Origin of the sequence: Cloacibacterium normanense, assembly GCF_002943105.1 — a bacterium.
Taxonomy (GTDB): domain Bacteria; phylum Bacteroidota; class Bacteroidia; order Flavobacteriales; family Weeksellaceae; genus Cloacibacterium.
In genome coordinates this window covers 1-115,020 of record NZ_PTPZ01000005.1, presented here as the reverse complement: position 1 = coordinate 115,020, position 115,020 = coordinate 1, and the positions used below count along the sequence as shown (strand labels likewise).

The following is a 115,020-nucleotide window of genomic DNA, read 5'->3' as shown; positions in this document are numbered from 1 at the left end:
TTTTCCTGAAGTTAAACCCGTTTTTGTTCCTAGAATTTCTTTTTCTAATTCCACCGCAGCAGAATCATAAGAAGCTTGATATGTGGCAATTTGTTTCTGAATTTTTTGTTTTTCTTCTGCAAAAGGACCAGATTGCTGCAAAATTCTACCATTCATGGTTTTCTGCAATTCGGTTTTATTTCTTTGGATGATAGTGTTCAACTGCTTATTGACTTCTTTTTCAAAAATTTTCAATTCCAAAGGTTTTGAAATCACAATTCCAAGAAAAGTTGCCAAAATCAAACGCGGAACTGCCATGAAAAATTGATTCCAAAAACTTCCTGTTTTATTGATGGAAGAGACAATATATCTGTCGAGATTAAAAATCATTAATCCCCATAAAATCCCAAATCCAGTCGAAATCCAAACATCTTCGAAAACCGTAAACATGGCATAACTTGCAGAAAGTGTGGCAAAAACAGCAGTAAAAAGTACAATTCCGCCAATTCCTGCATATTTATTCCATTCACTTGGAGATTTTTGTAAAATATGTAGATTAGAACCAGAACACATCATCAGAAATTTCTGAAATCCGTTCATTTGGTGATATATTCCACTTTTGGTAGGAATATTTTTATCGGGAGTTTGCGTTTTATTTTCCATAGGAATATTTTTTGATTGGTCGAATAATAACGCAACAATGTTACGAATAGTATTAGGTTTTACACAGTAAAATACTTGTAAAATCAATTTACAATTTTAAATTATTGAATTACAGCAAACTAAAATTTAATTTTACAAAATTTAGAAATCTTAAATTTACTTCAATCGATCAGGATTTTGTTTCAAAAAACTTGCCCAACCAGTGTAATTTTTATCATTTTCAGGTTTTCCCAGATTGAAACTGTGACAAACCGCCACTGCTAAACCATCAGAAGCATCTAGATATTTGGTAGGAAATTCTTTCATCGCAAGAAGATTTTGTAGCATTCCTGCAACTTGTTCTTTGCTGGCGTTTCCGTTTCCAGTAATCGCCATTTTTACTTTTTTAGGAGAATATTCGGTGATGGGAATTTCACGATGAAGACTTGCAGCCATTGCTACTCCTTGAGCTCTTCCTAGTTTGAGCATAGATTGTACGTTTTTCCCGAAAAATGGAGCTTCTAGAGCAACTTCATCTGGATGAAATTCGTCTATTAAAGCTAAAGTTTTGTCAAAAATCCTCTTGAGTTTCGTTTCGTGATTGGGTTCTTTTTTCATTACCAATTCTTCGATGGCAATGAGTTTCATTTTTCCTTTATGAACAGAAATAATCCCGAAACCCATTACAGAAGTTCCCGGGTCAATTCCCAAAATGATTTTTTCGGCTTGCATAAGGCAAATGTAGAGTTTTTTTTCTTTAGAAATAAAGCTATCTCACGTTAGAATTTTTATAATTTCTAATCACAAAATTGAGTCCAGTTTCTAGAATTTCTCCCATAGATTCACATTTTTTGAACTGAATGCTATAAGTAAGTTTGTGCAATCCTGCTTTCAATTCTTCTACATGTTCTGGTTTAGAAATCTCATCTCTTTTCATAATTTCTAACAAATGAGGCAACCTTCCGTCTGTACTGGCGCGTTTTGCAATGGCAGAACGAACTTCTTTTCGGTATTGTTCGATGGAATTGGGTTTAAGTCTATCATAAACCATTTCTACCATTTTCTTGTTTTCTTTGAAATATTGAGGCAGATAAATTTTGAGATTTCCTTCGTAGCATTGTTGGTCAAAATCAATTGGACGAATTCTATACACCACTTGGTCAAAATCATGTGCAGGAATCACCACGTAATTGTAAGAACGCATATCTCCGAGTAAACCGATGAGACATCTTTCGTTAAATTTCACAAATTCTTTGGCAATTTGAGCTTTTTCCTGAGGTGAACAATGGTCTAAATGCTTTTCTATAAAGACATCTCCAGGAATTCCTAAAATATGTTCCTCAATTAAAGTGTCTTTGTACAAAAGGAAATTAATACGATTAGGAGAAAGAATTTCTTCTAATTCCAGTCCATAAATTCTAGAAGCATCTGCTTTTTTAATGTAAAAATTGGTATAATTATCATTCAGAATATTTCTTACTCTAATTCTAAATGGTTTAGAGTTCCCAAACGTACAAAAATGAATAGAATCTACCTTCAAAAAAGGAAGTACATCTACATCTCCATCAGAATGTAAAAGCGTATAAATTTTATTGAGATTGGCTTCGATTTCGGCGTGTTCAAATTCTGGGTAATACACATTGAGCCAAAGTGTGTCCTTGCCTTCTTTATCATTAACAGGCATATAATCTGAAAAACGCAATAAATCATCATAATAAAATCTGATATTGGTAAGTCGATGATTTTTTTCCAAATAATCCATCAATTCTGGATTTACGGGATACATTGGTTTTCTGAATTCTATTTTTACGTCTTTCATCCTCCTGAATTTGTCTTTTCAAAGATACAAAATCTTTTGTAGGGCTTTTCTTTAACCTCTACAAAAAACCTCCAAGAAAATCTTGAAGGTTTGAAATATCATGTGAAATAATTTTATGCTTTTACAGGAATGGTTTTCAGTTGTCTGAAGGTAATCATTCTGTAATTTTCTTCGTCCCAAAGTGTATAAAAAGCATATTTAATACTGCTTAATAACGTAATAGTGGTCACATATTTTTGGAAAATAGGATTCTCCTTGCTGCATTTTTCTAATTTATAGAAAGGAACTTTCGGAGCCAAATGGTGAATGTGATGATACCCAATATTTCCTGTAAAAAAGTTGAAAATTTTTGGCAATTTATAATAAGAACTTCCTTTAATTGCTGCTAAAAGATATTGCCAATCTTCTTTCCATGCTTTGTAATTTGGGTCGTGCTGATGTTGCATGTAAAAAAACCAAATCGCTGTAAACGCAAACGTGATAAGAATAGGAATGTATAAAAGTGCTAATTTTTTAAAACCTTCGATAAGGTCAAAACTTGGCAAACTTAAAATCACTCCTAAAATGGCAAAAAATCCTAATAAGTATAAATTAGTTCTCAATAGTGTTAAACGTTCTTTTTCCCAACCTTTGAATTTGATAAAAGGAATTCTGTTGTGAATAAAAATGTAGTAAATCGGTCCCAAAACAAACATTACAGGAACGGAACGATAAATTCTGTATTTAATCTTTCCCCAATTAGAAAGTTCGTTGTATTCTCTCACCGTCAACAATGTAACATCTCCGATGGTTCTGGTATCTAATTGTCCTTGGTGTGCATGATGATGATTATGAGATCGTGCCCAATATTTGTATGGAATACACGTCATCAAACTCATTAGAAATCCTGTTCTATCATTTTTAGTTCTGTCTGGAAAAAAAGATTGATGCCCACAATCATGCTGAATAATAAAAATTCTGGTTAAAAATAATCCTGCCAAAAAGCAAATTCCTAAAGCGCCCCAAAATTGAAATTCATAAACTATGGCTGCCGCTATAAAAAGCAAACCGAAAGGTAAAACCGTTTTCCAAACCTCTTTTCTTGCTAATTTTACTTCTGGTGTAGCATAAGGTTTGATGAGTTCCTTCCAGTTTTTTAAGTCGTTAATAATGTTTTGTTCTCCTCTCATTTAATTATTTGTTAAAAAGACAAAGATATTATTCTATGAATAAAATTTATAAATTTTAAGACTATTTAACGTATAAATAATTAAATTCGTGAAAAATAAAATCATGAATCGCAAAGAATTTCTTACCACTTCTCTTGGCGCAACTTTAGGCGTTGCTATTTTGCCTCAATTATGGTCTTGTACTTCTCAGAGAACTGTTTTTGAAGTTTTAAAATCTTCAAAAGGGGACATTTCTAAAATAAGAGGAAATGTAAGCAGTTTCACCAATCGTGGCGGAACCGTAGGTTTGTTAGAAACCAAAGATTCATTTGTAGTTATTGATTCTCAATTTCCAGATTTTATCCAACCTTTAATTGACTCTATTTCTCAAGTCAAAGGAAAACCGATTGAGTTTCTTTGCAACACGCATCATCACGGAGATCACACTGCAGGAAATTTCGCTTTTAAAAATTTGACTCAAAAAATTGTGGCACAAAAAAATGTTCCAGAATTACAGAAAAATGCAGCAGAACTTGCTAAAAATTTAGATAAGCAGGTATATGCTAATATTTTATTTGACGACCAATATCTCATCAAATCTGGTGGAGAAAGAATAACCGCTTATCATTTCGGAGCTGGACATACGTTTGGAGACGCAATGTATCATTTCGAAAAAGACAATGTGGTTCACATGGGAGATTTAATGTTCATCAACATGATTCCTGTTTATCGAGTAAAAGATGGTTCTAATTTTAGAAGTTGGATTTCTGTTTTAGAAAAAGCTATTTCTACTTTTGATAAAGACACTTTATTTATTTTCGGGCACGCTCCCGATAAAAATCTCACAAAAGGAAATCTAGAAAATCTTACCGAAATGAGAAATTTCTTAGAAGCAAGCGCAGATTTTATTAAAAAATCTCTCGCCGAAGGAAAAACCACAGAACAACTTACTGAAAATCTAGTAATTCCAAAATTTGAAAACCGAAAAGCCATGAACAAAGATTTCACCAAAACCTTTGTAGAAGGAATTGCTAGTCAGTTGTAACAAAAAAACTCCAGAGAATTCTCTGGAGTTTTTAAATTTTTGGAAGCCGAACTTCGGCTACATGTTTCTTCTGTATTTTCCACCCACTTCGAAAAGTGCGTTGGTTATTTGTCCGAGAGAGCAATATTTCACCGCTTCCATCATCACTTCGAATAAGTTTTTCTGATTGATCGCAGCCATTTGAAGTTTCTGCAACCATTCATGAGTTTTATCTTCGTTGGATTTCTGGAAATTCTCTAAATTCTGAATCTGCAATTGCTTTTCTTCTTCAGTAGAACGAATTACTTCTCCTGGTAAAACCGTTGGCGAACCATCTTTTCCGAGGAAAGTATTCACGCCGATAATTGGATATTCTCCTGTATGTTTTAACCATTCGTAATGCATGGATTCCTCCTGAATTTTAGAACGCTGATACATGGTTTCCATTGCTCCTAGAACTCCGCCTCGTTCTGTAATTCTGTCAAATTCTGCATAAACTGCTTCTTCTACCAAATCCGTCAATTCTTCAATAATGAAAGAACCTTGAAGCGGATTTTCATTTTTCGCTAAACCTAATTCTTTGTTGATAATCAACTGAATCGCCATTGCTCTACGTACAGATTCTTCAGTTGGCGTGGTAATCGCTTCATCATAAGCATTGGTATGCAACGAGTTACAGTTGTCATAAATTGCGTACAACGCTTGAAGCGTAGTTCTGATATCGTTAAAATCAATTTCTTGTGCGTGAAGTGAACGACCAGAAGTTTGAATGTGGTACTTCAACATTTGACTTCTTTCATCAGCTCCATATTTAAGTTTCATTGCTTTTGCCCAAATTCTTCTCGCTACTCTACCGATTACCGCATATTCTGGATCAATTCCGTTAGAGAAAAAGAACGATAAATTCGGAGCAAAATCATTGATATTCATTCCTCGGCTCAAATAATATTCCACATACGTGAAACCATTTGCCAAAGTAAATGCCAACTGAGAAATAGGATTCGCGCCAGCTTCAGCAATGTGATAACCAGAAATAGAAACCGAGTAGAAATTTCTCACTTTATTTTGAATGAAATATTCCTGAACATCGCCCATCAATCTCAAAGCAAATTCCGTAGAAAAAATACACGTATTCTGTGCTTGGTCTTCCTTCAAAATATCGGCTTGAACTGTTCCACGAACTGTAGCAATAGTTTGTGCTTTTATTTTTTGATACGTTTCAGCATCTACAATTTCATCACCAGTTAAACCTAGAAGTTTTAAACCCAATCCGTTATTAGATTCTGGCAAATTACCATTATAAACTGGTCTTTTTAAGCCTTTATCATCAAATTTTGCTTTGAGTTTTTCATCAACTTTAGACCAAAGATTGTTTTCTTCAATGTATTTTTCTACGTTTTGGTCGATGGCTGCATTCATGAAAAATGCCAAAATCATTGGAGCTGGCCCATTAATCGTCATCGAGACTGAAGTCAATGCATTGATTAAATCAAAACCTGAATATAATTTTTTAGCGTCATCTAAAGTCGCGATAGAAACACCTGCATTCCCAATTTTCCCGTAAATATCTGGTGGAAAAGCAGGATCTTGACCATATAAAGTCACAGAATCAAACGCTGTAGAAAGTCTTTTCGCAGGCATTTCCGCCGAAACATAGTGGAATCTTCTGTTGGTACGTTCTGGACCGCCTTCACCTGCAAACATTCTGGTAGGATCTTCACCTGTTCTTTTGAAAGGATAAATTCCCGAAGTGTAAGGAAACGCACCTGGAACGTTTTCTTGACCTTTCCAACGAATTAAATCGCCCCAATCTTGGAATTTTGGCAAAGCAATTTTTGGAATTTTAAGATGCGAAAGTGATTCGTATTTGGTTTCTACCTTAATTTCTTTTCCTCGAACCAAATAAGAGAAACTGTCTTGTTGCATTTCTTCTTTGAAATGATGCCAACCCTGAAGGAACAATCTGTTTTCTTCCGAAAGTTCTTTTTTGGTTTTTAGGAAAACTTTTTCAAGTTTATCAGTAGTATGTTCATCATCTGTAATCAGTGCTTTAGCACCTTCAATAAGGTACATTTTCTTAGCAATTAGCGCTTGCTCTTCAACTTGTTTGTCGTAATTTTTATTATTATCTACGATTTCAGAAAGATAACGAACTCTTTTCGGTGGAATAATGGTAGATTCTTCCGAAACGTTTTGCTCTTCGTATGATTTTAAATCTAATGAAGTGAATTTAGCATTTACTTTTTCAATCAATGCATTGTACAAAGCGGTAGTTCCCCAATCGTTAAACTGACTTGCCTTCGTAGAAAAAACTGGCATTTCCTCCAATGGTTTTTCCCACAATTGGTGGTTACGCTGAAACTGTTTTCTCACCGCTTGAATGGCATCTAAAGCTCCTCTTTTGTCAGATTTATTCAATGCAATTAAATCTGCATAATCTAGCATATCAATTTTTTCTAACTGCGTAGAAGCACCGTATTCTGGTGTCATTACATACATAGAAACATCTGCAATTTCAGTAATTTCTGAACCAGATTGACCAATTCCCGAAGTTTCCAAAATAATAATATCTGGATTTGAAATCTTCAAAACATCTAATGCAGAATGAATGTAAGGCGAAACCGAAACATTGTTTTCACGCGTTGCCATAGAACGCATGTAAACTCTAGAATCATTGATGGAATTCATACGGATTCTATCACCAAGAAGCGCACCTCCTGTTTTCTTTTTAGAAGGATCTACAGAAATAATCGCTATTTTTTTATCTGCATTTGCTCTTAAAAATCTACGCACCAATTCATCTGTTAACGAAGATTTACCAGCGCCTCCAGTTCCTGTAATCCCGATGATGGGAATATTGAAATGTTTTGCTTTTTCTTTTAATGCTTCAACCAATTCTGGTTTCTCATCTGAGAAGTTTTCTACTGCAGAAATCACTTGAGCGATAGATTTAGCATCTTCAAATTTGATATTTTCAATGTCAGAAACGGTGATATTTTCGCCTGTAGCAAAATCAGATTTTTGAACCAAATCATCAATCATTCCTTGCAATCCCATTTCTCTACCATCATCTGGAGAATAAATTCTGTCGATTCCGTACTCCATCAAATCTTTAATTTCTTCGGGAAGAATTACTCCACCACCTCCACCAAAAGTTTTGATTTGAGGAGAGTTCTTCTCACGAAGTAAATCATAGATGTATTTAAAATATTCATTGTGACCGCCTTGATAAGACGTAAGTGCAATAGCGTTTGCATCTTCTTGAATAGCACAGTTTACTACTTCTTCTGCAGATTTATCATGACCAAGGTGAATAACTTCGCATCCTGTTCCTTGAATCACTCTTCGCATTATGTTAATGGCAGCGTCATGTCCGTCAAAAAGTGAGGCTGCTGTAACTACTCTTACCTTGTTGTTAGGTTGATATTTTTGGGTTTCCATAAATAACTTTTCGATAGGTCTCAAAGATAGAAAAATCCCGAGAATTGAAAAATTAAGTATTTTTGTAAAAATTTTAAAACATGAAGAGAGCTTTATTGTATACAATAGCAGGAACCTTAATCAGTTTTTTAATCAATCATTTTTTACTAGAAAGTGGTGGATTATGGCTAGAACTTTTTTACAGTTTTGCTTTCGGATTAGCTTGGGGAATGGCTTTTTATTTAGACAATCCTGTTATTTCTTTGCCGAAAAAACTAGGAATTTCTTTTGGCGCGATGATTTTTTTAGTACTGATTGGCGCTTTCATTTTTGATTTAGAAAAGGCTTTACCTTCTGTTTTTAAGTTTTCTATAGTATTTGTGGGGTATTATTTACTGGCAAGTTTCAGAAACAACAAGTCCTTAAGAGATTGAAAATTAATTTTTTAAGGTTAAATTTACGTTTAAATCTTGATAAAGTTTTTCAATTCCAAAAAAAATTAATACCTTTGCACACCTTTTTAGGGGAAAATTATGTTTAATCGTAAACGATAATAAGTGAATACATTAAGTTACAAAACCGTATCAGCTAACAAAGCTACCGCTAAGAAAGAATGGGTTGTGGTAGATGCAGCTGGGCAACCGTTAGGAAGATTAGCTTCTAAAGTTGCAAAGATTTTGAGAGGTAAGCACAAAACGAATTACACTCCACACGTAGACTGTGGTGATAACGTAATCGTTTTGAATGCAGAACAAGTTGCTTTATCTGGCAACAAGTGGGCAGACAAAGAATACATTTGGCATACTGGATATCCAGGTGGTCAAAAATCGTTAACTGCTGAAGAAGTGCACAAAAAAGACAATTGTAAATTGGTAGAAAAATCTGTAAAAGGAATGTTACCAAAAAACAAATTAGGAAGTGTTATCTACAAGAATTTGTATGTATACGCTGGGTCTGAGCATAAGCACGAAGCACAGCAACCAAAAGTTATTAACCTTAACGAAATTAAATAATTATGTCTATAGTTCACAAGATTGGAAGAAGAAAAACTTCTGTAGCTAGAGTTTACGTGAAACCAGGTACTGGTAACATCACTGTAAATGGTAAAGATGCAAAAACTTACTTCTGTACTGACATGTTAGTATATAAAGTAAACCAACCGTTCTTATTAACTGAAACTGTAGGTCAGTACGATGTTACTGTAAACGTTTTCGGTGGTGGAATTACAGGTCAAGCTGAAGCAATTAGACTAGGGATTTCTAGAGCACTATGTGCAATTAATGAAGAAAACAGATTAGCGCTTAAGCCAGCTGGTCTTCTTACTAGAGACGCTAGAATGGTAGAAAGAAAAAAACCAGGTCAGAAAAAAGCAAGAAAGAGATTCCAATTCTCAAAACGTTAATCTTTTTTCTCGGTTTATTTACAAATTATTACAAAAATTGCCCGTTATGTTTAGCACCCAAACTTTACTCCCATCCAACGTAAAGTTGATTGCTTAAAAGCGGAACGTAAACTAACAAAAATTAAAAAAATGGCAAAAGCACAAGTTAAAGACTTATTAGAAGCAGGCGTACACTTTGGTCACATGACTAGAAAGTGGAATCCTAATATGGCTCCATACATTTTCATGGAGAAAAACGGTATTCACATTATCGATTTGCATAAAACTGCAGTGAAATTAGATGAAGCTTGCAACGCTTTAGAAAAAATTACTTCTGCAGGAAAAAAAGTTCTTTTCGTGGCTACTAAAAAACAAGCTAAAGAAGTAGTAGCAAAACACGCATCAGAACTTAACATGCCTTACATCACTGAAAGATGGCCAGGTGGAATGTTAACTAACTTCGTTACAATCAGAAAAGCGGTTAAGAAAATGAACGCTATCGATAAAATGAAGAAAGATGGAACATTCGAAACTTTATCTAAAAAAGAAAGATTACAAGTAGACAGACAAAGAGCTAACTTAGAGAAGAACTTAGGTTCTATCGCTGACATGGTTAGACTTCCTTCTGCTGTATTCGTAGTAGATATTATGAGAGAACACATCGCTGTAACTGAAGCTAAAAAACTAGGTATTCCTGTATTTGGTATCGTAGATACTAACTCAGATCCTAGAAAAGTAGACTTCGTAATTCCAGGAAACGATGATGCTTCTAAATCTATTGACATGATTCTTTCTGTAGTATCAGAATCTATCAAAGAAGGTCAATCTCAAAGAAAAGCTGATAAAGAAAAATCTAAAGAAGGTGAAAAAGTAACTGCTGATGCAGATAAAGACTTTGACGCTGAATAATTTTTCGAAAATCATACAACAAAAAAACTCTCAAGAATTTCTTGAGAGTTTTTTTTTATTTTTGATTCAATCTAAATTTAATATAGGTAATGGTTTTGCCTTTAGCAGAAAACAATTCCTCATAATAAGTTTTTATTTCCCTTAGATAGAGAGTATCTGGTTCATATTCTGGCGCTCCATATATATCATGGTGAGCGGTTAGAATTTCGTGGCCATATCCTTGTAAAATCCCCAAAGTATAACCATGCAGAAACTCAGAATCTGTTTTCAAATGAATAATTGCGGAAGGTTTCAGAATTTTTTTGTAGCGATTTAAAAAATCTGGATGGGTGAGTCTATGCTTCCCTCTTCTGTATTTAATCTGAGGGTCTGGAAAGGTAATCCAGATTTCATCAACTTCATTTTCATCAAAAAAGCAATCTATCAATTCAATTTGGGTACGTAAAAAAGCTGCGTTATTTAAACCTTTTTCTACAGCTTCTTTTGCTCCAAACCAAAATCTTGCTCCTTTAATATCTACTCCGATAAAATTTTTCTCAGGAAAAGCTTTTGCCATTCCTACACTATACTCACCTTTACCACAACCAAGCTCTAGAACAATAGGATTGTCGTTTTTAAAAACCTTTTCTCTCCATTTTCCCTTTAGCTCAAAATTACCTAAAGCTTCTTCTCTAGTTGGTTGTATTACATTTGAAAGTCTTCTATTTTCTTCAAATCTTGTTATTTTATTCTTCCCCACAAGTCAATTTTTAAGAAAGCAAAGATATAATTATTTTAAATTTAATAAAAATTAGGAAGATGGAATTGCCCTATCATTGTTTAATTTAAAACTTCTTGAAGGTGAGAGTTGCGTAATCTTTTTTGATAAATAGGCAAATATTTTTCTATAGAGACTTTTACAGCCTCATAATTAGCCACATCTAAATAAATTTTCAAATTATCAGAAGTATATACAAATTGCAGAAAATTATCAACTAAATGTACGGGAACCTTTAATCTGGTAAAATAATCATCACCCAAATAAGCTTTAATATTTTTAATGCCAATTTGCATTCTTTCATATTCTTGAAGCCTTTGTTTTTTCTTAGCTTGCCCCGAAATTACATCATAAAGACTTTCTAAACCGATACTTAAACCTCCATTCGCTAAGCTTGCAACAGGAGTTATTGGTGGAGTTCCATCACCTTTTGGAGCTGGTAAACCTATTATTTTCGCTATTTCTAGAGAAGATTTTTTAGAATCTAAAGTGCGAACATCTTTTCTAAGATTTCCCGTAGGTTTAAATCTACTCAAAATCACTTCTTGAATTTCTCTATAAGCCACTTCGAGTTCTATCAAATTTCGAGGATTTTCAAGCAATTGAGGAGTAATTTTGATGTCTTTTCGCTCCGAAACAATTGAGGTAAATCTTATTACATCTCCTACTTTTGCAGGAATTTTAAATTCTCCAGTATAAGAAGTAAGATACGTTCTCTGTTCATTGAGATTGGTAACATAAATCTGATTGAGATAGAAAGAAGATTTATCTCGCATAAATAGAGTTCCAGAAAAAGTTTGAGCGCTTATTGTAGTTAAAAACAGCAAACAGCTTAGTAATAAAATTCGCTTCATAAATATGGAGCAAAAATACTTTGTTTTTCGGACTAAATAAAACGTTGATAACTAAAATTATAGTTAAACTTCTATTAAACTTTTTTTTCAACTGTTAATAATTGTTAGAAGAAACTCAAGGATTCTAAAAAAAATTAACATTCTGGGAATTTCGCTTTATTTTAAAGCACTTTAGAGAATTTTTTTTGGAGAAATTTAAAACTTACTGATGATTCCCCAATGAATTTTAGTGTCTTGGAATTTAAATGGATTATTAAATTCTTGTCCGTTGGAAATCTGAAAAGTCATCAAACCAATCGGTAATAAAAAATTAAAACCCAGTCCGAAACTATAGAGTTTAGAGGTAGTTTTCAATGAAGAATTTCTCACATTAGCCAATTGCCCGAAAACATCAAAAAATGCTTGATTACTCACCAAATAACGATATTCTACTCCACCAAAAGCATAAAAATCGGTAAAAAGAGACTGTTCATTAAAACCTCGAAATGAATTATAACCACCAATTCTGAAAAGTTCATTAGTAGTAATTTCTCCATCTGAATCCAGCATTGCAGATTCTGCTTTCACATTGAAATAATGATTTCCTTTGATGTGAAAATTACGCTCTGCAAAGAGAAAATAACGGGTTTGTTGAAAAGTTTTATCTAAATTTTGATAAAAAGAACTGAGTAAATCTGCCTCGCCAATAATTTTGGTTTTGTAAACAAAAAGCGGTTCTTCCGAAGTTTCTGTAAATTCGTAAAAAGCTCCAATTCCTTTTTTGCTAAAATCTTGCCCTGAAGTATAAGTATCATCTAAAACCGAAGAAATTTCAAAATTTCCTCTCGCTCCAATTTTATGTTTGGACGAAAGATGAAAATACAACGCTGGACGAAATTTCACATTGGCAAAAGTAGAATCTTGACGGTAAATATTCATATTGAGATTCGTGCCGATGTTAGAACCAAAAAGATACGGAATATCGGTTAGTAAATCGAAGTTTTGTCCGCTTTGTTGGTTTCTTTGCCAATACAAAGAAATAGTCTCAAAACTATTAAAAACGTTCTTCAGATTGAGATTAATGCTTCCTGTGAAACTAAACTTCTTCTTGTCATTATTCCCAAAACCTATAATTCCATCAAAATTATTGGCTTTTTTCTTCTGAAAAGTAAGATAAATTTGCGTAGAATCTTTCGTGAAAAGAGTTTGCGGAGTTTTTTCTAACATCAAAAACGGATGATTTTCTAACCGAGAATTGATTTTCAGCAGATTAACATCATCATACGTTTTTCCTACAAATTCTTTTTCTAAGTTTTTGATAAAACGTTTCGGAACTTTGGTGAATCCTTGCAAAACAAAACCATTGATTACTCTTTTATCTCCTTTGAAAACGGAGATTTCAACTTTCGGAACATCATTTTCAAGGCCTAAAAATTGTGTTTTCACTCGGTTGAATGCAAAACCTTCATTGGTGTATCTTTGGTTGATATTTTGTTTGAGAGAATCTAAATTTTTGGTAAAAATTTCAGGTTTTGATTTTAAAAACAAAGCAGTTTCTGACGAAAATTTCACTTTGGCTTCATTGAAATTTTTGCCTTTGTCAAAAACGATTTTTGTGGTTTTCTCTACTTTTTCAACATTTAAAATCTTGGTCAAATAATAATTGTTTTCCACTAAAGAATCTAGAAATTTCACCGCAGAAAGTGAGTCTTTTTTTACAAATTCTTTTTGGGTTTGAACATCAACTAAGATGAATTGTTTCTGTTGGGATTTCAGAAAAAAAGGAAGAAAAATTAGGAATATGTATAGATTTTTTTTCACGCAATGTCGCAAAGATGATTACGCAAAGAACGCAAATTTTTATTGAATTAGTATTTGGTAATCGCCACCAATGCACAAATAAACATTATAAAAATAAACTTTAGCAGCTTTTTAAAATTAAACTCTGGCTGATTTAACAAATTTTGCAGATTGAAACTGTTAATAAATCAGCACAATCAGCGAAAAAAATCTATAAATTTATTCGTGTATTCGTGGCAACCTTAATCCATTTTATTATACTTCTTCATCAGATTTTCATAGGTTTTCTGCGGAAGAATCCATTTGAGAGGCACGCCTATTTTTTGCCCGAACTTCCCGAAATAATAATGTGCTTTCCAAGATTTTTTTTCTAAAAGTTTTTCGATGTAAAAAGCCACTTCTAAAGGTTCTGTTCCTTCGTCAACGTGAGCATTCATCAAAGAATATACTTTGTCAAAAACATTTTTATACGGTTCTGAAACTTGAGTTTTCACTCTATTTTCTGCGATTTTGGTTTTAATATCTCCCAAATGTAAACTGCAAACTTCTACATTCCATTGATAAACTTCGTAACGCATTGCTTCTACCACTTTATCCAGCGCAGATTTCGAAGCCGAATAAAATCCACGAAACGGAAGTCCCATTTCTGAACCTATACTCGAAACATTGATGATTTTTCCGAATTTTTGTTCCCGCATTTTTGGCATTACCGCGCTCATCATTTGCACTGCCCCAACTAAATTCAGGTTGAATAGCTTCAAAATGTCTTCTTTGGTAGAATCTTCAACAGCGCCTACCATTCCCATTCCTGCATTATTGATGAGCACATCTATTCTACTTTCGGTCTTTAGAATATCTGAAATCGCAGCTTGAACTTGTGTGTTATCTGTAATATCGGTTGGAATCGTAGTAAAATATTGACTTTCCACAATTTTTCGACTTAAACCAAAAACTTTATGTCCTTTTTCTCCGAAATATTCAGCGAGTGTAAAGCCAATTCCTGTGGAAGTTCCAGTTATTATTATTGTCATCGACTATTATTTTTATTAAAAAAATCATTACGATTTCTCCGTAATCTCAAAAAAATCCGTCCAAAAATCTGGATAAGATTTTTCTACCACGTCTTCGTTTTGTATGTCTAATTCTTTTACCAAAGCAAACGGCGCAAAACTCATCGCCATTCTGTGATCGTTGTACGTTGCAATAGAAATCTCACTATTTGACTCAAAAAATTCTAAAGATTTGATGGAATTTTCGGTAATTTCTGTTCTACAACCTATTTTTTCTAATTCATTTTGGAGTGCAACCAATCTGTCGGTTTCCTTTACTTTCAAAGTTCCTAAACCTGAAATTTCAAAAGGTAATTTTAGCGCAACACACGTTACACAAACCGTTTGTGCAATATCTGGACAATCATTCATATCCAAAACAAATTTTTCTGGATATTGAAAATGAGTATCTGGAAGTAATGTAATTTTATTCTCTCCTGCATCAGAAATGGTATTTACTCCAAAAAATTTCAAATAAATTTCCTTCAAAGCAGAATCTCCTTGTAATGAATGAGCATAAAAACTCTTGAGATGCATTTTTTTCTTACCAATTGCCACCAAAGAATAAAAATAAGAAGCAGAACTCCAATCGCTTTCCACGATGTAATGCTTAATCTTAGAAGAGTGATAATGCCTATCTAATTTTTGATTCGATAAAGATGACGCTGCACTTAATATTTTTATAGTATTTCCTTCAAAATGTGTTTCAACTCCGATATCTTTTAAGATTTTAAGTGTCATTTTAATATAAGAACGAGAGGTAATTTCGCCTTGCAAATCTATTTCTAAACCGTTTTCTAAACTTGCACCTATCAATAATAATGACGTAATAAACTGTGAAGAAATATTGGCAGGGATTTTCACAAAATTCTTTTCAATTTTCTTTCCGTGAATTTCTAAAGGCGGAAAACCTTCGCTTTCTAAATAATTAATTTCTGCACCTAATTCACGCAATGCATCAACCAAAGGTTTTATAGGTCTCTGTTTCATCCTTTCCGAACCAGTAAGAATGGTTTTTCTTCCTTCTTGAATGGCATAAAATGAGGTCAAAAAACGCATTGCAGTTCCAGCGTGATGGATATCTACTATTTCAGAATCTTCGTTGAGTGCTTTTTGTAAAAGTTGAGTATCTTGACTATTTGAAAGGTTTTCTATTTTTAAATCTCCAAATAATTTGCCCAAAATAAGCAATCGATTCGAGATGCTTTTCGAACCTGTAATGGAAATAGTTTTTCCGTCTAAAAGATGTGATTTTGAAATTTTCATAATTTACAGAAATGCTAAATTATAAGGAAATTTAATCAAATGCAATTATATGATGTTCGAATTTTAAAATTTCTTACTTTTATAAAAATTTAGATTATGAATTTAACTTTTGAAAATCATAAAAACGGAAACGGAGGCTTTATTTCTCTTAAAAATGAAAGCGAAGAAATCGGAAGACTGACTTACACGATTCAGCCAGAGAAAAACACACTGATTATTTCTTATGTAATGGTTTTTCCTAAATTCGAGGGACAAGGAATGGGAAAAAAACTCGTAGAAAAAGGCATAGAATTTTCGAGAGAAAACAAATGGATTATTATTCCGCATTGTTCTTATGCTCGTTCTGTAATGCTAAGAATGAAAGATATAGAAGATGTATTTCCTCAATAAAAAAAGCCGCAAAATTTGTGGCTTTTTATTTTTATAGAGAATTCATTAATTCGTCTGTAATTTCCATATTGTGGTAAACGTTTTGCACATCATCATCATCTTCGAAACGTTCTAGCATTTTCATATTGGCTTTGAACTGTTCTTCGTTTACTTCTTTGGTATTATTTGCAATTCTTTGTAGTTCCGCACTTTTAGCTTCTATGCCTAAATCATCTAATTTATGAGACATAGAACCAAAATCTTCAAATGCAGTGGTAATCATCACTTCTTCTTCGTCGCTATCAATATCTTCTGCACCACCATCAATCATTTCCATCTCGAAGTCATCCCAATCCATTTTGATTAAAGATTTATCTATGGTGAAAATTCCTTTTCTATCAAAGATGAAAGCTAACTCCCCGTTCTTACCTAAATTACCATCAAACTTATTGAAAATTGCTCTTACGTTTGCAACCGTTCTGGTAGAGTTATTCGTTGTACACTCTACGAAGAAAGCTACACCACCTTGTCCATATCCTTCATAAGTAACCTCATCATAATGTTCTGCATCTGCTCCAGAAGCTTTCTTAATCGCTCTTTCTACATTATCTTTAGGCATATTTGCCCCTTTTGCATTTTGAATACATCTTCTAAGAGCAGGATTAGAATCTGGATCTGGACCACCAGCTTTTACTGCAATAGCAATATCTTTCCCAATTTTAGAAAATGTTTTGGCCATTTTATCCCATCGAGCCATTTTTGAAGCCTTTCTATATTCGAATGCGCGTCCCATAATTTGATATTTTACGTTTGCAAAAATAAGAAAATTAGCACAAAAAAACACCCTTAAAAATAAGGGTGTTTAAATTTATCTTAAAATAATTGATTATTTTTTAGATTTTTTTGGAGCTGGAACATCTGATTTTTGGATAGCATCCCAATCAGCAGCAGAAATAGCTTCTACAACTACTCTTCTGTCTGATAATCTTTCAGCGTCAGATGCAGTTTCAGCTACAGTAGCTTTAGCTTCACCAACACCTCTTGATTTAAGTTGTTCAGGAGCTACACCTCTAGCTTCTAAAGCAGCAACAACAGAAGCGGCTCTTTGTCTAGAAAGTTTTAAATTGTAAGCATCAGAACCTTTTTTATCTGTTCTACCTTCGATTAAGAATTTACCAGCAGGGAAATCTTTAATGTAAGCAGCAGCTTGGTCTAATTTTTCTTTAGATTCTGGTCTGATTGTAGCTTTGTTGAAATCAAATAAGATATCGTTTAATGCTTTAGTTACATCATCAGCTACGTTAACATCAGTTCTTGGGCAACCGTTATACTGAGCTAAACCAGCAACTGTAGGACAAGCATCATCTTTATCAAGGATACCGTCACCATCTGTATCTGGCCAAGGGCAACCATTGTTTGCAGCAGGACCTGCTACTGATGGACAAGCGTCATCTTTGTCAAGAACACCATCACCATCTGTATCTGGCCAAGGACAACCGTTATTTTCTACTGGACCAGCAACTTCTGGACAGTTATCATCTTTATCAGCAACTCCATCACCGTCTGTATCAGGACAACCTTGGAATTGAGCTAAACCAGGTACGTCTGGACAAGCATCGTCTTTATCTTTAATACCATCTTTGTCTTTATCTGTGTTACCGAATCTGAACATTAATGAAGCAGAAGCTTGCCAAAAATCAGCAACGTTTGAATTATTTCCAGGGGTAGAAACATAATCTCCTTGTAAATTAAATCCAAAGTTTTTTGTCAACCATAAATTTGCACCTAACCCCGCAGCAGCTGTAAAATGGTTTGCTTTTCCAGTTACATCATCACTATTATAAGTCCCTCTTAATACATCATTAGCATAATCATAACTTGGGAAAGTAAGACCTGAATAATCATGTCTTAAATAGTTGGCTCCAACTCTTGCATACGGATCAAACCATGATTCTTCATTCCAAAGGCTAGCAAATTTAAATTGCAAACCAAGACCTGTTTGCAAGAAGAATTCTTTACCCATTGCAAATCTCTTGTTGTCTACATTTCCAACTGAAGTTTGCCAATCAAGAACGAAATACTTGTTAAGGTTTCTTGCAACAGTTAATTTTGACAAAGGAGGTGTAATAGTATAGTTGTTAAGTGTGAAAACTTGATCAAAGTTATCAAATACTTTGCCAACACCACCGTTAGCAACTCCCATATGATTCACTCCATGTGCACCAACTCCGATAACCCAAGGGTTAGAAGTAGTCTGAGCGAAAGCAGTAGAGGCAAGTGTAAGTGCCAATGCTGAAATTCCTAATTTTAGATTTTTCATAGAATTAAATGATTAAATAATTGATAATGCAAAATAAACACAAAATATCGTTAAAAACAAAGTTTTTTTAGGTTTTCTTTAATATTCTGTCTAAATTTCTTTTATTTTCTCTGTTTTTTATTGTTTCTCTTTTATCAAAAAGTTTCTTCCCTTTTCCTAGTGCTATAAGCATTTTTGCCTTTCCTCTGTCATTAATGTATAGCTTTAATGGCACTATAGTCATCCCTACATCCTTCAACTTCCTTTGAAACTTTTGCAATTCTTTTTTGTGTAATAAGAGTTTACGCTCTCTTTTGATTTTATGATTATAAAAAGTTCCCAATTTATACTCATCAATACTCATATTCACAACGAATAGCTCATTTTCTATAAATTGACAAAAACTCTCTGTAATAGATGCTTTAGAAGAACGTAGCGCTTTAATTTCGGTTCCCGTAAGAACAATTCCTGCTTCTATCTGTTCTAAAATTTCATATTCGAATTTTGCTCGTTTATTTAAAATATTTATGGTTTTTTCTATCTTCATTGTATACTGCAAATGTCTAATTATTGCTAAAATATAAATTTACATAATTTATATTAAAGTTTATAAAATTTTACCATTTTTATTGAATTCTGAAATCTTCATTAAAATGACAAATGACTTGAAAAACCTTGAAACAAGCACCAAAGCACGTGCCAAATTTAGTTTTTCCACTCATTTTAATTTAATTAAATAACCAACTTACTGATAATCATTTATTAAAATTTATTAATTTTTTATGAATCAAATAATTTTAAAGGTCAATTTACTCACCCTAGAAATCTATTTTCCTTTATAATAATTCATTCTTTATCCGAAACTTAGCCTCGAAATACCAAATTCTTTTCTTACTTTTGCGCCAAATTTACGAAACAATATGTTAACAGTATCTAATTTATCACTACAATTCGGGAAGAGAGTTTTATTTGACGAAGTAAACATCATGTTTACCAAGGGAAATTGCTACGGAATCATCGGAGCAAATGGCGCAGGAAAATCTACTTTTCTGAAAATTTTAACAGGAAAACAAGAACCAACTACAGGAAATGTATCACTAGAACCTGGCAAAAGAATGTCTGTTCTAGAGCAGGATCACTTTGCTTACGATAATTTTACCGTTTTAGAAACTGTATTAAGAGGAAATAAAAAACTCTTCGAAATCAAAGAAGAAATGGATGCGCTTTATGCTAAAGAGGATTTCTCTGATGCAGACGGAATTAAAGCTGGAGAACTCGGTGTAATCTATGACGAAATGGGAGGCTGGAACGCAGAATCAGATGCGCAAACCATGCTTTCTAACGTGGGAATCAAAGACGAAATGCACTGGCAAATGATGGGAGAGCTAGAAAACAAAGACAAAGTAAAAGTTCTCTTGGCTCAAGCACTTTTCGGAAATCCAGATGTTTTGATTTTGGACGAACCTACCAATGACTTAGATATTGACACCATCGCTTGGTTAGAAGATTTCTTAGCAGATTATGAAAATACAGTAATTGTAGTTTCTCACGACCGTCACTTCTTAGATACCGTTTGTACGCACATTGGTGACTTAGATTATTCTAAATTAAACCTTTATACAGGTAACTACTCTTTCTGGTATCAAGCTTCTCAGTTAGCAACAAGACAACGTCAACAAGCGAATAAAAAAGCTGAGGAAAAGAAAAAAGAATTACAAGATTTCATTGCTCGATTCAGTTCTAACGTTGCTAAAGCAAAACAGGCAACTGCTAGAAAGAAAATGATTGAAAAACTGAATATTGATGATATAAAACCTACTTCAAGACGTTATCCTGCAATTATTTTCGAAATGGAAAGGGAAGCAGGTGACCAAATTCTTGAAGTAAAAGATTTAGAAAAAACCAAAGACGGCGAATTGCTTTTCTCTAACGTAGATATTAAGTTAAAGAAAGGAGACAAAGTAGCTATCATTTCTAAAAACTCTTTGGCAATTTCAGAATTTTTCGAAATTATTTCTGGAAATGCAACTGCAGATAAAGGAGAGTACAATTGGGGAGTTACTACGAACCAATCTTACATGCCTCTTGACAATACTGATTTCTTTCAAGATAAGAGCTTAAATTTAGTAGACTGGTTAAGACAATTCACTAAAAATGATGAAGAAAGACACGAAGAATTCATGCGTGGTTTCCTTGGCAGAATGCTATTCTCGGGAGACGAAGCACTGAAATCTTGTACCGTACTTTCTGGAGGTGAAAAAATGAGATGTATGTTCTCTAGAATGATGCTTCAAAAAGCAAACGTTTTACTTTTAGACGAACCAACCAACCACTTAGACTTAGAAAGTATCACTACACTGAACAACTCACTGTCTAATTTCAAAGGAAACATTTTATTAGCTTCTCATGACCACGAAATGCTTCAAACGGTTTGTAACAGAATCATAGAACTTACGCCAAAAGGTGTTATCGATAGAGATATGACTTACGATGAATATCTAGAAGACAAAAAAATCAAAGAATTACAACAACAAATGTATTCTTAAGCTGAAAGGCTAATGTAAAAAATAAACCGCTCAAAAATTTTGGGCGGTTTTTATTTTTTTAACGTTGATTTAATTCTTCTTAAAAGTGAAAGTTCCTTGAAAAGTCGTATTATTGAAATTCTGCGTCCAATTTCCTGAGTAAGTTTTAGCATTTACATCTGTAATTTTCCCTTTGAACAAAAATCCATTTCTGGTATTGCAAGAAAATTCTCCATCAGCAAAAATATAGCCTAAAAATTCTTCAGAATAATTTTTAGAAGTAGATATTTTGGAGCCTACAATGTTTCCTTCAGAAGTAATCTTAAAAGTGAGTGTTCCATTTTCTGCACCTTGATAATCTCCACTCCAATTTCCTTGAAAAGGTGAATTAATTTGCTCTGAAAGCTCTCTACAAGAAATAAAAAATGTAAAAAAGCCGAGAAGAACAACTGAAATAAATTTCATGATTTTTAGTTTAAACAAAAATAGAAATTATCATGTATATAATAGTCAATAGACATAATTTATAACTATTCTAATTTAAATGAATTTAAATTTCTAACTTTGCATTTATGAGCCAAAAATGGATATACAAACCAGCACCTGATGAAGAAATTGTAGACAGCATCAGTTCTTCAATTGGTTTCGGGACTTTAGAATCAAAAATTTTGGTTCTAAGAGGCATTGATGATTACCAAAAAGCCAGAGAATTCTTCAAACCAAAGTTAGAAGATATTCACAGTCCGTTTTTGATGAAAGATATGCAATTGGCAGTAGACAGAATTGCCTCTGCAATAGAAAACGGCGAAAAAATTTTGGTTTACGGCGATTATGATGTAGACGGAACTACTGCAGTTTCGCTCATGTATCTTTATCTTTCTAAAATTGTAGAAAAAAAATATTTAGATTTCTATATTCCAGACCGTTATTCTGAAGGGTATGGAATTTCTGATGAGGGAATTAATTTCGCTAAAGAAAACGGATTCTCACTTATCATAGCATTAGATTGTGGAATTAAAGCATTAGATAAAATAGAATATGCCAGTTCTCTTGGCATTGATTTTATTATTTGCGACCACCATTTACCAGGCGAAGAATTACCAAAAGCTTTTGCAGTTTTAGACCCAAAAAGAACCGATTGCAGATATCCTTACAAAGAACTTTCGGGTTGTGGAGTGGGCTTTAAATTATGTCAAGGTCTTAATACCATTTATAAAATTCCAGAAAACGAACTCTATGAACTTACCGATTTACTCGCTATTTCTATTGCGGCAGATATTGTAGCAATGACTGGCGAAAATAGAGTTCTAGCAAAACTGGGATTAAAAACCTTAAGAAAAACCAGAAAATTAGGAATAAGACTTCTGATTCCTGAAGAAAAAATTGCTACGTTTGATATTTCTAACATCGTTTTCGAAATTGCTCCGAAAATCAATGCTGCAGGAAGAATTTCTCATGGAAAAGCTGCGGTAGAACTGATGATTTCAGACAATTTAAAACACGCTCATCAAATTGTAGACGACATCTTAAACCTCAACGATTCCAGACGAGAATTAGATGCCAATACTACTCAATCTGCCTTTAACCAAGTCATCGAAACCCAACAAGAAAATAATTTCACCACTGTGGTTTATCACAATGAATGGAACAAAGGCGTTATCGGGATTGTAGCTTCTAGACTGACGGAAGTGTACTACAAACCGACTTTGGTTTTCACCGATGGAAACAATGGCGAAATGGTAGCTTCTGCGAGAAGCGTTTCAGATTTTGATGTGCACGAAGCCTTAGAAGCTTGTAGTGAATATTTCCTAAAATTCGGGGGACATCAAGCTGCGGCTGGACTTTCGATGGAGAAAGATAAATTTGAAGCTTTCAAAGAAAAATTTGAAAAAGTAGTGGCCGAAAAAATTCAGGAACACCAAAAATTCCCTTCCATTACGATAGATTCTGTTATTGAAATAGAAGATTTAAACCGTGATTTCTTTAATTTTCACAGAAAATTATCACCTTTTGGTCCACACAATATGAAGCCTGTTTTAGAACTGAGAAACCAAAAAGTTTCTGGTTACGTAAAACAAATGGGTAAAGACGGAAATCACCTAAAATTCTACATTCATCAACCGGTTTCTGGCAGAAATATAGAATGTATTGGCTTTAAATTAGGTCAATATATGGATGATTTCAAAACTAAAAATTTCGACATTGCTTTTACCGTAGAAGAAAATCACTGGAAAGGAAATGTAACCTATTATTTGAATATTCGTGATGTGAAATTTAGGAATTAGGAATTAAGATTTAGGGATTAGTTATGGGAGATTTCAAAAGTTTGATTGTTTGGCAAAAGTCTGTTTCTTTGGTTACAGAAATTTATCATTTAACAGAAAAATATCCTAAACATGAAATCTTCGGCTTAACTTCCCAAATCAGAAGAGCATCCGTTTCTATCCCATCTAATATTTCAGAAGGCCATCCTAGAAGAAGTTCTAATGATTATATTCAATTTTTAAAAATTGCAAGAGGAAGTTTAGCAGAATTAGAAACACAATTTCTAATTTCTAAAAACTTAAATTTTATTTCCGAAGAACAATATCAAGATTTTGATACAAAATTTATAGAAATTGCTTAAATGCTAAACTCTCTTATCACATCAATCCAAAAATCTAATCCCTAACTCCTAAACCCTTTAATGAAAAAAATCGGACTATTTTTCGGCTCATTTAATCCCATTCATATTGGGCATTTGATTTTGGCGAACTATATTTTAGAAAATTCGGATATGGATGAACTTTGGTTTGTGGTTTCTCCGCAAAATCCATTTAAAGATAAAAAATCATTGCTTACAGACCACAATCGTCTTGATATGGTGCAACTTGCAGTGAAAAACTATCCTAAAATGCGCGCTTCAAACGTAGAGTTTTCTTTACCAAAGCCAAGTTACACGATTGATACGCTTACTTATCTCAAAGAAAAATATCCCAATTATTCTTTTGCGCTGATTATGGGCGAAGATAATCTAGACTCGCTTCCTAAATGGAAAAACGCAGAAAAACTGATGTCTGATTATCAAATCATTGTCTATCCCAGAACTTTTGAAGGTGAGAAAAAAGACAGTGAATATCTACAGCACGAAAACATCAGCATGGTAAATGCACCGATAATAGAACTTTCTGCCACAGAAATTAGAAATATGATTAAAGAAGGCAAAAATGTAAGACCTATGCTTCCACCAGAAGTTTTTGAATATTTAGACGGAAGTAGTTTTTATAAGTAAAATTCATTATTAAATCTTTATTTTTGTACTTCAAATCAAGTAACACTCTATATAATGGAAGTCATCGAAAATTTCTTTTTATCCAAATATTCTCAAGAAAAACTCATCAAATGGTTTAGACAAATTTGTATCGCCGAAGCTATTTCTTGGCTTTTGCTTTTCTCGGCTATGATTTGGATTCGTGAGGACAAAGAAGGAATTTTACCCATTATTTACATTAGTGTTATGGGGAGTATTCATGGTTTATTTTTCACTTTGTACCTGATTCTAGCTATTCCTTGTAGAAAAATTTATCAATGGGATGACGAAGATTCTGTATTCGCACTTCTGGCTGCGTTTTTTCCGTTGGCAACGATTTGGATTGACAAAAAACTGGCAAAATTTGAGAGAGAATAAAGATTTGACCTTCAAAATATTATAAAAAGTGGAAAGAAATTTTCACTTTTTTTTGTTTTTTTGATGTAATACTCTTTCCATTTCGATTGTCTTACTTCTGAAAGCAATTCATTAGCTAAATTTTTATCACTGAAAATCAACAAGTTAAATCAAGTAATAAATTTTATTTACTACTTTGTATTGCATAATACTAAATTAATTATATATCTTTGCAATGTAAATTATTGAACAAAACATACTTCATCTGATTTGAAGCAAATTTTTAGAAAAACTTTTAACCATTTAAAAACGAATAACTAAAACAAATAACCAAACTTGAAAAAAGTCGCAGTGAAAAAATTAATAACCACAAAAACTAATCACCACACCAAATCACTGAACTAATAACCCACTGCGACTTTTCTTTTTTACAGAATTTAAACTTAAAAATTACACCATGAAAAAATTATTATTTACAGCAGCAATTCTTACTTCTCTTTTTTCTTATTCGCAAGAAGAAAAAACAAAAGACATAGAAGAAGTGAAAATGACCAAAAAGGTTTTTCACAAGAAATCTGATAGAATGGTTTATGATGTAGCCAATTCGCCAGTTGCAAAAGGAAGCAATGCTTTTGAACTTTTAAAAGAAACTCCACTTATTTCTACAAGTGACAATGCCAATCTAAAAATTCTAGGAAAAAATGACGCCATCATCTACATTAATGGTAGAAAAAGCAATATGAGCGCGGAAGCGGTTTTAGAAATGCTGAAAAATACACCATCTGAAAACATTCAGAAAATAGAAGTCATTACCGTTCCATCGTCTGAATTTCAGGTAGAAAGCAATCAAGGAATCATCAATATCGTGATGAAAAAGAAGAAATACGATGGGATGAGCGGAACTTGGAAGTTGGAAAACAAACAAGGCTATTATAACAATCCAAACACATCGGTTTCACTCAATTATAAAAAAGACAAACTTACTGTAAGCACCAATACTTATGTAGGAAAATGGTCTGAATATAACACCTATATTTTGAGCAACGGAACAGATACTTCTAGTAATTTATCCGTTGGAAACACCATAAATCCTAATGCTTATGCTGGCGGAAATATTAATGCTGATTATGAAATTTCGGATAAACAAATTTTAGGAATTTCTTACAGCTTGAATCTGAATAAAACCAAAGATGGTTCTTCTTATTTTAGAAATATCATCACCGATTTATCAAATAATTCTACAAGAGAAAACATCACCACAAATAACCAAAATGACCATTCTGCAAACCATTCTCTTAACCTGAATTATGAAATAAAAACAGATACATTAGGAAGCAAACTATCCTTGAATGCTGCGTATCTTAACTTCAATCAAAAGACTGAGAACGTAAACAAAACCAGTGATGTTAATGGAGTAACTTTGGCTAATTTCAACCAATCTATTCCTCAGCAAATTGATAATCTTGGTTTTATGGCAGATTACATTCAGAAATTCAATAAGAATTTAACGCTTTCTGTGGGAGGAAGTTACAACAAAACCAAAACTGACAATGACACTCAATTTGTAAATATTTTGCCACCAACAGGAATTGATGATAACCAATCTAACCATTTTATCTACGATGAAAATATTGTAGGAGTATATGCTACCCTAGAAAAAAGCTTCAATGATAAAATTTCTACCAAATTGGGAACTCGTTTGGAACTGACGAAAAGTGAAGGAAGCGTAATAGACAAAGACGAACATTTTACTAGAGATTACAACAGCTTTTTGCCCTATGCCTCTGTAAATTACGCCATCAATAAGAATCATAATGTAACGTATTCATTCTCTAGTCGTGTAAGAAGACCTTCTTTCTGGGAACTTAATCCTTCTAGAATTTATCTTACTCAGACCAATTATGTACAGAATAATCCTTTTATGAAAGCTTCTCAGTATTACAATCAAGAACTAAACTATATGTATAAAAACACTTATTTCTTGGTTTTAAATACTAGTCTTGTGAAAGATGCATCAGACCAAATTCCTTTACAAAAAGTAGAAAATGGAAATACCGTTTTGAGATACATAAGAACTAACTTTGGCGAAAAACAAGAATTCAGTGCAACTTTAGGATTCCAAAAGAATTTCTACAATGGAATTTGGAGTGCCAATTACACCACAACTTTTGGTCATAATGTGTTCAAAGGAAGTGTAGATACAGATCCAATTACGGGTGAAACTTTCCCAGCGTTTAATCTGAACAAGTCTACGAATTTATTCCACATTCAAGCGAATAACAATATCAGACTTTCGAGCAAAAAAGACTTATTCTTGGGTGTAAATTATTTTTATCTAGCACCTCAGCAAATCTCGATTGGTAAACTTTCCGCTCTTCAATCGCTGGATATTTCTGTAAGAAAAATTTGGAACAATTGGACGTTCTTATTCGAAGCGAATGATGTCCTTAATACGGGTTCAAAATATAATATCACAGATGTACAAAGCAATGGATATTACAATAACGTAAGAAAAAATGAATACAGAAGAATGCTTGCGCTTACCGCAACCTATACTTTTGGAAACCAAAAAACTCAAAAAGCCAGAAATATAGAAGGTGCTAATAAAGACATTAAAAACAGAACAGGAAACTAATCTCACAAAAATCCATCATATTAAACTAAATTTTAATTAAAGAAATCACGAGCAAAATTTTGTTCGTGGTTTTTTATATTTTTACAACATGATATACAGAAAAGCAACCATTAAAGATATTCCTCTGATACAAGTAGTGAGAAATTCTGTAAAAGAAAATCAACTTTCTAATCCTAGCTTAATTCCTAATGAATTGGTAGAAGAGTTTATTACCAAAAGAGGAACTGGTTTCGTGTGCGAAATTGATGATAATATTGTAGGCTTTTCTATTGTAGATTTTATAGAAAATAATGTTTGGGCGCTATTTCTTCTACCCGAACACGAAGGAAAAGGTATTGGCAAAAAACTTCATCAATTAATGCTTGACGAATATTTTAGCAAAACCGAAAAAACCATTTGGCTTTCAACAGAAACAAATTCTAGAGCAGAACTATTTTACCAAAAACAAGGCTGGAAAAACGCAGGATTCCACGGAGAGGAAATAAAATTTGAAATGAGTTTTAAAGATTGGAAAAAATAAAAGCACCGAAAACTTCGGTGCTTCAGTTTATATTTTATTTCTTCGGTAAGAAAACCTCAGCAAGCATACATCTTGCGCTACCGCCACCGTTTATTTCTATGGTTTCTAGATTAGAATAAATAATTTCATTGTACTTTTTGATAGCTGAAATTTGCTCTGGCGTTAAAGAATTGTAAGCCGTTTCACTCATTACCAAAAACTTTTTGCCATCTTCGTTTTGTACTTGAAGCATATTTCCCGCGAATTGTTGCATTTGATCTTCAGAAATTTCTATAATTTCCTTTCCTGATTCTAAAATCGTATTCACTACGTTCACTCTTTCGGTTTCATCATCAATACAATCTAGGCAAATCACCACAAATTGGTCTGCTACACACATCATCACATTGGTATGATAAATCGGCAATCTTTCTCCATTAGCTGTTTGAAAAGAATGAAAAACGACAGGGGTATAACCAAATTTCTCACAAAATTCTCTGAACAAAGCTTCGTCTAACCTCAGCGAAACAGAACCATACGCTAATTTTTGGTCATGATCGAAAATCATGCTTCCTGTTCCTTCTAAAAATTTCCCTTCTTTTTCTGGCGCCGAAAAATCGATAATTTCTTTTACCTCAAATTTCTCTTGAAGCGTTTCTAAAATATCATTTCTACGTTCCCATCTTCTGTTCACGGCACACATTGGATACAAAACCACTGTTCCATCTTGGTGCATAGAAATCCAATTATTGGGGAAAATAGAATCTGGAGTATGAGGTTCTAACGTGTCTTTAATCGTCATCACATTGATGCCATGACTTCTTAATTTTTCTGCAAAATTTTGAAACTCTTGCAGTGCTTTTCCTTGTGTTTCAGCATTTTCTGAATTTACTTGGAAATAATTATTCTGTGCCGTTTCTGCATTAAAACCAAATGCAACGGGCTCTATCATTAAAACGGTGCTTGTTGTTTGCATAATCTGTATGTTGTCTGCCAAAAATACAAATAAACAATTAGAAAATATAAAAGAGGTAGTATCAAAAGCAAAATAGCCTCAATTTTTTATCCCTTCGGATATATTTTTAACTCATCTCAACCTTGAAATTACTATTTCAGATACGTTCAGAAGTATTTCTTTGACGTTCTAGAGTATTCTGGCGGGGTTATAGAACCTATATTTTGGAGTCTCGAACCCCAAATTTATGCTTAGTAACTCCAAATGATGAGTATAACAACGTATATTTTATACTTAAGAACCTTAATAGATGAGTTGAGAACCTCAAATTATCAGTTCAGAACCACTAATGATGATTTAATGACCATAAATGATGTTATTGAGACGTAATAATATCCTTTATACAAAAAAACGTCGTCTTACAAAAATGCAAGACAACGCTTAAGGAAAAAACAAGTTAATAATTATAAAATATCAATCAACACAAATGACACCTCATCTTGATGCTTTGTGAAAACGTCTTTTAGTTGCTGAAAACGAATGCTTCCTACGAAATAAGCATCTTCTCTATTGCCATAAGACTCTTCGATTTCTTCAAAATAATTTTCAAAATTTTGGCTGTCTTTGGCTTCATGTCTAAATAAAACTTTCAAAGGAAAATCTTGAGACAATTTCAGATTTTCTGAGTTGGCTATTTTCTTGTATTCATATCTGTAATCATAAGCAATGGCAGAAATATCAGACAAAACTGCACTTGCAGTAGGCAATGAACCCGCTCCTCTTCCGTAGAAAAATTGCTTATCGGCAAAAGCGGTTTGTACTTTTACTCCGTTAAAAACATCACTCACTGTAGAAAAAGTATCGGTAGATTTTACAAATTTAGGAATCACGAGTGCGATGACTTCTTCTTCATTTCTTTTTTGAGCGTAAGCCAATAATTTAATCTGTAGATTTTTTTCTTTGGCATATTTGATTTCTAAATCTCCCAAATTCTGAATTCCTACATTGAAAACTTCTTCTGGTTTCGTGGTAATTCCGAAAGAATGCGTCAATAGAATTTGAAGTTTAGAACGTGCATCAAAACCACCTGTATCCAAAATAGGATTGCTCTCTGCATAGCCTTTTTCTTGGGCTTCTTTCAGTGCTTCTTCGTAGCTTAAATCATCTTGGAAAGTTTTGGTCAAAATATAATTGGTAGAACCATTTACAATTCCTTGAATAGATTGCAGAAAGTCATTATTGTAATATTCTTCTAAATTTCTGATAATCGGGATACTGCCACAAACTGCCGCTTCATACAGGAAAGGAACCTGATGCTTTTTTTGCAGATCATACAGTTCTTCGAAATGTTCTGCAATCATTTTTTTGTTCGCCGAAACCACTGCTTTTCCGTTTTCTAACGCAGTTTTTACGATTTCAAAAGCTGCATCTGCATCATCTATTAATTCTACCACCAGATTGATTTCTTCGTCTTGCAGAATTTCGTTTTTATCATAATGAAAATGCTCTGGCGAAATATTTCTAGGCTTATCTTTATGCTTTACCACAATTTTTTTGATAGTGGCATCTACCGTTTTACTTTTGTGCAAAACGTCATAAAGACCAGTTCCTACCACTCCATAACCAAACAATCCTATCGTTAATTTTTTGCTCATTTTTTTAATTTTAATTTTTTGAAAATCATCATTTGTGTTTTCTTATAAGTTGAAATGCTTTTTAAGCAATGTTGAAATTTTCTCGGTTTCGATTAAAAATCCATCATGACCATACAGTGAAGAAATCACTTCTAGTTTTGCGTTTTTTATATGTTCAGCTATAAATTTTTGCTCTGAAACAGGGAAAAGAATATCGCTATCTATTCCAATCACCAACGTTTTTGCAGTAATTTGGCTCAAAGCATTTTCCACTGAATTCCTTCCTCTTCCCAAGTGGTGAGAATCCATAGCTTTAGAAAGCATGAAATAACTTTCTTTAGAAAATCTTTTTCTGAGTTTTTCTCCTTGATGTCTTTGATAAGAAGCCGCTTTATAATTTTCTAATTTTTCTTCTTCATCAGTTTGAGTCGCTTCAAAAGTAGCATAATTTCTGTACGAAAGCATGGCGATCGCTCTTGCTGCATCTATTCCGTTTTCGCCTAATTCCAGCGCCATTCTTTGTGCTTCGTTAAAAGCAATTCCCCATGCAGAATGCTTTGCATTGGTAGCAATTACAAATAATTTTTTGATAAAATCTGGTTCTGCAATCGCCCATTCTAAACATTGCATTCCACCGAGAGAACCTCCTAGAAGCAATTCTATTTCAGAAATTTGTAAAAATTTTGCTAACTCTTGATGAAGTTTCACCATATCACGAATGGTGATTAATGGAGTTTTATCTTGTTTTTGGAAACTCGTTCCGTAACAAGAACCTAAAATATTGGCACAAACTATGGTATATTTTTCGGTGTCTAAGGTTAAATTTTCGCCAATGAAATTAGGCCACCAATCTTGCGCATCTGAATTTGCAGTTAAGGCATGACAAACCCAAATCACTTTTTTTTCTGGGGCTATTTCACCAAAAATATGATAAGCAATGTTTACATTTTTTATTTCAGTTCCACTTTCTAGGGCAAAACTTCCTGCCGTAAAATTTTCCAAAATTTTTAAATTTATATTAAAAAAAGATTGTTTTAATCTTAAATTTTGGCTAAAGCCAGTTGAATTTTTATTTTTTGAAATCGGGCTAAAGCCCGATTCTATTGATAATTTCCTACTTCCGACTTCAGCCTTCCAATTTCTATATTTTAGAGAATGATTGCTCTAAATCTGCGATAATATCATCTATATGTTCTATTCCTACACTTAATCTAATTTGTCCCGGAGTAATTCCTGCTTTCAGTCTTTCTTCGTCTGAAAGTTGTTCGTGTGTGGTAGAAGCTGGATTGATGATAAGCGTTTTAGAATCTCCAACGTTTGCTAAATGTGAAACCAATTGTAAATGATCGATGAATTTTACAGCTGCTTCTTTTCCGCCTTTGATTTCAAAATTAAGTACCCCTCCGAAACCTTTTTTCAAATATTTTTTGGCATTTTCATAATCTGGAAAACTAGGTAAACCTGGATACAATACTTTTTCTACTTTCGGATGATTTTCTAAAAATTCTGCTAATTTCTGAGCATTTTCTACGGTTCTGTCTACTCTCAGCGATAATGTTTCTAAGCCTTGAAGCAATAAAAATGAATTGAATGGAGAAATAGCTGGCCCGAAATCTCTAAGACCTTCTACTCTGGCTTTGATGATAAAGGCAATATTTCCAAAAGGTCCATTTACACCGAAAACATCTGAGAAAACCAATCCATGATAACCATCTGAAGGTTCAGAAAACTGTGGAAACTTACCATTTCCCCAATCGAAATTTCCTCCATCTATGATGATTCCGCCAATAGAAGTTCCGTGACCGCCAATCCATTTGGTTGCAGATTCTACCACTACATTTGCGCCATGTTCAATCGGTCTAAACAAATAACCACCTGCTCCAAAAGTATTGTCTACGATTAATGGAATATTATGCTTTTTAGCTACAGCTGAGATTGCATCAAAATCTGCCACATTCAACGTAGGGTTTCCTATGGTTTCTAAATAAATCGCTTTGGTGTTTTCGTTGATCAATTCTTCAAAACTTTCTGGAGCATCGTCTTTAGCAAATTGTGCTTCGATTCCTAATTTTTTGAAAGAAACTTTGAACTGATTATAACTTCCACCGTACAAATAAGGTGAACTCACGAAATTGTCTCCTGCTTGTAAAATATTGGTAATCGCCAAAAATTGCGCAGCGTGACCAGAAGCGGTAGCCAAAGCTGCTACTCCACCGTGAAGTGCAGCCAAACGTTTTTCGAAAACATCAGTGGTAGGATTCATGAGTCTGGTGTAGATATTCCCAAATTCTTTTAACCCAAAAAGATTGGCAGCATGTTCTGCACTGTTAAAGGTATAAGACGATGTTTGGTAAAGCGGCACCGCTCTAGAATTGGTAGTTGGGTCGATTTCTTGACCAGCGTGAAGTTGAAGCGTTTCAAATTTTAAATTGCTCATTTTTTTAATAATTTTTTAATTGTTAAATATTAGAGCAACTTATTTGCAGAAAATTCTTGACGAAAGAGCATAAAAAAACTCTTCCGACAAGTCGAAAGAGTTTTTGATATAGTGTATGACTATTTTAAACTGATTTCAGACTTATCTTTCCCGAATTTCGGGGTTGAATTTGGCACCTTACTCACATTTCTGTTAGCAGGTTGCCAAGGTTTCGCAGGGTCAATTCCCTCCACCTTTCTTAATAAGTTGCGTGTATAAAAGAACGTTTTTCGTGGTGCAAAGATAAAAACAAGTTTTACAGAAAACCAAATTTTTAGAAGAAAAAAATATTTTTCCATTTTAAACAAATCTTAACCAACTGATTAACAGGTAATTTATTGATTTCTATTTTTAACTATTCAATATCAAGATAAGTTTTTTGAAAATTTTATTATCTCATTTTGAGATAATAATAAAAAGTTGTAGTTTTACTGCACCAAAAAATAATTCTTATGTTCAAGAAAATTGCACTTGTTTGCTTAGTCTCGTTAATGAGTTTTCAAGCAAAAGCACAAGAAAAAAAGACACAAATTTATTTAGATGATTCTCAACCTATAGAACTTAGAGTAGAAGACGCGCTTTCTAAAATGACTTTAGAAGAAAAAGTAGCCATGCTTCATGCTCAGTCAAAATTCAGTTCACCAGGTGTTCCAAGATTAGGAATTCCAGAATTTTGGACGACTGATGGACCACACGGAATTCGTCCTGAAGTAAAATGGGATGAATGGGATCAAGCTGGCTGGACCAATGACTCCATCATTGCTTATCCTGCGCTTACTGCACTCTCTGCAACTTGGAACAAAAAAATGTCTTGGAACTACGGAAAAGCTCTTGGAGAAGAAGCTCGCTACAGAAAAAAAGACATTTTACTAGGACCTGGTGTCAATATTTATAGAACTCCATTAAACGGTAGAAACTTCGAATATATGGGAGAAGACCCATTTTTAACTTCTAAAATGGTGGTTCCTTACATTAAAGGCGTTCAATCTAATGGTGTTGCAACTTCTGTAAAACATTTTGCACTTAATAATCAAGAACAATTCAGACATACTAGCAATGTAATTGTAGACGATAGAGCACTATATGAAATTTATTTACCTGCTTTTAAAGCTGCTGTACAAGAAGGAGATTCTTGGACCATCATGGGAGCTTATGACATGTACAAAAATCAATATTCTAGTCAAAATCAATATTTATTAAACGATATTCTGAAAAAAGAATGGGGTTTTAAAGGAGTAGTGATTTCTGATTGGGGTGCTGTAAATGATACTAAACAAGCCATTATGAATGGACTTGACATGGAATTCGGAAGCTGGACAAATGGACTTTCTGAAGGAACTAGCAATGCTTATGACAATTACTATTTGGCACATCCTTATTTAAAACTCATCAAATCTGGTGAAGTAGGAACTAAAGAATTAGATGATAAAGTAAGAAGAATCTTAAGATTAGCTTTCTTGACCACAATGAATAAAAACAAACCTTTTGGAAACATTGCTTCTGAAGAACACAGAGCGATTGCCAAAGAAATTGGTGAAGAAGGAATTGTATTGCTGAAAAATCAAAAAAATGTATTGCCAATTAACATTGCTAAAACTAAAAAGATTGCAGTAATTGGTGAAAACGCCATCAAAATGATGACTGTAGGTGGTGGTTCTTCTTCCTTAAAAGTAAAATATGAAACTTTACCTTTAGACGGAATTAAAGCAAGATTCGGGAAAGATGCAGAAGTTACTTACGCTAGAGGTTATGTAGGAGATGTAGGCGGAGAATACAATGGAGTAAAAACAGGAAAAGACCTTACTGATAATCGTTCACAAGCAGAATTAACCAAAGAAGCGGTAGAACTCGCTAAAAATTCTGATTTTGTAATCTTCGTGGGCGGACTTAATAAGAGTGACTTCCAAGACAGTGAAGGAAATGACAGAAAAGATATGGGTTTGCCTTATCATCAAGATGAATTAATTTCAGCTTTGGCTAAAGCAAACAAAAATTTCTCTGTAGTTTTAGTTTCAGGAAATGCAGTAGAAATGCCTTGGGTAAAAGAAGTTCCTAGCATTGTTCAAGCGTGGTATTTAGGTTCAGAAAGCGGTCATGCTATCGCTTCAGTTTTAGCAGGTGACGCTAATCCTTCTGGAAAATTGCCTTTCACTTTCCCTGTGAAATTAGAAGACAATTCAGCGCATCAATTAGGAGAATATCCTGGTAACAAAGAAGAATTAGCACAAGGAAAAGGAAAAGACCAACAAAACCCTATCAACATAAAATACAACGAAGGTATTTTCGTAGGTTATCGTTGGCATGACACTAAAAATATCAAACCACTTTTCAGTTTCGGACATGGTTTAAGTTACACCACTTTCGAAATTGGTCAAGCTAAAGCAGACAAAGCCGTTATTACCGAAGATGAGACTATTACGTTTACAATTCCAGTAAAAAATACAGGCAAAAAAGCAGGTGCAGAAGTGGTTCAATTATACATAAGAGACCTAAAATCTTCTTTGCCAAGACCATTAAAAGAACTGAAAGGTTTTGAAAAAATCTACTTAAATCCGGGTGAACAAAAAGAAGTAACCATCACGATTGACAAATCTGCATTAAGTTTCTTTGACCCAGTAAAACACGATTGGGTAGCAGAACCTGGTGATTTCGAAGCGCTGATTGGGAATTCTTCAGACGCCATTAAAACGAAAATCAAGTTTTCATTACAATAATTTTTTATTTCTTATTTCTTTAAATCGAAAGGACAACCTCTTTATGAAGTTGTCCTTTTTTATTTTGATAAAAACAATCTAATTATTCTCTAACCAAAGGCATGGTAGAACATCTGAGCAAACCTCCCATTTTAGAAATTTCACGATACGGAATTTCTTCTACCGTAAAACCCCACTCATTTCTCAGAAAGTCATTCATTCTGGTAAAAGTTTCGTCTGAAACCACCACTTCTGGCGAAATAGAGAAAATATTAGGATTCATCTCGAACATTTCTTCTGGTGTTATGTGGAAGCAGTTTTCTTCCCCGAAAATATCTATGATGAGTTGGTAATCACTTTCGTCTACAAAACCGTCTTTGTAAATAATACATTTGTCTTTTCCGATAGGATTAAACGTACAATCTAAGTGCAAAACTCCTTGATATGGAACCTTGTCATTTTTCTTAAGGTCAAGGTCTATAATACGTTTTTTAGGGAAATATTCTTTCAGAATTTCGATAGCATATTCATTGGTTCTGGCTGTTTTATAATTTCTGTAATCTTCGGAGAAACATGTTCCTACAAACAGAAAATCATCCCAAACAATTACATCTCCGCCTTCTATATGTGCGGTTTCTGGTAAATTGATGATTTTGCGCCATTCTACTTTTTCAAAAATTTTGCGATAAGCTTCCTGTTCATCTGCTCTATCTTTGATGACGTTTGAGATAATCATTTTATCTTCGATGACGAAGGCTACATCTCTTGCGAAAACCTGATTGTAATCTTTGATAATATTCGGTCTGAAAACTTCTACATCATATTTTTTGAGCACTTTTTCGAAGGCGGTCATTTCTGCGATGATGTCTTCTTCTTTAGGATAAATGCCATTTTCTATGGAGTAATATGACTTAGCATCATAACTTTCTTCTAAAGTAGGAACTTGGCCAATAGACTTTGGCTGACCTAGAACTACCGATTTTAATCTGCCTGTTTCGTTTTTTATATTGAGCTTCATAAATAATTTCTGCTTAAAGCAAATATAAATAAAGGTTTTGAAGTGAGGAAATTTTTATTAGAAAACGGTAGTGATTTGATATTAAGCAAATTCTTTGAAAAATTAAAGGTAATGCGTATATTTGGGTGTTAGCAGTAATTTTACCCCAGAATACGAGAATTCAAAAACCTAACACAACAGAAAGTGAATAGTACTTCAAAAATTGAAAATTATAATATAGATGAAAGGTGATAGTGAAATGAATAATTGGCAACAAATTTCTACTGGAGGAAAAACGAAATATTAACCGAAGATTGTATATAAAATTAAAAATATGAAATCATTAAATAAAACAGTAAAAATATTTATCATTATAACGATGTATTTAACATCTTTTAATTGTAACGCTCAATATCAATCAAAAGATTTTGCTAATGGAGACAATTACCTTAATAATAATCTAGATAAATTTATTGGCACTTGGAAATATAGTGATGCTAATCAATCATTTACTATTATTTTAAAAAAAGAAAATATAAGATTACCTGTTGTAAATGATGTTAGAGCTGATGCTATGATTGGTTTTCACAAATTCATTAAAAGCGGAAACGTGATTGAGGATACAACCATTGACTATAATACGAATTTTTCCGACAAAAAATTTTCCCTATTTACGTTTGGAGATGATAACGAGATTACTGAATTCAATATAGGCCTTTCCAGTAACTCAACTAAAAAAAACGTAAGTGTAAAAATAGAATTTATAGACTTTAATCATATAAAAATAACGAGAATTAGAAATACTCCAGGTCTTAAACTAAAACCCTTTAATCCAATAATAATATATCCACAAAATATAATATTAATGAGGCAATAAAAACCACTACAGCCAATAACTAGAGTTTCGTTGCGTGCGGAGCACGAACAATGAAACTCCTGTTATGGCAAAATCCGCTCCGCTATTTTTTTTTAATTTATCCGCAAAGCGGATTTTTTGTAGCTTAATTCAATCATCTTTCTTCTCAATAAAAATAAAAAACCTCTCAAAATTTGAGAGGTTTCCTTTTTATAAATTTGTTAAAATTATCTGTTTTCCATAGGAACGTAGTCACGTTTTGGAGCACCTTGATACACTTGTCTTGGTCTACCAATTGGGTCACCGTGAAGACGCATTTCTTTCCACTGAGAAATCCATCCTGGTAAACGTCCTAATGCGAACATTACTGTAAACATTTCTGTAGGAATTCCTAATGCTCTGTAGATAATACCAGAGTAGAAATCTACGTTTGGATATAGTTTTCTTTCTACGAAGTAATCATCTTCTAGTGCTACTCTTTCTAATTGCATCGCAATGTCTAGAGCTTTGTCGTGAACTCCTAGTTTGTTTAAGATATCGTCTGCAGCTTTTTTGATGATTTTAGCTCTTGGGTCAAAGTTTTTATAAACTCTATGCCCGAATCCCATTAATCTGAAGCTGTCTTCTTTATCTTTTGCTTTTTGTACATATTTAGCAACATCTCCACCGTCTTTTTCAATCATTTCTAACATTTCGATTACTGCTTGGTTTGCACCACCATGAAGTGGTCCCCATAATGCAGAAACTCCCGCAGAAATAGATGCAAATAAACCTGTGTGAGCAGAACCTACCATTCTTACTGTAGAAGTAGAACAGTTTTGTTCGTGGTCTGCGTGTAGAATTAATAATTTATCTAGCGCAGCTACCACTACTGGATCAATTTCGAACTCTTCGTATGGTTTTCTGAAAGTCATTTTGTAGAAATTCTCTACATAATTTAGACTGTTATCTCCGTGGTTAAGCGGGAAACCATTGGTTTTTCTGTAAGTCCAAGCACAAAGATGAGCGAATTTAGCCAATAATAATTCTGCAGCATGGTCCATTTCTTCTTTAGATTTTACGTCTACAGCTTTTGGGTTAAATGCTGTAAGCGCAGAAGTAAGAGCAGAAAGTACACCCATTGGATGCGCAGAACGAGGGAAAGCATCAAGAATTTTTTTCATTTCTTCGGCTACGAAGTTGTAATTCTTAATATTGTTCTCAAATTGAGTAAACTGAGAAGCGTTTGGTAATTCACCGTGAAGCAATAAGTACATTACTTCAGAAAAATTAGATTTCTCAGCAATTTGCTCAATAGGATAACCTCTGTAGAAAAGTTCTCCCAAATCACCATCTAAGTAAGTAATATTACTTAAAGTGGCTCCCGTATTTTTATAGCCTAGGTCTAAAGTAATAAGTCCGGTTTGATCTCTCAATTTAGAAATATCAATACCTCTATCACCAATTGTGCTTTCTACGATAGGATACTCATAAGAATTTCCGTCGTAATTGAGTATAACTTTATTATCTGACATGTTTTAGAATATATTTTCAGTAAAAATACAAAAAAAAGAATTTTACCGAAAACTTTCTATTATGCAAACCTATTTATTTTTACTATATCTGTAATAAACTTGCTAAATTGATATAGTTGCTGTTTTTAAAAATAAAATTACTATGAAGAATCCACAAAAAAACCTCCTAAAGTAGGAGGTTTTTCAGATTTATGTAAATAAATTATCTTTTAATTTTAAAAGCATCTAATCCTGGGAAAATTGCATTTTCTCCTAGAGCTTCTTCGATTCTTAATAATTGGTTATACTTCGCCATTCTATCAGAACGAGAAGCAGAACCTGTTTTAATCTGCCCACAGTTGCAAGCTACCGCTAAATCTGCAATTGTAGCATCTTCAGTTTCACCAGATCTGTGAGACATTACAGATGTATACTTATTATGCTGAGCCATTTGTACCGCTGCTAAAGTTTCAGATAATGAACCGATTTGGTTTACTTTTACCAAGATAGAGTTAGCAATATTTTCTTTAACACCTCTAGAAAGTCTTTCTACGTTTGTTACAAATAAATCGTCTCCTACTAATTGTACTCTATCACCGATTTTTTCAGTTAACATTTTCCATCCTTCCCAGTCGTTTTCTTGCATACCATCTTCAATAGAGATAATTGGATATTTGTTTACCAATTCTGCTAAGTAAGAAACTTGTTCGCTGCTTGTAAATTGAGCAGAATCTGGAGTTTGGAATTTTCTATAATCGTAGATTCCATCTTTGTAAAATTCTGAAGAAGCACAGTCTAATGCAATCATTACATCATCACCTGGTTTGTAACCTGCTTTTTCGATTGCTTTAAGTAATGTATCTAAAGCGTCTTCAGTTCCTTTGAAAGTTGGCGCGAAACCACCTTCGTCACCTACCGCAGTAGATAAACCTCTATCATGAAGAATAGATTTAAGATTATGGAAAATTTCAGTTCCTTTTCTCAAAGCGTGAGAGAAAGAATCTGCTTTTACTGGCATAATCATAAATTCTTGGAATGCAATAGGCGCATCTGAGTGAGAACCACCATTAATTACATTCATCATCGGAACAGGAAGTGTATTAGCATTTACACCACCAATATATTTGTAAAGAGGTTGTCTTAATTCAGCAGCAGCAGCTTTAGCAGCAGCTAAAGAAACTCCTAAAATAGCATTAGCACCTAAGTTTCCTTTGTTGTTTGTGCCATCTAAGTCAATCATAATTTGATCGATAAGATTTTGGTCAAAAACTGGAAGTCCTACTAATTCTGGAGCGATTACTTCTTTTACATTTTCTACGGCCTTCAATACGCCTTTCCCCATATATTCTGAACCGCCATCGCGCAATTCTACTGCTTCGTGTTCTCCGGTAGAAGCACCAGAAGGAACAGCTGCACGTCCCATTGCACCGCTTTCGGTAAATACATCAACTTCTACAGTTGGATTTCCTCTAGAATCCAAAATTTGTCTTGCTTCAATAAATGAAATGTAACTCATATTATTCTATTTTAAAGTTTCTATTGTAGGGCTTATCTTTCAAAAAAATGAAGACCAGCTCTTTTCTTATTTTTTGCATTGCAAATTTACGCATAATTTAGCAATGTAAGTTTATGATTTTTGTAGGGTATTTTTTGTATTTTTAAAACATAAAATCCTTCAAATTTTATTTAAAGATACTTATTAATTTTTAAAAAATTGCAATGAAAAAATCTTTTAACTATATCTTAATATTAGCCTTCATAGGTATTATCAGCTGTGATAAGGAAAACAAAACCACCATAGAAAAGGAAGTAAAAGTAGTCAAAACAATAGATGCTAATGGAGTAAGCAAAACAGATTCTATAATTTTAGAAAAACCCAATTTGGAGGGCAAGATTACCAAAACCGAAAATAAAATTGAAAAAAAGGAGTACGTTTATCGTGCTTTTGACGGTACAGAAGCGAGTGTAACTTTTACTACGGGAACTAAGGAAGGTAACTTCATCCTTATCGAAAGAAATAAACTCAAGATAGAATTGCCGCAGATAGAAAGTGATATTTATGAAAAAGATGGTATAAAGGCTGTAAGTAAAGGAGATTTACTTACCATTACCCAAAACGGACAAATTTTCGAGTTAAGTCGTAAAAAATAAGCATAAAAAAACCATTCAGAAATCTGAATGGTTTTTTATTTATAGAAATTCTGAGAATTATTCTTCAGTTTTTTCTTCTGTAGCTTCAGCTTTTGGCTCTTCTACTACAGCAGCTTCTTCTACAACTGGAGCAGCTACTACAGCAGCTTCTTTCTTAGTAGATCTTCTGCTTCTTCTAGTTGCTTTTTTCTCTTCAGCATTAGGATTGTAAAGTTCATTGAAATCTACAAGCTCGATTAATGCAGTATCTGCAGCATCACCAGGTCTGAAACCAGTCTTGATGATTCTAGTATAACCACCATTTCTGGTAGCGATTTTAGGAGCTACAGTTCTGAAAAGTTCTGCAACTGCTTCTTTACTTTGTAAGTAAGAGAAAGCAATTCTTCTGTTGTGCGTAGTATCTTCTTTAGCTTTAGTTAAGATAGGTTCTACGTATACTCTTAAAGCTTTAGCTTTAGCAACAGTAGTATTTATTCTTTTATGTTCAATTAGTGAGCATGCCATGTTAGAAAGCAAAGCGCTTCTGTGAGAGGCTGTTCTACCTAAGTGATTGAATTTTTTTCCGTGTCTCATTGTTAAGGATTATTTATCAGCGTCTAACTTATATTTTGCAACATCAAACCCGAAGTTTAGTCCTTTTGAGTGAACAAGTTCTTCAAGTTCTGTCAATGATTTCTTACCGAAATTTCTGAATTTCATCAAATCAGACTTACTATAAGAAACTAGTTCACCTAGAGTTTCTACTTCAGCTGCTTTTAGACAGTTAAGAGCTCTCACAGAAAGATCCATATCTGCTAATTTAGACTTAAGTAATTGTCTTGTGTGAAGGGTTTCTTCATCGTATTGGATTGATGCTTTTACAGCTTCAGTTTCTAGAGTAATTCTCTCATCAGAGAATAACATGAAATGATAAATTAATATCTTAGAAGCTTCAGTTAAAGCATTTTGAGGGGTGATAGAACCATCAGTCTCAATGTCTAATACTAGTTTTTCGTAGTCTGTTTTTTGCTCTACACGATAGTTTTCAATGCTATATTGAACTTTCTTAATAGGAGTAAAGATAGAGTCAATTGCAATCGTTCCTATAGGTGCATTGTTAGATTTGTTTTGTTCTGAAGGAACATAACCTCTTCCTTTGTCGATGTTGAAATTCATTTCGAAAGACACCTCTTTTGTCAAGTTGCAGATTACTAACTCTGGATTAAGTACCTCGAAGTTATTCATCGAGCTAGCAAAATCACCCGCAGTGATTACTTCTTTACCAGAAACTTTCACACTTACTTGTTCTGCTGATGCGTTTTCTACTTTTGCTTTAAGTCTTAATTGCTTAAGGTTAAGGATGATTTCAGTAACATCTTCTATTACACCTGGAATTGTTGAAAATTCGTGCTCTACTCCTTCTATTTTGATAGATGTGATAGCATATCCTTCTAGAGAAGAAAGTAAAACTCTTCTCAAAGCATTACCGATAGTAAGTCCGAATCCTGGCTCTAATGGTCTAAATTCGAATTGACCTTTGAAATCCGTAGAATTAAGTAGAATTACTTTGTCGGGTTTTATGAATTGTAAAATTGCCATAATATTGGGTTGAGCAAAAATTTGATTAAAATTATTTAGAGTATAATTCGACGATTAGCTGTTCTTTAATATCTTCAGGGATCTGAATTCTTTCAGGAGCTGAGATAAAAGTACCTTCTTTCTTTTCGTCGTTAAATTGTAACCATTCATAAGATGATTTAGAAGCTAATGAATCAGCAATTACTTCTAGAGACTTAGATTTTTCTCTAATAGCAACTACGTCACCTGCTTTTAATAAATATGAAGGAATGTTTACAATTTCTCCGTTTACTGTTACGTGTCTGTGAGAAACTAACTGTCTAGCAGCAGCTCTGGTTTTAGAAAAACCTAATCTGTATACTACGTTATCTAATCTAGATTCACATAATTGTAAAAGAACCTCACCTGTAACGCCTTTGCTTCTGTGCGCTTTATCGAAAAGGTTAGCAAATTGTCTTTCTAAGATACCGTAAGTATATTTAGCTTTTTGTTTTTCAGCTAACTGTACAGCATATTCAGATTTTTTAGCACCTCTTCTTTTGTTAGGTCCGTGTTGTCCTGGTGGTTGATTTTTTCTTTTTTCGAAACTTTTATCGTCTCCGTAAATTGCAGCACCAAATTTACGTGCAATTTTAGTTTTTGGTCCAATATATCTTGCCATAGGTTAAATTTCTAAAAATTAAACTCTTCTTCTTTTAGGTGGTCTACATCCATTGTGTGGCATAGGAGTCACGTCAATGATTTCTGAAACTTCAATTCCTGAATTGTGAATAGATCTGATAGCAGATTCTCTACCTGCACCTGGACCTTTCACAAACACCTTTACTCTTCTTAAACCAGCTTCATAAGCTACTGAAGAGCAATTTTCTGCAGCCATTTGAGCTGCGAATGGAGTATTCTTTTTAGAACCTCTGAATCCCATTTTACCGGCAGAAGACCAAGAAATTACTTCTCCGTTTTTGTTTGTCAAAGAAATAATAATATTATTGAAAGAAGCTTGGATATGTGCTTCACCAATAGCTTCTACTTTTACTTTTCTTTTTTTAACTACTTTAGTTTGTTTTGCCATAATTCTAATCTAAAGATTATTTACTTGCTTTTTTCTTGTTAGCAACTGTTTTTCTCTTTCCTTTACGGGTTCTAGAATTGTTTTTCGTTCTTTGGCCTCTTAAAGGTAATCCCAGTCTGTGACGTATTCCTCGTTGGCAACCTATGTCCATCAATCTCTTGATGTTCAATTGCACTTCAGAACGTAATTCACCTTCTACTTTAATGTTTTCAGTGATGTAATTTCTGATTGCAGCCAATTCATCGTCATTCCATTCGTTGACTTTCTTGTCTTCGCTGATACCGGCATTTTTAAGGATTTCAGAAGCTGTGCTTCTACCAATTCCGTAAATGTAAGTTAAACCGATAACGCCTCTTTTGTTTTTTGGTAAATCAATACCTGAAATTCTCGCCATAATTTAATTTTAGCCTTGTCTTTGTTTAAATTTTGGGTTCTTCTTGTTAATAATGTACAATCTGCCTTTTCTTCTTACGATTTTGCAATCTGCACTTCTTTTTTTAATTGATGCTCTAACTTTCATTAGTATTTAATTTAATATCTAAATGTTATTCTTCCTTTTGATAAATCATAAGGAGAGAGTTCTAATTTTACCTTGTCTCCTGGTAAAAGTTTTATGTAATGCATTCTCATTTTCCCTGAAATATGAGCGATGAGAACATGCCCATTTTCCAGTTCCACACGGAACATGGCGTTAGATAGTGCCTCCACTATAACGCCATCTTGTTCTATATGTTTTTGTTTTGCCATAGATGTTTTTTATAAGTTTGATGTTCTAGATAATTTAGATTGCATCAATCCATCATAGTGATGGTTCAACAAATACGTATTGATTTGCTGAACTGTATCTAAAATTACTCCTACCATGATCAATAATGAAGTTCCTCCGAAAAAATGGGAGAATCCTTCAGTCTGAACAAAGCCTCCATGCACTAAAGCTGGAAGGATTGCAAAGATAGATAAAAAAAACGCACCCGGCAAGGTTATTTTAGATAAAATATCATCTAAGTAATTTGCAGTCTCTTGTCCTGGTCTTACTTTCGGTATTAAACCTCCATTTCTCTTTAAGTCATCTGCCATTTGATTCACTGGAATAGTAATGGCTGTATAGAAGTAAGAGAAGATGATAATTAAAATTACTAATAATACATTATACTGCCAGCTGAATGGATTTTTGAATCCTGCTAAGAAAGTATTGGTATCATCGAATTTAGTTAACAAACCTGGAACAAACATTAATGCTTGTGCGAAAATTAGTGGCATTACTCCAGATGCATTTACTTTTAGAGGAATCCATTGTCTTGCTCCTTGTAATAAATTTCTGTTTGCACCACCTGTTGCGTGAGCTCTACTTACATATTGAATAGGAATTTTTCTTACTGCTACTGAAAGTACAATTGCTAATAAGATAACTACCAACCAGAATAAAACTTCGATGAGAATCATGATGCTTCCTAAACCTCCGTTTCCTGTTTGAGTAGTAAATTCTTGTAAAAATGCAGTTGGTAAACCAGCTAGAATCCCTACCATGATTAAAATAGAAATCCCGTTACCAATGCCTTTATCTGTAATTTTTTCTCCTAACCACATTGCAAAGATAGAACCTGCAACTAATATCACTACACTTGGAACATAAAATGCAATAGATTGCGGATCAATATAATACGCAGATCTAAATTGTTCGTAAGGTAAAAAAACCTGTGTAATAGTACCTAGGTAAAATGGTGCTTGTACGAGACAAACACCTATTGTTAACCATCTTGTAATTTGATTTAAGGTTTTTCTACCACTTTCACCATCTTTCTGAAGTTTCTGTAAGTAAGGAATTGCCATTCCCATAAGCTGCACAATAATAGATGCAGAAATGTACGGCATGATTCCTAAAGCCATGATTGAAGCATGACTGAAAGCTCCTCCAGTAAATGATGATAATAGACCTAATAGACCTGCAGCTTGTTTACCGCCACCTTGTTTTTGAAAATGATCTAATAAATTTCCTACTTCTGCCATGTTAATAGCTGGTAGAGAAATATAAGAAGCAAATCTATATACTAGAATCAAAGAAAGAGTGACAATAATCTTGTCCCTCAATTCTTGTAAACTCCAGATGTTTTTAAGTGTTTGAATAAAACCTTTCATTTGTTTTTATTAAAGAGTGATCGCTTTACCTCCTGCTTTAGAGATTGCCTCTTCAGCAGATTTAGTGAATTTGTTAGCAGAAATAGAAACAGAAGATTTAAGTTCTCCTCTACCCATAATTTTCACTAATTCATTTTTAGAAGATAAACCATTTTCTATCAATACTTCTTTAGTAACTTCAGAAAGATTTTTAACGTCTACTAATGCTTGAATAGTATCTAGATTAATAGCTCTGTATTCTTTTCTGTTAATGTTATTAAATCCGAATTTTGGTAATCTTCTTTGTAAAGGCATCTGACCACCTTCAAAACCTATTTTCTGTGAGTAACCAGCTCTTGATTTTTGACCTTTGTGACCTTTTGTAGATGTACCACCTTTGCCACTACCTTGTCCTCTACCTACTCTTTTTGAATTATGAGTAGCTCCAGATGCTGGTTGAATATTATTTAAATTCATTTTGTTAAAATTTAATTAGTTTTCCTGTACTTCTACTAAATGTCTCACTGCAGCTACCATACCTAAGATAGATGGAGTAGCTTCGTGTTCTACAACTTGGTTTAATTTTTTAAGACCAAGAGCTACTAAAGTATCTTTTTGTACTTTAGGTCTTTTGATAGCACTTCTTACTTGTTTGATTTTAATTGTTGCCATGATATAAAAAATTAACCGTTAAACACTTTAGTTAAAGAAATTCCTCTCATTCTTGCAATTTCTTCTGGTCTTCTGATATCTAACAATGCTTTGAAAGTTGCCTTTACCACATTGTGAGGGTTAGAAGAACCTTTAGATTTTGAAAGTACATCATGTACTCCTGCAGATTCTAGTACCGCTCTTACCGCACCTCCTGCGATTAATCCTGTACCGTGAGAAGCTGGTCTTAAGAAGATATCAGCACCACCGTATCTAGCAGAAGTTTGGTGAGGGATTGTATGATTCATTACAGGAACTTTCACTAAATTTTTCTTAGCATCTTCTACTGCTTTAGCAATAGCAGAAGCAACTTCTTTAGATTTACCTAAACCGAAACCGATTACACCGTCTTCATTACCTACTACTACGATTGCAGAAAATCCGAAAGCTCTACCTCCTTTGGTTACTTTAGTTACTCTGTTTACGGCAACTAGACGGTCTTTAAGTTCTAGACCACCTGGTTTTACTCTTTCTATATTATCTAATCCTAACATAATTTTTTAATTTTTAAAATTTCAAACCACCTTCTCTAGCACCGTCTGCAAGAGCTTTTACTCTACCGTGATATACGAAACCGTTTCTATCAAAAACTACTTTTTCAAATCCAGCAGCTAAAGCTTTTTCAGCAATTTTCTTCCCTACTGCAGTTGCAACTTCAGTTTTAGTTCCATTAGCATCTACTCCTTTCTCTCTAGAAGAAGCAGCTACTAAAGTTTTACCTTCTTTATCGTCAATTAATTGAGCGTAGATTTCTTTGTTACTCTTGTAAACAGAAAGTCTTGGCGCTGAAGAAGTTCCAGAGATTTTGCCTCTTACTCTTCTTTTAATTCTATCTCTTTTTTGTACTTTTGTTAATGCCATTGTCTTAATTTTTAAGCAGATTTACCAGCTTTACGTCTAATTATTTCACCAACGAATTTCACACCTTTACCTTTGTATGGTTCTGGTTTTCTGAATGAGCGAATTTTAGCAGCCACCATTCCCAATAATTGTTTGTCATAAGATGACAAAGTGATGATTGGGTTTTTACCTTTTTCTGTTAAAGTATCGATTGTAATTTCACTTGGAAGTTCTAATACGATACCGTGAGAGAAACCTAGAGCTAATTCTAGTTTTTGACCAGAGTGAGATGCTCTATAACCTACCCCTACTAATTCTAATTTTTTGGTGAAACCTTCAGAGGTTCCCACCACCATATTATTGATTAACGCTCTATAAAGACCGTGTAATGCTTTATGATTTTTAGCTTCAGATGGTCTACTTACAGTAATTTTACCATCTTCTTGCTCAAGAGTAATTCCGCCTGTAATTTCTTGAGAAAGTTCTCCTTTAGGACCTTTCACAGTTACTACATTATCATTTACAGTAACTGTAACACCTGCAGGAATTTCTATAATTGATTTACCAATTCTTGACATTTCTTCCTAATTTTTACAATTAATAAACATAGCAGATTACTTCGCCACCTACTTTTTCTTCTCTGGCTTTCTTATCAGTCATTACTCCCTTAGAAGTAGAGATGATAGCTACACCTAAACCGTTTAATACTCTTGGTAATTCTTCTGTACCAGCGTATTTTCTCAAACCTGGTCTAGAAGCTCTTTGGATAGACTTAATAGCCGGTTTGTTAGTTTGCTTATCATATTTCAAAGCGATTTTGATAGTCCCTTGAACAGCGTTATCTTCAAACTTGTAGTTTAAGATGTAACCTTGATCAAATAAGATTTTCGTAATCTCCTTTTTGATTTTTGATGCAGGAATTTCCACCACTTTGTGGCCTGCGCTTTGTGCGTTCCTTACTCTAGTTAGGAAATCTGAAATTGGATCTGTTACCATTTTTTTATTTTAAATTATTATTGGTGAATGATATTCAGTATTGCAGATGGCTTTTAATTTTGAGGCTAAAAGCCATAAGCAACTTAAATATCTTGATTAAAAACTAATTGTTACCAACTTGCTTTTTTAACTCCCGGGATAAGACCATTGTTAGCCATTTCTCTGAAAGTAACTCTCGAAATACCGAAAGTTCTCATGTAACCTCTTGGTCTTCCTGTTAATTTACATCTGTTGTGTAATCTTACAGGTGAAGCGTTTTTAGGTAATTTCTGAAGTGCTTCATAATCACCTGCTTCTTTTAGGGCAGCTCTTTTAGCAGCATATTTAGCAACTAGTGCTTCTCTTTTGCGCTCACGCGCTTTCATTGATTCTTTTGCCATTTCTTAGTTCTTTTTAAACGGTAAACCGAAATGAGTTAATAATGCTTTTGCTTCTTTGTCAGTTTTAGCAGTAGTAACGAAAGTGATGTCCATCCCTTGGATTTTTTTCACTTTGTCGATCACGATTTCTGGGAAGATAATTTGCTCAGTAATCCCTAAGTTGTAATTACCTCTACCATCGAAACCATCGGCTTTGATACCGTTAAAATCTCTAATTCTTGGTAAAGCAGATGACGTAAGTCTATCTAAAAATTCGTACATTTTTTCTGCTCTAAGCGTTACTCTTGCACCAACTGGCATACCTTTTCTTAATTTGAAAGCTGCCTCGTCTTTTTTAGATAAAGTTCCTACTGCTTTTTGACCAGTGATAGCTGTAAGTTCTTCTACTGCATAGTCTACGATTTTTTTGTCTGCAGTTGCAGCACCTAAACCTTGAGACACAACAATTTTTTCTAATTTAGGTACTTGCATGATAGATTTGTACCCAAATTCTTCCATCATTGCTGGAACAATTTTTTCTGTATATAATTTTTTGGGTCTTGCTACGTATTCCATAATTAGATTTCTTTACCTGTTGTTTTAGCAATTCTTACTTTTTTATCACCTTCTACTTTATACGCTACTTTTGTAGCTTTTCCGTTTGCATCTACTAGAGATACGTTAGAAATATTGATAGATGCTTCTTTTTCTACGATTCCGCCTTGAGGATTAGATGCAGATGGTTTTACGTGTTTTTTAACAACGTTTACACCAGCTACGATAACTCTAGCATCAGCGTTTTCTTTCTTAATCACTTCTAGAACTTCACCTTTACTACCTTTGTTTTTACCAGTAGTAACGATTACGTTATCTCCTCTTTTTATTTTAACTTTTGCCATTTTTTTTAAAATTTTTAAAATTATAATACTTCAGGAGCTAATGAAATGATTTTCATATATTCTTTGTCTCTCAATTCACGAGCAACTGGTCCGAAAACACGAGTTCCTCTCATTTCTCCAGCAGCGTTTAGAAGAACGCAAGCGTTGTCATCAAATTTGATGTATGAACCATCTTTTCTTCTAACTGCTTTTTTAGTTCTTACGATAACTGCTTTAGATACTTGTCCTTTTTTTGCATTTCCTGATGGAGTAGAATCTTTGATAGTAACTACGATTTTATCACCTACAGAAGCATATCTTCTTCTAGTTCCACCTAGAACTCTGATTACTAGTACTTCTTTTGCACCAGTGTTATCAGCAACTTTTAATCTTGATTCGGTTTGTAACATTACTTAGCTCTTTCAATTATACTTACTAATCTCCATCTTTTATTTTTACTCAAAGGTCTAGTTTCTTGGATTAAAACTTTATCCCCTTCGTTGCACTCATTGTTTTCATCGTGAGCGGTATATTTTTTCGTTTTTAATACGAATTTACCGTACATTGGATGTTTCATTCTCATCGTTTCACTAACTACAATGGTTTTTTCCATTTTATTGCTAGAAACGATTCCGATTCTTTCTTTTCTTAAATTTCTTTCCATGATAAAATGAAATTATTGTTTGTTAGTTAACTCAGTTTCAAGTCTTGCGATTGTTCTTCTTAAATCTCTGATTTGAATAGGATTTTCAATCGGGCTAATTCTGTGTGCTAATTTCATTTTAGTGTAATCAGCTTTAAGAGCAGCTAATTGATTTTTAATATCTCCTGCGCTTAGATTTTTGATGTCAGCTTTTTTCATTTTTCAAAGATTATTGAGGTTGAACAAAATCGTTAGCTACTACAAATTTGGTAACTATTGGAAGTTTCTGAGCTGCAAGTCTTAACGCCTCTTTAGCTATTTCATAAGGAACTCCACCTACTTCAAACATAATTTTACCAGGTTTTACTACAGCTACCCAATATTCTACAGCACCTTTACCTTTACCCATCCTTACTTCGGCTGGTTTTTTAGTAATAGGCTTATCTGGGAATATTTTGATCCATAGTTGACCTTCTCTTTTCATATATCTTGTAGCAGCGATACGCGCAGCTTCAATTTGTCTTGCAGTGATCCAAGCACCGTCTATAGCTTTAATTCCGAAAGTTCCATACGCAAGTTGAGATCCTCTTTGCGCATTTCCCTTCATTTTCATTTTATGAACACGACGGAATTTCGTTCTTTTTGGTTGTAACATGTTTTCTAATTTAGATTTTAGATTTCAGATTTTAGATTTTAGATTTTAAAAAAGTAACGGTAATTTAAAACTTAAAATTTCAATCTAAAATTTTAATTATTTTCTGTCTCTTTTTTTACCAGCTGGTGCTTTTTTCTGTTGACCAACAAGTGGAGATAATTCTCTCTTGCCGTACACTTCACCTTTCATGATCCAAACTTTCACTCCTAGCTTACCGTACTGAGTAAGTGCTTCACCAATGTGATAATCGATATCTGCTCTGAAAGTAGACAATGGGATTCTTCCTTCTTTGAAAGACTCACTTCTTGCCATTTCAGCTCCGTTTAATCTACCAGAGATTTGAACTTTGATACCTTCTGCACCCATTCTCATAGTGCTGGTCATAGCCATTTTAACAGCTCTTCTGTAAGAGATTCTGTTTTCTATTTGCTTAGCAATACTTTCTGCTACTAGAATTGCGTCTAGTTCTGGTCTTTTGATTTCGAAGATATTGATTTGGATGTCTTTATCAGTAATCTTTTTCAATTCTTCTTTTAGTTTATCAACTTCTTGACCACCTTTACCGATGATAAGACCTGGTCTTGCAGTAGTGATTGTTACTGTTACTAATTTTAGGGTTCTCTCGATGTAGATTCTAGAGATACCACCTTTAGATAATCTAGCTTCAAGGTATCTTCTGATTTTGTAGTCTTCTGCGATTCTGTCTCCATAATCGTTTCCACCAAACCAGTTAGAATCCCATCCTCTGATGATTCCTAATCTATTACCAATTGGATTTGTCTTCTGTCCCATACCTTTGATTATTGATTATCTTGTTTGTTACCTAATACTAATGTTACGTGATTAGATCTTTTTCTAATTCTGTAACCTCTACCTTGTGGTGCAGGTCTTAATCTCTTAAGTTGTCTTGCACTATCCACATAAATTTCTTTTACAAAAAGATTAGCAGCTTCTATGTCAGCACCTTCGTTTTTAGTTTGCCAGTTAGCAATAGCCGAAAGTAAAAGTTTTTCTAACTTGTTAGAAGCATCTTTTTTAGAATATTTAAGGATATATAGGGCTTTATCTACGTTTTCTCCACGGATGATATCAGCAACGAGTCTCATTTTTCTTGGAGAAGACGGACAATTGTTTAATGAAGCTTTTACAACGTCTTTGTTAGCTTCTTTTCTTGCGATTGCGCTATCTTGTTTTCTTGATCCCATGATTATCTGCTACCTTTATTTTTGTTACCAGAGTGTCCTCTGAAAGATCTCGTTGGAGAAAATTCGCCTAACTTATGTCCTACCATGTTTTCAGTTACATAAACCGGGATAAAAGATTTCCCGTTGTGTACTGCGATAGTTTGACCTACCATGTCTGGAGAAATCATTGATGCTCTAGACCATGTTTTGATAACTGTCTTCTTATTTTGTTCTATGTTTGCCTGAACCTTCTTTTCTAAATGATGTGCGATGAAAGGTCCTTTCTTAAGTGATCTTGCCATAATTATTTTCTTTTAGATACGATGTAACGGTTAGACACTTTGTTTTTCTTTCTAGTCTTGTAACCTTTAGCTGGTTTACCGTTTCTAGATCTTGGGTGACCACCAGAAGATCTACCTTCACCACCTCCCATTGGGTGATCTACAGGGTTCATAGCTACAGCTCTTGTTCTTGGTCTCTTACCTAACCATCTGCTTCTACCTGCTTTACCAGAAACGGTAAGTTGGTGATCTGAGTTAGATACTGAGCCAATCATAGCCATACATTCTACTAAAATCATTCTAGATTCTCCTGAAGGCAATTTAATGATTGCATATTTACCATCTCTAGAAGTTAATTGCGCAGAAGAACCTGCACTTCTAGCAAGGATTGCTCCTTGTCCTGGTCTTAGTTCGATGCAAGAAATCACAGTACCTAATGGTATGTTTTTCAATTTCATTGCATTTCCTACTTCAGGTTCTACATTATCTCCAGAAACTACAGTTTGACCTACTTTAATACCGTTTGGAGCAACGATGTATCTCTTTTCTCCATCTGTGTATTCTACTAAAGCGATAAACGCAGTTCTGTTTGGATCATACTCCACAGATAAAACGGTAGCAGCTACATCAAATTTATTTCTTTTGAAATCGATGATTCTGTACTTTTTCTTGTGTCCACCTCCGGTATAACGCATGGTCATTTTACCAGTGTTATTTCTACCTCCTTTTTTAGAAAGTCCTACAGTTAGAGACTTCTCAGGTTTGTTGGTAGTAATTTCTTCAAAATTGTTTACAATTCTGAATCTCTGTCCTGGGGTGATAGGTTTTAATTTTCTAACAGACATTACTATTAATTATATAAAATTATTAATTTGTTGCAAAAATATCAATGGTTTCGCCTTCTACAAGTTGAACCAAAGCTTTCTTCAATTTATTGGTTTTACCAACTTGAAGTCCTTTTTTAGTGTATTTCGAAGAAACTTTAGGAGCATAAATCATTGTTCTTACGTCTTCTACCTTTACACTATAAGCAGCTTCTACAGCTTGTTTGATTTGGATTTTATTAGCTTTAGTATCTACTAAAAACGTATAAACTCCGCTCAATTCTGATTGGCTGTTTGCTTTTTCTGAAATGATTGGTTTAATGATAACTGACATGACTTATTTTCTTAAATTTTCTTGAAATTTTTCTACAGCACCTTCGAAGAATACTACTTCACCAGCATTAACTAAGTCATAAGAAGAAATCTCATTATAAGTTAAAACTTTTACTTTCGGTAAGTTTCTTGAAGATAAATATACGTTCTTGTTTGTTTCAGCAAGCACGAATAATGCTTTTTTGCCTTCCAAACCTAATGCATTAAATACATTGATGAAATCTTTAGTTTTAGGAGCAGCAAATGTTACTTCTTCTAATACTTTAATAGAGTTTTCTCTCATTTTTTGAGAAAGAACAGATTTCTTAGCTAATCTTTTTAATGCTTTATTTAATTTGAATCTGTAATCTCTTGGCTTAGGACCGAATACTCTACCCCCACCTTTGAAAGTTGGAGATTTAATATCACCATATCTAGCCGAACCAGATCCTTTTTGTTTTTTAAGTTTTCTAGTAGAAGCAGTAATTTCGCTTCTTTCTTTAGACTTATGAGTTCCTTGTCTTTGAGCAGCAAGGTATTGTTTCACTTCTAAGTAAACCGCGTGCTGATTTGGCTCAATTCCGAAGATAGCTTCGTCTAGTTGCACTTTTCTTCCGGTTTCTTTTCCTGATGTATTTAATACTACTAGTTCCATTTCTTGATAATTACATAAGAATTTTTAGCTCCCGGAACAGCACCTTTTACTACTAAAAGATTTTGTTCTGTATCTACTTTTAACACTTGAAGGTTTTGAACAGTTACCTGTTTTCCTCCCATTCTACCAGCCATTCTAAGTCCTTTGAAAACTCTAGAAGGGTCAGAACCTGCACCAATTGAACCCGGAGCTCTTAATCTGTTATGCTGACCGTGGGTAGCTTGCATTACACCACCAAAGTTATGTCTTTTAACAACCCCTTGGAAACCTTTACCTTTAGAAGTACCTGTTACGTCTACATATTCACCTTCGTTGAACATGTCTACGATTATTTGATCTCCTACTTTCACTTCGTGTTCGAATTCATTTCTGAATTCCACGATTTTCGCCTTTGGCGTAGAACCAGCCTTTTTGAAATGACCAGCCAACGCTTTAGATACGTTCTTCTCACTCTTGTCATCGAAACCTAGTTGCACCGCTTTATAACCGTCAACTTCTTCGGTTCTGACCTGTAAAACCGCGCATGGACCAGCTTGAATAACTGTACAAGGAATGTTTTTTCCTTCTTCGTTAAACAAAGATGTCATACCGATTTTTTTACCAATAATACCTGACATTATTAATATATTATACTTAAATTGTTTATTATAACTCCCTATTCTAGAGGAATTTAGTAATATCTACGTCTGAAATAGGCATACTTCTTCCCTAAAATGAGTGTGCAAATGTAAGAATATTTTTTGAACTGACAAACAGTAAGTTAAAATTATTTTCTTTTTTAATCCATTCATGTTCAGCCACTCGTGAAACCATAAACTGATATTTATTCTATCATAAAGATTAATTAAAATATGAGGCTTGTAATTAGGAAACGGAAGTCCTTTTAATGCTTATATTTTTGCTATAAATTTAAAATAGCTGTCAAATCGCATGTTTTTCGACACTTAATTTACTTTCATAACCGTTTTGAAAGCCGTATTTTTGCAAAATAAATTTAATCCTTTCTAAAAATGAATCATTCAGTATACGTAATCACCTCTTCTGCACAAAGCGGAAAATCTATTGTAAGTCTTGGATTAATGCAAATGCTGAAACGCACCACTCCTAATGTGGCGTTTTTTAAGCCTCTTATCGAAAACAAAAATGTAGTAGACAATCATATAGACACTATTTTATCTCACTTTAATATTAACATGAATTATGAGGATGCTTACTCATATTCTAGAAGTGAGTTTACCGAACATCAAAATCAAGGAAAAATCAATGAGGTTTATGATACCATCATCGAGAAATATAAAAATTTAGAAAATGAATTTGATTTTGTACTGGTAGAAGGAAGTGATTTTACAGAAGAAGGTTCTGTTTTTGAAATAGATTTTAATGGTTCTATTGCAAAGAATTTAGGAATCCCAGTCTTATTAGTAGTAAAAGACAGTTTCGAAACCGTTCCTGAATTGGTAAATAATGTGATTGCAGAAGTCAATTCATTTTTAGAAAAAGACGTTAATATAATAGGAGTAATTGTTAATCGTTGCGAAAAAGAACAAAGTGAAGTACAAAAACTCATCAACAAAGAAATTAAAAAAGGAATTTTCGTAGCCGTTATTCCAAATAATCCAGAATTAGGAAAACCATCTATCCGCGAAATCATTAATCATATTAGAGGTCATGTTTTATTTGGGAAAGAAAAACTAGACAACATTGCGAAAACTACAGTTATTGGAGCAATGCAATTAGCGAATTTCTTGCCTAGAATTACACCAGACAGCCTTTGTATTATGCCAGGAGACAGAAGTGACCTGATTGTAGGAACTTCTTTGGCAAATATTTCACCGAAATATCCTAATATTTCAGGTATTGTTTTAACTGGTGGTTTCACGCCAGAAAGATCTATTATCAAATTAATGCTCGACAATCAAAAACCTATTCCGATTATCACCACTAATTTGGGAACTTTTGAAGCAGCATCTGTAATTTCTAGAATTAAACCGAAAATTTACGCCGAAAATAAATCAAAAATAAAATTAAGTATTGACTTGTTTGAAAGTTCTGTTGACGTAGAAGAACTCAATACCAAAATAAACTCTGTGAAAACAGAAAGTCTCACCCCGAGAATGTTCCAATACAATCTCTTGAGCAATGCTAAAAAAATTCAAAAGCACATTGTTTTACCAGAGGGCAATGACGATAGAATTCTAACCGCTGCATCTCAAATTGCAGAAGACAAAGTGGCAAAAATTACCATTTTAGGCGACCCAGAAAAAGTAAAATCTAGAGTAGCGCAACTCGGATTAAACTGGGACGAAACTAGAATTTCTATCGTAGACCCTCACAATAGTGAATTTTACGAAGACTACGCCAATACTTTATATGAATTAAGAAAATCAAAAGGTTTAGAATTGACGTCGGCACAAGATTTAATGCTAGATGCATCTTACTTTGGCACCATGATGGTACACAAAGGTCATGCAGACGGAATGGTTTCTGGTGCGGTAAATACTACAGCTCACACCATAAAACCGGCTTTACAATTTGTGAAAACAAAACCAGGTTTCAAAACCGTTTCTTCAGTATTTTTCATGCTGTTAGATGATAGAGTTTTAGTTTACGGAGATTGTGCAATTGTACCAAATCCTAACCCAGAACAATTAGCAGAAATTGCGATTTCTTCTGCCGACTCTGCCAAAACATTTGGTATAGAAACGCCTAAAGTGGCGATGCTTTCTTATTCTTCTGGAACATCTGGAAGCGGCGAAGAAGTAGAAAAAGTGAGAAAAGCTACAGAAATTGTAAAATCTCTACGTCCTGATATTTTAGTAGAAGGACCTATTCAATATGATGCTGCAGTAGACCCAATCGTTGGTAAAAGCAAATTGCCAAACTCTCCAGTTGCTGGACAAGCCAATGTTCTTATTTTCCCAGATTTAAATACAGGAAACAATACTTATAAAGCGGTTCAAAGAGAAACTGGCGCATTAGCAGTTGGCCCAATGTTACAAGGTTTAAACAAACCGATTAACGATTTAAGTCGCGGCGCTACTATTGAAGATATTTACAACACCGTAATTATTACAGCGATACAATCTACTAACAATTAAACCTAATTTTTAGACAGCTCGTCTTTGCAGCCCGACTTGAGTGGAGCTCTTTTTATTTTTTTGAATGGAAAAAGCTTTGGCAAAAAATAAAAAAGCGGGAACGGAAGGCGGAAAAGCTGCCCAAATTAAAAATTTAAAAAAATCATTACATGAACATATTAGTTATTAATGCAGGAAGCTCATCTCTGAAATATCAAATCATCAATATTCTTTCTCAACAAGTTTTGGCTAAAGGTTTAGCAGAACGTATCGGAATTGAAGGGGGTAGAATCAAACATCAATATGCAACGAATGAAGGTTTTGGCGAATATATTTTAGAAGAAAATTTACCAGAACATGCTACAGCTTTCGAGGCGATTACAGGTTTATTAACTCATCCAGATTTTGGCGTAATCGATAATCCAGAAAGCATCAAAGCAATTGGTCACAGAGTAGTTCACGGTGGCGAAAAATTCACAAAAACGCAAATCATTACTCCTGAGGTGAAAGAAGCGATAAAAACTTTGATTCCATTGGCTCCACTTCATAATCCGGCAAACTTAATTGGGATAGAAGCTTCTGAAAAATTCTTTCCAAATGCAGTTCAGGTAGCAGTTTTTGATACAGCGTTTTTCGCTACACTTCCTGAACACGCTTACCGATATGCTATTCCTAAAAAATTCTATACAGATAATAGCATTAGAGTGTATGGTTTCCATGGAACAAGCCACAAATTTGTATACAATGAAGCCAAAAAAATTCTAAAAAATGACCACTTGAAAGCCATTACCATTCACTTAGGAAACGGCGCAAGTATGGCTGCAGTAAATGAAAACGGAGAAAGTATAGATACGACTTTAGGTTTCGGCCCACTTTGTGGATTGGCGATGGGAACCAGAAGTGGCGACATAGATCCTTCTGTAATTTTTTACATGGTAGAAGAATTAGGTTTCTCTTTACAAGAGGTGAAAAACATATTGAATAAAGAAAGTGGAATGCTTGGCTTAGGTGGAAGTAGCGATGCAAGAGACATCAACGAAAAATGTGAACAAGGCGATGCTGATGCTAAATTAACCTTAGAACTTTACACGCATAGAATTAAAAAATACATCGGTTCTTATTTTGCTTCACTCAATGGAATTGACACCATTATTTTCACTGCTGGTTTAGGAGAAAATGATGCTGTGGTAAGAAGTTGGTCTTGTAAAAATTTAGAAGCGCTTGGTATAAAACTAGACGAAGAAGCGAATGTGAAATTTAATCACACCAAAGTTCCTGTAGAAATTCAAGCTCCAGAAAGCAAGGTGAAAATTCTGATTATTCCTACGAACGAAGAACTGGAAATCGCTCAACAAACGTATGAATTGATTCAGTAATTAGATTTTAAATAATAGAAAATGATAAGAATTTGGACTAAGAATATTAGTCCAAATTTTATTTTAAAGGAAGTTTTAGAAATTTTATGTCGGAAAATAAGCATTCCCAAAAGTGAGCCTACACTTCCGCCAAGAAATGACAGCAATAAAAGGACAAACTCCGAAATTCTATACCCACCAAGAGTTGCGTTTCTTTTGTCAAAACCAAATAGCAAAAAACTAAAGGTAGAAATAGCAAGTATATAATTCAATATCATTTCAACATAAAAGTTAATGGAATAGAAAGTCTTTTTGCCCAAGATTTTTCGCTGTGGTCTTCTCCATCAAATTTTAAAGTTTGCCAATTTTTCTTCCCAAATTTTTTAGTTTTCATAATCTCATCTACTTTCATTTGAAAAGGTTCATACATTTTATCCAACGTTTCTGTACCGAAATCAAAATAGATTTTATGCGTTTTTGGATTCGGCAAATTGGCCTTCAAATAGTTTTGAAAGGCAAGAGGAATAGGATTATTTTCTGACGCAAAAATTCCTAGCCAATGTGTAGACATACAAATTGCACCGCCAAAAACTTCAGGATATTCGCAAATAGCATACATAGAAATCAATCCACCCATAGAACTTCCCATGATAAACGTATGTGGAGCATCTGTATAAGTGCTATAATTTTTATCAACAAAAGGTTTGAGTTCTTTTACTAAAAATTTCAAATATTCATCTGAATAGATTTTACCACCAAAAAGTGATTGGTTATTATTTCTGAAAAGATTGTATAGAGAATCTTGCTTTTTTTGAGACAAACTTTCAAAAGGTTTCTGCGGAAAATATTCGCTATGACGGTTTTTGTCTGCATTGTCTATGGCGACTACAATCGTAGGTTTTATTTTCTTTTCACGAATGAGCTCTCCTAAATTTTCGTCTAGTTTCCATTCTTGTTTGTTCCAAGTAATGGTTTCGTCCCAAAGCATTTGTCCGTCATTGGCATAAAGAACTTGGTGTTTTACTTTTGGATTATAATTTTCGGGAAGCCAAATTCTCACGCTTCTTTCTCCAATGATTTCGGATTTAAAATTTTTGTATTCTATGATTTTGCCAGAAGAAACTTCTGGCGTTTGTCCGAAAGTAACAATGGTAAGCAAAAGGAATACTAGGTTTTTCATTCGTTAAAATTTTGAATAAAATTACGAATTAAAACAAAACTCCCAAACTAAATAGTTTGGGAGTTTTTATCATAGCACGCTTCGACTTCGCTCAGCGCACGGAAACAAATTTTGATATTTTTAAGAGAAAACTTCTGTCTTCAGACATCCATCTTCTAACTTAATTATCACACTTTGATTTCTACGTCTACACCTGAAGGTAACTCTAATTTCATTAGAGCATCTACAGTTTTAGAAGAAGAAGAATAGATATCCATCAATCTCTTATGAGCAGAAAGTTGGAACTGTTCTCTTGCTTTCTTGTTTACGTGTGGTGATCTAAGAACTGTAAAGATTCTTTTGTGAGTTGGTAATGGAATAGGTCCGTTTACCACAGCACCAGTAGCTTTTACAGTTTTCACGATTTTCTCAGCAGACTTATCTACTAAATTGTAATCGTAAGACTTAAGTTTTATTCTGATTCTTTGTGACATTTTCTAATTTTTTAAAGATTAACCTCTTGCTTTAGCAATTACTTCTTCTGCAATATTTGTTGGAGCTGGTTCGTATCTCTCGAACTCCATAGAAGAAGTAGCTCTACCAGAAGATAAAGTTCTAAGCGAAGTAACATAACCAAACATTTCAGATAGTGGAACGAAAGCTTTGATTACTTTAGCGTTATTTCTATCATCCATACCGTTTACAGTACCTCTTCTTCTGTTAAGGTCTCCTACGATATCTCCCATATACTCTTCAGGCGTAACTACCTCAAGTTTCATAATAGGCTCCATAATTACAGCTTTAGCAGCTTTACCAGAAGCTTTGAAACCCATTTTAGCAGCTAATTCGAAAGATAATTGGTCAGAGTCTACTGCGTGGAAAGATCCATCTTTAAGGGTTACTTTCATAGATTCTACTTCGAAACCAGCCAATGGACCGTTTTTCATAGATTCTTTGAAACCTTTTTCAACTGAAGGGATGAATTCTCTAGGAATGTTACCACCCTTAATTTCGTTGATGAATTCTAAACCAGTTTTACCTTCGTCTGCAGGACCAATTTCGAATACGATATCTGCGAACTTACCTCTACCACCTGATTGTTTTTTGTAAACTTCTCTATGGTTAGCAACTTGTGTAAGTGCTTCTTTGTATTCTACTTGTGGTTGACCTTGGTTAACCTCTACTTTAAATTCTCTTCTCATACGGTCAACGATGATATCAAGGTGAAGTTCTCCCATCCCTGAAATAATAGTTTGACCTGAAGCTTCATCAGTTTTCACAGTAAATGTAGGATCTTCTTCTGCTAATTTAGCAAGAGCGTTACCCATTTTATCTTGGTCTGCTTTAGTTTTAGGTTCTACAGCGATACCAATTACTGGATCTGGGAAAATCATAGATTCAAGAACGATTGGTGCTTTTTCATCAGAAAGAGTATCTCCTGTTTTGATATCTTTGAAACCTACTGCTGCACCGATATCTCCAGCTTCAATAAATTCTACTGGATTTTGCTTGTTAGCGTGCATTTGGTAGATTCTAGAAATTCTTTCTTTGTTTCCAGATCTTGTATTTAGAACATAAGAACCAGCATCTAGTCTTCCTGAATAAGCTCTAAAAAATGCTAATCTACCTACGAATGGGTCAGTAGCAATTTTGAAAGCTAATGCAGCGAAAGGCTCTTTTACGTCTGGTTTTCTAATGATTTCAGCATCAGTTTTAGGGTCAGTTCCTTTGATATCATCCTTATCTAGTGGAGAAGGAAGATATTTACAAACTGCATCTAGCATGAACTGAACTCCTTTATTTTTGAATGAAGAACCACAAGTCATAGGAATGATAGATAAATCAATAGTTGCAGCTCTAAGTGCAGCATTGATTTCTTCTTCAGTAATAGAATCTGGATCTTCAAAGAATTTTTCCATTAGAGTTTCATCGTAATCAGCTACTGCTTCTACTAATTTTTCTCTATATTCCATTACCTCATCTTTCATATCTTCAGGAATTGGAACTACATCAAAAGTTGCTCCTTGTCCTGCTTCATCCCAGATGATAGCTCTGTTCTTAATTAAGTCTACTACACCTTTGAAATCTTCTTCAGCACCGATTGGTAAAACGATTGGAACTGCATTAGAACCTAACATTTCTTTAACTTGTTTTACAACGTTTAAGAAATCAGCTCCTTGTCTGTCCATTTTGTTTACGAATCCCATTCTCGCAACTTTGTAGTTATCAGCCAATCTCCAGTTGGTTTCTGACTGAGGCTCTACACCGTCTACTGCTGAGAATAAGAACACAAGACCATCTAATACTCTAAGAGATCTGTTTACTTCTACTGTGAAGTCTACGTGTCCTGGGGTATCGATGATATTGAAGTGGTAAGGTTTAGTTTCAGGAAGTGTTTTCCCTTGATCTGTTGGGAAATTCCAGCTACATGTAGTAGCAGCAGAAGTAATGGTAATACCTCTTTCTGCTTCTTGTTCCATCCAGTCCATTGTAGCAGCACCTTCGTGTACTTCTCCAATTTTGTGAGTTTTACCTGTATAGAAAAGAATACGCTCTGTAGTGGTAGTTTTACCGGCATCAATGTGCGCAGCAATCCCAATATTTCTTGTGTATTTAAGATCTCTACTCATTTCTTAATTAAAATTTAAAGTGAGAGAAAGCTTTGTTAGCTTCTGCCATTTTGTGAGTATCAGTTTTCTTCTTGAAAGCAGCACCTTCTTCTCTAGAAGCAGCGATAACTTCTGCAGCTAATTTCTGCGCCATAGACTTATCGTTTCTAGCAGTAGCATACTTAATTAACCATTTCATCGCCATAGAAATTTTTCTATCAGCTCTGATTGGCATAGGAATTTGGAAGTTTGCACCACCAATTCTTCTTGATCTTACTTCTACGTGAGGCATTACGTTAGTTAATGCATCTTTCCAGATTTCAAGAGAAGATTTTTCGTTATCTCCTTTTTTAGCTTCTACGATATCTAATGCATCATAGAAAATTCTGAAAGCGATAGATTTTTTACCATCTACCATTAGATTATTTACAAATCTTGTTACCAATTGATCATTAAACTTTGGATCTGGTAACAACGGTCTCTTTTTTGCTTTTGTTTTTCTCATTGTTCTTGTTCCTTATTTAATGATTACTTTTTCTTACCTTTTGCAGGAGCAGCAGCCTGTCCTGGTTTTGGTCTCTTGGCACCGTATTTAGAACGTCTTTGCGTTCTTCCGTTTACTCCGGCAGTGTCTAAAGCACCACGAACAATGTGATATCTAACTCCCGGTAAATCTTTTACTCTTCCGCCACGTACTAATACTATCGAGTGCTCTTGGAGGTTATGTCCTTCTCCCGGGATGTAGGCGTTAACTTCTTTTCCGTTTGAAAGTCTTACTCTCGCAACTTTTCTAAGTGCTGAGTTAGGTTTCTTAGGAGTAGTTGTATATACTCTCGTACATACGCCTCTTCTTTGTGGACATGAATCCAAAGCAGCCGATTTGCTCTTCTTAGCAAGTGTGGCTCTTCCTTTTCTAACTAATTGTTGAATAGTAGGCATTTGATTGCTTTATATTATTTTTTATTTTAGGGTGCAAAATTATGAATTATTTTTAAACTAACAAGCATTGATTATGAATTATTTGTAATATTTTTCAAAAAAATAAATCTAATTTCTTCATCTACCTATATAACGTTATATATATGCATCATTCTTTTTGAGTTTTTTTCTTTTAAATTATTAAAAAATTCTACATTATTTAAACAATTTTTGATATCCAGACAGATATTCTAAATATTACCGACAAAGCCGGCGACAAAGGAACCAATGCACAAATGAGTGGCTACATTACCGAACAAGAGAAATAAATATAGATACACTATGATTATTTAGGTAAATAATTACTTTTCAAATACCTATGAAAAATATTATATGAGAATACTCATTTTATTATAAATCATAAAAATAATTTCAAAATTTTTACATTTGTTGAAAACCTTGTCACAAATGAAAAATTTACTTTATCTAATCATCACTTCAGTTTTAGTGATTTCTTGTATCGTTTACCAAAAAGGTGAAAATGGAAAACCGGGAACCGCAGGTAAAAATGCTGATGAAATAGTAACCACTCAGGAAAAAAATAAAAAATTAGCAGATTCTCTCGGCGCAGATGAACGTGGCATGAAAACTTATATGCTCGTGATTCTGAAAACCGGCCCAAAAGATGCTGAAATTACAGATAAAACACAGCGCTCCGAACTTTTCAAAGGGCATTTTTCTAACATGGAAGCCATGGAAAAATCGGGAAAACTGAAATTAGCAGGTCCTTTTGCTACGAAAAACAACCTTCAATATCGTGGAATTTTCTTAATCGATGCTAAAACCAAAGAAGAAGTAAAAACTTTACTTCAAGGAGATCCAACCATTAAAAATGGAATTTTCGACGTAGAAATTCTTCCTTGGTACGGTTCTGCAGCAATACCAATGCATCTGAAATATCATAAAATGATTTCTAAAGAATAATCATGAAAACTCCCAAAACCTACGAAGAATATTACTTAGATTTCCCCGAAGAAACTCAAAAAATTTTAGAAAATCTAAAAAATTTCATTCAAAATCTTCTTCCAAAAAGTGAACTCTGCATCAATTACGGAATTCCAACTTTTAAAATAAAAGGCAAAAACGTAATTCATTTTGGCGGTTTCAGAAATCATATCGGTTTATATCCCGGTTCAGAAGTCATAGAAATCTTTGCCGAAAAATTAAAGAAATACAAAACATCTAAAGGTACAGTTCAGTTTCCTTTGAAAGAAGAATTGCCTTTTGATTTGATTCAAGAAATGGTGATATTTAGAAAAGAGAAATTTTAGTTTTCCACAAGATAATCATTATAACTTTTTCTTTTTGTAATTTTGAAAAATGGAAATCTTATACATTATTCTCGCATTTATTTTCGGTGCTGTTTTGGCATATTTTATTTTGAAATCTTCTTCGGTTTCTAGAAAAAGTTATGAAGAATTGCAACAAAATTTCAATCAAAAAGAAGCCGATTTTAACAAAATTATCGCGGAAATTTCTGCTGAAAATAAAGCTCAAATTCAGAAAATTTCAGAGCAGCAAGAGCTTAATTTTAAACAAAATACTGATATTGAAAAACTTCAAAACGATAAAAATCAATTAATCGGTTTGAAATCTCAATTGGCTGCTCAGAATGAAAGCCTTCAGCAACTTTTGGATTCCCAAAAAGAAGAAATTGTAAAAATTCAGGAAGAAGCAAAACTGCAATTTGAGAATTTAGCCAATAAAATTTTGGAAGAGAAAACCCTAAAATTCACGGAACAAAATCAACAAAACTTGAAGAATATTCTGAATCCTCTTCAAGAAAAAATTACAGATTTCGAGAAAAAAGTAGAAAATACACACAAAGAAAGTATAGATTATCACGCTGCTCTTCGTCAACAAATTCTTAGTTTAAAAGAAATGAATTTGCAAATGAGCAAAGAAACGCTAAATCTTACTAAAGCATTGAAAGGCGATAGCAAAATTCAAGGAAACTGGGGAGAGTTAGTTTTAGAAAGAGTTTTAGAAAAATCTGGCTTAGAAAAAGGTAGAGAATATGAAATTCAGAAAAGCTTTACCACAGAAGAAGGAAACAGAGTTCAGCCAGACGTAATCATCAACCTTCCTGATGGTAAAAAAATGATTGTAGACTCTAAAGTTTCACTTACTGCCTACGAAAAATACATCAACGAAGAAGATGACGAACAAAAAAGCAGCTTCTTAAAAGAGCATGTAAATTCTCTAAAAAGACATGTAGAACAACTTGGAAGTAAAAATTATCAGCATCTCTATCAATTGGAAAGTCCTGATTTTGTTTTACTTTTCATCCCAATAGAACCTGCATTTGCAATTGCTCTAAACGAAGACACTCAATTATACAATAAAGCTTTTGAAAGAAATATTGTCATTGTAACGCCTTCTACTTTATTGGCAACACTTCGCACCATTGATTCTATGTGGACGAATCAAAAACAACAAGAAAACGCCTATGAAATCGCAAAACAAGCTGGAGCTTTGTATGATAAATTCGATGGTTTTGTCACTGATTTAGTTAAAATCGGCAAAAAAATGGACGAAGCAAAAACCGAATACGAAGGAGCCATGAATAAATTAGTAGACGGAAAAGGCAATCTGATTACTAGCGTTCAGAAATTGAAAATAATGGGTGCAAAAGCTAAAAAATCTTTACCTGATGCTATTCTTAATAGAGCAAATTCTAGTTTAGAAAATTTAGACGAGGAATAGAACAAAGGAAATCTTATGATTTTCATCTTTGCAACCTTAAAAACATTCAAATTTTAAAAATTTACTTTGCGCACTTTGCGTTTCAAAAATATGATTATCGAAAGCTTACAAAACGAAAAAATAAAAAACCTCAACAGATTAATTACAGACAATAGGTTTCGTAAGAAATCTGGAGTTTTTGTGGTAGAAGGGAAACAAGAAAACGAACGCGCATTGCAATTCGGGTTCGAAAATGTAGAATTTTTTATTTGCGAATCTATTTTTGGCATCAATCATCCTGAAGGTAAAATACATTTTGTTTCCAGTCAAGTTTATGAAAAACTAGCTTATAGAGGAACTTCTGAAGGAATTATTGGCATTTACAAAACCAAAGAATTTGATTTAAAAAATTATCAGCCAAAAGACAATGCTTCAGTTATTGTAGTAGAATCTGTAGAAAAACCAGGAAATCTTGGCGCAATTTTGAGAAGTTGTGAAGCTTTTGGAATAGATGCATTAATTGTCACCGATTCAAGAGTAGATTTTTACAACCCAAATGTTTTAAGAAGCAGCGTAGGTTGTTTTTTTGGAATGAATGTTTTTTCTGCAACCAATGAAGAAACTTTGGCGTTTTTACAAGAGAACAGTTTCAAAATCTACACCACGTATATGGATGAAACCGCCGAAGATTTATACAAAAAAAACTTCAATGAAAAATCTGCATTATTTTTCGGAACGGAACATTCTGGATTAAGTGATTTTTGGCTTCATAAAGGAGAAAACATTCTCATCCCGATGTCTGGAACTATTGATTCCCTTAATCTAAGTAATGCAGTGGCTATTACTTGCTATGAAATACTGAGACAAAAACTCTCTAAATAATAAACCGCCTCGTTTTCACGAGGCGGTTCTGTTTGTAATTAATTTCTTAATTATTTTTTCACAGCTTCTTCTACTTTAGCTGCTCCTTCTTTCACTTCTTTAGCTGCATCCTTTACTGCATCTTTCGCTTCAACAGAAGCATCTTTTGCTCCGTCTTTTACTTTTGCCGCAACTGAATCTACCACAGCAGCAGCAGAGTCTACAGTTACCGCAGCTGAATCTACCATTGCAGTTGCAGCAGAGTCTACAGTTTCAGTTGTTTCAGTTGTTTCTTTTTTGTTACAAGCAACTAATGCTAAAGCAGCTACAGCTGCTACGAATAATGATTTTTTCATAATAATAAATTTAATTTAAGGGTTTAAAAAATTTGTTTGTTTCATTTTGTTGATACAAATGTAAAACTACTTCGAAAATTAAATTTGAAAATTCATTGTAAATATCTTTGTAAAGAGATTTTACAAAAAAACAATATTGATAATCAAAAAATTAAATAATTTTTATTCAAAATTTAATTCAATTTCCCCAACTTATAAATACAAAAAAACATCTAAAAAAATTTAGATGTTTATCTATTTAATTTTACATTTGTGGGAATAAAAAAAACGCTCTCTCTAAGAGGAACGTTTTAGTTTTTCTGTTGAGAAAAAATTATTTTTTAACTTCTTCTACTTTAGCAGCAGCAGAATCAACAACAGTAGCAGCAGAATCAACAGTAGCAGCAGCAGAGTCAACAGTAGCAGCAGCAGAGTCAACAACAGCAGCAGCAGAATCTACATTCTCAGTAGCTTCAGTAGTTTCAGATTTTTTACAAGCAACAACAGCTAATGCAGTGATAGCTGCTACGAATAATGATTTTTTCATAATAAATTAATTTAATTAAATTGTTTAAAAATTGTTTTGTTCACTTTTAACAGAGCAAAGATAGGGGCATAGAAAAAATTTGTTTTAGAAAATTAATTGTAATATATTTGTAAAATAGTTTTACAAAAAACTAATACTGATAATCAAACACTTAAATAATCTTATAAGATTTTGGCAGATTTAGATTTATTGCATTTCGAGCAATTAAAAGCAGAAGTTCAGGCGGAATATCTTAAAAATCACCATCCTTCCTACGATGAAATTTCGAAGTGGAAAGGAATTGATATTATTTATTTTCAAGAGGATTTACGAAAAAAAGCGAAGGGAAATATTAGTGAAAAGTCTTTTTATACTTATTTTAAGACGGTTCCTTCTAGTAAATTACCTAGAATAGACATGCTCAATTTATTGGCCATTTATGCAGGATATCAATCTTGGTATGATTTTAAGAAAAATCATCTTTTTGCCAATGAAATAATTTCTGAACATGAAAAACCATCAGAAATTATCATTGCAGATGAAGAAAAATTAGAAATTTCTACTGAAAAACCGACAGAAGTTACCTTTTCAATACCTGAAAAAGCTATTCCAACTATTGAAAAAACTACCACAGCAGAAATTCAACCATCTCTTGAGGAAACAAAAACAACCGTTGCAACATCTACATCTTCACAAAGGATTTTCAAAAATCCATTCATAAACCTTATAAAACAATATTTTTGGCTCATTTCTTCTGTAGTATTAATGACTATGGTCTTGATTTTAGTTTTTTGGCAAAGAATTTTTGCAACAGATTATAAATTCACTTTTATAGATGCTGATAGAAATACAAAAATAAAGGACATCATAGAAATAAGAGTTTTAAAAGAAAATGAAACTCCTATTAGATATATTATCAATTCTGGCAAAGATATTGAAGATGATGATGTAGGGGTTTTCAGATTTCCTACTCAAAGCAAGACTTTGGCTATGGAAGTCAATTCACCTTTTTACAGAAAAGATACTATTTATAGAAATCTAGATCCTGCAAGAACTAATGAAACGATAGAGTTAGAGCCAGATGTTTATGCACAAGCATTGTACTATTATTCTACCAATGATATTAGTAAGAAAAGAGAAGAATTAGATAAAATCATTAGCAACAATGCTTTAATTTATCAAGTTTTCGATAATGAAACGTATGGCGTAGAAACCTTAGACAAACAAAAATATATAGGACTTGTCACGACACCAACTACTTCTTTGAAAAATTTTAAAATGATAGAGACTAAAGTGAGTCCAGAAACTAAAAAAATAATCCTTATTAAATTTAAAATACAACCTGATGAAATCACTAAATAAAAATCTAATCTTTACTTTAATCCTAGCATTAATGACGATTATTGCTTGTAAAAAAGAGCAAACAATAAGTGATATAGATGTATTAAGAAACGGCAATAATGAAGATGTATATTCTACCACAAAACTAGACAGTGCGCAAGCTATAGCAAGTATAACCCAACAAAAACTGCAAGAATTATACGATATTTCTGCATTATATTCTTCTGGAAATAAAAATACGGCAATTGACTCACTAAATTATGAGCAAATTCAAGGATATTTTGTAAAAAAAGATTCAGCGAATGTAATGGGACTTTTGAAAGAACTTGACAGCCTGAAAGTAAAACTGGTGAAAGTAAAAAACCTTAGCATCAATACTGAAATCAACGGAAAAGATACGTTAGATTATGCCAATTATACAGTAGAATATAAAGATAGAGACCAAAGAATGATTGGCGAATTCAATAAAAAATCTCAATATAAACTTTTGAAATCACCTGTGAATTTCAAAAAAGAATTCAAATTTTATTTTGTAGAAATAGATGTAAAACCAAAAGACAGCACTTCTGTAGGAGTAACCAAATAATCTAATTTTACATCTTGTAAAGAAACATCATCAATTGAATCAGTCGGCGAGAAATAATTCACGCCGATTTTTTTTGCATCATGATTAATTCCTGCAAAAAATTGGTCGTAAAAGCCTTTTCCATAGCCTATTCTATTTCCTGATGCATCACAATACAGTAATGGTGTAATTACATAATCAAAAGCATCAGATTCATTTTCATTAGATTCTGGCTCCAGAATTCCCCAAGAATTTTGCAAAAAAATAGTGTCTGGTTTAATCTGAATAGAAATAATCTTATTCCCAACCATTTTGGGAACAAAAACCTGAATATTTTTTTCAAAAAAATAATTAATGAATATTTTAGTATTGATTTCGTTCAATTTTTCAATTGGAAAAAAAATGTGAAGTTTCTGATTTTCAAGTACATCAAATTGTAAAAAGAAATTTTCAAATATTTTTTGAGATAAAGACAAGACCTCATCTTTCGACAAGGTCTTTCTCAAATCCATATATTTTTTACGCAAATCTTTTTTAAGCATTTTAGATTTCCTTTACCGATATAATTTTCACTGGACAAGCTTTTGCTGCTTTTTCACATGGTTCATACGCATCAGGAATCGGTGTTTTAAGCGTAAAGAAGCCTTTCTTATCAGCAGATTTCAATAAAACAGATTTTCCGTCTTTCTTAGACATACGAAAATATTCTGGCGCGAACTCGGCACAGTAATTACAGCCAATGCATTTATCTCTTTGTAGTGTAATAATTACCATTATAACTTAATTAGTGTGAGTAAGTTCCTTCATCTACATTATTCTGTTGTGTACCAAGTTCTTCTACTTTTACAATTTTGTATAATTTATCAGATGGACGAACTCTAAATTCTGTTTTAAAAGTAACCACATCAGATTTCGAAGCTTTAGTAGCCCCTTCTTTACCATCTACCATCATATGTTCAATTACCATTTCTTGAGAACCAGTAGTAGGACCTTGAATCAGAACTCTATCTCCTATATTTAAATCATAGGCTTCAATTAAAAATTCTGCAATATTTGATTTTGGATAGAAATGTCTTCCTTTACCAATGTAAATTTTCTTTTGCGTAGCGCTACTTCCAGAGTTTGGTGACCATTCTCCTAATTCTTGACCAAGATAATAACCACTCCAGAAACCTCTATTATAAACAGTTTCCAACTGCTTCATCCAACCTTCTACTTTCTCTGCAGAAAAAGTTCCATCAGCAATGCTATCAATGGCTTCTCTGTAACATTTAGTCACCGTTGCTACATATTCTGGCGCTCTTCCTCTTCCTTCAATTTTTAGAACTTTTACACCAGCATCTACGATTTGGTCTAAAAATCCTATCGTACAAAGATCTTTAGGAGACATCATGTATTCATTATCTAATTCTATTTCGAAGCCAGATTCTTGGTCAATAACTGTATATTTTTTTCTACAATTTTGTTTACAAGCACCTCTATTTGCCGAAGAATTATGAGAATGAAGACTCAAATAGCATTTCCCAGAAACTGCCATACAAAGAGCACCATGTCCAAAAATTTCTATTTCTACTAAATTTCCAGAAGGGCCTTTTATTTGCTCTTTTTCAATTTGTTGACAGATTTTTTTGATTTGAGTAATAGAAAGTTCTCTACTCATCACCATCGTATCAGCAAAAAGTGCATAAAACTTAACCGTTTCTATATTGGTGATATTAATCTGAGTAGAAATATGTACTTCCATGCCTATTTGTCTTGCATAGGCAATTACCGCCTGATCCATTGCAATTACCGCAGTAAGATCTGCTTCTTTTGCTTTATCAAGCAAAGTTTTGATGATGGATAAATCGTGGTCGTAAATAATGGTATTAAGAGTAAGATAAGTTCTAACTCCTTTTTCTTTACATCTTCTAGAGATTTCTGGTAAATCTAAAATTGTAAAGTTCATAGAAGCTCTAGCTCTCATGTTGAGCTGCTCTACACCGAAATATATTGAATCTGCACCATTATCTAATGCTGCTTGTAAAGAAGTAAAATCTCCTGCTGGAGCCATTAATTCTATTCTTCCGCTTTTTGTCATTCTAAAATGTAAAATTTTTTGCAAAGATATGTTTTTTAGAATTATTCTAAAAAGCTTATAATAGATAGATTCGATTTATACTAATATCTTATTTTTTTCTTACTTAAAGTATAAAATAAGATAACAAAAAATAGAACTATAAAAAATAAAGTAGTCCCCATGATTACTAAAATTAATGGTTTTGTTAATATTCAAATTTACTTCAACCTATCTTTGGATTCAATACGTAAATTGTATGATATTCAATAACAATTCTAAAATTTTCTTAAACTCGTTAAACTTTGTTAAAAGTGTAACACTAATAATTTAGTGAACACTAATTTTGCATTAAATTTGTTATACATAAACTATAAAAGAAGAATTAACAATGAAGAACAGTTTAAAACAATTATTACCTTTTGCTGTTGTAGGTATATTATCTGGTGCTACAACTTTTGGTGCAATAGAGTATTTCAAAACGAATGAAAGTAACAGCGATTTTTCTTATTTCCATACTGCAAATGATAATGTAAAATTCGCAGGAATAAATTCCGCAAATGTGAGCGATGATTTTGTAAAAGCTGCAAAAACGACAGTTCCAGCAGTGGTTACCATTAAAAATTATCAATCCAGAAGTTCAAGTTCAAACAGATTGTCTGAACAAGACTTATTTGAACAATTTTTCGGAAATCCTTTTGGAAACCAAAGACAAAATCAAAAACAACAGCAACCACCTAAAGATGTTCCTTCTGGATTAGGAAGTGGCGTTATTATTTCACCAGACGGTTATATTATTTCTAATAACCATGTAGTTGCAGGTGCCAATAAATTAGAAGTTATTCTAAGTAACAAGAAAAGTTACGTAGCCAATCTTATTGGAACAGACCCAAGTACCGACATCGCTCTTCTAAAAATTGAAGAAAAAGGTTTGCCTTATCTTAATTTTGCCAATTCAGATTTAGTAGAAGTAGGACAATGGGTTTTAGCAGTAGGAAATCCACTGGGTTTAAACTCTACCGTTACCGCAGGAATTGTTTCAGCTAAAGGAAGAAGCATAGACTTGCTAAGTCAACAATCTAGAACTCCTATTGAAAGTTTCATTCAAACTGATGCCGCAATTAATCCAGGAAATTCTGGTGGTGCTTTGGTTAATGTAAACGGAGACTTAATCGGCATCAACTCTGCCATTTCTTCTAATACAGGTTATTATGAAGGCTATGGTTTTGCGGTTCCTGCTAACTTAGCTAAAAAAGTAGTTGAAGACATTAAAAAATTTGGTTTGGTACAAAGAGGATTCTTAGGAGTTGTAAGTTTAGACCTTTCTGATGATAGACAAGTTGCCGCTTATAATCAAAGTCAAAAAGCCAACATCAAAGCAAGTAGCGGAATTATGATTACTGAAATCACTGAAAATAGCGGTGCTGAAGATGCTGGATTAAGAAAAGGAGACATTATCAAAAAAATAGACAATTCTACCATAGAAACTTTCGCGGATTTATCTGCTGCTGTTGGTAGTAAAAGACCTGGAGATAAAGTTATGGTAACTTATATTAGAAATGGTAAATCTTATACTGAAACCGTAACGCTTAAAGACCAAAAAGGAGGAACTTCATTCCGAAGCAAAGCAGATTTATCTGTTACTGAAAAAATTGGTGGTGAATTCGAGGTTTTAAGCGACCGTTTTAAAACGGATTATGGTTTAAACAGCGGTGTAATTGCAAGAAATATAGTAGAAGGTGGTGAGTTAGAAAGAATAGGCGTTTATGACAATTACATCATTATAGAAGTCAACGGAAAACCTGTAAATTCACAAAAAGATGTAGAAAAAATCTTAGATGGATATAAGGGAACCGTACAAATAAAATACGTAGACGAATACGGTAGAATGTACACCAGAGGTTTTAAAATGCCTTAATTATAGTTTTATAAATTCCAAAGAAAAAGCCTTTCAAAAATTTTTGAAAGGCTTTTTTTATTTAGACTTAGGAAATTCTTTCCTTTTATTTCGTTCGTAAATTACTTCTACTATTTTTCCTCCTAACCATGCAAAAGGAAAATAAGTAATGAAGATTAAAATTTTATAAAATGTAGGATGATAAGGGAAAACAATAATATCTAACATGGCTATAAACAGCAAAATGAAGCCAATAAGAATCGCATAAGCTACTTTAGCATATTTTACAATAATTGCCGTAGTAACACCACCAATTGTTGCTCCAAATCCTGAAGAAAGAAGTAAAGTCCAGAAAAAACCTGGCTTATTTTCTACACTTTTCAACAATTCCCACCAATGTTCGAACGGAAAAAAACCTTCATAATTCACCCATGATGAATTAATTTTTACACCCAGCGAAATAATGACTCCTGCCATCGCCAAGCCACATAAAACGCCCAATGTATTTCTTAAAAAATTCATGTCTTAGAACTGATGTGCAATCATAGAGATTTCTACACTCACATTTTTTGGCAAACAAGAAACCTCTACTGTTTCTCTTGCTGGATAATTTCCTCCTTCGAAATAAGATGCATAGATTTCATTCATCACTGCGAAATCATCCATACTTTTTAAGAAAATAGTAGATTTTACTACATTCCCGAATCCCATTCCTGCTTCTTCTAAAATGGCTTTTAGATTTTTCATCACTTGGTGTGTTTCTATTTCTATTCCATCCAATAAATTCCCAGTAGACGGATCAATAGGGATTTGACCAGAAATATAGAGAACGCCATTTACAAGGTTAGCTTGTGAATACGGACCAATTGCAGCGGGTGCATTGTTAGTAGAAACTATCTTCTTCATATTTTTGTAAAATTATCATGCAAAGATAAAATTTCTGAACAAATAAAAAATAGTGTTCAGAGATTCCTTCGTTTTTTAGAAAGTACTGCCACTTTGTTGGAAACTTCTTTCCTTGTATTTTACGGCGTCTTTTAAAATATTTGCTTTTATACTGATAAAGAAATCATATACTTTATATTGACCAAAAGGCACCCAATTAAAGGTAAAAGAGAAACTTCTTTGGTCTCTAGAAAATCCTAATCTGGTATACGCTAAACTTTTTGAAACAAAATCATAATGCGTGTTTCCGCTTAAACTCCAATAAGGTGTAAGTTTCACGCTACCATCTAAGCCTAGTGAAGCTACACTTTTCCCAAATCTGGTATTGTTTTTAGAATAACCATAATTGGCATTAAGATTCAAAGTCCAAGGTTGATTAAATCGGGAGTAATTATCTTGGTCAAAATAATAGACTTCGTTTCGGATTTCTCCTTTGGTTTTATACTTGGTTGCTAAATCTTCTTTTTTTCCAAAAGTTTCATTGTTCAGAGGGAAAGAAAAATTCATGCTGAAACTCTGGATATTAAAATGCCCGAAATTCTCAGTTCTAATACCGTTTTCTTGACCTGGAATAAATACAATTTGATAAGGATCTATCGAAACATTAGAATTGACACTTAATTTATTTTGGAAGAAAGAAGTCTGTGTACTAATCGAAATCAATGACCATTTGTATTTATCCGCAGCAAAATTATAACCTCCAGAAATATTTAAACTTTCAAAAATTTTAACTTTTTTGGTTCCTGTAGAATCGGTTTTACTTCTCACCTTCATCTCTAAGTTGTTATTGATATTGAAACCAATAGACTGTGTTAAACCTTGATTAGGTGAACCAAACATCCCTCCTTCGAAAATAGAATAAGTGGTTAAAACGCCTCTTTCGTCATAATAACTTTTGAAATAACCAAACTTTGGATCTCCAAAATCTGGAGAATACGTGAAACCAATACTCGGAGTTACCATGTGTCTGATGGCTTGAATTTTAGATTTTTCACCAAATTTCAACATTCCATACAAAACGGTTTGCAAACTTGCAGATGTAGAAAACGTAGAATAACCCGTCAAATTTTTATTCAAATTCCTTTCTAAAGTATTGGTAACTGGATTGTAGTTTTTACTAATCGTTTTAGTAGTTGCTACATTATCAATATTAGCACCTAATGAAAATGTGAAAAATTTAGCAACAGTCGTGTTCGTAGCAAGCGCAATGTTATTTTTAGCACCAGTTTGCACATTATCCCACATGGTTTTGGTGAATAAATCGTCATTTTTCACCCCAGAAACATAGTTACTGAATTGCAATCCAGTATTTACGGTGATGTTTTCTAACATCCCTGTTCTAATTCCTGTCTTTGGTTTAAATAAATAAAACTGATTGGTAGAAACATTCAGCTGTGGCAATCTAATATCGGTAAGTCCCGTAGTAAAATTTTGCGAATAACTACCTGTTCCCGTGATAGTTATTGGTAAATTCAAAAATCTTTTGGTAAAACTCACCGTAGAGTTTTGTTGTGCATTTAGAGCACTTTGGTTAAAAATATGGGAGTTATTAACCGTGTTATTGTAGAATTTGTTACTCGTAATATTTACAGATGCCGAAAAATTAAAAAACGGATTGGCTTTAGTATCTTGAGTATGTGTCCATGCAATATTATAAACACTGCTTTTGGTATAATTTTCTAGACCTTTTATTCCTCTGATGGTAGTTCCTATTTCTCCTCGGAAAGAACCATTGTACTTATAATTTTTTCGATAAGTTACTTCTGGTCTGAAGTTCCAACTTCCCTTAGTATAATAATCAAAGTAGGTTTTCACATCAAAATGCTCCCCAATTGGCAAATAATACCCCAAACTATTCAAAAAAAATCCCACATCTTGTCTTTCTCCAAAACTCGGAATAAGAATTCCCGCCATTCTTTTTTCAGAAAACGGAAGAATCGCAAATGGTAGAATAAGTGGTGTAGGAACTTGCTCTATATACATCTGTATAGGCCCCGTAATTAATTTAGAATTCTCTTTTCCCTTTACCAATTTAATATCTGGCGCAAGCAAATAATAATCTGCTATGGTATCTTTTTTCTTAAGAAAATATTCGTCTGTAGTATATTTTCCTCTTTTAAGATAAAAAACAGAGTCATTTACTTTTTTGGTTTTTTCTGCTACAATTACACCTTCACTTTCTTCTGTTCTAGCGTTATAAGCAATGGCTTGTTTGGTTTTATAATTGTAGTTAAAACTTTCGTATTCATACTTTTTACCACCTTGAGTTGCAATTGCTGGTTCTAGCATTTTGCCGGTAGAATCTATTTTCCCTCTTGCAAAAATGAGTCCTTTGTCCCAATCTATTTGGATATAATCTGCATTAATCTTCATATCTTGATATGAAACTTCTGCATTTTGATTGAGATAAGACATTTTTTTCGGAACTTCGTTTCTAATATTATCCGCTTTAGAACGTACAATATCATCTATTTGTTCTTTTTCTATTTTTACGGTATCTGTTTTGGAAACAGCAGTTACCTTATCACTATTTTTAGGCGCATTTTCTAGCTTATTTTGTGCTAAAAAATTGTTAAAAATTAGGATAATTAAAATTTGTAAGGTATTTTTGAGACCGTTTTTAATCAATGGAGTGTATAATTTCAGGCTCCAAAATTAATAATTTTTAAAAAATGAAGACGCATAAACACGCATTTAATATAATTTTAACAGTATTATTTTTAATTTTCGCTCAATTAGGCGCACAAAAGAAGTTTGTTATTGTATTAGATGCCGGTCACGGCGGTTCTGATGTGGGAGCAACTAGAAAATACGAAAACATAGGATTAGTACAAGAAAAAGACGTTACACTAGGCATCGTATTGAAGCTAGGCAGAATGCTCGAAAAAAATAAAGATTACAAAATTATTTACACCAGAAAAATAGACGAATATCCTTCTCTAGCTGATAGAACAGACCTTGCCAATAGAAGTCATGCCGATTTATTTATCTCTGTACATTGCAATGCAAGCACTAAATCTACACCTTACGGAACCGAAACTTATGTACAGGGTCCAGACCAAAACAAAACCAATTTAGAAGTTGCCAAAAGAGAGAATGACGTAATTTTCTTGGATGATAAAGACCGCGAGAGATTCGCTTCTTACGACCCAACTTCTCCAGAATCATTAATTGCATTAAGAATTCAGCAAAGTAAATATCTAGAAAGCAGTTTGATTTTCGGAGGTTATGTAGAAGAAAATTTTGTAAAAAAAGATAAAAGATATTCTAGAGGGGTGATGCAAAAAAACCTTCACGTACTACGTCTAAATGCGATGCCCTCTGTTTTAATAGAAACGGGATTCATCAGTAATGCTGAAGAGGCGGAATATTTAGCTTCTGACAAAGGTCAAGATGAAATTGCAGAATCTATTTACGACGCCATTACCAGCTATAAAAAACGCATCGATAGAAACCAGAAAAAAATAGTAGAAGAACCAAAAGAACTTCCTCTAAAAAATGATTTCAGAATTCTTTTGATGAGCACTCCAAACAAATATGCAGTTGGGGATCCCGCTCTCAAAGGACTTAATTACATCTTAACCATCAAAGAAAATGGTTTGTACAAATACTATTACAGCGTAACTAATTTTGCTTCTATTAAAGAAAACAACCTTAAAACAGCTAAAGATGCTGGATTTAGAAATGCTACTGCTGTAAGTTTTATCCCTAATCAAGACATGAACACTGGCTACTATAGATTAGAAGTCTACTCCGGAAAAGATAAATTACCTAACTCTTCCCCTATTTTAAAATTATTAAAAGACGTAGAAAGAGTAAAAGCTAATGGCATATTTTACTACACTTATGGCAATGTGAAATCTCTAGAAGCAGCCACTAAACTACAAAAAGACCTTGAAGAAAAGGGGATTACCAATACAACAATAGAAAAAGTTTATAAATAATCAAGAAAATTTTGTGAGTTCTAAAAAAGTTCTTATTTTTGCACGCACAAAAAAAGAATGGCCTATTCGTCTAGTGGTTAGGACTCAAGATTTTCATTCTTGCAACAGGGGTTCGATTCCCCTATAGGCTACAAATTTTAAAAAAAATTAAAAAATAATTTGCAAATTAAAAAATAGTTTTTATCTTTGCACCCACATTTCAGAAACAATTATGGCAAATCATAAATCAGCACTTAAGAGAATCAGACAATCTGAGAAAAGAAGATTGAGAAACAGATACTATCACAAAACTGCTAGAACAGCTGTGAAAGTATTAAGAAATGAAGAAAACAAAGCAGCTGCTTCAGAGCAATTGCCGAAAGTAATCTCTTTATTAGACAAATTAGTAAAGAAGAATATTATTCACAAAAACAAAGCTGCTAACTTAAAAAGCAAGTTAACTAAACACGTTAACAAGTTAGCTTAAGAATAAATTTCTGGCCCGTTCGTCTATCGGTTAGGACTCAAGATTTTCATTCTTGCAAGAGGGGTTCGATTCCCCTACGGGCTACTACACACGCTGTAAATCAGTGATTTACGCATAGCGGGGACTAAAACAGGGACTTCAAGTCCCTGTTTTTTTATTATCTCTTTCTTCCATATTGTTGTATTTCTATTTTTTGTACATTTTCATTTTCAAAATTTTTATCAATTACTCTGATAATATTCGTCTTAAATAATTGTGAATTCTCCACCATTCTCTCCTCTAAATAACCCCTACTCTCATTAATTTTCAACTGCATTTCCTTCTCCTCCCTATACTTCTCAACCAATCCCTCCCGAACATTAGGCAAATCCTCCAACCTTTTATCCAATTCAGCAATCTTATCTTCAGTAATTTTTGTCTGCTGTTCAATCTCCGTCACATTCACGCCTTTTTGAGAAAGAATATCAATTTCCTCTTGGACTTTCTCCTTTGTCAAATCAATCGTTTTCTGATAAAATGGAAGCTGGTTTTTCCAGTATTCGGCATTGTCGCCCTCTTCCTTGGAATAGCCTAAGATTCGGTTGTAGTTATGTTGCGCTTTAGTTACTTCTTCCTGAATTTTAATAAAACTGTCATATTTTCGAAGCACAAAAGCAGAATCAGCCAAAAATTTATTTTTTTCGGTTTCAATTTGCTTTTTCATCAGTTCAATTTCTATATTCGCTCTGGTTTCGGGATTCGTGATGATGGCGGTTTTCATTTCCTGCGTGCTGATGTCAGAAATATCTAAAACATCGGCTCCCTTCTTCATTGCCTCCAAGTATCTTGCCTGTTTGGATTGCAATTTTTGAAGCATAAAGACATCAATGCTGTCATTGGTCAACATAAAGTTGATTCTTACATTTTCGTTCCTATTTCCTTGTCGCCAAGCACGACCTTCCACTTGCCGTAGAGAGGTAAAGTTGTACGGAAGAGAAAGCATGTAAATATCCGTCGTATTTTCCTGAAGGTTCATTCCTTCCTGAATCGCCTCGCTTCCGATGACCACCTTTATTTTTCCGGAATTGAAATCATCTTGAATCTTTAAACGGTTTGGTTTGCTGGTTGCTCCGGTGATGACTCCGACTTCTTCCGGTTTGTAGCCGACCTCCCGTACCAAATATTCCCTTAGTTTCGGAAATTCCGAAACAGCTAATTCAGAGTAGATAATCTGTCCCGAATCCGGAATGTCGTTTTTGTTCTGCCGAATCAAATCCATCGTTTGTTTTAGTTTCGGAGAATCCTCTATAAACTCTTCTAAAGACGGTTCTTCTCCTTCATAATAGGGAGAAAGATATGGTGAAATCGCAATCAAACGGGCATTAAGGATATGCGTAAGAATTGCCCCTTTTTGGGTTTCGGTAAAGTTTTCATTGAGCATTTCGTATTGCTCACTCGTTAAATAGTTCTGCTCAATCTTATATTCCTTGTTGATTCGGTTGGGCCGCACCAATTCTGGATTGTCTTCTTCGCCTTTGATATCAATAAATTCAGATAAAAGTTGCTGAAACAGCGAATTGTTTTTAAAACGTCGAACATTCGCCTTGAATTTCACATCACCTTTTGCGTCAATCTCCATGTCGTTGTCTGCCTCCATAAAGGTTTCAAAGAAGGTATTCACATTGAAGTAGCCCGATTCTTCTAATCTCTTGTTCGCAATCAAGGAGAGAATAGAATAATATTCCAGTGGTTTATTGGTAAATGGCGTTGCAGAAAGCAAGGTAACATTTCTACCGTCGTTCTTTTCTTGGATGTATTGCGCAGCCATCCAAGTATTGATACCCAACTTTGAAGTCTGCTGGTTTTGATTTCTAAAGTCTGAAGCAAATCGGCGGTCTTTTATTCTTACTTTTCCTACGATATGGTTCGCGTTGTGGACTTCGTCATAAGTCAGATGGTCAAAACCAAAGTCTTCCCAATCGTAAATCTTGCCACGCTTCATTTTACCCACCAGTTCTTTTTCTTTTTCCAGTTCTTTCTGAAAATCCCTTTCGCTGATGGTGTTTACACTTCTTAATTCATTTTCTGAAATATAGGAGAACTTGGAAGCCAGATTTTGGGTAATATTTTCAGAAAAACCGATATTGTTAAAACCCTCGTAAGTGACGATGGTGATTTCCCCATCCTTGTTGTCGAATTTTGAGAGGTCGAAGTCTTTTCCGAGATTTCCCAAGACATTCACTTTGGCTTCGGGAATGGTTTCAAAAATGGTTTCCACCCACTGTTTCAGAATGCTGTCATTGGGAACGACAATCAGCGGTCTTTTCGCATTTGCTCTTTCCATCGCTTCGTGCATTGACAGGATTCCAGACAATGTTTTTCCAAATCCCACTTCATGTGCAAGTAATCCGACACCTTTCGTGGTCTGCCTTCCGATTCCGGCTTTCTGAACTTCAGTTAATCTAAGTTCTCGACCTTTAAAATTCAAATGGATTTTTGAAAACAAAGGAAACTTTGAATAGTCCGGAACATAGATATTGTTGTAGTTTCGGTTAAAATCATTGACAAAACGCTTCCTTAAAGCGTCCGACAATTCTTCCCTCAAAAATTTTTGAAACAAGTCGTTGGCGGCGACTTTTCGTCTTTCGCGAACCAAGGCATTCCGTTCCTTGTCGCTTCCGGTAACGTTTTCGTTGTCTACAAAACTTCTTACTTCCCAAGATGAAGAACCTGCAAATGCCTCACTGGAAAGCGTTCCGACAAAATCCTTGAATTTTTCTGCAAGATTATAGGGAACCGTTACAGTTTCCGTCTGTCTTGTGTTTTGATTCCAGCGTTCCTTTTCTATGGATCCCAAATCAAACTGGTGGACAAATTCATGATTCGGACTGATTGAGATTTCGTCTAAAGTTTTTGGTTTTGGAAGAACATTGAGGAGTAAATCCTTTTGTTTCTCATATTGATTTTCTGTTCCGCCAACCGAGAACCTGTCCTTAAAGTCTATTTCCAGTTGTTCTAATTTGGCGTAGATATTCCCTTCGGCGTAATAAAAATCGTGAACCCAATTTCCGTCCATATAGTTGGCAAATTGGTAGTGCTTACCGTGATTGTTTAATGTGCCGTCGTAGGAAGTGTCCCGAAATGCCTCAATCTGTTCTTTAGTAATATCGGTACTGTTCTGAAGCGAGGCATTCACAATTTCATCGGCTTTGAAAAATTGGTATTTTAAAACCCCTTTCTTGATTTCCGGTTTGGTCTGAATTCGATATTCCGCATTTTTCTCTTTGTGGGACTGGATAATTTTATCCGCTTTACGATGAATTTCATCAATTTGGTCTTTCGAAAAATTTGGGGGATTATCAAAAATTTGGGTTTGGAGTTTGAAATACTTCTCAATCTCCTTTTCAATTGCGGGAGATTTGAATTTTACTTCATTAAGTCTGGAAAGAACTTGCTCAATTTTATCTTTCGTTTCTGCAAGGTCAATTTCTTCTGTTTTAGCGGGAATGGTGTTTTCTAAAGTTTTGCTTTTTGATTCTCCTTTAGGTTGATCAACCTCCAAAAACAAATCTTCAAAGAGGTTTCCAATTCTTTCGGTCTGCTTTTTATTTTTGAGTTGCTCAATCCTAGATAAGGCGTCCTCTAAATTTCCATAGACATAGTTTTCCAACCTCCCAAAACGGTTGGTTTTCTCTCGGGTTTCCCCTAAAATCCTGTCGGGATGTTTTTCAAAATAATTGGAAATATCTGTAGAAATTTTCTGGGAATTTTTTTGCAGAATAATAATGTCCGTTCCTACCTGAGTTCCGGCAAAAGCACCATTCGGCAGACGAAAACCTTCCAAAATATCTGCATTTTTTAGTTGGGCTTGTCGGTTCAACCAACCCGAAGGAAGCACCATTGCCAAAACTCCATTGGGTTTAAGAGAATCTAAAGACCTTTTGACAAAATAGTCCTCGTATTTGGAGATTTTGGGTTCTTCTCCCAAACCTTTGTATAATCCGCGATGGTCGCCGTAGGGTGGATTACCGATAACCAAATCGTATTTTTCGGCAAATTCCTTCTTGTTGCCTTTCTCTTCGATAAACTCGGTTTCAAAGGAGCGGAGATGGATGTGGGCTTCGGGATGAAGGATTTTCGCAATCTTTGCGGTGGTTTCGTTGATTTCAAAGGCAGTGATATTGGACTTGATTCCCAATTCTTTCACTGCATACAGAAAATTTCCCGTTCCAACGCTGGGTTCCAATACCGAAATTTCCTGCCTGTTCTTAAACTGGTCTTTGATTAAATTTCTGACGGCATCTACAATCCTTGAATCGGTGTAGTATTCATCCAAAATACCCCTGCCTTCTTTAGCTGTTCCGCCACTTTTGAATTGATGACAGATCTCTTTTAAATCCTCGGTAATGTTAAGACTTTCCTTGAGTTTAACTTGCTTATCGCTGGAAACAAAACAAGCTGCGGAAACAACTTCCGCAACTTGTTCATTGGTCAGTTTTTGACCTTTATATTTTGAAATAAGAACCCCTAATGCCTCATTGTTTTGAGTAGATGTTTTTACTATTTCTGCTATTCTATTGGATACATTTCTCCCGGATACGATTCCGCCCAAGGAATGTTCTGCTCCCTCATTTTTTGCAGCATTTTGCGGTTGTGTTCCGTCAACGGGTCCTCGCTCTGGTTTTCCGACCAGATGCTTCCAGATTGTGTCTTCAAGTCCATTTCCAGTATGGTTGCCGTCCACAGCTTGTCCTCCAAAGTGATTTCCGTTTTGCTTGGGTTTGCTTGTTTGGTTAGATTCTCCAGAATTTCGTTGAGAAAGTTCGGCTCCCAAGTGCTGAGTGTCGGAAATTCCTTCGGATTGAGTTCCATCGTCTTCATTTCTTATCGTTTTTTGTTCAACTAAAGTAGTATTTTTCTCTTGAACTTGGAGTTTATTTTTTAAATATTCTTCCAGGTTTTGGTTCCCATTTTCAGAAATTCCATACAGCAGGCGGATGTCCTTGATATTTTTATTTTGAAATTCATTGAGGATTTTTTGTGTAGACCTATTTCCGTCATCATCACCGGTTAGACACAGAAATATCTTTCCGTCGTAGTTTTTAAACCGTTCGACAAAGCTTCCAGTATTTTCATTATAATTGAGTGTTACAAGGGTTCTGCCGTTGTTTTGATTGTTTAGTTTCAAAAGTTCCAAAAACGAATCTTTGTCGTTATCGCTGTTAAAGACAATCAGTTCGTTTTTAGTTCCCTCAATAATGGAAATTTCTGAACTAGAATGATTTAAATAGGATGTCTCACTCACTTTTTCTGTTTTTTACGAAGTGGTTGAACTCAAAAATGTCTTTCGCCGTGTCGTCCCAGTTTTTTCTTGGAAGCAGTTGCAGGCTTACAAAGATGTCGGTCTTTTTATTGTAGGAATCGATGCGCTCCAATCTTCCGCCATAATCCTTTTCGGCGTGTCTGTAGAGGGAATACGGCAGAATCGTGTCTGTCGGATAGATGTAGAAACGGGTATAGTTCCAAGGCGAATTGATTTCGAAGCGTCTGTATTTTTTCTTGAATAACACCGTGTCGGAGAGTTTCCGCCTGTTATTATAGTTCGGAATCATTTCTTTTGAGAATATGGCGCCGTCCTTCTTGTTCCAAACCAATGCGGGTTTTTGTTTTTCAAGAATATCGGAAAGTATGATGTTGCCGTTTTCAGCATCCAATGGATAGCAGAAAGAATCTCTCACGAGATAGGCATTTTGATTCATTTCGGGAAAGGTGTGGTTTGGAACCAGTTCGATAATTTGGTTTTCCGAATAACTCATTTTCGAGATGTGGAAACTCTGCATCTTGTCCAATCCTCTGGAGGCATCAAAATAGACATTGGTAATGAGGTCGATTCCGCCTTTTTCGGATTTGATTTCCTTGTGGCAGGAATTTAGGATAAATACTGAAACGAAAACTAAAAATATGGATTTGATGTTCATAATGATTACATTTTAAAAAAAGCGGCAAATCAAAATTTGACTTACCGCCTTCGGATAATAGTCAGGTATTATTTATTATCGTTTGATGCTCTGTTCCTTCACATGGGCTTTCTCCTGTTTTTCTTCATTTTCCATTCCCTGCAAAGGTTTGTTGGTGTTGATGCGGTTCATGTCGTTGTCGTAAAGGTTCAGGTTCTTGTATTGCGGATTGAGCACTGCTTTTCCTTCCACCACCTTGTCGTCCATTTCAAATTTCACTTTCACCACATTTCCTTTTTCAAGTGACTTGATGGTGTTATCCCTGTATTCCGGCTTTTCGAAAACGAGGTTGGCTTTTTCCACGATTTTGTCGGTATCGACACCGTAGTTTTTGTAGAAATTCTGGAACATATAGTTTCCTTTCTCCGTCTTTGGCTCCTCAAAGTTGAACTGCACGAAGGCGGTTTCCGACTGGTCGCTTTTGGGGTTGTGGAACTCGATTTTCACGCTCCGTCCCTCCAAAAGATTTACGGCTTCTTTTGCGGTAAAGGTATTTTCTCTGTTTACCGAAAAATTGTGGGTGATTTCTTCGCCTTTCTCGTTCTTCAATTTGGCGTCGTAAGAGTTGAGGAAAACACCACCCGTTTCCGTCTTGTTGAATTTCAAGGCAAAATCAACCTTGTTTCCGGGCAGTGCCTTGTCCGAGGAAGTTTTGATTTCGAATTGCTGGTTTTTGGACTTGATGCCTTTTTCCAATTCTTTGTGAAGTTTTTCGTCTTCGCCGAAACCGAGGTATTTAAGCTGATTTTTTAGATAATCTACCTGGTTGAATTCTTTTTGTGTTTCCATAATGTTTGGGGTTTGATTGTTAAAATATTCTTTGTTTTTATTGAGGTGTTGTGTTAAGTCATCTCCGTTCATTTTGGCGTAATCTTTTATAGAAGGCTCTCCAATGATGTCGTCTATCGAAAATCCTGACCTTGTGGCATCCATTTCTTCTTTAAATCTCGAATGAAAATTACTTTGGCTGAATAAATTGCTCCGTTTTTTCTCATCGGGAAGAAAAAGACTTTTAAGGGAATCGATGATTTTTTCTGTTTCCTCATTTCCCTCGTAGGTAAGCAGTTCTCCGCCAACGAATAGCAAAACATGGTCTTCCGGCTTTCGATACAGCTGGATTTTTGAGGCAATCTGGCTGTAGTTCACTTTGTCGTCTTCCGTCAAGGAGATTTCAAATTCGTGCTTGGTATGACCTTCGGAATCGTCAATAAACAGTTTGACGTAATCCTTTTGTGGTGGTTCTTCCATATTTCTAAAATTTTTAGAGTAACTATTATTTAGGTTGTTTTCCGATACGCCGACAATGGGTTCCGCATTCAGATGGTTCTTGCTGAATTTGTCCAAAAGGTGGTCATAGACGTTGATTTTGGTCTTTTCGTAAAGGGAGTGGTAGTTTCCGCTTTCCAATAAAATCGCATCCAAAGCCGTGAACCCCATCAGTTCGAGTTTGTCGCGGTATTCCTTGTACATCTGCTCGTTTACATTGTTTCCATAAAGGATGACACCCGTTCCGGCGTGAATCGTCATCAGTTCGGTCAGTTTCTCGAACTGTCGATGCTGCGGAAGAATGAATTTCCCAACGATGTCGTTCGCATTGTTCAGGATGATGGCTTCCGTCTTGTCGGACAGTCCAAACTTTTGGCTTGAAATGTAGGCGGCGGAATCTTCGGGACTGTTGATTTTGAACGGCTGATAATTGGCGGCAAAAATCTGCTTGTTAAAGGAAAAGGTGCTGACTTTTCCCTGCTGTTGATTTTGCTCGGAAAGTTCCAGAACACGGTCGCTTCCCAAATCTCCGTTGAATACCAAATATTTCCCCGAACGCAGATTGATGACGATGCCGTCTTCCACCTTTATTCCTGTATGGTCGAAAATTTCGTGCAGTCTTTGCAACATGAGTCGGTCATGTTTGCTCGAAATCAGTTGTCCGCTCGGATGGTTGTGGACGAGCGTGATGCTTTCGGGCTGCATTTTGAAGACGTTTCCCGTCAACAACCGTAAATCCACAACGGTGGAAGTAATTCCGCCTGTCGAAAGATGTTGAACGAGATAACTGTCGTCCTTGAATTTGTAGAGTGCAAAGGTGTGTTCCACCGCCTCGTCTTCAAGCGCACGGAAAAGCCAAGCCACATCGTTCACATCAGAAATTTTGGTTCCCGCCATGAATGAAAGACTTTTGTTTTCCGAAAACTGCCGCTCTACGAGCGCAAAGTCATTGGCGTAACCTTGATTGTCCTTTTCCCGTAGGATGGCGGAATTTGGGTCAGCATCATTTCTCCCACTGAAGAGTTTGTACGGTAATATTTCGCCCGCCGACGTTTTGAGATATTGCGTATCCTCGTCCGTCGGAAATTGGAAATTCGTGTTCGGTCCATATTTGCTCTGGTAATTGATCGTTTCTGTTTCCATCTTTTCAAAAATTTATCTGCGGAATCCACGGCGTTTTTCCTGTTCCTGTTCGATTTCCTGTTCGATTTCTTCTTCCTGCTCTTCCCGGTTTCTGTTCGCGTCTTCGTACCTATCCCTGTCATTGACGTTCAGGTCAATTTCGGAATTGCCACCTTTTGAAATCTGCTTCTCATCGGGTGAGATGCTGTTTACGGTGTTGATTTCTCTGGAAACGATGTTCAAGTCGTTGGAAATTTCCTTGGCGATTTCGGGATATTGGTCGATTTTATCCATCAGGAAATTTTTCAGTTTCTGAAGTTCGTTTTTGTAGCGGTTCATTTCCGCGACATCCTTCTTGTCGGCAATGATTGCGGTGAGTTCGGTGGCATTTTTAATGAGGTCGAACTCGGCGACGATGTTGTTTTCCTTGTCGTAGATGAATGCCTTTTTTTCAAGCGAAAGTTTCTTCTCATTTTTGTTTGAAAGGTCTTGAATAGTGGAATACTCAATTCCATCCTTGCTGTTTCTGAGGATTTCGGAGATGCTTTTATCCCGCTCCAGAAAGATGACTTTCAGTCGGGTGTTGTTTTCCGTGAGTTGGAAAGTTGCCCTGTTTTTGTCGTTGTCTGCGACAATCGTGTAGCCCTGCAGAAATTTTTGGATGTCGTCCGCTTTCAGTTTTTTTGAAAATGACAAATCTTCATTGATGATTCCGAACTTTTTAAGTTCTTCGGTAGGTAGGTTTTCAGTTTGCATAGTAGGTTGCTATTAAATTGTTTGCTTTGTTTAGGTCGTTTAAGAAATGGTAGGGATTGATGCTTTGTCCAAACTCCTTTACTGCAAAATGCAGGTGCGGTCCGGTAGAGTTCCCTGTGTTTCCACTTTTCCCGATGATGAAGCCCGCCCTGACTTTTTCTCCGACTTTGTAGTAGATTTCGGAGAGGTGGAGATAGGAGGTTTCAAATCGGTTGAAATGTTTGATTTTGATGTAGTTTCCACCGCCTTTGGAATCCCAACCTGCTTCGGTAATGATTCCATCAAGCACGGCGTGAACATCTTCGTAGTTGGCTTTGAGGTCAATTCCGTTGTGCATTTTTGCAGTGCCGAAAATTGGATGCATCCTTGTTCCGTAAGGCGAAGTCACGCTAATTCTATTGCGCAAAGGCATTGAGATATTTTTCCGTAAACCTTCAAAGGTGGTTTCAAAATCCTTTTCCTGCTTTTTTTCGGGTTGAAAATTTTGCATCAGTTCAAATAGTGAATCTTTCATCTTTTTGTAGTCCACGTTACTTTGATTGTTTCCATTATGGTAGTTTTTAAGCATCGTCTTTAGAGAGTCGATTTGACTCGTTAACATCTTCATTGAACTTTCGGTTTCGTTTTTCAGTTCCGATTTTGGGGTGATGTTGAAGATTTCTTTCCACGATTTTTTCTCCTTTTTTTGGTTGGAATTCTCCTCTTTTGGGGTTTCCATAATTTTAAAGTCTTCCGTTTTGTGTGGTTTTGTCGGCATCAGCGTATTGAATTGAGCCATGGAATAACCGCCTGTTAAAAGGAGAATTGTTAATGTTATTATTGTCGTTCTATTTTTCATTTTTAGTAAATTCATTTACGATTAATTCAACCTCCTTATTGATTTTTCTGAAGTTGGTCATCAGGACATCGTTTTTCCTATTGTTTCCCATTTTGTCGACAAATGAGTAATAGGAAGGCATTTTCACATAGTTGTGTTCTTCCTGTTTGATGGCCTTCATATCCAAATTGATTTTGCCGTTCATCGCCGAAGTTTTGTATTCCTCGGTGTCGTTTTCCTCGCCCTGAGCAATCATTCCGACCATTTCGCCAGTTTTGAGCGTCGCAATTTTTCCTGCAGGAATCATAAAGTCCATTTTCTCGTTGATGCTGGTCGTCGTTCCTTGTTGGGAGATGGATTGGGAATAGGATTTTTGCTTGATTTTTCCGAACAGTTTCTCCAGCCATTCCAGAGTATTTTTGTCCCTTGCGGAACCTGAAAGGATATTTCCAACAATGGCGGAAATGGTGTCGGCAACTTCTTTTTTGTAAAACTGTCGGAGTTGTGGGATTTCCTGAAGTCCCAATAAGACCGCCACTTTGTTGCTCCTTGCGGTCGCCACCACGTTGTCGATTTTATGTATGTAGATGGTGGGAAACTCGTCAGCAATAATTCCTCCCGGCAAATTGTGTTTGGAGTTGATGAGTCGTAAAGTCCTGTTTAAAACCGATGAATAAAGGGCGGAATTGATGTCCTGCGTTCCTGGATCGGATGCCAAAATCAGGATGGAAGGATTCTCCCTGTTCGTAATTTTTAGTTCCACTTCGTCGCCCGAAAACACCCAGAAACTTTCCTTGGTCGCCAATCGTGAGAGAAATATCTTCAAGGTTCCGACCTGTCCCTCCAACTGGTCAAATGCCTTGTTTTCATACGCCGTCTTAAAGGGAGAAAGCAGTGAGAATATTTCCTCGTTGGTAAAAAGTGTGTCAAAAATCTCCTTGTAACTTCGGTTCATAAAGGACAGGATATGTGGTAAATCCGAATATTTTCCGTCCTCGTAGGTGGCAAAAAAGTAGATACTCGACGAAAGAAAGTTGATGGCAGATTGGGTGAAAAAAGCATCGGAGCCGCCTCCCGAACTTGAACCTCCCTTTTGGAGCGACGATACCATTGACTCCGCCATTTCCTGTGCTTCCGCCAAGGTTTGGATGTATTCTTTTTTCAATGGATTTACCCTTTTGGATTTTTCTACCTCGTTCAGATTGATGACATGAAAATCGTATTCATACCCTGAATCTTTGCTTTTCTTCAACAGATAATGGTAGTAGGCAATCTGCGCCAAATCGGGAAACTTGAAATCGTAAATACACAGGCAGAAGCCTTTCGCTATCATTTGCCTGATTGCGGGATTGATGATTCCGAAAGACTTTCCACTTCCAGGCGTTCCAATCACCATCGTCCCACGAAATGGATTGATATTGACCCATCCCTTGTTGATTTTTTTACTGTATCTGAAGAGATATGGGATATTGATCGAGGTGTCCGTTTCTACCAGTTCCTGATTTTGGGCAAAACTTTCTTCCTCTACATTCCATCGGTCTTTTCCCATTTTTTGTTGCATGAGTTTTGAGATGGCGTCTGCTCCCATTTGAAGGATTACTGCACCCAAAAAAGACAATACGGCATAGATGACCTGATAAAGATTCAGTGCAGGAAAAATTTTAGGGAGTTTGGAGTTTCCTGCCTCGTTTTGCCAAACGAGTGAAGAAAAAATCATCAACAAGCCCAATATCATGGGGATTACGATTTCCGTGGCGATGTTCAAATCCTTTTTCTTCTTCGCCTTTGTCCCGACAGCAACCAATCCAATCAGAATCAGGGTCGCAAACTTTGCGTTGATGGGTGGGTAAAAGAAACTCATCTTCGAGAAATTTTTCAATAGATTTGAAACTATAGGAATATCTGCATCGAGGTAGAAAAGCGACGCACAATCCAATGCCACGACCGCATAAACCGCCTTCTGAAGGAATCCGTAAATCTTAATTTGGTGTTGTTGTTCCTGCATTACTTCCTATAAATTGTAGTTTTTTAAAAACTCTTTCTCTTTTTCCTCAATACGGTCTTTACCATAAATCTTCACTGCAATCTCCTTATACCACGCTTTCAGATAAGCCATTTTTATAATTTCCTTTTCTATTTCCTTCTTTGCTTTTCTGAGACGGAATAAAAAAAATATGGATATGCAAGAAGCGATGAAAGCGATGAACGCCAGGAGAAGGACAATAATTAATTCTGTTGGTAATGGGTTCATAACTAAAATGTATCTGCTTTTAAAATATCTGAATAATTCACCTTCATCTCGATGGTTCTTCCCGAGAGTTGTTCCTCAATCAGGCGGATCATCATCACCTTGCTGTTCGGAAAAGTGAATTTTTTGAAGACATAGATGTTTCTGAAATTTTTCCTGAAATGTTTCGGGGCGTAAAGTCTAAAAATCGGTGTCATCTCGATGCTTTGATTGTTGGTCGCCTTGTAGATTTTTTTGTCCTCGATGGAAAATTTTAGGTCTTCGATATCGTAACTCAGGTTCGAGCTGTTTTTGAAGGTCATATCGAGAAAGATGTAGTCGCTGATAACGTACACATTGTTGAGCTGCATACTGAGTTTAAGGTCTTTTTGCTCCCTGATTGGATTTTCTTCCGTCTTCTTCTGGATGATGTCCATCGCAAACTTGGTCAGCTCCAAGTTGGAAAAACGGGTTTTGTCCAGTTCAATCGGCTGCATCTCTTCTGGCTGGATATGGATGTTGGTCACGGTGTTTTTATTTTCCGAATTTCTGTAAATAGCCTTATATTGGGCAATAAAAGACTGACCTACAACGGTTATTATTCCTATTTTGTCGCCATTCAATAAAGAGGTGGTTTTTGCCTTTTCCTTTGGGTCGACGTTGGTAGGAGCATCCGTGATCTTGATTCTCGCGATATTGATGTTCGGTAGATCACCCGTGAGTTTTTGGGTGGACAAATCCACATATTGGATGGGTTCCGGTGAGATGATGTGCAGGTTGACGCCCTCCGTAATCACTAGTTCGGGCAATTCCGAAATGACTTGTTCCTTGGTTGCGGTTTGGGCAATAAAAAGGTTGGATATAAGGAATAATAGGATATTGATTGCTGTTTTCATTTTTATTTCTTTTGTTGGTTTTGTGAGTCTTTAAGCTGTTTTTCGTCGATGAGAAATACATAGGAGTTGTATTTCAGTTTGGCTTTGTTGGTTTTAATGAGGTTGGCTATGGATTTGGAGGTGGAAGTGAACAATTTTGAGCCGATGCTCGTGAAAAATCCCTGTCCGCCCATATCCATCTGTGTTCCCTGTACGGAGTTGCTCCCCATTTCCCGAATCATGTCCCTGAAGACGCTTTCCGGAACATAAAGTCCCTTCAAACCGTCGATATCATAGATGGAAAGGTTGACGGGAAGAATTTCTCCCTTGGTAAATACCGAGACAATCTTGAGGTCAACCCGCTGCATGGAAAATCCCGAGATTTGCCCGTAAAGGATGGAGCCTTTCTCAATTTTTCTGTTGCCGACGAAGATGTCTTCCAATAATCGGAACCGGATTCTGCTTCCCAGAAATCCCTTGTTGTTTTCATCAATGACGGCTTTGATAAAACTGTTCTCATTTTCCCTGTAGAAGGCATTGAACTCGCTGTTGATTCCCGACTTGCCGACATTGAAGGTGGAATTGAGGAACTCGTCCATCTTTTCCTTGTTTGCCTTGAGTTTCTGTTCCGCCAAGAGTTTGGCTTGGTATTCGGGATCCCTCGCTTTTTCTAGGGAATCCATGACGAGCATCTGCTGTTTCAGATATTTTACGGGGTCTTGCTGTGCATTTTGATTACTAGATTTTTGATTTTCTGAAAGTTGCTCATTTTCCTGTTTCCCATTGGACTTGTCGTTCAGCATTCGGATGATTTCAGAAGACCTCTTGAAATCCTTGTCCTCATTTTGCTGTTTTGGATTGTAATAGGAAGAGTTGCCTCCTTTTGACGCCTGCTGATTTTGTCTGCTGGAGACCGCCTTCAGTGAATCGATCTTTCTTTTCTGGTCCAAAGACAACTGGTCTTCATAACTGAGCAGACTGTCCTCTTCCTTGTCCAATCCTCCGAGCATCGTCCTGTTGTCGTCCTTCTTGAAAAAGGCGTCGTAGGCATCGTTCTTCGTCATGATGGAGTCCCGTGTTTCTCCCAGAGACAGGGAAAGTTCTTTCGGCTTGTCCTTTTTAGAGGTGTCCTCTTTGGTAAATTGGGCACCTACATACACAAAGAGCAGCAGGAACGGCAATGCCAGAAGGGGCATCACATATTTTTTTTCCTTAAAGTTGATTTTCTTAATGTCCATGTTGCAGTTCTTGGTATTGGTTGTACAAATATTCTATTCTCAGGCTGTCTTCTTTTTGGAGTTCTTTTCGGTCCCTTTTCATTTTTAAAATTTTGAGTTCATTAACTATTTTCTCCATTTCTTTCTCTTGGTTTTTATTAATTTGCTGGGTCGTGTTGCTTTTGGAATAGAGGTTTGGGGGCTTGATTTTAAATGTCGACTGGCTCGGAAAGAAAATTCCCTGTATCAGCGATCCGATAAAAGACACGGAGAGAAAAACCATCGAATGGGTGAAAAACTTCTTCGGATTTTTTGCCGCCCATTCCAATCCCTTTTTTGCGGTTTGTTTTAGAAAATTTTTCATCTTTAATAGGAATTTTTGGTTTGGTTGGAGATTTCCTCGTTGTCGATAATCCTCCAATTTTTAAGCATCACACCGTGCGGATTGTTTGGACTTCGGATGATGTCCTCAAAGTATCCTTCGGTAATCAATTTTCTTGTAATCACGGCAGACTTTCTGGTAATCATCTGCTTTCCGAAAAAGGAGAATTTCTGTTGCTCCATATTGAGCGAGATGGAATCCGTATGAATACTGACCATGGAACTGGAGGCCACAATCTGGTTGTAGAAGCCTTTTTCCTTGAGATTGGTGTATTCTTTTTTTCCGCTGTCGTCAATGAGGTACAGTGATTTTTGAATATTCTCCTTGATGTAGGCATCATCGGGAGCCAAGGTGAAAAATAGTCGGTGGAACAGTTCAATTTGGGCTTTGTATTCTACGGGTCTGTTTAACAAGACATCGGTCTGCTTTGCCAGTACCGGAACCCCGTTGTCCAAAATGTAGATGGATTTTCTTGAATCCTGAATCATCCGATAGGCAAAGAAGAAGCCCGCCAATACGATAATTACGGCAAATGCTATTGTTCCCAGCGAAACTACCTTGTTGATTTTTATTCTTTGTTCGATATTTTTGATCAGCATCTTATTTATTTTTTGTTGTTATTCATCGCACTGTTGACCATTCCCGATGCGGAACCTGATGCAGCCGATTTTGCTGCTGCTCCCGCTACGGAAGCTCCACCGGTTTTGGCTGCCAATACCGTTGTTTTAGCGGCACTCGCCATTCTTCCAGCAGCACTCTTCATCTTGGTCATCGCACCTGCACCTCCCGCTGTAACAATGGTGTCGGCAATGGTGGGCGTCATCAATACCCCGATTCCCGTCACGATATAGGCGACACAGGTAAAGAGCTGGTTGTAGATCATTCCCGAATTGCTCACATAAACCATCAAGGCATCTAAATTGGTGATGGTTCCATTGGTTAAAAGCGTGTCATACCGCTCAATCTCCATTTCATAACCCGAAGCGATCAGTTGCTGACCAATATTGATGATGGTATAGGCTACAAAGGTGTATAGGTTGATGTTGATGAACTTGGAAACCCAGCTGTACAGCGAGTTTTCAAATCCTGGAACGAGCGCCATACCTACCGCAATAGGCCCCAAAATAATGAGGATGTAGGCCCAAATTTTTTGGATGAAGAAAATAAGGTAGACACAGATTCGAAGGATGGAAAGGCAAACGAACTCGATAATTTCTGCAACCAGTTTTTGGAGCTGGAACTCCATCCGTAACTGCCATTCCTTGATGGGTTGGATGAGTTTGTCCAGTCCCTCGCTGATGTCGAACCAAGAGTCGTCGGCATCTTTGCCGGTGTTGTTGATGACGTCCTGCTTCGCATCCTCGTCGGCTTTCAGTTTGATGACGGCATCGAGTAGCTGCTGCTGTTTCTTGAATCGTTGAATCCTCAAATCATTCACTTCGGACTCAATGTCGCTGAAAATGGCGATTCCCGGTTCTGCAATGGCTTCAAAGGGTGCCTGAATCAGATTGACAAAACCACTCCAATACACCAGGGTAAATCCAATGAGGATTGGTTTGAGCATCGGGGTGATTTCCCATTCCCGGTCGCCCGCCGCCATTTGCCAACCCATGTATCCGAGATACATCAACGCTCCCAGTCCTCCGATCGCCCTTCCAACCAAAGCGGATCCGACAGCACCGTCTTGAACGCTGTTGTCCAGTTTGGTAAAGACCTCCATAAACCATTTCTCAAATGCGCCGTCGCCCTTTAGAAATTGGAGCAGGTTGCTGTAGTCGCCGTCGGTTTGGGCAAAGCCGATTATCGGCAGCAATATTGCCAAGAGGCAAAATAAGGGTGTAGTATTTCTTTTCATCACTAAAATTTATGTTTGTACTGCTGCATCGTGTTGTGGATGATCTGCTTGTCGGAAGCGGGAGTCCAAGCCTGTGGCAATGCATAAGGCGAATGGTTTTTCAGAATATTTTTATAGTCCAAAAGAAGTGTCGTCTTATCGTTGTGTTTCCTTAATTCCTGCACGAACCTTCTCCATTTGATAAGGGTGTCATGGTACATCAAAAAGCGTTTTCCTCTCGGCATATCCATCGACCTCGACATTGAATATTTTTCCTTGATTAAGTCCAATTCCTCCTGAAGTCTTTTTAAAGTTCCCGTGGTATTGAGCGTTTCGTAGGTTTGCTGGTTCTTCAGCCTCCATTCGATAAAGTTTTGAGGATTGTCTGGAAATTCGGTAATGGGTCTGAGCATCCTTTTGTAGTAGAGCAACCAGAGCGGGTCTGCATCGACCGTCGCCGAAGTCCAATGGGCAAAGTCTTGGACGCTTCTTTTATAGATGGTGTCGGATGCCGCCTTTATCTTTTTTGCCTCTTCCTCTTGAAATTTCACTTGGGCAAAACGCTGGTTTTGAAGTCCCGTCGGTTTTAGCGGCCGGATGTCTTCTCCATCCTTATAGTCCCTGTTTCTGCTGGGAGCCCACATTCCCCAAACTGTCGCATAGGCGAAGTTGGTCTGAATTCCCAAAAGATATTTGGGATAGGGTCGCCAATCGCCCCAACTCTGGAACACCATTCTTTTGTGCTGGGCGACGATGGAGGGATCGTTCAAACGCTTTACGGTAAACTGTCCAAATACGCCGACTGCTGCCAGCAAAAGCGGAACGAAGGCTAATTTTTTAACTAATTTTTTCATCTTTTTAATTGAATATGTATTTGTATTTCTGGATAATGTCTCCGACAATCGCCCTGTCGATATTGAGGTAGTTCCGTAGGACGGGAACCTGGTACAGGTACGGAATTTTCTTGGCGTTTTCTAACCGCAGTATGATGTAGAGGATGTTTCCGTTGATATTCCTAACTCGGGTAAACACCTTTTCAATAAGCATCTCCCTGTCCATCGGATCCATCAGGAAATCCTTGTTCTCGTTCAAAATATCCTGCGTGATTTCCTGCTTGAGTTTTAAGGTATGTTTGCCGATTTCGACATAGTATTTGGAAACCAAAACGGCATATTCCGGATGTTGCGCCGATAAGTCCAGCATCTTGTTGGAGTTGTTCGCCATCTTTCCCAGATATTGGTACAGGTAGATTAACTTTTTGCTCTGCGTAAGTGCCGAGTTGACATTTTTTAACTGCTGGTAGATGTATTCCTGAATGGCTATGACCTGTGCGGTCTGGCTTTTAATGTCGTCGTACAGTTCCTTCTGTTTTTCATAAGAGTTTAGAAAAGCCTGCTCGCTTCCCAGTCTTACGCCGTGGTTGGTGGTCATCTGCGCCAAGAGTTTGTCGTTGATGACAATCTGCTGTCCGCTTACCAAACCAACAGAAAAAAACAAGATTCCTCCAATAAATAGTTTTCTCATTTTTAAAAGGATTTAATGTTTTTCATAATGTTCTCGACCACTTGTTTGTCCCGATTCACATAGTATTGAAAGGCTCTTTTGTTTCGTAAAACTTTTGCCTTTATGTCCCGAATCTTTAAAAGCATATGGGTAGAATTTCTGCTCAGCGTCTTGACTTCTCCCAAGGCATAATCCAATAAAATCTTGCGCTCCGACTTTTCCATCTGGTTCATTGCCCCATAGGAAACCACAATCCCGACAATCAGCCTCGTCACCATTTGCAGATCGTCCACAAACTGAACTTGTGAAGGCAGAACCGCGATGATGGAATAGGGAGCCGTACTGATTTCATGGATAATGGCTTGCTGGTTTTGGGTGACTTTCGTAATCTCCCTGCTCATCGCAATTCCTGTGGGAATCGCCTGAATGGCGAACGATACGATTCTAAGCCTGTCCTGAATTTTGGTCACCTTGTCCTTGAAATTGTTCCACTGGGTTTTGTTGGCGGTTTCCACCGTGGCATTGGCAATCTGGTTTTTCCGCATCTCCTTCTGCCTTTCGTTTTCATCCATCGTCGCCTTAATTTCAAGATTCATCATCGGAAAGGAGACGTTTTCCTGCTGCCAAGACGGCGTGGAACCGCCACTGGATGAAGTGAGAATGATATACGCCAGCAAGCCCCCAAACCCCCAAAGTGGGCTTTTTAAAGCGTTAATTATGGGATGTTTCATTTTCATCTTATTTTTTACATTGTTCCCCTTTGGAGACAGGGGCTAGAAATTTCTTTTATATCGGTTCATGATATTTTCCACAATGCCCTTGTCGGTATTGATGTATCCTGCAAATGGATTGATGGAGTTCCAGAATCCCAAACGGTTGGCTTTTTCCAGTCTCAACTTGATCGCAAGAAGCCACAGCTTGAGGTTTTTCACGTTCTCGGAAATGTTGTGCAGTATCTTGTAACGGTCTCCTGCGGTCGCAAGGTTCAGTTCTCCCGAGGCGAGTATGTCGGACACATCGGTCACGATTTTCAGGCTCTGTTCATAGGTTTTCTGTGAAGCTTTTACCCCGAATATCGCATATTGCGGATGCTGTGATGCCAACTGTACTACCTGCGAAGAATAGGTATAGCATTTATTGAGTTCGGAGTAGATTTCTTTTACCTGTATTCCGTTCTGCAAAGTTCCCGAAACTTCCATCAGACCTTTCAGAATCTTATTCTGAATGTCGTTGGCAACCACCATCTGTGTTCCCACCCACGCTTGGGCATCCTTCAGTTTGGAGGTTTCATCAATCACATCGTTCTGCTTGGCTTTCAGGTTTTCTGAATAAAGAATCATTGCCGCCGTTACCGTCGGGTCGATGTAGGTGTTTTGGGAGAAGCTCCCTGTACTCCAAAGTGGGAAAAGTAAAAATAGCAGCCTCACCCCAACCCTCTCCAAAGGAGAGGGAGTTTTGCGTGTGTTCCTTAAAGAGGTTTTATGCGGTTTCATATTTTAGATTTTGAATGTTGATTAATTCTGAAAAATGGATATTTCGGTTTTCTAGTTCCTGAGAGATGATTTTGAAGATATTTTGTCCTTTGTGCGTCTTCTTCATCATCCTATAATAGAAAACCACCTTTTTGTCCAACGGCTTCTGGTAAAGGTTGACGAGCGATACCAAGTTTTCGAGGCTGTCTCCAAAATTTTTCAAATCATCCACAATCTTGAGCAAAGCCTCGTCGTAGTTTCCGTATTGTTGCACATAGTATTCGACTGCTGATTTTTCGGGCTTTTCCGTGGTGTAGGTTAAATACTGCTCCAGGGAAACCTCATTGCCGTAAACTTCTCCTTTGGAACCCCGCTTCAGATAAAATTCCTTGAAACGGCTTCTTCCAAACTTGTTGTTCAAATTATTGATGGTGAAAATCTTGTTTTGCTCCACCTTGTTCAATGAAAGTAGCGACGCAATCTTGTCGAAGTTGTCCTTGAACTTGGTCTGATCCAAAAGGATGAAGGTATCGGAGTTGTTGATGATGCTGTCTTTCACGACGGCATTTCCGATGATGTCGTCCAATTCCTGTGTAACGACCACGGCTTCTCCCCAAAATTTCCGAACCGTCTTGTAGAGATAGAGAATATATCCGCCCATCAGTTTGCTGGCAATAGCCTTCCACGCTTCCTCGATGATGAGTGCCTTTCTTCGGTCTTTTCGAAGCCGCATCTTCTGAATAAAAGTATCCATGATGATGAGCGTCACAATCGGGAAAAGTTTCGGATTGTCTTTCACATTGTCGATTTCAAAAACAATGAATGGTTCGTCGAAGAGCGTATTGTCTGCACTTTCATTGAGCGTGGTTCCGTATCTTCCGCCTTTGTAAAAGTCTTTCAACACAAACAGAAAGGTTCTTAAATTGAATTCTCTTTCGGTAATTGCGTGCTTTTTATTATTCAGATAAAGTGGTAGAAATTTATCGCAGTAGTCGTAAAATCCATTAAAAGACAATTCTTTGGCTTCCAACTTTTCTTCAAGTTCCTTGATTTTCTTGATGATGGTTTTTCGGAAGGACTCGTTCCATTCTTCCGCCGTTTTCGGCTGCCTGATAATCTCGTTGGACTTGATGAGGATGAGTTGCGTCTCATTGTAGATTTTTCTCTTATCTTCATCGTTCAAGGTTTCATAAGCTTCGTAAACCTTGTAGAATTTTTCGCTGTCGTAATTCGGGTTGTTCATATTTTTGTCCGGATGATATTCGATGGCGAGTTTTCGGAAAGCCTCCTTAATCTCGTCAGAACCTGCATCGAAAGCGATTCCCAAAATATCGTAATAGTTGTACTGTCCGTTCGACTGGTTCTCAAAATCTGAAATAATGTCTTCCTCGTGGATGTTGTATTTGTTCAGATAGAGAATGAGTTCCTCCGAGGTCTTATGCTCATACCACCTGGTTCCCGAATTGAAATATTGGTGGTAATACGACATCAGCACATTGTCCAAAATAGATTTTTGTGCGGACGACATCGTGGCATCGGGACCTTGCCAAATCAGGAAAATCAAATTGGTCAAAAATTCTATTTTTTCGATGTTGAACTCTTTCTTGTTCATCAAAAAAGGATTCATGGTGATTGGTTTTTCTTCAGTGTATTGGATGTATCTCCCGCCTTTGTATTTGCAGGTTCCCGAATAGGAATCTCCTGTGTCCACAATGACCACGTCATAATTGTAGGTCAGGTATTGCTCAACGATATTGTTCATCAGGAAGGACTTTCCAGAACCTGACGGACCGAGGACAAACTTGTTTCGGTTGTTGATTCTTCCTGTCTTCATCGGCAAGTCCGCCGGGTCAACTTTCAATGGAACGCCTTGTCGGTCGGTAAAACGCAGATAAAAATTGGAATCCTCGTTCACGGGGTAACTTTCTTTAAAAAAAAAACACAAGGCCGCTTCGCTTGTCGTCATAAATAAATCGTATTCCCGAAGTTCCGTGGCATTGCCTGGAATGGCGGAGCGAAATAGTTCGAGCTGGTTGTAGGCGTTCTTGGAGACGATAATTCCTTTCGTAAAAAGCTTGTTCTCGATCATCGACTGTATTCCTTCCATTTTTTCCAGTGTATGTGTTGAAAATATTAGGGAGAAATGGGCATTGACCACGAGTTGTCCGTCGATGGCGATATTGTGGAGAAGCGTTTGGATTTCTTCCGCAATAATGGCGTTGGATGGAGAGTTGTTTGCCGCCCCCTCGTGCTTCTTTTTCTTTTTGTCGAGTTCCCGCTGTTGTTGCGCCTGCAGAGGAATGGTGATGACCTGATTGTAGATGATGGTTTCGTAATCCTCCAATTCGTTGATGAAGGTGAAGTTGTCCACCGCCGTTTCCGAGGCTGCTCCGTTTCCTCCCAATATGGAAAAAGGATCTATTTCTGAAGGCAGGTCGATATTTTCGACATCCACATAGGAAATATTTTTGACGAAGCGGTTTCCGATTTGGAGATATTCGTTGGTACTTTTGATATTGTCAAAAACCGGGGTTTCCGTAAACTGCATCGACAATACACCCGAAATGTAGTATTCAAAATCTTTCTCATATAAAAATTGGGGTTCGCAACCGCTCTGCTTCAAGAGCATCAACACCTTTTGGCATTTGTCGCGAAGTTCTTTGTAACTTTTTTCGGAAAACTGGTAGTGCTTGTTTTTCTTCTTGAGTTTGTCGTCCACAATGTCCGTAAACAGGAGTACCGTTTCGATGGTTTTAAATAGTCTTCCGTCAAAATGCTCGGAGTATTTCTGCTGGAGGAACTGGTTGGAGGATTCGGCGGTATATCTCTTTTTGGAAAAGATGTCGAGTTTTTGAACGATTCTTCCTTCGCCAATAATGGATACGACTTGATTCAGCACGGTATGGAAGTTCAGGTAGTTGTCTGGGTCGGCGGAATACTGTTCCACAATGTTCTTAATTCTGATGCCGATAATCGGATTCCCGTACTGTCCGAAGAGGACATCAAAATCCCATCCAAAATCCTTTCCGTAATCGTAGCCGATGAAGGGAATGTCAAATGCCTGTTTCTTTGTCTTTACCATCTTTTAAAAATCTTTTGTTGTTGAGTTTTTTTGGAAAAATGAATATCTGGTCAAAATTTTTGGTCTTGTCGTAGAGTCCGTTTTTGTCCTGCTTCTTGAAAATGAGGTAGACACCTCCTGCGGTTACCAATAAACCTAATAATGAACCCAGCAATCCGAATTTGGATAAGATGAGTGCCGCAACCACACCTGCGCCGATGACGGCTACCGCATAAATGATGTATTTGCCTTTGAGTCCGAAGAATACAAGGGGTTTTTTGAGCCCCTTGTACAGGTAGTATCCCATCTTAAGCAAAGAATGCGGTTACAAATTCCGGAACCACGATAAGGAAGATCATCGCACCGCCGTAGCCGAGGATTTCTTTGTTGACATCCTGGTCGCCGTTCGTCCATTTGTTGTACACCCTCAATCCTCCGATAAATCCTACCAGTCCACCGACTGCCTTTAATATCAGCTTGATGGGATCCCAATAGTCTTTAATGTCGGAAGCGGCGTTGGAGATGGCGGTTGCTCCGCCCTGCGCAAGCATCGGGGTCATCGCCAGCATCACCAAGGCAAGGGTTAGAACTTTCTTTTTTGTCACGTTTTTTCTGATAAAATTTTTCATCATTTTTAAAATTTAGGTTAGTTATTATGGGTATATTGGTTAAATCGTCGAGTGGTAAACCTTTTGTCCCTCAATATTGTCCACCAGTTTTACATTGGTTTCAGAGAGGTTGACAATTTTTTGCCATTGGTCTTTCTTGCTCTGTGCATCATTTTTTTTCTTTGAAACTATTGGTTCAATAATTTCTTTTTTTTGGGCGATTTCAGTTTGCTGTGGCGGATTTTCGTGGTGTTTCGTCTCCGGCTGTGATGGAGTCGTCTCATCCAAATCCTCTTCCGCCTCAAACCTTTTCCTCAATTCTTCCAGACTGGGATTGTCTTCAAAATTGTTCTGTCTTTGAATCGGAATGGGTTCGCTTTTTAGAAATGATTTCGGGGTTTTGAGATTTTCCACATCCTCGATGCCGACCAAGGTGGGTTCCTCATTCTCCACCTGTGCAAAGTCGCCGAGTGAGTATTCTTCTGCAACATCGGTCTGTATGGTTTTCTCTTTTTTTAGGAAAAGGTCGTAAACGATATTTCCGGCATAGTACAGAAAGTAGGCTCCTAAAAGGATGAGTGAATATTTTAGCATAATGGTTGTATTTGAGGTTTGTGGTTTTTGGATTCTTTTTTCTTGTCTCTTTTGTCTTTCGTTAAAGCGTAACTTTTTTGACCTCGCTGATCTGCTGTATAATTTCGTCGAACGGCTTCTTTATGGCGTATTTTTGCTCGTAGGTGAGTTTTCTCGTGTCGATGGTTTGAAGGCAGTTTCTTTTGAACACGGGGTTTTCTAGCAGAGTTCCGTATTTTGCCAACTCGATATCCATTTCCTTTTGGTTGAGATATTTGTAGCCTTTGTCGTATTTGGAGCGGATGAAGATTCGTTCCGCCTCGCTTTCCAATAAACCCAGAAGATTTTTGAATACCAGTGTCGATTTTACGGACACATCGGAATACTCGAAGGGAATGATGATGAAGTCGCTGTACACCAAGACATCGCTGTATCTCTGGTCAAGCGTTCCCGCCAAATCGAACAGGAACAGGTCTTTGCTTTCTTTCAGGTCGACAACCTGTTCCAAGTCCTCGAAGGGAGGTTCATCGTCATCTTCGCCGATGACTTCCACCTCGTACAGTTTGGGCAGTTCCGATTCCGCGTCCTCCCTCCATTTGTTGAAGAAGGATTTTTGGTAGTCGAAATCAAACACCTTAATCTTCCTTGTGGAAATTCCGGAGAGATAGTTGGCGAAAGCGATGGCGAGGGTGGTTTTCCCTGTTCCGCCTTTTTGGGTGGCAAATGTGATGATCATTCTTATGTTCTTTTTTTGTTTTTGCGTCTTTTTCTTAACTCTTCTTCGGCGGGGTCTTTCCCTGTTCCTCCCGATGGTTTGGTGAATTGGAAAATCAGGTCGTCTATGCTTCTGTCCAGTTCTTTGGAAAGATTTTCATCTCTATTTTCAGATGCGGATTCTTGGCTTGGATTGAGGAATTTTTGATAGGCTCTTTCACCAATTAATTTTTCCAATGATCCCACATAGTGCAGTTTGGAGTGGACGGCATAATATTTACCTTCTTCCGATTTTATGAGGTGGACATCCTTGTTATTCTGTGATTTCACATAATCCTTTACATCGTTTTTTATGGAGTTGAAAACCTCCCTGTTTTTTATTTTCTTGGACTCGAAAAGCATAAATTCTTTTACTACGTTTTCGGGATTCTGGCGTTTCAGGTGCTCCATTAAAATCTGTTTTAAAAGACTGTCCGCCAGATTGTAGTCCTTTTGGCTTTCAAATAGTTTCTTGTCTATTTTGTCATCGGTCATCTCAAACAGGTCGTTCATCTTCATAACTTCGCTTCCCTTGAACACCTTTCCCGACTTGTGGTCGATGATGCTGTATCCGAATGGTTTATGTCTGTGCTTGTGGTGGAAAACCACATCCAGCCCGAAGATGTCCCGCAACTTTTTTTGGAGTTCGCTCTCGAACTCAACCTTGGGTTTCCAATGGTCGCTGTGCTTTTCCTCAGGAAGCATTGATTCCTGAGCCCTTTTATCTTCGACCTTGAAGACTTTGTTGGAGCAGAGGTCTTTATATTTGCTCAAAATGGCTTTCAGCTGTCTCATTCGTCCGTTGTCCGAATTGGGGGTAAAACTGATTTGGTTACCGTGGATGGTTTTAAGTTTTACCCCGTTCTTCAGAATGGAAAAGTCATTTTCATCATTTGTGTCTTTAGTTAGTTTGAACCCGCTTCTTTCAAGCAGGAGTTCCAGTTGGCTGAGTGAAGCAATTTGATAGTTTAGCAGTTTTTCTAATTTTTCCTCGGAACTTACTCCGTATCGTTTTTCTAGTGTATCTGCCAATGCTTTTTGGGCTTTCAAGCGTTCGTAACTGTCGTTGATTTTCTTTCCGGTCTGCTTGTCAACCCTTGTGGAGACGATATGGACGTGGTTGTTCTCGGTGTCGCTGTGGTAAACTACTATGAACGGCTGTTTTCCGTAGCCCATTTCCTGCATGAAGTCTTTGGCGATTTCGGTGATTTCTTCCTTGCCATGATTCTGATATTTTGCAGAAATGACGGCGTGGAACTGTGGTTTCTTTACCTTCTCATTTTTTGAAATGGATTTGAAGTAGTCCCGAACCTGCTCCGGACTGCTTTCCCCATTGATGAAGGAGGGAAAGTTTTTCATCAGCATCAGTTCTCCTGTTCCTTTCTCCATCTTTTTGTCGTTGTACTGAACGCCGTGAAAATCCGAGCCTGAAGCAGGAATAATCTTGACAATCATTTTGCGAGCATTTCATAGATCTTTTCGAAGATTTGGTTTTGCTGCTTCTTCAATTTGGCGATTTCTGAAAGCTTTGCGGTGAAGTTTTTCAGTTCTGATTCCGAAATAAACTTTTGTCCGTTTGCAATTTTCGCTACCTGGTTGATGTTGGTCTCTATCTTGATGAAGACGTTGTCTTGTTTTTCAATGAACGCCAGTATCTGTCTTCTTTCGTTGTCTAAAATTCTGTTCTCAACTGATGCCGTCAGTAAGTCGGTCAATGTGAGGTTTCTGTGTTTGCATATTTTTTTCCAGTCCTGTTTTTTGGTTTTGGATATTCTGAATTTTATGTAGTCTTCTTTTTCCATTAAGGACTTTGTTGAATCATCAATTAGGGCAGATAAGGCTTGATCCAGTTGGAATAACCTTGAACTTCTCCGTAGGTGTAGTAGGATGTGGACATTGCGTTTAGGGAGGTTTGCGGAATCTGGATGCTGTAATTCTCCAGCAGGGCTGGAAAATATTGCGTGGAATTCTCCGTATGAAGTAAGACAATCTGGTTGGGAATGTATCCGATGTCGCTGTAGATGCTCGCAATGCTGATGAAGGCGTTTCCCGTAATCGGTGCGGAATCAGAAGACCTGTACATCTGAAACCATACATTTACAATTCCCTGTACTTTTCTGAACAAAACCGCTCCCTTTAGTCCTCCGAAATTTTTGGTTCCGATGGTGTAATATTTTGAGGAGGTAAGATAGGCGTGGCTATTTCCCGAATAGTTTACAGGGGCGGACCAAGTTGAAGTTGCTGTCAGTGCGGCGGTGCTGTTGGGATCGAAGGTGAGTACAATTCTGTATTCGACAGGCTGTTTCTCCTTTGCGAAATTCTGCCATACGTTGCCGTCAAAATAATACATTCCTGATTCTGAAATATTGATGACCTGCCCCGAAAGATTGGAAGCCGGAGCGGTGGCAAATACAACCGCACCTTTTTTTGCCTGTGTGTAAAACTTGTTCGCCAACTGGTCGCCCGTTATCCTTGGAGGAATAATCCCGTCATGATGTGAGGTGTCGTTTGGTTTTCCTACTACATCAAAAGTAGTTTCGGGTGTCTGTGTGTTTATTCCGACCTGCGCATTGAGGTTGATGGCAAAAAGTGTCAGGAGAACATAGAGGGTTGCTTTCATTTTTTTGATTAAAATTTCTGTTGCAAAATTGGGACATCAAATCCGTGAAAACAATAGTGTTCATGGGGCGTGGGCTAAATAAGAACAATTTAGACGAGTTTAGATTCTCCGAAGATTAAAAAAGAATAATTTAGACGAGTTTAGATGCTTGAACCAGATTTGGTGATTAAAAAAAACAAGTTCCGCCGTTTTTTCCCCTTTTGCAAAAAGGCAAGACCGTCTTTGTCCCAAAACTTGAAAAGTTTGTGGGTACAAAGACACATCTTGCAACAAAAGTTTACTGATTTTTTTAGAGGTCTGAAAAGGTTCCTCGAATGGCTATTTTAGGGCTGTTTTGCGGTTTTTTATGAAAGAGTTGCTTTGGAAGGAAAAAAATACGGAAAACAGGCTGATTTAGGGTGTAACTTTTCTACCCACGTTTGCGAGTAGGATGTGGCTGATTTACGCAGGTTGCATGATAACCTGTAGCTAAATTACCCAACTTATTGAAAAAGATAAGTTTATTTGGTGCAGGTTTTGAAGGAAGGTGTGTCTTTTTATCATTGAAATTTTTGTCAGAATGCTTATCGTTTAGGAAAATGAGGATGGGTCTGTTTTACACTGGTTAATTCTGAACCTGGGTCTTTTTTTCGCAGGTGGTTTATTTAGGAGTGCGTATTTTACCAGAAGATTTGGACGATTTACGAGGACTGAAAAATTCTGTAGATGATTTTTTTTCAGATTTTTAGCATTGGTTTATCTTGGAAGTTAAAAATACGGAAACAGACTCTGTTAGAAGTAGACTTTTTTACTCGGCGTTGTGGTCGGGATGTGCCTGATTTACCCAAGTTGAAAAATTACCTGTAGTTAAATTACGTAGGTTTTCGAAAAAGATGAGCTTGTTTGGCGAGGATTTGCACTAATAATACGCGGAGATTCCTAGTTTCTGTAAGAAATCTTAGCATTGACAATTATTTTTTACAAAAAAAACATCAAGCTTGATACCCCAACAATTTCCTGATCTGATAGAAAAACCTTTCAATTAGCCTTAAATCCTCGGTGACAATCTCGGCACTTCCTTTGAGTTCTCTGTCAAATGGCAACTTTTTCCCAAAAGAAGTCCGCAATCCTTTTGGAAGCAAAACGTCAACATAATAGTTCCCTTTATCATCTGGAGTAAGAGAGATGTTTTGGACCTAGCCTTCAACGATTCCATATTCTTGGTATCGGTAATTATCAAGCTTTACTAAAACCTTTTGATTTGGTTTAACTTTACCGGAATTCACTGATGGAATCAACATCCGACCAACAACTAATTCCTTATCATTGGGTAGAACAGACATCACAATATCACCGGGTTTTACAAATTGGTTCTCGCCCCAAAATTGTTGGAAACTAACTACTCCTTCTGTTGAAGAAAAAATTAGATAATTTTGTTCCCATTGTCTCAGTGATTTTCTTAGCTGTTCAAATAATTGGAGCGTTTGGGAGCTGTAAGTAATCTTATCTTTCTCAGTATTTATTGATGCACCGCTTTTGGTTTTATTTAGATTTGAAACCGCTTCCTGCATCTGTGACAATGTTATATTGATATTTTTCAAATTTTGTTCTGCCTGTAGAAATTTTGTTTTTTCATTTTCTAGTTCCATCGCGGCAATTACACCTTGATTGAACAATTCTTGGGAGCGCAAGTATTTTTTTTGGTAAGGTCAAATTTTGTAACTTCTAAGTTCCGCTGCTGTTGTAATGTAGCAATCCTTGCCCTGTATTCCCCAAGACTTTGGTTTGCTGCAATATTTTCAGGAGCATAGGGCTTAAGACGAGTAAAAAGTTTTTCATCCTGCAATGCTTTTGCAAAACTATTGTATTCTCCCTGTATTTCGCCAAGTTTGAAGGTTGATGCCTGTTGAGTAGGGAAGTAGAGAACTTGTGATGATGACATTGAATCAACTATATCTTTTAGAGCTAGAATATCCTTGTAATCAGCAGCTGACTGAAGCACCATCATGACTTGATTTTTATTTACAGACTGATGATCTTTCACTAAAATTTTTTCAATTTTAGAATTTGTTCTTGCTTCAAGTTTTTCAGGTGGATTTTTGGAAGTTACGACTATGGGGGCAGGTATAAACTCAGGATATTTAATTACATAACTCATCAAGAGAACCATCAGGAGAATGACGAAAATTACCGTGTTTCCCCATCGAATCATCCAATGTGGCGGCTGCGTGAGAATATCCTGCACGTTTTCTGAACGTAGTTCAAGATTGTCTAATATGTCTTTTTCCTTTTCCAATTTATTATTAAATTTTAAAATGTCCCAAATACGTCATAACAATATCTAAACTCTTTGTATTAACTGTGGAGCCATCATGAATACAATTATCTGTTGGAGCTATATAGTTGGTCCTTAAATCCTCCGTAGATTTTTTTTTGTAGCCATTTCATGAGTTTTTAAAAGGTTAATAAAAACAAAGTTACTAAAACGGCAAATGGGAAAAGCTACCGGAGGTTTAGTTCAACATCTAAGTTCTTGTTGCGTGCGAAGAACGAACAGTGATACCCTATTTAACGGAAGCTTCGGGAGTTTTTTTTCAGCATTATGGGTTTATCGGCGAAGGATTTTAGAGATTTACAGAGGATTTCTGGAAGAACCTCTTTTTTGGGTCGGTTTAGGCTTTTTTAGTTAACTTTACAAAGTGACAGATTTATGCGGTTGTTAAAGCTGCCGAAGCTTTAGTTCAGCGAATCTTTAAGTTATTAATTTCTTTAAAAAAATAGAAAAATCTATAATAAATCTGTTATTTCTCCAATTTATTTTTGGTTTTAAATTGGATCTATACTGTGGAAGAAGTGATGTAAGCAGGGAAGAACAGTCGATTTAAAAAAAATCTATAAATGTAATTGTCCGGCAAATGAGTAAAAAAAACGTGGTTGATATCATAGAATTTTCAGAAGAGTTATCTGTACCAATTAAGACACTGAATTACGAGTGGCTTGAAAAATATTTTCGTATAGAAGAAGGTGATGTTGCATCACTTTCAGATCCCCAAAAGCATATCATAGACAAAGGCGGCCATATTTATTATGCTAAACTCAATGGTGAAATTGTTGGTACAGCCTCACTGTTAAAGAAAAGTGAAACGGTTTACGAATTAGGTAAATTGGCTGTCAGCGACAAAGCACAGGGACACGGTATTGGGACAATATTGATTGAACATTGCTTAAATATTGCCAAACAAAAACAAATAACGATACTTATTTTATACTCAAACACAACGTTGCAATCGGCTATTCATTTATTTAGAAAATATGGGTTTGAAGAAGTTGAACTTGAAAGTGGAGTTTACGAAAGAGCAAATATCAAAATGGAGAAACACTTTTAAACAGGAAAGAACAGCCGTTTTAGAAAAAAATTATAAAGAATCCAGCGGACTTTTTATCCTGGACTTTGAAAGGTCTGTCACATGCGTGTAGATTTGGGTGGTTTTAATGGAATTATGCCCAAGGAGCTCCTGAATAAAGCGGATATCGGTTCCTGTTTCCATTAAGTGAGTGGCAAAACTGTGGCGCAATCCGTGAATACCGACTTTCTTGCGAATGCCTGCCTTTTCCATCGCCTTCCTAAATACCGCCTGCGCAGACCGTACAGAATATGCCTCGCCTTCTTTACCCTCGAAAAGGTAAACCTTTGGGCGGTAGCTCAGGTAATATTCCCGCAATTCGGGCAGTAAGCTTTGGGGAAGTACGGCGATGCGGTCTTTTTTACCTTTCCCCTGTTCGATGCGCACCAGCATTTCCGCACTGTCGATATCGGAAAGTTTTAACGCTACCACTTCACTCACACGGAGCCCCATGCCGTAACACACTTTCAGAACAAGTGAATGTTTGAGATTTAGTGTGGCAGCTATTATTTTCTTGATTTCAGCTTTGCTGAGCATTTTGGGAAGCAGCAGCTTTTTCTTTGGGCGCGGAATGTCGAAAAACATTTTTTGGCGGTGGAGCACTTGCTCAAAATAAAACTTTACGGCATTCATGCGGCTGTGGATTTCGCTTTCCGAGAGTTTCAGTTTTTCGTGGCAGTAGAGGAAATAAGACCGCAAACGTTCGGGAGAAAGCTCCTGCACGGGATAACTTTTTAGGATGTAGAGCAACTGTGCAAATTCTATGCTGTAAGTGCGTAAGGTATTTTGACTGTACCGCTTCAGCAGGAGATGTTCCTGGAAACGCTGGAACTCCGGCAAATTGACAAGGTGAATTTTGGAGAGTACTGCCTTGCCGGTTATTTTCTCGGGCAGCCCAAAAAGTTTGCGGTAGTGCCTGTTATCGGTAACATACCATTTTTTTTGTGAGGCGGACCACCGTGCTTTTGTGTGTTCGCGCAGAAAGGAAATGAGCTGCCGGTCTTTTTCAAACTGCACCCAAATAACGTTGGAGCCGTTGTGAGTTCCGGAGGAAAACTGAAATCTTTTGTCTGAAAAATCCATACCACCACTGCGTATTTTTTATATATTAAAAAAAGCTAAAATCAGATGGCGTTGGATGTTATCCGCCGCCAATAATTTAAAATACGCAATCCAAATATAGCTATAAAATATTAATATACAAATACTTAATAAAGATTCAAAAAAAATTACGATTTTATGATGCTTGATTCATAAATATTCATATATTTGAGTGTTGTGCGTCATGCGAACCAACCTACACGTGAATTTAAAAACTAACGAATAAAATTAATGCAAAATAAGAAAAACCTTTGGTTTATAGTTGGAATTACAATACTCAATGCAATTGGGATGACCATTGTACTTCCGCTCTTTCCATTTCTATTAGAGAAATATGTTGCCAATACGAAAATTGCAGCAACTATGAGTTTGTTAGTTTCAATATTTGCTATTTGTCAGTTTTTTGCAGCACCCATTTTTGGTACTTTAAGCGATAGGTTTGGGCGAAAACCGATATTGCTTATAAGCCTTTTGGGTTCAGTTATTGGCTATTTATTGCTTGGTATAGGTGGTGCTCTTTGGATACTTTTTTTAGGTAGAATTATTGATGGTATTACGGCAGGCAACCAGAGTGCTTTATTTGCATATATTTCAGACACCACAGAACCACATGAAAGAGGAAAATGGTTTGGATATTTGGGCGGAGCTAATGGACTTGGGTTTATGGTGGGACCTGCAATTGGTGGACTTCTTGGAGCGAAATCCATCACATTGCCTTTTTATGTGACTGCTATTATTACTTTTATTTCAATAGCTTGTATTTTTATTTTCGTTCCAGAATCACTAACAACGGAGAAACGCACTAAACAGATTACATGGAAAAGTTTTAACACATTCACCCACTTAAAAGAAATATTCTCTATCAAGACTGCCAAAAGCTTAATCATTATGGGAGCGTTTTTTTATATCGGTTTAGGAATATGGCAATTTAATGCCAGTATTTTTCTTAAAGATGTTTTTAAGTGGGGGCCAGAATTCATTGGTGGTGTTTTTGTTCTAGTAGGTATTTGCGATATTCTTTCTCGAGTAATCATCCTACCTCAAATGCTAAAAAAGTATAGCGAACAAACCGTTGGCATTATTGGTTTGCTTGGACTTGTTGTAGGACTTGGGTTGCTATTTATAAGTGCATTTATCACTTCTGTATTTTTTATTGTAGGAGCTGTTGCCTGTATTGTGTTAGGAGAAGGCTTATTTGACCCCTCATATAATGCAAGGCTTTCCAACACTGTTACAGAAGATAAGCAAGGACTGCTACAAGGAACAAGCCAAAGTTTGCAGGCTTTATATCATGTATTAGTTCCGCTTGGAGCAGCCGCAATTTATAGTTACAACAAAGCAACTGTGTTTGGAATTGCTACAATACTAATGATTTGTGGATTTCTGCTATTTATCAATATGAATAATAATAACTCATAGTTGAATGAACAAAAGCACGAACGCACAACATAGTATTGGCAATAGTGGGGCTGACAGTTGTAAACTCAACATTTGTTATTCTATTGAACATTTGTGCAAATGTTGAGTTGACGTTTTTCAAATGCCCCACCATCGCCAATACTCGGCCGTTGTACGCAATGTTGTGGGGTCGCGCATAAATTCAAAATTTGGCATTTTTTTTAAGATTTTATTTCGTTGTGATTTGATCATCTCTAAAAATTGACTTCATGCCGCAAAAAATATCTTTTATCGCATTTCCAAGCCTTTCCCTTTTCTTAATGCCATAAAAGATATTGGATATCAAAACAAAATGATTGTAATAATCACTTTTTGCATTTTTGAATCTTCTGCGTGAATAAAAAATGCAAAAAGAGATTTCGAAGATTTTTTACAATCGATTTGGTTACTTCATGGCAAGTCGGAGTGAATAAAAACACTGCGTACAATAACCAGAGTTTCGTTGGGCTCGAAGAGCCAACAATGAAACTCCTGTTGAACGGAAGCTTCGGGAGCTTTTTCAACACTATGGGTTTATCGTAAAGTTTTTAGAAAATATTTCAAGAGAACAGGACGTTCTCTTTTTTTTAGGCATTCGTTTTTGGCGAGTTTTTCTTGGTTTTATCGTGTTTTCCTTCACGTTGGGGCATAATTTCCCTTACCCAAATCTTTTAAAATGCAGATTTAGGAGCAGGTAAATTTCGGCTCATCTCCAAAAACCATTGTGGCGGACCTCGAAGATCGAACGTGGCAATCGTCACAAGATTTCCAACTTTACAACAACGACATTTCGGCTGAAAAACTTTAGAAAGGGGCTTTTCTTTGGTTTGAATACCTAATTTTTGTTGCAAAATTTTGAGTTTTTCACGCTTCCAGGTAGAGCTCAACAAACCATAATGACGGATTTTCACAAATCTTTTCGGCAAAATATGCATCGCAAAACGGCGGATAAACTCCTCGTGGCTCAAAACCATCTGCTTTTTGATGCCTTTTTGGCGGTAATCTTTGTAAGAAAAAGTGACCGTCTCCGCATCAATTTTTCTGATTCTCTGGTTGCTGACTGCGATTTTGTGGGAATAACGACCCAAATATTCCACCACCGATTTTGGGCTTCCAAAAGGCTTTTTGGCGTAAACTACCCAAGGTTTTTCCCACAGACTTTGCCTGATTTTTTCGTATTCATTTTCTTGATTTTCATTGAATTTATCCTTTAAATTAGCTTTCAGTTTCTCACAAAATTTAGCCCTGAAAACTTTGCTCAAAGCCTTTACAGAAAACAAAAATTTACCGTCACTTCTGATGTTTTTCCAAGCTCCGCTTTCATCCACACCACCGCCCGGAACAATGCAGTGCAAATGTGGATGAAGGCTCAGATTCTGTCCCCAAGTGTGCAAAACAGCAATCATTCCCATTTTTAAACCTCGATTTTCACCAAACGTTTGAAGCGTTTCCCAGGCAGATTCAAATAAAAAATCGTACAACATTTTGGGCTCGTGAAGCGCGGTTTTGTTCAATACATCAGGAAGCGTAAAAACCACGTGGAAATAAGGTACCGGAAGCAGTTCGGTTTCCCGATTTTCAATCCATTGCTCTCGGTTTTTGCTCTGACATTTTGGGCAATGACGGTTTCGGCAGGAGTTGTAACTGATGCTTACATTTCCACATTCATCACAAGCATCGATATGACCGCCCAAAGCCGAAGTTCTGCACTTTTTTAAGGCAAATAAAGTTCTTAACTGCCAAGAATTAAGTCCTAAATCTTCCAATTTTGAACCTAATTTGTTTAAAACATCGGCGACTTCGTATTGAGGTTGAGATTGAGGTTGAACTGACTGTTTTTTTGAGGTTTTAAAACCGCTCATTTCTTCCCAAATTCTGAAAAAAGGGTATCGAGCGGTGAAAAGAGTTTTTGGGTTGAAAGCTGGGCAATTTGAAGATAAACCAGCGTCGTATCAATACTTTCGTGACCGAGAAGATTTTTGATGCTCAAAATATCCATCCCATCTTCCAGAAGATGCGTCGCAAAACTGTGACGAAGCGTATGAACACTCACTTCTTTCAGGATGTTTGCCGTTTTTGATGCCTGTTTTACCGCCCACTGAACGCCGCGCTGGGAGTAACGGGAATCGAAATCGCCACCAGCACGCCCTCCACGAGGTTCTCCAAAGAGATAATCTTCCGGTTTTTCCGCTTCGATATACTTTTTGAGCCCACGAATCAGATGTTCGGAAAGTGGTAAATAGCGGTCTTTTTTGCCTTTTCCCTGAACCACTTTGAGTTGTTTTCGACCAAAATCTAAGTCGCACAAACGGAGATTTCGAACTTCCATACAGCGCAATCCGCAGCCGTAAAGAATGCCGATCAAAATTTTATGTTTTAAAAGTTTACAGCCGGACAACATCTGCCAAACCTCCTGTTTACTAAGCACTACAGGCAGTTTTTTCTCTCTTTTAATTTCCGGAAGACTCAAATAATCATAGCTCAAACCTTCCGATTTAAGCAGAAATCGAAGTCCGTAAACGGTGTGTTTAAAATACGACTGTGAAGGTGATTTTGATTTTTTCTGAAGGTAAAAAAGGTAATCGTGAATTTGCTCGGGATCCAATTCTGTAGGAATTTTTCCGAAATGTAGCGACACCGCAGCGACGTGTCTGGAGTAATTTTGAAAGGTACTTTGGCTTCTTCCCAATACAGAAACCGTACGTTCAAACCTATGCAAAAGCTCCGCAAATCCCGGAACTTCGCGCTTTGCCTGATTGATGATCTTGTTTTCTCTAAGCTCTTCTACACTCTTTTTTTTGTTGCCATTTTACTGATTTTTAATTAGTTTTACAAAGTAACTAAATATAGCGCTGAGAAAGCTACCGAAGGTTTAGTTCAACAT

At 35.8% G+C, this 115,020-nt stretch carries 122 protein-coding genes, 2 tRNA genes and 1 riboswitch (1 of these 125 only partly in view); of the genes, 32 read left to right on the top strand and 92 right to left on the bottom strand.

The window, feature by feature from the left end; translation table 11 throughout:
* The 4 genes from C3729_RS09380 to C3729_RS09365 form a co-directional block, all read right to left on the bottom strand.
* A protein-coding gene (locus C3729_RS09380; protein WP_104793975.1) for a DUF4407 domain-containing protein crosses the window boundary here: on the bottom strand, positions 1–642 show its 5' portion. Its footprint begins 450 nt before the window's first position; 642 of the gene's 1,092 nt are visible here — the first part of the coding sequence; its start codon is at positions 640–642; its stop codon lies off the left edge, out of view.
* Between the two features lie 156 nt (positions 643–798).
* Positions 799–1,353, bottom strand: coding sequence for a crossover junction endodeoxyribonuclease RuvC (ruvC, locus tag C3729_RS09375; protein ID WP_104793897.1), 555 nt, complete (start codon positions 1,351–1,353; stop codon positions 799–801).
* Positions 1,354–1,390: 37 nt separating this feature from the next.
* Entirely contained in the window at positions 1,391–2,440 is a 1,050-nt protein-coding gene (locus tag C3729_RS09370; protein ID WP_104793896.1) for a hypothetical protein, read from the bottom strand.
* A gap of 113 nt (positions 2,441–2,553) precedes the next feature.
* Entirely contained in the window at positions 2,554–3,609 is a 1,056-nt protein-coding gene (locus C3729_RS09365) for a fatty acid desaturase (RefSeq protein ID WP_069798839.1), read from the bottom strand.
* Between the two features lie 103 nt (positions 3,610–3,712).
* On the opposite strand from C3729_RS09365, the gene C3729_RS09360 reads away from it, so the two are divergent.
* A complete protein-coding gene (locus C3729_RS09360) occupies positions 3,713–4,633 on the top strand; it encodes an MBL fold metallo-hydrolase (protein WP_133159967.1) in 921 nt (306 codons plus the stop codon).
* Positions 4,634–4,690: 57 nt separating this feature from the next.
* Here C3729_RS09360 and C3729_RS09355 read toward each other — a convergent pair whose 3' ends face one another.
* The gene (locus C3729_RS09355; RefSeq protein WP_104793894.1) at positions 4,691–8,053 is read right to left on the bottom strand and encodes a methylmalonyl-CoA mutase family protein; all 3,363 of its coding nucleotides are present in this window, start codon (positions 8,051–8,053) and stop codon (positions 4,691–4,693) included.
* 80 nt (positions 8,054–8,133) lie between these two features.
* Between C3729_RS09355 and C3729_RS09350 the strand changes: the two genes are divergently transcribed.
* From C3729_RS09350 to rpsB, 4 genes are all read left to right on the top strand, one after another.
* A complete protein-coding gene (locus C3729_RS09350) occupies positions 8,134–8,466 on the top strand; it encodes a hypothetical protein (RefSeq protein WP_104793893.1) in 333 nt (110 codons plus the stop codon).
* Between the two features lie 123 nt (positions 8,467–8,589).
* Positions 8,590–9,045 carry a 50S ribosomal protein L13 gene (gene rplM, locus C3729_RS09345; protein WP_069800991.1) on the top strand — a complete coding sequence of 152 codons (456 nt, stop codon included), beginning with the start codon at positions 8,590–8,592 and terminating at the stop codon, positions 9,043–9,045.
* 2 nt (positions 9,046–9,047) lie between these two features.
* Positions 9,048–9,434: a 30S ribosomal protein S9 gene (gene rpsI, locus C3729_RS09340; RefSeq protein ID WP_069800989.1), complete on the top strand. Its 387-nt coding sequence runs from the start codon at positions 9,048–9,050 to the stop codon at positions 9,432–9,434.
* Between the two features lie 129 nt (positions 9,435–9,563).
* Entirely contained in the window at positions 9,564–10,322 is a 759-nt protein-coding gene (gene rpsB, locus C3729_RS09335; RefSeq protein WP_069800987.1) for a 30S ribosomal protein S2, read from the top strand.
* A 55-nt stretch (positions 10,323–10,377) separates the two neighbouring features.
* On the opposite strand, the gene trmB is transcribed toward rpsB, so the two are convergent.
* The 5 genes from trmB to C3729_RS09310 all read right to left on the bottom strand — a co-directional run bounded on the left by trmB (position 10,378) and on the right by C3729_RS09310 (position 16,027).
* A complete protein-coding gene (gene trmB, locus C3729_RS09330) occupies positions 10,378–11,061 on the bottom strand; it encodes a tRNA (guanosine(46)-N7)-methyltransferase TrmB (RefSeq protein WP_104793892.1) in 684 nt (227 codons plus the stop codon).
* 80 nt (positions 11,062–11,141) lie between these two features.
* A complete protein-coding gene (locus C3729_RS09325; protein ID WP_104793891.1) occupies positions 11,142–11,933 on the bottom strand; it encodes a hypothetical protein in 792 nt (263 codons plus the stop codon).
* 195 nt (positions 11,934–12,128) lie between these two features.
* Complete coding sequence (locus tag C3729_RS09320; RefSeq protein WP_104793890.1) at positions 12,129–13,733, bottom strand: hypothetical protein; 1,605 nt, start codon at positions 13,731–13,733, stop codon at positions 12,129–12,131.
* A 221-nt stretch (positions 13,734–13,954) separates the two neighbouring features.
* Positions 13,955–14,743, bottom strand: coding sequence for an SDR family oxidoreductase (locus C3729_RS09315; protein ID WP_104793889.1), 789 nt, complete (start codon positions 14,741–14,743; stop codon positions 13,955–13,957).
* A 27-nt stretch (positions 14,744–14,770) separates the two neighbouring features.
* Entirely contained in the window at positions 14,771–16,027 is a 1,257-nt protein-coding gene (locus tag C3729_RS09310) for a 3-phosphoshikimate 1-carboxyvinyltransferase (RefSeq protein ID WP_104793888.1), read from the bottom strand.
* 96 nt (positions 16,028–16,123) lie between these two features.
* Between C3729_RS09310 and C3729_RS09305 the strand changes: the two genes are divergently transcribed.
* Positions 16,124–16,417 (top strand): GNAT family N-acetyltransferase, encoded by a 294-nt coding sequence (locus C3729_RS09305; protein ID WP_104793887.1) that lies wholly within the window; start codon positions 16,124–16,126, stop codon positions 16,415–16,417.
* Between the two features lie 31 nt (positions 16,418–16,448).
* On the opposite strand, the gene C3729_RS09300 is transcribed toward C3729_RS09305, so the two are convergent.
* The 3 genes from C3729_RS09300 to smpB all read right to left on the bottom strand — a co-directional run bounded on the left by C3729_RS09300 (position 16,449) and on the right by smpB (position 19,242).
* Positions 16,449–17,189 (bottom strand): YebC/PmpR family DNA-binding transcriptional regulator, encoded by a 741-nt coding sequence (locus tag C3729_RS09300; RefSeq protein ID WP_104793886.1) that lies wholly within the window; start codon positions 17,187–17,189, stop codon positions 16,449–16,451.
* A gap of 93 nt (positions 17,190–17,282) precedes the next feature.
* Positions 17,283–18,716, bottom strand: coding sequence for an OmpA family protein (locus C3729_RS09295; RefSeq protein WP_104793885.1), 1,434 nt, complete (start codon positions 18,714–18,716; stop codon positions 17,283–17,285).
* A 67-nt stretch (positions 18,717–18,783) separates the two neighbouring features.
* Positions 18,784–19,242: an SsrA-binding protein SmpB gene (gene smpB, locus C3729_RS09290; protein WP_069800967.1), complete on the bottom strand. Its 459-nt coding sequence runs from the start codon at positions 19,240–19,242 to the stop codon at positions 18,784–18,786.
* 373 nt (positions 19,243–19,615) lie between these two features.
* Between smpB and C3729_RS09285 the strand changes: the two genes are divergently transcribed.
* On the top strand, positions 19,616–21,241 hold the full coding sequence (locus C3729_RS09285; RefSeq protein ID WP_069800965.1) for an ABC-F family ATP-binding cassette domain-containing protein: 1,626 nt from the start codon (positions 19,616–19,618) through the stop codon (positions 21,239–21,241).
* 69 nt (positions 21,242–21,310) lie between these two features.
* On the opposite strand, the gene C3729_RS09280 is transcribed toward C3729_RS09285, so the two are convergent.
* Complete coding sequence (locus C3729_RS09280; RefSeq protein ID WP_104793884.1) at positions 21,311–21,685, bottom strand: hypothetical protein; 375 nt, start codon at positions 21,683–21,685, stop codon at positions 21,311–21,313.
* Between the two features lie 107 nt (positions 21,686–21,792).
* Here C3729_RS09280 and recJ point away from each other — a divergent pair, with 107 nt between their 5' ends.
* The 6 genes from recJ (at position 21,793) to C3729_RS09250 (ending at position 28,021) form a co-directional block, all read left to right on the top strand.
* Positions 21,793–23,505: a single-stranded-DNA-specific exonuclease RecJ gene (gene recJ, locus C3729_RS09275; RefSeq protein WP_104793883.1), complete on the top strand. Its 1,713-nt coding sequence runs from the start codon at positions 21,793–21,795 to the stop codon at positions 23,503–23,505.
* A 23-nt stretch (positions 23,506–23,528) separates the two neighbouring features.
* A complete protein-coding gene (locus C3729_RS09270) occupies positions 23,529–23,846 on the top strand; it encodes a four helix bundle protein (protein WP_104793882.1) in 318 nt (105 codons plus the stop codon).
* 60 nt (positions 23,847–23,906) lie between these two features.
* Positions 23,907–24,491, top strand: coding sequence for a nicotinate (nicotinamide) nucleotide adenylyltransferase (gene nadD / locus C3729_RS09265; RefSeq protein ID WP_104793881.1), 585 nt, complete (start codon positions 23,907–23,909; stop codon positions 24,489–24,491).
* A gap of 54 nt (positions 24,492–24,545) precedes the next feature.
* Positions 24,546–24,887 (top strand): DUF3817 domain-containing protein, encoded by a 342-nt coding sequence (locus C3729_RS09260; protein WP_104793880.1) that lies wholly within the window; start codon positions 24,546–24,548, stop codon positions 24,885–24,887.
* A 436-nt stretch (positions 24,888–25,323) separates the two neighbouring features.
* Positions 25,324–27,501 carry an outer membrane beta-barrel family protein gene (locus tag C3729_RS09255; protein ID WP_104793879.1) on the top strand — a complete coding sequence of 726 codons (2,178 nt, stop codon included), beginning with the start codon at positions 25,324–25,326 and terminating at the stop codon, positions 27,499–27,501.
* Between the two features lie 88 nt (positions 27,502–27,589).
* On the top strand, positions 27,590–28,021 hold the full coding sequence (locus tag C3729_RS09250; RefSeq protein ID WP_104793878.1) for a GNAT family N-acetyltransferase: 432 nt from the start codon (positions 27,590–27,592) through the stop codon (positions 28,019–28,021).
* 34 nt (positions 28,022–28,055) lie between these two features.
* On the opposite strand, the gene ctlX is transcribed toward C3729_RS09250, so the two are convergent.
* On the bottom strand, positions 28,056–28,976 hold the full coding sequence (gene ctlX, locus C3729_RS09245) for a citrulline utilization hydrolase CtlX (RefSeq protein WP_104793877.1): 921 nt from the start codon (positions 28,974–28,976) through the stop codon (positions 28,056–28,058).
* A 243-nt stretch (positions 28,977–29,219) separates the two neighbouring features.
* On the opposite strand from ctlX, the gene C3729_RS13400 reads away from it, so the two are divergent.
* On the top strand, positions 29,220–29,345 hold the full coding sequence (locus tag C3729_RS13400) for a hypothetical protein (RefSeq protein ID WP_260204509.1): 126 nt from the start codon (positions 29,220–29,222) through the stop codon (positions 29,343–29,345).
* 74 nt (positions 29,346–29,419) lie between these two features.
* Here C3729_RS13400 and C3729_RS09240 read toward each other — a convergent pair whose 3' ends face one another.
* The 3 genes from C3729_RS09240 to C3729_RS09230 form a co-directional block, all read right to left on the bottom strand.
* Positions 29,420–30,610: a homoserine dehydrogenase gene (locus C3729_RS09240; protein WP_104793876.1), complete on the bottom strand. Its 1,191-nt coding sequence runs from the start codon at positions 30,608–30,610 to the stop codon at positions 29,420–29,422.
* A 42-nt stretch (positions 30,611–30,652) separates the two neighbouring features.
* A complete protein-coding gene (gene metX / locus C3729_RS09235; protein WP_260204508.1) occupies positions 30,653–31,591 on the bottom strand; it encodes a homoserine O-acetyltransferase family protein in 939 nt (312 codons plus the stop codon).
* A 139-nt stretch (positions 31,592–31,730) separates the two neighbouring features.
* A complete protein-coding gene (locus C3729_RS09230; RefSeq protein ID WP_104793874.1) occupies positions 31,731–33,026 on the bottom strand; it encodes an O-acetylhomoserine aminocarboxypropyltransferase/cysteine synthase family protein in 1,296 nt (431 codons plus the stop codon).
* Positions 33,027–33,164: 138 nt separating this feature from the next.
* Positions 33,165–33,274, bottom strand: a riboswitch (SAM riboswitch).
* Between the two features lie 243 nt (positions 33,275–33,517).
* On the opposite strand from C3729_RS09230, the gene C3729_RS09225 reads away from it, so the two are divergent.
* Positions 33,518–35,779: a glycoside hydrolase family 3 C-terminal domain-containing protein gene (locus C3729_RS09225; RefSeq protein ID WP_104793873.1), complete on the top strand. Its 2,262-nt coding sequence runs from the start codon at positions 33,518–33,520 to the stop codon at positions 35,777–35,779.
* Between the two features lie 82 nt (positions 35,780–35,861).
* Here C3729_RS09225 and C3729_RS09220 read toward each other — a convergent pair whose 3' ends face one another.
* Positions 35,862–36,776: a dimethylarginine dimethylaminohydrolase family protein gene (locus C3729_RS09220; RefSeq protein WP_104793872.1), complete on the bottom strand. Its 915-nt coding sequence runs from the start codon at positions 36,774–36,776 to the stop codon at positions 35,862–35,864.
* Positions 36,777–37,089: 313 nt separating this feature from the next.
* Here C3729_RS09220 and C3729_RS09215 point away from each other — a divergent pair, with 313 nt between their 5' ends.
* On the top strand, positions 37,090–37,632 hold the full coding sequence (locus C3729_RS09215) for a DUF6705 family protein (protein WP_104793871.1): 543 nt from the start codon (positions 37,090–37,092) through the stop codon (positions 37,630–37,632).
* A 206-nt stretch (positions 37,633–37,838) separates the two neighbouring features.
* Here C3729_RS09215 and C3729_RS09210 read toward each other — a convergent pair whose 3' ends face one another.
* Together C3729_RS09210 and eno are read right to left on the bottom strand one after the other, a co-directional pair.
* Entirely contained in the window at positions 37,839–39,125 is a 1,287-nt protein-coding gene (locus C3729_RS09210; protein ID WP_104793870.1) for a citrate synthase, read from the bottom strand.
* Between the two features lie 202 nt (positions 39,126–39,327).
* A complete protein-coding gene (gene eno, locus C3729_RS09205; protein WP_104793869.1) occupies positions 39,328–40,620 on the bottom strand; it encodes a phosphopyruvate hydratase in 1,293 nt (430 codons plus the stop codon).
* A 203-nt stretch (positions 40,621–40,823) separates the two neighbouring features.
* Here eno and C3729_RS09200 point away from each other — a divergent pair, with 203 nt between their 5' ends.
* Positions 40,824–41,255: a DUF1655 domain-containing protein gene (locus tag C3729_RS09200; RefSeq protein ID WP_104793868.1), complete on the top strand. Its 432-nt coding sequence runs from the start codon at positions 40,824–40,826 to the stop codon at positions 41,253–41,255.
* Positions 41,256–41,312: 57 nt separating this feature from the next.
* Here C3729_RS09200 and rplQ read toward each other — a convergent pair whose 3' ends face one another.
* The 28 genes from rplQ to rplC all read right to left on the bottom strand — a co-directional run bounded on the left by rplQ (position 41,313) and on the right by rplC (position 54,951).
* Positions 41,313–41,828: a 50S ribosomal protein L17 gene (gene rplQ / locus C3729_RS09195; protein WP_104793867.1), complete on the bottom strand. Its 516-nt coding sequence runs from the start codon at positions 41,826–41,828 to the stop codon at positions 41,313–41,315.
* Between the two features lie 9 nt (positions 41,829–41,837).
* Positions 41,838–42,833 carry a DNA-directed RNA polymerase subunit alpha gene (locus tag C3729_RS09190; protein WP_104793866.1) on the bottom strand — a complete coding sequence of 332 codons (996 nt, stop codon included), beginning with the start codon at positions 42,831–42,833 and terminating at the stop codon, positions 41,838–41,840.
* A 31-nt stretch (positions 42,834–42,864) separates the two neighbouring features.
* On the bottom strand, positions 42,865–43,473 hold the full coding sequence (gene rpsD, locus C3729_RS09185) for a 30S ribosomal protein S4 (RefSeq protein ID WP_104793865.1): 609 nt from the start codon (positions 43,471–43,473) through the stop codon (positions 42,865–42,867).
* A gap of 18 nt (positions 43,474–43,491) precedes the next feature.
* Positions 43,492–43,881 (bottom strand): 30S ribosomal protein S11, encoded by a 390-nt coding sequence (gene rpsK, locus C3729_RS09180; RefSeq protein ID WP_069800926.1) that lies wholly within the window; start codon positions 43,879–43,881, stop codon positions 43,492–43,494.
* A gap of 16 nt (positions 43,882–43,897) precedes the next feature.
* Entirely contained in the window at positions 43,898–44,275 is a 378-nt protein-coding gene (gene rpsM, locus C3729_RS09175; protein ID WP_069800924.1) for a 30S ribosomal protein S13, read from the bottom strand.
* Between the two features lie 9 nt (positions 44,276–44,284).
* Entirely contained in the window at positions 44,285–44,401 is a 117-nt protein-coding gene (ykgO, locus tag C3729_RS09170) for a type B 50S ribosomal protein L36 (protein ID WP_004917354.1), read from the bottom strand.
* 11 nt (positions 44,402–44,412) lie between these two features.
* Positions 44,413–44,628 carry a translation initiation factor IF-1 gene (gene infA / locus C3729_RS09165; RefSeq protein WP_004917349.1) on the bottom strand — a complete coding sequence of 72 codons (216 nt, stop codon included), beginning with the start codon at positions 44,626–44,628 and terminating at the stop codon, positions 44,413–44,415.
* A gap of 9 nt (positions 44,629–44,637) precedes the next feature.
* Positions 44,638–46,017 (bottom strand): preprotein translocase subunit SecY, encoded by a 1,380-nt coding sequence (gene secY / locus C3729_RS09160; protein ID WP_104793864.1) that lies wholly within the window; start codon positions 46,015–46,017, stop codon positions 44,638–44,640.
* A gap of 9 nt (positions 46,018–46,026) precedes the next feature.
* Entirely contained in the window at positions 46,027–46,473 is a 447-nt protein-coding gene (gene rplO / locus C3729_RS09155) for a 50S ribosomal protein L15 (RefSeq protein ID WP_104793863.1), read from the bottom strand.
* Between the two features lie 15 nt (positions 46,474–46,488).
* Positions 46,489–46,668: a 50S ribosomal protein L30 gene (gene rpmD, locus C3729_RS09150; RefSeq protein WP_069800918.1), complete on the bottom strand. Its 180-nt coding sequence runs from the start codon at positions 46,666–46,668 to the stop codon at positions 46,489–46,491.
* Between the two features lie 11 nt (positions 46,669–46,679).
* The gene (gene rpsE / locus C3729_RS09145) at positions 46,680–47,201 is read right to left on the bottom strand and encodes a 30S ribosomal protein S5 (RefSeq protein ID WP_069800916.1); all 522 of its coding nucleotides are present in this window, start codon (positions 47,199–47,201) and stop codon (positions 46,680–46,682) included.
* A gap of 13 nt (positions 47,202–47,214) precedes the next feature.
* Complete coding sequence (gene rplR, locus C3729_RS09140) at positions 47,215–47,568, bottom strand: 50S ribosomal protein L18 (RefSeq protein ID WP_069800914.1); 354 nt, start codon at positions 47,566–47,568, stop codon at positions 47,215–47,217.
* A gap of 11 nt (positions 47,569–47,579) precedes the next feature.
* Positions 47,580–48,125: a 50S ribosomal protein L6 gene (rplF, locus tag C3729_RS09135; protein WP_104793862.1), complete on the bottom strand. Its 546-nt coding sequence runs from the start codon at positions 48,123–48,125 to the stop codon at positions 47,580–47,582.
* 19 nt (positions 48,126–48,144) lie between these two features.
* On the bottom strand, positions 48,145–48,543 hold the full coding sequence (rpsH, locus tag C3729_RS09130) for a 30S ribosomal protein S8 (RefSeq protein WP_069800910.1): 399 nt from the start codon (positions 48,541–48,543) through the stop codon (positions 48,145–48,147).
* A 110-nt stretch (positions 48,544–48,653) separates the two neighbouring features.
* The gene (gene rpsN / locus C3729_RS09125) at positions 48,654–48,923 is read right to left on the bottom strand and encodes a 30S ribosomal protein S14 (protein WP_069800908.1); all 270 of its coding nucleotides are present in this window, start codon (positions 48,921–48,923) and stop codon (positions 48,654–48,656) included.
* A 3-nt stretch (positions 48,924–48,926) separates the two neighbouring features.
* Entirely contained in the window at positions 48,927–49,478 is a 552-nt protein-coding gene (gene rplE, locus C3729_RS09120) for a 50S ribosomal protein L5 (RefSeq protein ID WP_069800905.1), read from the bottom strand.
* 2 nt (positions 49,479–49,480) lie between these two features.
* Positions 49,481–49,801, bottom strand: a complete 321-nt coding sequence (gene rplX, locus C3729_RS09115) for a 50S ribosomal protein L24 (protein ID WP_104793861.1) — start codon at positions 49,799–49,801, stop codon at positions 49,481–49,483.
* Between the two features lie 20 nt (positions 49,802–49,821).
* Positions 49,822–50,190: a 50S ribosomal protein L14 gene (gene rplN, locus C3729_RS09110; RefSeq protein WP_069800901.1), complete on the bottom strand. Its 369-nt coding sequence runs from the start codon at positions 50,188–50,190 to the stop codon at positions 49,822–49,824.
* The gene (gene rpsQ, locus C3729_RS09105) at positions 50,190–50,447 is read right to left on the bottom strand and encodes a 30S ribosomal protein S17 (RefSeq protein WP_104793860.1); all 258 of its coding nucleotides are present in this window, start codon (positions 50,445–50,447) and stop codon (positions 50,190–50,192) included. The genes rplN and rpsQ overlap by 1 nt, the downstream gene beginning before the upstream one ends.
* A gap of 9 nt (positions 50,448–50,456) precedes the next feature.
* Positions 50,457–50,642, bottom strand: coding sequence for a 50S ribosomal protein L29 (gene rpmC, locus C3729_RS09100; RefSeq protein ID WP_069800897.1), 186 nt, complete (start codon positions 50,640–50,642; stop codon positions 50,457–50,459).
* A gap of 10 nt (positions 50,643–50,652) precedes the next feature.
* Positions 50,653–51,078, bottom strand: coding sequence for a 50S ribosomal protein L16 (rplP, locus tag C3729_RS09095; protein WP_069800895.1), 426 nt, complete (start codon positions 51,076–51,078; stop codon positions 50,653–50,655).
* Positions 51,079–51,174: 96 nt separating this feature from the next.
* Positions 51,175–51,870: a 30S ribosomal protein S3 gene (rpsC, locus tag C3729_RS09090; protein WP_069800893.1), complete on the bottom strand. Its 696-nt coding sequence runs from the start codon at positions 51,868–51,870 to the stop codon at positions 51,175–51,177.
* A gap of 8 nt (positions 51,871–51,878) precedes the next feature.
* The gene (gene rplV / locus C3729_RS09085) at positions 51,879–52,283 is read right to left on the bottom strand and encodes a 50S ribosomal protein L22 (protein ID WP_069800891.1); all 405 of its coding nucleotides are present in this window, start codon (positions 52,281–52,283) and stop codon (positions 51,879–51,881) included.
* 2 nt (positions 52,284–52,285) lie between these two features.
* Positions 52,286–52,564 (bottom strand): 30S ribosomal protein S19, encoded by a 279-nt coding sequence (gene rpsS, locus C3729_RS09080; RefSeq protein ID WP_069800889.1) that lies wholly within the window; start codon positions 52,562–52,564, stop codon positions 52,286–52,288.
* 2 nt (positions 52,565–52,566) lie between these two features.
* Positions 52,567–53,388 (bottom strand): 50S ribosomal protein L2, encoded by an 822-nt coding sequence (gene rplB / locus C3729_RS09075; RefSeq protein WP_069800887.1) that lies wholly within the window; start codon positions 53,386–53,388, stop codon positions 52,567–52,569.
* 22 nt (positions 53,389–53,410) lie between these two features.
* The gene (gene rplW, locus C3729_RS09070; protein ID WP_069800885.1) at positions 53,411–53,701 is read right to left on the bottom strand and encodes a 50S ribosomal protein L23; all 291 of its coding nucleotides are present in this window, start codon (positions 53,699–53,701) and stop codon (positions 53,411–53,413) included.
* 3 nt (positions 53,702–53,704) lie between these two features.
* A complete protein-coding gene (rplD, locus tag C3729_RS09065; protein ID WP_069800882.1) occupies positions 53,705–54,334 on the bottom strand; it encodes a 50S ribosomal protein L4 in 630 nt (209 codons plus the stop codon).
* On the bottom strand, positions 54,325–54,951 hold the full coding sequence (gene rplC, locus C3729_RS09060; protein ID WP_104793859.1) for a 50S ribosomal protein L3: 627 nt from the start codon (positions 54,949–54,951) through the stop codon (positions 54,325–54,327). The genes rplD and rplC overlap by 10 nt, the downstream gene beginning before the upstream one ends.
* 393 nt (positions 54,952–55,344) lie before the next feature.
* On the opposite strand from rplC, the gene pta reads away from it, so the two are divergent.
* The gene (pta, locus tag C3729_RS09055; protein WP_104793858.1) at positions 55,345–57,432 is read left to right on the top strand and encodes a phosphate acetyltransferase; all 2,088 of its coding nucleotides are present in this window, start codon (positions 55,345–55,347) and stop codon (positions 57,430–57,432) included.
* A 149-nt stretch (positions 57,433–57,581) separates the two neighbouring features.
* Positions 57,582–58,787, top strand: a complete 1,206-nt coding sequence (locus C3729_RS09050; RefSeq protein ID WP_104793857.1) for an acetate/propionate family kinase — start codon at positions 57,582–57,584, stop codon at positions 58,785–58,787.
* On the opposite strand, the gene C3729_RS13460 is transcribed toward C3729_RS09050, so the two are convergent.
* From C3729_RS13460 to rpsL, 6 genes are all read right to left on the bottom strand, one after another.
* The gene (locus C3729_RS13460) at positions 58,781–59,044 is read right to left on the bottom strand and encodes a DUF1294 domain-containing protein (protein ID WP_104793856.1); all 264 of its coding nucleotides are present in this window, start codon (positions 59,042–59,044) and stop codon (positions 58,781–58,783) included. The genes C3729_RS09050 and C3729_RS13460 overlap by 7 nt on opposite strands.
* Positions 59,041–59,946 (bottom strand): alpha/beta hydrolase, encoded by a 906-nt coding sequence (locus C3729_RS09040; protein ID WP_104793855.1) that lies wholly within the window; start codon positions 59,944–59,946, stop codon positions 59,041–59,043. The genes C3729_RS13460 and C3729_RS09040 overlap by 4 nt, the downstream gene beginning before the upstream one ends.
* 167 nt (positions 59,947–60,113) lie before the next feature.
* On the bottom strand, positions 60,114–60,419 hold the full coding sequence (gene rpsJ, locus C3729_RS09035) for a 30S ribosomal protein S10 (protein ID WP_069800872.1): 306 nt from the start codon (positions 60,417–60,419) through the stop codon (positions 60,114–60,116).
* An 18-nt stretch (positions 60,420–60,437) separates the two neighbouring features.
* Entirely contained in the window at positions 60,438–62,555 is a 2,118-nt protein-coding gene (gene fusA / locus C3729_RS09030) for an elongation factor G (protein WP_104793854.1), read from the bottom strand.
* Positions 62,556–62,562: 7 nt separating this feature from the next.
* Positions 62,563–63,039: a 30S ribosomal protein S7 gene (rpsG, locus tag C3729_RS09025; RefSeq protein WP_069800868.1), complete on the bottom strand. Its 477-nt coding sequence runs from the start codon at positions 63,037–63,039 to the stop codon at positions 62,563–62,565.
* Positions 63,040–63,062: 23 nt separating this feature from the next.
* Positions 63,063–63,473, bottom strand: a complete 411-nt coding sequence (gene rpsL / locus C3729_RS09020) for a 30S ribosomal protein S12 (RefSeq protein WP_069800866.1) — start codon at positions 63,471–63,473, stop codon at positions 63,063–63,065.
* Positions 63,474–63,920: 447 nt separating this feature from the next.
* On the opposite strand from rpsL, the gene C3729_RS09015 reads away from it, so the two are divergent.
* The 4 genes from C3729_RS09015 (at position 63,921) to C3729_RS09000 (ending at position 67,079) form a co-directional block, all read left to right on the top strand.
* Positions 63,921–64,436: a YciI family protein gene (locus tag C3729_RS09015; RefSeq protein ID WP_104793853.1), complete on the top strand. Its 516-nt coding sequence runs from the start codon at positions 63,921–63,923 to the stop codon at positions 64,434–64,436.
* Positions 64,437–64,438: 2 nt separating this feature from the next.
* Positions 64,439–64,783 (top strand): iron chaperone, encoded by a 345-nt coding sequence (locus C3729_RS09010; RefSeq protein WP_104793852.1) that lies wholly within the window; start codon positions 64,439–64,441, stop codon positions 64,781–64,783.
* Positions 64,784–64,832: 49 nt separating this feature from the next.
* A complete protein-coding gene (rmuC, locus tag C3729_RS09005) occupies positions 64,833–66,218 on the top strand; it encodes a DNA recombination protein RmuC (protein WP_165785752.1) in 1,386 nt (461 codons plus the stop codon).
* Between the two features lie 90 nt (positions 66,219–66,308).
* A complete protein-coding gene (locus C3729_RS09000; protein WP_104793851.1) occupies positions 66,309–67,079 on the top strand; it encodes a TrmH family RNA methyltransferase in 771 nt (256 codons plus the stop codon).
* Positions 67,080–67,129: 50 nt separating this feature from the next.
* On the opposite strand, the gene C3729_RS08995 is transcribed toward C3729_RS09000, so the two are convergent.
* Together C3729_RS08995 and C3729_RS08990 are read right to left on the bottom strand one after the other, a co-directional pair.
* Positions 67,130–67,414: a hypothetical protein gene (locus C3729_RS08995; protein WP_104793850.1), complete on the bottom strand. Its 285-nt coding sequence runs from the start codon at positions 67,412–67,414 to the stop codon at positions 67,130–67,132.
* A gap of 313 nt (positions 67,415–67,727) precedes the next feature.
* Positions 67,728–67,940, bottom strand: coding sequence for a hypothetical protein (locus C3729_RS08990; protein ID WP_104793849.1), 213 nt, complete (start codon positions 67,938–67,940; stop codon positions 67,728–67,730).
* 171 nt (positions 67,941–68,111) lie between these two features.
* Here C3729_RS08990 and C3729_RS08985 point away from each other — a divergent pair, with 171 nt between their 5' ends.
* Complete coding sequence (locus C3729_RS08985; protein ID WP_104793848.1) at positions 68,112–69,281, top strand: hypothetical protein; 1,170 nt, start codon at positions 68,112–68,114, stop codon at positions 69,279–69,281.
* On the top strand, positions 69,265–69,846 hold the full coding sequence (locus C3729_RS08980) for a hypothetical protein (RefSeq protein ID WP_104793847.1): 582 nt from the start codon (positions 69,265–69,267) through the stop codon (positions 69,844–69,846). Before C3729_RS08985 ends, C3729_RS08980 begins: the two co-directional genes overlap by 17 nt.
* Here C3729_RS08980 and C3729_RS08975 read toward each other — a convergent pair.
* Genes C3729_RS08975 through C3729_RS08965 form a run of 3 tightly spaced genes read right to left on the bottom strand, consistent with a single transcriptional unit; the run spans position 69,786 to position 71,905 of the window.
* Positions 69,786–70,367 carry a 5-formyltetrahydrofolate cyclo-ligase gene (locus C3729_RS08975; protein ID WP_104793846.1) on the bottom strand — a complete coding sequence of 194 codons (582 nt, stop codon included), beginning with the start codon at positions 70,365–70,367 and terminating at the stop codon, positions 69,786–69,788. The genes C3729_RS08980 and C3729_RS08975 overlap by 61 nt on opposite strands.
* Position 70,368: 1 nt before the next feature.
* Positions 70,369–70,599, bottom strand: a complete 231-nt coding sequence (locus C3729_RS08970; protein ID WP_069800836.1) for a ferredoxin — start codon at positions 70,597–70,599, stop codon at positions 70,369–70,371.
* Positions 70,600–70,609: 10 nt separating this feature from the next.
* Positions 70,610–71,905, bottom strand: a complete 1,296-nt coding sequence (locus tag C3729_RS08965) for a peptidase U32 family protein (RefSeq protein ID WP_104793845.1) — start codon at positions 71,903–71,905, stop codon at positions 70,610–70,612.
* A 367-nt stretch (positions 71,906–72,272) separates the two neighbouring features.
* Here C3729_RS08965 and C3729_RS08960 point away from each other — a divergent pair, with 367 nt between their 5' ends.
* Positions 72,273–73,799 carry a trypsin-like peptidase domain-containing protein gene (locus C3729_RS08960; protein WP_104793844.1) on the top strand — a complete coding sequence of 509 codons (1,527 nt, stop codon included), beginning with the start codon at positions 72,273–72,275 and terminating at the stop codon, positions 73,797–73,799.
* A 57-nt stretch (positions 73,800–73,856) separates the two neighbouring features.
* Here the strand turns inward: C3729_RS08960 and C3729_RS08955 are convergent, their stop codons facing one another.
* From C3729_RS08955 to C3729_RS08945, 3 genes are all read right to left on the bottom strand, one after another.
* The gene (locus C3729_RS08955) at positions 73,857–74,300 is read right to left on the bottom strand and encodes a hypothetical protein (RefSeq protein ID WP_104793843.1); all 444 of its coding nucleotides are present in this window, start codon (positions 74,298–74,300) and stop codon (positions 73,857–73,859) included.
* A 3-nt stretch (positions 74,301–74,303) separates the two neighbouring features.
* A complete protein-coding gene (locus tag C3729_RS08950) occupies positions 74,304–74,684 on the bottom strand; it encodes a RidA family protein (protein WP_069800827.1) in 381 nt (126 codons plus the stop codon).
* 75 nt (positions 74,685–74,759) lie between these two features.
* Positions 74,760–77,351, bottom strand: coding sequence for a putative LPS assembly protein LptD (locus C3729_RS08945; protein WP_104793842.1), 2,592 nt, complete (start codon positions 77,349–77,351; stop codon positions 74,760–74,762).
* A gap of 44 nt (positions 77,352–77,395) precedes the next feature.
* Here C3729_RS08945 and C3729_RS08940 point away from each other — a divergent pair, with 44 nt between their 5' ends.
* The 4 genes from C3729_RS08940 to C3729_RS08925 all read left to right on the top strand — a co-directional run bounded on the left by C3729_RS08940 (position 77,396) and on the right by C3729_RS08925 (position 79,217).
* Positions 77,396–78,667, top strand: coding sequence for an N-acetylmuramoyl-L-alanine amidase (locus C3729_RS08940; protein ID WP_104793841.1), 1,272 nt, complete (start codon positions 77,396–77,398; stop codon positions 78,665–78,667).
* 59 nt (positions 78,668–78,726) lie between these two features.
* Positions 78,727–78,798, top strand: a tRNA-Glu gene (locus C3729_RS08935).
* A gap of 80 nt (positions 78,799–78,878) precedes the next feature.
* Positions 78,879–79,133, top strand: a complete 255-nt coding sequence (gene rpsT, locus C3729_RS08930) for a 30S ribosomal protein S20 (RefSeq protein WP_069800821.1) — start codon at positions 78,879–78,881, stop codon at positions 79,131–79,133.
* 12 nt (positions 79,134–79,145) lie between these two features.
* Positions 79,146–79,217, top strand: a tRNA-Glu gene (locus C3729_RS08925).
* A 73-nt stretch (positions 79,218–79,290) separates the two neighbouring features.
* On the opposite strand, the gene C3729_RS08920 is transcribed toward C3729_RS08925, so the two are convergent.
* The 26 genes from C3729_RS08920 to C3729_RS13390 form a co-directional block, all read right to left on the bottom strand.
* Positions 79,291–84,417, bottom strand: a complete 5,127-nt coding sequence (locus C3729_RS08920; protein ID WP_024567399.1) for a helicase-related protein — start codon at positions 84,415–84,417, stop codon at positions 79,291–79,293.
* Complete coding sequence (locus tag C3729_RS08915; RefSeq protein WP_024565606.1) at positions 84,410–85,090, bottom strand: hypothetical protein; 681 nt, start codon at positions 85,088–85,090, stop codon at positions 84,410–84,412. Before C3729_RS08915 ends, C3729_RS08920 begins: the two co-directional genes overlap by 8 nt.
* Positions 85,091–85,165: 75 nt before the next feature.
* On the bottom strand, positions 85,166–87,538 hold the full coding sequence (locus C3729_RS08910) for a JAB domain-containing protein (protein WP_024565605.1): 2,373 nt from the start codon (positions 87,536–87,538) through the stop codon (positions 85,166–85,168).
* Positions 87,539–87,550: 12 nt separating this feature from the next.
* Positions 87,551–88,273, bottom strand: a complete 723-nt coding sequence (locus C3729_RS08905; RefSeq protein ID WP_024565604.1) for a hypothetical protein — start codon at positions 88,271–88,273, stop codon at positions 87,551–87,553.
* On the bottom strand, positions 88,263–89,111 hold the full coding sequence (locus tag C3729_RS08900) for a M23 family metallopeptidase (protein ID WP_024565603.1): 849 nt from the start codon (positions 89,109–89,111) through the stop codon (positions 88,263–88,265). The genes C3729_RS08905 and C3729_RS08900 overlap by 11 nt, the downstream gene beginning before the upstream one ends.
* Complete coding sequence (locus tag C3729_RS08895; RefSeq protein ID WP_024565602.1) at positions 89,101–91,095, bottom strand: type IV secretion system DNA-binding domain-containing protein; 1,995 nt, start codon at positions 91,093–91,095, stop codon at positions 89,101–89,103. The genes C3729_RS08900 and C3729_RS08895 overlap by 11 nt, the downstream gene beginning before the upstream one ends.
* Before the next feature lie 6 nt (positions 91,096–91,101).
* Complete coding sequence (locus C3729_RS08890; RefSeq protein WP_024565601.1) at positions 91,102–91,341, bottom strand: hypothetical protein; 240 nt, start codon at positions 91,339–91,341, stop codon at positions 91,102–91,104.
* A 2-nt stretch (positions 91,342–91,343) separates the two neighbouring features.
* Positions 91,344–92,213 (bottom strand): DUF4138 domain-containing protein, encoded by an 870-nt coding sequence (locus C3729_RS08885; RefSeq protein WP_024565600.1) that lies wholly within the window; start codon positions 92,211–92,213, stop codon positions 91,344–91,346.
* Positions 92,214–92,215: 2 nt separating this feature from the next.
* Complete coding sequence (gene traM / locus C3729_RS08880; protein ID WP_024565599.1) at positions 92,216–93,424, bottom strand: conjugative transposon protein TraM; 1,209 nt, start codon at positions 93,422–93,424, stop codon at positions 92,216–92,218.
* Positions 93,420–93,773 carry a hypothetical protein gene (locus C3729_RS08875; RefSeq protein ID WP_024565598.1) on the bottom strand — a complete coding sequence of 118 codons (354 nt, stop codon included), beginning with the start codon at positions 93,771–93,773 and terminating at the stop codon, positions 93,420–93,422. Before C3729_RS08875 ends, traM begins: the two co-directional genes overlap by 5 nt.
* A gap of 2 nt (positions 93,774–93,775) precedes the next feature.
* Positions 93,776–94,390: a conjugative transposon protein TraK gene (gene traK, locus C3729_RS08870; RefSeq protein ID WP_024565597.1), complete on the bottom strand. Its 615-nt coding sequence runs from the start codon at positions 94,388–94,390 to the stop codon at positions 93,776–93,778.
* A gap of 5 nt (positions 94,391–94,395) precedes the next feature.
* Entirely contained in the window at positions 94,396–95,646 is a 1,251-nt protein-coding gene (locus C3729_RS08865) for a type IV secretion system protein (protein ID WP_029738611.1), read from the bottom strand.
* Between the two features lie 2 nt (positions 95,647–95,648).
* Positions 95,649–96,479 (bottom strand): hypothetical protein, encoded by an 831-nt coding sequence (locus tag C3729_RS08860; protein WP_104793840.1) that lies wholly within the window; start codon positions 96,477–96,479, stop codon positions 95,649–95,651.
* A 4-nt stretch (positions 96,480–96,483) separates the two neighbouring features.
* Entirely contained in the window at positions 96,484–97,149 is a 666-nt protein-coding gene (locus C3729_RS08855) for a hypothetical protein (protein WP_104793839.1), read from the bottom strand.
* Between the two features lie 2 nt (positions 97,150–97,151).
* Positions 97,152–97,859 (bottom strand): hypothetical protein, encoded by a 708-nt coding sequence (locus C3729_RS08850; protein ID WP_228464266.1) that lies wholly within the window; start codon positions 97,857–97,859, stop codon positions 97,152–97,154.
* 42 nt (positions 97,860–97,901) lie between these two features.
* Positions 97,902–98,621 (bottom strand): hypothetical protein, encoded by a 720-nt coding sequence (locus tag C3729_RS08845; RefSeq protein ID WP_228464265.1) that lies wholly within the window; start codon positions 98,619–98,621, stop codon positions 97,902–97,904.
* A complete protein-coding gene (locus tag C3729_RS08840; protein ID WP_104793838.1) occupies positions 98,608–101,682 on the bottom strand; it encodes a TraG family conjugative transposon ATPase in 3,075 nt (1,024 codons plus the stop codon). Before C3729_RS08840 ends, C3729_RS08845 begins: the two co-directional genes overlap by 14 nt.
* Complete coding sequence (locus tag C3729_RS08835) at positions 101,654–101,968, bottom strand: hypothetical protein (RefSeq protein ID WP_024567405.1); 315 nt, start codon at positions 101,966–101,968, stop codon at positions 101,654–101,656. The genes C3729_RS08840 and C3729_RS08835 overlap by 29 nt, the downstream gene beginning before the upstream one ends.
* Before the next feature lies 1 nt (position 101,969).
* Positions 101,970–102,293, bottom strand: a complete 324-nt coding sequence (locus tag C3729_RS08830) for a DUF4134 domain-containing protein (protein WP_024567406.1) — start codon at positions 102,291–102,293, stop codon at positions 101,970–101,972.
* A 36-nt stretch (positions 102,294–102,329) separates the two neighbouring features.
* Positions 102,330–102,863, bottom strand: a complete 534-nt coding sequence (locus tag C3729_RS08825) for a hypothetical protein (protein ID WP_104793837.1) — start codon at positions 102,861–102,863, stop codon at positions 102,330–102,332.
* A 61-nt stretch (positions 102,864–102,924) separates the two neighbouring features.
* The gene (locus C3729_RS08820) at positions 102,925–103,578 is read right to left on the bottom strand and encodes a ParA family protein (protein WP_104793836.1); all 654 of its coding nucleotides are present in this window, start codon (positions 103,576–103,578) and stop codon (positions 102,925–102,927) included.
* Between the two features lie 2 nt (positions 103,579–103,580).
* Entirely contained in the window at positions 103,581–105,050 is a 1,470-nt protein-coding gene (locus C3729_RS08815; RefSeq protein ID WP_104793835.1) for a relaxase/mobilization nuclease domain-containing protein, read from the bottom strand.
* Positions 105,047–105,397 carry a hypothetical protein gene (locus C3729_RS08810; RefSeq protein WP_104793834.1) on the bottom strand — a complete coding sequence of 117 codons (351 nt, stop codon included), beginning with the start codon at positions 105,395–105,397 and terminating at the stop codon, positions 105,047–105,049. Before C3729_RS08810 ends, C3729_RS08815 begins: the two co-directional genes overlap by 4 nt.
* 23 nt (positions 105,398–105,420) lie before the next feature.
* Positions 105,421–106,215, bottom strand: a complete 795-nt coding sequence (locus C3729_RS08805; RefSeq protein WP_024565584.1) for a hypothetical protein — start codon at positions 106,213–106,215, stop codon at positions 105,421–105,423.
* A gap of 1,175 nt (positions 106,216–107,390) precedes the next feature.
* Positions 107,391–107,870 carry an HlyD family secretion protein gene (locus C3729_RS13395; protein ID WP_260204507.1) on the bottom strand — a complete coding sequence of 160 codons (480 nt, stop codon included), beginning with the start codon at positions 107,868–107,870 and terminating at the stop codon, positions 107,391–107,393.
* A complete protein-coding gene (locus C3729_RS13390) occupies positions 107,852–108,490 on the bottom strand; it encodes a hypothetical protein (RefSeq protein ID WP_214649541.1) in 639 nt (212 codons plus the stop codon). Before C3729_RS13390 ends, C3729_RS13395 begins: the two co-directional genes overlap by 19 nt.
* Positions 108,491–109,109: 619 nt before the next feature.
* Here C3729_RS13390 and C3729_RS08795 point away from each other — a divergent pair.
* Complete coding sequence (locus tag C3729_RS08795) at positions 109,110–109,580, top strand: GNAT family N-acetyltransferase (protein WP_031502824.1); 471 nt, start codon at positions 109,110–109,112, stop codon at positions 109,578–109,580.
* A 30-nt stretch (positions 109,581–109,610) separates the two neighbouring features.
* On the opposite strand, the gene C3729_RS08790 is transcribed toward C3729_RS08795, so the two are convergent.
* The gene (locus C3729_RS08790; protein ID WP_024567409.1) at positions 109,611–110,681 is read right to left on the bottom strand and encodes a tyrosine-type recombinase/integrase; all 1,071 of its coding nucleotides are present in this window, start codon (positions 110,679–110,681) and stop codon (positions 109,611–109,613) included.
* A gap of 249 nt (positions 110,682–110,930) precedes the next feature.
* Here C3729_RS08790 and C3729_RS08785 point away from each other — a divergent pair, with 249 nt between their 5' ends.
* Complete coding sequence (locus tag C3729_RS08785; RefSeq protein WP_104793833.1) at positions 110,931–112,118, top strand: MFS transporter; 1,188 nt, start codon at positions 110,931–110,933, stop codon at positions 112,116–112,118.
* A 689-nt stretch (positions 112,119–112,807) separates the two neighbouring features.
* Here the strand turns inward: C3729_RS08785 and C3729_RS08780 are convergent.
* Complete coding sequence (locus C3729_RS08780; RefSeq protein ID WP_104793198.1) at positions 112,808–113,998, bottom strand: IS91 family transposase; 1,191 nt, start codon at positions 113,996–113,998, stop codon at positions 112,808–112,810.
* Positions 113,995–114,825: a tyrosine-type recombinase/integrase gene (locus C3729_RS08775; RefSeq protein ID WP_024564048.1), complete on the bottom strand. Its 831-nt coding sequence runs from the start codon at positions 114,823–114,825 to the stop codon at positions 113,995–113,997. The genes C3729_RS08780 and C3729_RS08775 overlap by 4 nt, the downstream gene beginning before the upstream one ends.
* Positions 114,826–115,020: the final 195 nt, after the last annotated feature.

Bases quoted from the DNA above. Each gene is read 5' to 3' on its own strand.
- ruvC (WP_104793897.1), bottom strand. From the start codon at position 1,353: ATGCAAGCCGAAAAAATCATTTTGGGAATTGACCCGGGAACTTCTGTA.
- C3729_RS09370 (WP_104793896.1), bottom strand. From the start codon at position 2,440: ATGAAAGACGTAAAAATAGAATTCAGAAAACCAATGTATCCCGTAAAT.
- C3729_RS09365 (WP_069798839.1), bottom strand. From the start codon at position 3,609: ATGAGAGGAGAACAAAACATTATTAACGACTTAAAAAACTGGAAGGAA.
- C3729_RS09360 (WP_133159967.1), top strand. From the start codon at position 3,713: ATGAATCGCAAAGAATTTCTTACCACTTCTCTTGGCGCAACTTTAGGC.
- C3729_RS09355 (WP_104793894.1), bottom strand. From the start codon at position 8,053: ATGGAAACCCAAAAATATCAACCTAACAACAAGGTAAGAGTAGTTACA.
- C3729_RS09350 (WP_104793893.1), top strand. From the start codon at position 8,134: ATGAAGAGAGCTTTATTGTATACAATAGCAGGAACCTTAATCAGTTTT.
- rpsI (WP_069800989.1), top strand. From the start codon at position 9,048: ATGTCTATAGTTCACAAGATTGGAAGAAGAAAAACTTCTGTAGCTAGA.
- rpsB (WP_069800987.1), top strand. From the start codon at position 9,564: ATGGCAAAAGCACAAGTTAAAGACTTATTAGAAGCAGGCGTACACTTT.
- C3729_RS09325 (WP_104793891.1), bottom strand. From the start codon at position 11,933: ATGAAGCGAATTTTATTACTAAGCTGTTTGCTGTTTTTAACTACAATA.
- C3729_RS09315 (WP_104793889.1), bottom strand. From the start codon at position 14,743: ATGACAATAATAATAACTGGAACTTCCACAGGAATTGGCTTTACACTC.
- C3729_RS09310 (WP_104793888.1), bottom strand. From the start codon at position 16,027: ATGAAAATTTCAAAATCACATCTTTTAGACGGAAAAACTATTTCCATT.
- C3729_RS09305 (WP_104793887.1), top strand. From the start codon at position 16,124: ATGAATTTAACTTTTGAAAATCATAAAAACGGAAACGGAGGCTTTATT.
- C3729_RS09300 (WP_104793886.1), bottom strand. From the start codon at position 17,189: ATGGGACGCGCATTCGAATATAGAAAGGCTTCAAAAATGGCTCGATGG.
- C3729_RS09295 (WP_104793885.1), bottom strand. From the start codon at position 18,716: ATGAAAAATCTAAAATTAGGAATTTCAGCATTGGCACTTACACTTGCC.
- smpB (WP_069800967.1), bottom strand. From the start codon at position 19,242: ATGAAGATAGAAAAAACCATAAATATTTTAAATAAACGAGCAAAATTC.
- C3729_RS09285 (WP_069800965.1), top strand. From the start codon at position 19,616: ATGTTAACAGTATCTAATTTATCACTACAATTCGGGAAGAGAGTTTTA.
- C3729_RS09280 (WP_104793884.1), bottom strand. From the start codon at position 21,685: ATGAAATTTATTTCAGTTGTTCTTCTCGGCTTTTTTACATTTTTTATT.
- recJ (WP_104793883.1), top strand. From the start codon at position 21,793: ATGAGCCAAAAATGGATATACAAACCAGCACCTGATGAAGAAATTGTA.
- C3729_RS09270 (WP_104793882.1), top strand. From the start codon at position 23,529: ATGGGAGATTTCAAAAGTTTGATTGTTTGGCAAAAGTCTGTTTCTTTG.
- nadD (WP_104793881.1), top strand. From the start codon at position 23,907: ATGAAAAAAATCGGACTATTTTTCGGCTCATTTAATCCCATTCATATT.
- C3729_RS09260 (WP_104793880.1), top strand. From the start codon at position 24,546: ATGGAAGTCATCGAAAATTTCTTTTTATCCAAATATTCTCAAGAAAAA.
- C3729_RS09255 (WP_104793879.1), top strand. From the start codon at position 25,324: ATGAAAAAATTATTATTTACAGCAGCAATTCTTACTTCTCTTTTTTCT.
- C3729_RS09250 (WP_104793878.1), top strand. From the start codon at position 27,590: ATGATATACAGAAAAGCAACCATTAAAGATATTCCTCTGATACAAGTA.
- ctlX (WP_104793877.1), bottom strand. From the start codon at position 28,976: ATGCAAACAACAAGCACCGTTTTAATGATAGAGCCCGTTGCATTTGGT.
- C3729_RS13400 (WP_260204509.1), top strand. From the start codon at position 29,220: ATGATGAGTATAACAACGTATATTTTATACTTAAGAACCTTAATAGAT.
- C3729_RS09240 (WP_104793876.1), bottom strand. From the start codon at position 30,610: ATGAGCAAAAAATTAACGATAGGATTGTTTGGTTATGGAGTGGTAGGA.
- C3729_RS09230 (WP_104793874.1), bottom strand. From the start codon at position 33,026: ATGAGCAATTTAAAATTTGAAACGCTTCAACTTCACGCTGGTCAAGAA.
- C3729_RS09225 (WP_104793873.1), top strand. From the start codon at position 33,518: ATGTTCAAGAAAATTGCACTTGTTTGCTTAGTCTCGTTAATGAGTTTT.
- C3729_RS09220 (WP_104793872.1), bottom strand. From the start codon at position 36,776: ATGAAGCTCAATATAAAAAACGAAACAGGCAGATTAAAATCGGTAGTT.
- C3729_RS09215 (WP_104793871.1), top strand. From the start codon at position 37,090: ATGAAATCATTAAATAAAACAGTAAAAATATTTATCATTATAACGATG.
- C3729_RS09210 (WP_104793870.1), bottom strand. From the start codon at position 39,125: ATGTCAGATAATAAAGTTATACTCAATTACGACGGAAATTCTTATGAG.
- eno (WP_104793869.1), bottom strand. From the start codon at position 40,620: ATGAGTTACATTTCATTTATTGAAGCAAGACAAATTTTGGATTCTAGA.
- C3729_RS09200 (WP_104793868.1), top strand. From the start codon at position 40,824: ATGAAAAAATCTTTTAACTATATCTTAATATTAGCCTTCATAGGTATT.
- rplQ (WP_104793867.1), bottom strand. From the start codon at position 41,828: ATGAGACACGGAAAAAAATTCAATCACTTAGGTAGAACAGCCTCTCAC.
- C3729_RS09190 (WP_104793866.1), bottom strand. From the start codon at position 42,833: ATGGCAATTTTACAATTCATAAAACCCGACAAAGTAATTCTACTTAAT.
- rpsD (WP_104793865.1), bottom strand. From the start codon at position 43,473: ATGGCAAGATATATTGGACCAAAAACTAAAATTGCACGTAAATTTGGT.
- rpsK (WP_069800926.1), bottom strand. From the start codon at position 43,881: ATGGCAAAACAAACTAAAGTAGTTAAAAAAAGAAAAGTAAAAGTAGAA.
- rpsM (WP_069800924.1), bottom strand. From the start codon at position 44,275: ATGGCGAGAATTTCAGGTATTGATTTACCAAAAAACAAAAGAGGCGTT.
- ykgO (WP_004917354.1), bottom strand. From the start codon at position 44,401: ATGAAAGTTAGAGCATCAATTAAAAAAAGAAGTGCAGATTGCAAAATC.
- infA (WP_004917349.1), bottom strand. From the start codon at position 44,628: ATGGCAAAACAAAAACATATAGAACAAGATGGCGTTATAGTGGAGGCA.
- secY (WP_104793864.1), bottom strand. From the start codon at position 46,017: ATGAAAGGTTTTATTCAAACACTTAAAAACATCTGGAGTTTACAAGAA.
- rplO (WP_104793863.1), bottom strand. From the start codon at position 46,473: ATGAATTTAAATAATATTCAACCAGCATCTGGAGCTACTCATAATTCA.
- rpmD (WP_069800918.1), bottom strand. From the start codon at position 46,668: ATGGCAACAATTAAAATCAAACAAGTAAGAAGTGCTATCAAAAGACCT.
- rpsE (WP_069800916.1), bottom strand. From the start codon at position 47,201: ATGTTAGGATTAGATAATATAGAAAGAGTAAAACCAGGTGGTCTAGAA.
- rplR (WP_069800914.1), bottom strand. From the start codon at position 47,568: ATGGCATTAACAAAAGTACAAAAAAGAGATAGAATTAAAAGAAGAGTA.
- rplF (WP_104793862.1), bottom strand. From the start codon at position 48,125: ATGTCAAGAATTGGTAAATCAATTATAGAAATTCCTGCAGGTGTTACA.
- rpsH (WP_069800910.1), bottom strand. From the start codon at position 48,543: ATGGTAACAGATCCAATTTCAGATTTCCTAACTAGAGTAAGGAACGCA.
- rpsN (WP_069800908.1), bottom strand. From the start codon at position 48,923: ATGGCAAAAGAATCAATGAAAGCGCGTGAGCGCAAAAGAGAAGCACTA.
- rplE (WP_069800905.1), bottom strand. From the start codon at position 49,478: ATGGAATACGTAGCAAGACCCAAAAAATTATATACAGAAAAAATTGTT.
- rplX (WP_104793861.1), bottom strand. From the start codon at position 49,801: ATGGCAAAAGTTAAAATAAAAAGAGGAGATAACGTAATCGTTACTACT.
- rplN (WP_069800901.1), bottom strand. From the start codon at position 50,190: ATGTTACAAACCGAATCAAGATTAAAAGTTGCTGATAACACTGGTGCA.
- rpmC (WP_069800897.1), bottom strand. From the start codon at position 50,642: ATGAAAAAAGCTGACATCAAAAATCTAAGCGCAGGAGATATTAAAAAT.
- rplP (WP_069800895.1), bottom strand. From the start codon at position 51,078: ATGTTACAACCAAAAAGAACGAAATTCCGTCGTGTTCATAAAATGAAA.
- rpsC (WP_069800893.1), bottom strand. From the start codon at position 51,870: ATGGGACAGAAGACAAATCCAATTGGTAATAGATTAGGAATCATCAGA.
- rplV (WP_069800891.1), bottom strand. From the start codon at position 52,283: ATGGGATCAAGAAAACAAGATAGCGCAATCGCAAGAAAAGAAGCTAAC.
- rpsS (WP_069800889.1), bottom strand. From the start codon at position 52,564: ATGGCAAGATCACTTAAGAAAGGACCTTTCATCGCACATCATTTAGAA.
- rplB (WP_069800887.1), bottom strand. From the start codon at position 53,388: ATGTCTGTTAGAAAATTAAAACCTATCACCCCAGGACAGAGATTCAGA.
- rplW (WP_069800885.1), bottom strand. From the start codon at position 53,701: ATGTCAGTTATCATTAAACCAATCATTTCAGAAAAAGCAAACAGCCAA.
- rplD (WP_069800882.1), bottom strand. From the start codon at position 54,334: ATGGAACTAGTAGTATTAAATACATCAGGAAAAGAAACCGGAAGAAAA.
- rplC (WP_104793859.1), bottom strand. From the start codon at position 54,951: ATGTCAGGTATTATTGGTAAAAAAATCGGTATGACATCTTTGTTTAAC.
- pta (WP_104793858.1), top strand. From the start codon at position 55,345: ATGAATCATTCAGTATACGTAATCACCTCTTCTGCACAAAGCGGAAAA.
- C3729_RS09050 (WP_104793857.1), top strand. From the start codon at position 57,582: ATGAACATATTAGTTATTAATGCAGGAAGCTCATCTCTGAAATATCAA.
- C3729_RS13460 (WP_104793856.1), bottom strand. From the start codon at position 59,044: ATGATATTGAATTATATACTTGCTATTTCTACCTTTAGTTTTTTGCTA.
- C3729_RS09040 (WP_104793855.1), bottom strand. From the start codon at position 59,946: ATGAAAAACCTAGTATTCCTTTTGCTTACCATTGTTACTTTCGGACAA.
- rpsJ (WP_069800872.1), bottom strand. From the start codon at position 60,419: ATGTCACAAAGAATCAGAATAAAACTTAAGTCTTACGATTACAATTTA.
- fusA (WP_104793854.1), bottom strand. From the start codon at position 62,555: ATGAGTAGAGATCTTAAATACACAAGAAATATTGGGATTGCTGCGCAC.
- rpsG (WP_069800868.1), bottom strand. From the start codon at position 63,039: ATGAGAAAAACAAAAGCAAAAAAGAGACCGTTGTTACCAGATCCAAAG.
- rpsL (WP_069800866.1), bottom strand. From the start codon at position 63,473: ATGCCTACTATTCAACAATTAGTTAGAAAAGGAAGAGCCACACTTGCT.
- C3729_RS09015 (WP_104793853.1), top strand. From the start codon at position 63,921: ATGAAAAATTTACTTTATCTAATCATCACTTCAGTTTTAGTGATTTCT.
- C3729_RS09010 (WP_104793852.1), top strand. From the start codon at position 64,439: ATGAAAACTCCCAAAACCTACGAAGAATATTACTTAGATTTCCCCGAA.
- rmuC (WP_165785752.1), top strand. From the start codon at position 64,833: ATGGAAATCTTATACATTATTCTCGCATTTATTTTCGGTGCTGTTTTG.
- C3729_RS09000 (WP_104793851.1), top strand. From the start codon at position 66,309: ATGATTATCGAAAGCTTACAAAACGAAAAAATAAAAAACCTCAACAGA.
- C3729_RS08995 (WP_104793850.1), bottom strand. From the start codon at position 67,414: ATGAAAAAATCATTATTCGTAGCAGCTGTAGCTGCTTTAGCATTAGTT.
- C3729_RS08990 (WP_104793849.1), bottom strand. From the start codon at position 67,940: ATGAAAAAATCATTATTCGTAGCAGCTATCACTGCATTAGCTGTTGTT.
- C3729_RS08980 (WP_104793847.1), top strand. From the start codon at position 69,265: ATGAAATCACTAAATAAAAATCTAATCTTTACTTTAATCCTAGCATTA.
- C3729_RS08975 (WP_104793846.1), bottom strand. From the start codon at position 70,367: ATGCTTAAAAAAGATTTGCGTAAAAAATATATGGATTTGAGAAAGACC.
- C3729_RS08970 (WP_069800836.1), bottom strand. From the start codon at position 70,599: ATGGTAATTATTACACTACAAAGAGATAAATGCATTGGCTGTAATTAC.
- C3729_RS08965 (WP_104793845.1), bottom strand. From the start codon at position 71,905: ATGACAAAAAGCGGAAGAATAGAATTAATGGCTCCAGCAGGAGATTTT.
- C3729_RS08960 (WP_104793844.1), top strand. From the start codon at position 72,273: ATGAAGAACAGTTTAAAACAATTATTACCTTTTGCTGTTGTAGGTATA.
- C3729_RS08955 (WP_104793843.1), bottom strand. From the start codon at position 74,300: ATGAATTTTTTAAGAAATACATTGGGCGTTTTATGTGGCTTGGCGATG.
- C3729_RS08950 (WP_069800827.1), bottom strand. From the start codon at position 74,684: ATGAAGAAGATAGTTTCTACTAACAATGCACCCGCTGCAATTGGTCCG.
- C3729_RS08940 (WP_104793841.1), top strand. From the start codon at position 77,396: ATGAAGACGCATAAACACGCATTTAATATAATTTTAACAGTATTATTT.
- rpsT (WP_069800821.1), top strand. From the start codon at position 78,879: ATGGCAAATCATAAATCAGCACTTAAGAGAATCAGACAATCTGAGAAA.
- C3729_RS08915 (WP_024565606.1), bottom strand. From the start codon at position 85,090: ATGAACATCAAATCCATATTTTTAGTTTTCGTTTCAGTATTTATCCTA.
- C3729_RS08910 (WP_024565605.1), bottom strand. From the start codon at position 87,538: ATGGAAACAGAAACGATCAATTACCAGAGCAAATATGGACCGAACACG.
- C3729_RS08905 (WP_024565604.1), bottom strand. From the start codon at position 88,273: ATGCAAACTGAAAACCTACCTACCGAAGAACTTAAAAAGTTCGGAATC.
- C3729_RS08900 (WP_024565603.1), bottom strand. From the start codon at position 89,111: ATGAAAAATAGAACGACAATAATAACATTAACAATTCTCCTTTTAACA.
- C3729_RS08895 (WP_024565602.1), bottom strand. From the start codon at position 91,095: ATGCAGGAACAACAACACCAAATTAAGATTTACGGATTCCTTCAGAAG.
- C3729_RS08890 (WP_024565601.1), bottom strand. From the start codon at position 91,341: ATGAACCCATTACCAACAGAATTAATTATTGTCCTTCTCCTGGCGTTC.
- C3729_RS08885 (WP_024565600.1), bottom strand. From the start codon at position 92,213: ATGAAAACAGCAATCAATATCCTATTATTCCTTATATCCAACCTTTTT.
- C3729_RS08875 (WP_024565598.1), bottom strand. From the start codon at position 93,773: ATGAAAAATTTTCTAAAACAAACCGCAAAAAAGGGATTGGAATGGGCG.
- traK (WP_024565597.1), bottom strand. From the start codon at position 94,390: ATGCTGATCAAAAATATCGAACAAAGAATAAAAATCAACAAGGTAGTT.
- C3729_RS08865 (WP_029738611.1), bottom strand. From the start codon at position 95,646: ATGAAAAGAAATACTACACCCTTATTTTGCCTCTTGGCAATATTGCTG.
- C3729_RS08860 (WP_104793840.1), bottom strand. From the start codon at position 96,479: ATGAAAAAATTAGTTAAAAAATTAGCCTTCGTTCCGCTTTTGCTGGCA.
- C3729_RS08855 (WP_104793839.1), bottom strand. From the start codon at position 97,149: ATGAGAAAACTATTTATTGGAGGAATCTTGTTTTTTTCTGTTGGTTTG.
- C3729_RS08850 (WP_228464266.1), bottom strand. From the start codon at position 97,859: ATGAAACATCCCATAATTAACGCTTTAAAAAGCCCACTTTGGGGGTTT.
- C3729_RS08845 (WP_228464265.1), bottom strand. From the start codon at position 98,621: ATGAAACCGCATAAAACCTCTTTAAGGAACACACGCAAAACTCCCTCT.
- C3729_RS08840 (WP_104793838.1), bottom strand. From the start codon at position 101,682: ATGGTAAAGACAAAGAAACAGGCATTTGACATTCCCTTCATCGGCTAC.
- C3729_RS08835 (WP_024567405.1), bottom strand. From the start codon at position 101,968: ATGGGATACTACCTGTACAAGGGGCTCAAAAAACCCCTTGTATTCTTC.
- C3729_RS08830 (WP_024567406.1), bottom strand. From the start codon at position 102,293: ATGATGAAAAATTTTATCAGAAAAAACGTGACAAAAAAGAAAGTTCTA.
- C3729_RS08825 (WP_104793837.1), bottom strand. From the start codon at position 102,863: ATGCTAAAATATTCACTCATCCTTTTAGGAGCCTACTTTCTGTACTAT.
- C3729_RS08820 (WP_104793836.1), bottom strand. From the start codon at position 103,578: ATGATCATCACATTTGCCACCCAAAAAGGCGGAACAGGGAAAACCACC.
- C3729_RS08815 (WP_104793835.1), bottom strand. From the start codon at position 105,050: ATGATTGTCAAGATTATTCCTGCTTCAGGCTCGGATTTTCACGGCGTT.
- C3729_RS08810 (WP_104793834.1), bottom strand. From the start codon at position 105,397: ATGGAAAAAGAAGACTACATAAAATTCAGAATATCCAAAACCAAAAAA.
- C3729_RS08805 (WP_024565584.1), bottom strand. From the start codon at position 106,215: ATGAAAGCAACCCTCTATGTTCTCCTGACACTTTTTGCCATCAACCTC.
- C3729_RS08795 (WP_031502824.1), top strand. From the start codon at position 109,110: ATGAGTAAAAAAAACGTGGTTGATATCATAGAATTTTCAGAAGAGTTA.
- C3729_RS08790 (WP_024567409.1), bottom strand. From the start codon at position 110,681: ATGGATTTTTCAGACAAAAGATTTCAGTTTTCCTCCGGAACTCACAAC.
- C3729_RS08785 (WP_104793833.1), top strand. From the start codon at position 110,931: ATGCAAAATAAGAAAAACCTTTGGTTTATAGTTGGAATTACAATACTC.
- C3729_RS08780 (WP_104793198.1), bottom strand. From the start codon at position 113,998: ATGAGCGGTTTTAAAACCTCAAAAAAACAGTCAGTTCAACCTCAATCT.